Annotated in this window: 114 protein-coding genes and 2 tRNA genes (1 of these 116 running past the window's edge); 38 read left to right on the forward strand and 78 right to left on the reverse strand. The window is 68.0% G+C overall.

Annotation, left to right across the window (positions count from 1 at the left end):
- Both dnaG and JJL56_RS15225 read right to left on the reverse strand, forming a co-directional pair.
- Positions 1–987, reverse strand: partial view of a DNA primase gene (gene dnaG, locus JJL56_RS15220; RefSeq protein WP_145626425.1) — the 5' portion only. The gene continues 945 nt to the left of window position 1, outside the view; the window shows 987 of its 1,932 coding nt (coding positions 1–987); it begins with the start codon at positions 985–987; its stop codon lies off the left edge, out of view.
- 38 nt (positions 988–1,025) lie between these two features.
- On the reverse strand, positions 1,026–1,487 hold the full coding sequence (locus JJL56_RS15225; protein WP_145626424.1) for a GatB/YqeY domain-containing protein: 462 nt from the start codon (positions 1,485–1,487) through the stop codon (positions 1,026–1,028).
- A gap of 441 nt (positions 1,488–1,928) precedes the next feature.
- Here JJL56_RS15225 and carA point away from each other — a divergent pair, with 441 nt between their 5' ends.
- The 3 genes from carA to JJL56_RS15240 all read left to right on the forward strand — a co-directional run bounded on the left by carA (position 1,929) and on the right by JJL56_RS15240 (position 6,768).
- A complete protein-coding gene (carA, locus tag JJL56_RS15230; RefSeq protein ID WP_200485551.1) occupies positions 1,929–3,104 on the forward strand; it encodes a glutamine-hydrolyzing carbamoyl-phosphate synthase small subunit in 1,176 nt (391 codons plus the stop codon).
- A gap of 243 nt (positions 3,105–3,347) precedes the next feature.
- Positions 3,348–6,422, forward strand: a complete 3,075-nt coding sequence (locus JJL56_RS15235; RefSeq protein WP_200485552.1) for a response regulator — start codon at positions 3,348–3,350, stop codon at positions 6,420–6,422.
- A gap of 25 nt (positions 6,423–6,447) precedes the next feature.
- Complete coding sequence (locus tag JJL56_RS15240) at positions 6,448–6,768, forward strand: HNH endonuclease (protein WP_247891083.1); 321 nt, start codon at positions 6,448–6,450, stop codon at positions 6,766–6,768.
- A 16-nt stretch (positions 6,769–6,784) separates the two neighbouring features.
- On the opposite strand, the gene JJL56_RS15245 is transcribed toward JJL56_RS15240, so the two are convergent.
- Together JJL56_RS15245 and serA are read right to left on the reverse strand one after the other, a co-directional pair.
- Positions 6,785–7,534 carry a hypothetical protein gene (locus JJL56_RS15245; RefSeq protein ID WP_200485553.1) on the reverse strand — a complete coding sequence of 250 codons (750 nt, stop codon included), beginning with the start codon at positions 7,532–7,534 and terminating at the stop codon, positions 6,785–6,787.
- Between the two features lie 53 nt (positions 7,535–7,587).
- Entirely contained in the window at positions 7,588–8,835 is a 1,248-nt protein-coding gene (serA, locus tag JJL56_RS15250) for a phosphoglycerate dehydrogenase (RefSeq protein WP_145626420.1), read from the reverse strand.
- A 208-nt stretch (positions 8,836–9,043) separates the two neighbouring features.
- Between serA and arsC the strand changes: the two genes are divergently transcribed.
- Both arsC and prmB read left to right on the forward strand, forming a co-directional pair.
- Positions 9,044–9,385 carry an arsenate reductase (glutaredoxin) gene (arsC, locus tag JJL56_RS15255; RefSeq protein WP_145626419.1) on the forward strand — a complete coding sequence of 114 codons (342 nt, stop codon included), beginning with the start codon at positions 9,044–9,046 and terminating at the stop codon, positions 9,383–9,385.
- Positions 9,386–10,327, forward strand: coding sequence for a 50S ribosomal protein L3 N(5)-glutamine methyltransferase (gene prmB / locus JJL56_RS15260; protein ID WP_200485555.1), 942 nt, complete (start codon positions 9,386–9,388; stop codon positions 10,325–10,327).
- Between the two features lie 12 nt (positions 10,328–10,339).
- On the opposite strand, the gene JJL56_RS15265 is transcribed toward prmB, so the two are convergent.
- Positions 10,340–10,930 carry a GNAT family N-acetyltransferase gene (locus tag JJL56_RS15265; protein ID WP_145626417.1) on the reverse strand — a complete coding sequence of 197 codons (591 nt, stop codon included), beginning with the start codon at positions 10,928–10,930 and terminating at the stop codon, positions 10,340–10,342.
- A gap of 357 nt (positions 10,931–11,287) precedes the next feature.
- On the opposite strand from JJL56_RS15265, the gene JJL56_RS15270 reads away from it, so the two are divergent.
- Positions 11,288–11,611 (forward strand): hypothetical protein, encoded by a 324-nt coding sequence (locus JJL56_RS15270; RefSeq protein ID WP_145626416.1) that lies wholly within the window; start codon positions 11,288–11,290, stop codon positions 11,609–11,611.
- Positions 11,612–11,638: 27 nt separating this feature from the next.
- Here JJL56_RS15270 and pssA read toward each other — a convergent pair whose 3' ends face one another.
- Together pssA and JJL56_RS15280 are read right to left on the reverse strand one after the other, a co-directional pair.
- Complete coding sequence (gene pssA, locus JJL56_RS15275) at positions 11,639–12,529, reverse strand: CDP-diacylglycerol--serine O-phosphatidyltransferase (protein ID WP_145626415.1); 891 nt, start codon at positions 12,527–12,529, stop codon at positions 11,639–11,641.
- Positions 12,526–13,224, reverse strand: coding sequence for a phosphatidylserine decarboxylase (locus JJL56_RS15280; protein ID WP_145626414.1), 699 nt, complete (start codon positions 13,222–13,224; stop codon positions 12,526–12,528). The genes pssA and JJL56_RS15280 overlap by 4 nt, the downstream gene beginning before the upstream one ends.
- 127 nt (positions 13,225–13,351) lie before the next feature.
- On the opposite strand from JJL56_RS15280, the gene JJL56_RS15285 reads away from it, so the two are divergent.
- The gene (locus JJL56_RS15285) at positions 13,352–13,816 is read left to right on the forward strand and encodes a hypothetical protein (RefSeq protein WP_145626413.1); all 465 of its coding nucleotides are present in this window, start codon (positions 13,352–13,354) and stop codon (positions 13,814–13,816) included.
- A gap of 18 nt (positions 13,817–13,834) precedes the next feature.
- Here the strand turns inward: JJL56_RS15285 and JJL56_RS15290 are convergent, their stop codons facing one another.
- Both JJL56_RS15290 and JJL56_RS15295 read right to left on the reverse strand, forming a co-directional pair.
- Positions 13,835–14,908 carry a LysM peptidoglycan-binding domain-containing protein gene (locus JJL56_RS15290; RefSeq protein ID WP_200485556.1) on the reverse strand — a complete coding sequence of 358 codons (1,074 nt, stop codon included), beginning with the start codon at positions 14,906–14,908 and terminating at the stop codon, positions 13,835–13,837.
- Positions 14,909–15,076: 168 nt separating this feature from the next.
- Entirely contained in the window at positions 15,077–15,286 is a 210-nt protein-coding gene (locus JJL56_RS15295) for a hypothetical protein (RefSeq protein WP_145626411.1), read from the reverse strand.
- A gap of 142 nt (positions 15,287–15,428) precedes the next feature.
- Between JJL56_RS15295 and JJL56_RS15300 the strand changes: the two genes are divergently transcribed.
- The 4 genes from JJL56_RS15300 (at position 15,429) to JJL56_RS15315 (ending at position 18,711) form a co-directional block, all read left to right on the forward strand.
- Positions 15,429–16,013, forward strand: coding sequence for an LOG family protein (locus JJL56_RS15300; protein WP_200485557.1), 585 nt, complete (start codon positions 15,429–15,431; stop codon positions 16,011–16,013).
- Between the two features lie 240 nt (positions 16,014–16,253).
- Complete coding sequence (locus JJL56_RS15305; RefSeq protein ID WP_145626409.1) at positions 16,254–17,477, forward strand: NADP-dependent isocitrate dehydrogenase; 1,224 nt, start codon at positions 16,254–16,256, stop codon at positions 17,475–17,477.
- Between the two features lie 156 nt (positions 17,478–17,633).
- Positions 17,634–18,014, forward strand: a complete 381-nt coding sequence (locus tag JJL56_RS15310; protein WP_145626408.1) for an oxidoreductase — start codon at positions 17,634–17,636, stop codon at positions 18,012–18,014.
- A gap of 88 nt (positions 18,015–18,102) precedes the next feature.
- A complete protein-coding gene (locus JJL56_RS15315; RefSeq protein WP_200485558.1) occupies positions 18,103–18,711 on the forward strand; it encodes an exopolysaccharide biosynthesis protein in 609 nt (202 codons plus the stop codon).
- A 78-nt stretch (positions 18,712–18,789) separates the two neighbouring features.
- Here the strand turns inward: JJL56_RS15315 and JJL56_RS15320 are convergent, their stop codons facing one another.
- The 4 genes from JJL56_RS15320 to JJL56_RS15335 form a co-directional block, all read right to left on the reverse strand.
- Positions 18,790–19,173: a GcrA family cell cycle regulator gene (locus JJL56_RS15320; RefSeq protein WP_145626406.1), complete on the reverse strand. Its 384-nt coding sequence runs from the start codon at positions 19,171–19,173 to the stop codon at positions 18,790–18,792.
- A 176-nt stretch (positions 19,174–19,349) separates the two neighbouring features.
- Entirely contained in the window at positions 19,350–20,141 is a 792-nt protein-coding gene (locus JJL56_RS15325) for an anti-sigma factor family protein (protein ID WP_200485559.1), read from the reverse strand.
- Positions 20,141–20,707, reverse strand: coding sequence for an RNA polymerase sigma factor (locus JJL56_RS15330; protein ID WP_247891084.1), 567 nt, complete (start codon positions 20,705–20,707; stop codon positions 20,141–20,143). The genes JJL56_RS15325 and JJL56_RS15330 overlap by 1 nt, the downstream gene beginning before the upstream one ends.
- Before the next feature lie 103 nt (positions 20,708–20,810).
- Complete coding sequence (locus tag JJL56_RS15335) at positions 20,811–22,256, reverse strand: NADP-dependent isocitrate dehydrogenase (RefSeq protein WP_200485560.1); 1,446 nt, start codon at positions 22,254–22,256, stop codon at positions 20,811–20,813.
- 250 nt (positions 22,257–22,506) lie between these two features.
- On the opposite strand from JJL56_RS15335, the gene JJL56_RS15340 reads away from it, so the two are divergent.
- Positions 22,507–22,986, forward strand: coding sequence for a phosphate-starvation-inducible PsiE family protein (locus JJL56_RS15340; protein WP_200485561.1), 480 nt, complete (start codon positions 22,507–22,509; stop codon positions 22,984–22,986).
- A gap of 20 nt (positions 22,987–23,006) precedes the next feature.
- On the opposite strand, the gene hmuQ is transcribed toward JJL56_RS15340, so the two are convergent.
- From hmuQ to JJL56_RS15360, 4 genes are all read right to left on the reverse strand, one after another.
- On the reverse strand, positions 23,007–23,327 hold the full coding sequence (gene hmuQ, locus JJL56_RS15345) for a heme-degrading protein HmuQ (RefSeq protein ID WP_200485562.1): 321 nt from the start codon (positions 23,325–23,327) through the stop codon (positions 23,007–23,009).
- Positions 23,328–23,437: 110 nt separating this feature from the next.
- Entirely contained in the window at positions 23,438–24,142 is a 705-nt protein-coding gene (locus JJL56_RS15350; protein ID WP_145626401.1) for a regulator of G-protein signaling domain-containing protein, read from the reverse strand.
- 127 nt (positions 24,143–24,269) lie between these two features.
- Positions 24,270–25,961 carry a methyl-accepting chemotaxis protein gene (locus JJL56_RS15355; RefSeq protein ID WP_200485563.1) on the reverse strand — a complete coding sequence of 564 codons (1,692 nt, stop codon included), beginning with the start codon at positions 25,959–25,961 and terminating at the stop codon, positions 24,270–24,272.
- A gap of 504 nt (positions 25,962–26,465) precedes the next feature.
- Complete coding sequence (locus JJL56_RS15360; protein WP_200485564.1) at positions 26,466–27,659, reverse strand: vWA domain-containing protein; 1,194 nt, start codon at positions 27,657–27,659, stop codon at positions 26,466–26,468.
- Positions 27,660–27,725: 66 nt separating this feature from the next.
- Here JJL56_RS15360 and JJL56_RS15365 point away from each other — a divergent pair, with 66 nt between their 5' ends.
- Both JJL56_RS15365 and ccoG read left to right on the forward strand, forming a co-directional pair.
- The gene (locus tag JJL56_RS15365) at positions 27,726–28,277 is read left to right on the forward strand and encodes an HD domain-containing protein (RefSeq protein WP_145626398.1); all 552 of its coding nucleotides are present in this window, start codon (positions 27,726–27,728) and stop codon (positions 28,275–28,277) included.
- A gap of 105 nt (positions 28,278–28,382) precedes the next feature.
- Positions 28,383–29,849 carry a cytochrome c oxidase accessory protein CcoG gene (ccoG, locus tag JJL56_RS15370; protein ID WP_145626397.1) on the forward strand — a complete coding sequence of 489 codons (1,467 nt, stop codon included), beginning with the start codon at positions 28,383–28,385 and terminating at the stop codon, positions 29,847–29,849.
- Between the two features lie 49 nt (positions 29,850–29,898).
- Here the strand turns inward: ccoG and JJL56_RS15375 are convergent, their stop codons facing one another.
- The 4 genes from JJL56_RS15375 to JJL56_RS15390 form a co-directional block, all read right to left on the reverse strand.
- A complete protein-coding gene (locus JJL56_RS15375; protein WP_200485565.1) occupies positions 29,899–30,396 on the reverse strand; it encodes a DUF6803 family protein in 498 nt (165 codons plus the stop codon).
- A 99-nt stretch (positions 30,397–30,495) separates the two neighbouring features.
- On the reverse strand, positions 30,496–30,777 hold the full coding sequence (locus JJL56_RS15380; protein WP_200485566.1) for a hypothetical protein: 282 nt from the start codon (positions 30,775–30,777) through the stop codon (positions 30,496–30,498).
- 169 nt (positions 30,778–30,946) lie between these two features.
- The gene (locus JJL56_RS15385) at positions 30,947–31,912 is read right to left on the reverse strand and encodes a threonine ammonia-lyase (RefSeq protein ID WP_145626394.1); all 966 of its coding nucleotides are present in this window, start codon (positions 31,910–31,912) and stop codon (positions 30,947–30,949) included.
- A 357-nt stretch (positions 31,913–32,269) separates the two neighbouring features.
- Positions 32,270–33,115: an AAA family ATPase gene (locus JJL56_RS15390; protein ID WP_200485567.1), complete on the reverse strand. Its 846-nt coding sequence runs from the start codon at positions 33,113–33,115 to the stop codon at positions 32,270–32,272.
- A 116-nt stretch (positions 33,116–33,231) separates the two neighbouring features.
- Between JJL56_RS15390 and JJL56_RS15395 the strand changes: the two genes are divergently transcribed.
- Positions 33,232–33,633: an Mpo1-like protein gene (locus JJL56_RS15395; protein WP_200485568.1), complete on the forward strand. Its 402-nt coding sequence runs from the start codon at positions 33,232–33,234 to the stop codon at positions 33,631–33,633.
- Between the two features lie 24 nt (positions 33,634–33,657).
- Here the strand turns inward: JJL56_RS15395 and alaS are convergent, their stop codons facing one another.
- The 3 genes from alaS to recA all read right to left on the reverse strand — a co-directional run bounded on the left by alaS (position 33,658) and on the right by recA (position 39,263).
- The gene (gene alaS, locus JJL56_RS15400; RefSeq protein ID WP_145626392.1) at positions 33,658–36,327 is read right to left on the reverse strand and encodes an alanine--tRNA ligase; all 2,670 of its coding nucleotides are present in this window, start codon (positions 36,325–36,327) and stop codon (positions 33,658–33,660) included.
- 480 nt (positions 36,328–36,807) lie between these two features.
- Positions 36,808–37,758 (reverse strand): hypothetical protein, encoded by a 951-nt coding sequence (locus JJL56_RS15405; RefSeq protein WP_200485569.1) that lies wholly within the window; start codon positions 37,756–37,758, stop codon positions 36,808–36,810.
- A 425-nt stretch (positions 37,759–38,183) separates the two neighbouring features.
- Positions 38,184–39,263 carry a recombinase RecA gene (gene recA / locus JJL56_RS15410; RefSeq protein WP_145626390.1) on the reverse strand — a complete coding sequence of 360 codons (1,080 nt, stop codon included), beginning with the start codon at positions 39,261–39,263 and terminating at the stop codon, positions 38,184–38,186.
- A 236-nt stretch (positions 39,264–39,499) separates the two neighbouring features.
- On the opposite strand from recA, the gene JJL56_RS15415 reads away from it, so the two are divergent.
- A complete protein-coding gene (locus JJL56_RS15415) occupies positions 39,500–40,003 on the forward strand; it encodes a class I SAM-dependent methyltransferase (RefSeq protein WP_145626389.1) in 504 nt (167 codons plus the stop codon).
- 24 nt (positions 40,004–40,027) lie between these two features.
- Here JJL56_RS15415 and JJL56_RS15420 read toward each other — a convergent pair whose 3' ends face one another.
- Genes JJL56_RS15420 through flgB form a run of 7 tightly spaced genes read right to left on the reverse strand, consistent with a single transcriptional unit; the run spans position 40,028 to position 46,016 of the window.
- Positions 40,028–42,553: a hybrid sensor histidine kinase/response regulator gene (locus JJL56_RS15420; protein WP_145626388.1), complete on the reverse strand. Its 2,526-nt coding sequence runs from the start codon at positions 42,551–42,553 to the stop codon at positions 40,028–40,030.
- Between the two features lie 50 nt (positions 42,554–42,603).
- Positions 42,604–43,680: a flagellar biosynthesis protein FlhB gene (flhB, locus tag JJL56_RS15425; protein ID WP_145626387.1), complete on the reverse strand. Its 1,077-nt coding sequence runs from the start codon at positions 43,678–43,680 to the stop codon at positions 42,604–42,606.
- 15 nt (positions 43,681–43,695) lie between these two features.
- Entirely contained in the window at positions 43,696–44,466 is a 771-nt protein-coding gene (gene fliR / locus JJL56_RS15430; RefSeq protein WP_145626386.1) for a flagellar biosynthetic protein FliR, read from the reverse strand.
- The gene (locus JJL56_RS15435; protein ID WP_145626385.1) at positions 44,463–44,783 is read right to left on the reverse strand and encodes a flagellar biosynthetic protein FliQ; all 321 of its coding nucleotides are present in this window, start codon (positions 44,781–44,783) and stop codon (positions 44,463–44,465) included. The genes fliR and JJL56_RS15435 overlap by 4 nt, the downstream gene beginning before the upstream one ends.
- Before the next feature lie 45 nt (positions 44,784–44,828).
- Positions 44,829–45,128 (reverse strand): flagellar hook-basal body complex protein FliE, encoded by a 300-nt coding sequence (gene fliE, locus JJL56_RS15440; protein ID WP_014240969.1) that lies wholly within the window; start codon positions 45,126–45,128, stop codon positions 44,829–44,831.
- Positions 45,129–45,166: 38 nt separating this feature from the next.
- On the reverse strand, positions 45,167–45,577 hold the full coding sequence (gene flgC / locus JJL56_RS15445) for a flagellar basal body rod protein FlgC (RefSeq protein ID WP_035674975.1): 411 nt from the start codon (positions 45,575–45,577) through the stop codon (positions 45,167–45,169).
- 34 nt (positions 45,578–45,611) lie between these two features.
- Positions 45,612–46,016 (reverse strand): flagellar basal body rod protein FlgB, encoded by a 405-nt coding sequence (gene flgB / locus JJL56_RS15450; RefSeq protein ID WP_145626384.1) that lies wholly within the window; start codon positions 46,014–46,016, stop codon positions 45,612–45,614.
- Positions 46,017–46,241: 225 nt separating this feature from the next.
- Between flgB and JJL56_RS15455 the strand changes: the two genes are divergently transcribed.
- The 5 genes from JJL56_RS15455 (at position 46,242) to JJL56_RS15475 (ending at position 50,133) form a co-directional block, all read left to right on the forward strand.
- Positions 46,242–46,568, forward strand: a complete 327-nt coding sequence (locus JJL56_RS15455; protein WP_014240972.1) for an EscU/YscU/HrcU family type III secretion system export apparatus switch protein — start codon at positions 46,242–46,244, stop codon at positions 46,566–46,568.
- Positions 46,565–46,936 (forward strand): hypothetical protein, encoded by a 372-nt coding sequence (locus tag JJL56_RS15460; RefSeq protein WP_200485570.1) that lies wholly within the window; start codon positions 46,565–46,567, stop codon positions 46,934–46,936. Before JJL56_RS15455 ends, JJL56_RS15460 begins: the two co-directional genes overlap by 4 nt.
- Positions 46,937–46,944: 8 nt before the next feature.
- The gene (locus JJL56_RS15465; RefSeq protein ID WP_145626382.1) at positions 46,945–47,265 is read left to right on the forward strand and encodes a FliO/MopB family protein; all 321 of its coding nucleotides are present in this window, start codon (positions 46,945–46,947) and stop codon (positions 47,263–47,265) included.
- Positions 47,262–48,035 (forward strand): flagellar type III secretion system pore protein FliP, encoded by a 774-nt coding sequence (gene fliP / locus JJL56_RS15470; RefSeq protein ID WP_186452959.1) that lies wholly within the window; start codon positions 47,262–47,264, stop codon positions 48,033–48,035. Before JJL56_RS15465 ends, fliP begins: the two co-directional genes overlap by 4 nt.
- A gap of 199 nt (positions 48,036–48,234) precedes the next feature.
- The gene (locus tag JJL56_RS15475; protein WP_109070600.1) at positions 48,235–50,133 is read left to right on the forward strand and encodes a potassium transporter Kup; all 1,899 of its coding nucleotides are present in this window, start codon (positions 48,235–48,237) and stop codon (positions 50,131–50,133) included.
- 85 nt (positions 50,134–50,218) lie between these two features.
- On the opposite strand, the gene JJL56_RS15480 is transcribed toward JJL56_RS15475, so the two are convergent.
- The 9 genes from JJL56_RS15480 to JJL56_RS15520 all read right to left on the reverse strand — a co-directional run bounded on the left by JJL56_RS15480 (position 50,219) and on the right by JJL56_RS15520 (position 60,016).
- Positions 50,219–53,626, reverse strand: a complete 3,408-nt coding sequence (locus JJL56_RS15480; RefSeq protein WP_200485571.1) for a tetratricopeptide repeat protein — start codon at positions 53,624–53,626, stop codon at positions 50,219–50,221.
- A gap of 5 nt (positions 53,627–53,631) precedes the next feature.
- Positions 53,632–54,369, reverse strand: coding sequence for a flagellar motor protein MotB (locus tag JJL56_RS15485; protein WP_145626379.1), 738 nt, complete (start codon positions 54,367–54,369; stop codon positions 53,632–53,634).
- Complete coding sequence (locus tag JJL56_RS15490) at positions 54,366–55,052, reverse strand: hypothetical protein (RefSeq protein WP_247890645.1); 687 nt, start codon at positions 55,050–55,052, stop codon at positions 54,366–54,368. The genes JJL56_RS15485 and JJL56_RS15490 overlap by 4 nt, the downstream gene beginning before the upstream one ends.
- 4 nt (positions 55,053–55,056) lie before the next feature.
- A complete protein-coding gene (locus tag JJL56_RS15495) occupies positions 55,057–55,773 on the reverse strand; it encodes a protein phosphatase CheZ (protein ID WP_200485572.1) in 717 nt (238 codons plus the stop codon).
- 462 nt (positions 55,774–56,235) lie between these two features.
- The gene (locus JJL56_RS33940) at positions 56,236–56,574 is read right to left on the reverse strand and encodes a con-10 family general stress protein (protein ID WP_145626377.1); all 339 of its coding nucleotides are present in this window, start codon (positions 56,572–56,574) and stop codon (positions 56,236–56,238) included.
- Between the two features lie 201 nt (positions 56,575–56,775).
- Positions 56,776–57,720, reverse strand: a complete 945-nt coding sequence (locus JJL56_RS15505; protein WP_200485573.1) for a MotE family protein — start codon at positions 57,718–57,720, stop codon at positions 56,776–56,778.
- Entirely contained in the window at positions 57,717–58,397 is a 681-nt protein-coding gene (locus JJL56_RS15510; RefSeq protein ID WP_145626375.1) for a DUF6468 domain-containing protein, read from the reverse strand. Before JJL56_RS15510 ends, JJL56_RS15505 begins: the two co-directional genes overlap by 4 nt.
- Positions 58,394–59,476, reverse strand: a complete 1,083-nt coding sequence (gene fliM / locus JJL56_RS15515) for a flagellar motor switch protein FliM (protein ID WP_035674995.1) — start codon at positions 59,474–59,476, stop codon at positions 58,394–58,396. Before fliM ends, JJL56_RS15510 begins: the two co-directional genes overlap by 4 nt.
- A gap of 18 nt (positions 59,477–59,494) precedes the next feature.
- The gene (locus JJL56_RS15520; RefSeq protein WP_035674997.1) at positions 59,495–60,016 is read right to left on the reverse strand and encodes a flagellar basal body-associated FliL family protein; all 522 of its coding nucleotides are present in this window, start codon (positions 60,014–60,016) and stop codon (positions 59,495–59,497) included.
- 497 nt (positions 60,017–60,513) lie between these two features.
- Between JJL56_RS15520 and flgF the strand changes: the two genes are divergently transcribed.
- The 4 genes from flgF to flgH are packed head-to-tail and all read left to right on the forward strand — an operon-like array spanning position 60,514 to position 63,653.
- A complete protein-coding gene (gene flgF / locus JJL56_RS15525) occupies positions 60,514–61,236 on the forward strand; it encodes a flagellar basal-body rod protein FlgF (protein WP_200485574.1) in 723 nt (240 codons plus the stop codon).
- Between the two features lie 27 nt (positions 61,237–61,263).
- Positions 61,264–62,049: a flagellar basal-body rod protein FlgG gene (flgG, locus tag JJL56_RS15530; protein ID WP_145626373.1), complete on the forward strand. Its 786-nt coding sequence runs from the start codon at positions 61,264–61,266 to the stop codon at positions 62,047–62,049.
- 44 nt (positions 62,050–62,093) lie between these two features.
- Positions 62,094–62,855 carry a flagellar basal body P-ring formation chaperone FlgA gene (gene flgA, locus JJL56_RS15535; RefSeq protein ID WP_200485575.1) on the forward strand — a complete coding sequence of 254 codons (762 nt, stop codon included), beginning with the start codon at positions 62,094–62,096 and terminating at the stop codon, positions 62,853–62,855.
- Positions 62,856–62,867: 12 nt separating this feature from the next.
- Positions 62,868–63,653 carry a flagellar basal body L-ring protein FlgH gene (gene flgH / locus JJL56_RS15540; RefSeq protein WP_247891085.1) on the forward strand — a complete coding sequence of 262 codons (786 nt, stop codon included), beginning with the start codon at positions 62,868–62,870 and terminating at the stop codon, positions 63,651–63,653.
- Between the two features lie 148 nt (positions 63,654–63,801).
- On the opposite strand, the gene JJL56_RS15545 is transcribed toward flgH, so the two are convergent.
- Both JJL56_RS15545 and JJL56_RS15550 read right to left on the reverse strand, forming a co-directional pair.
- Positions 63,802–64,044, reverse strand: coding sequence for a hypothetical protein (locus tag JJL56_RS15545; protein ID WP_200528734.1), 243 nt, complete (start codon positions 64,042–64,044; stop codon positions 63,802–63,804).
- 212 nt (positions 64,045–64,256) lie between these two features.
- The gene (locus tag JJL56_RS15550) at positions 64,257–64,457 is read right to left on the reverse strand and encodes a hypothetical protein (RefSeq protein ID WP_200485577.1); all 201 of its coding nucleotides are present in this window, start codon (positions 64,455–64,457) and stop codon (positions 64,257–64,259) included.
- A gap of 370 nt (positions 64,458–64,827) precedes the next feature.
- On the opposite strand from JJL56_RS15550, the gene JJL56_RS15555 reads away from it, so the two are divergent.
- Positions 64,828–67,446 carry a tetratricopeptide repeat protein gene (locus JJL56_RS15555; RefSeq protein WP_200485578.1) on the forward strand — a complete coding sequence of 873 codons (2,619 nt, stop codon included), beginning with the start codon at positions 64,828–64,830 and terminating at the stop codon, positions 67,444–67,446.
- Positions 67,447–67,506: 60 nt separating this feature from the next.
- Here JJL56_RS15555 and dksA read toward each other — a convergent pair whose 3' ends face one another.
- Both dksA and JJL56_RS15565 read right to left on the reverse strand, forming a co-directional pair.
- Complete coding sequence (gene dksA, locus JJL56_RS15560; RefSeq protein ID WP_035675009.1) at positions 67,507–67,926, reverse strand: RNA polymerase-binding protein DksA; 420 nt, start codon at positions 67,924–67,926, stop codon at positions 67,507–67,509.
- 210 nt (positions 67,927–68,136) lie between these two features.
- The gene (locus tag JJL56_RS15565; RefSeq protein WP_145626369.1) at positions 68,137–68,553 is read right to left on the reverse strand and encodes a flagellar assembly protein FliX; all 417 of its coding nucleotides are present in this window, start codon (positions 68,551–68,553) and stop codon (positions 68,137–68,139) included.
- A gap of 252 nt (positions 68,554–68,805) precedes the next feature.
- Here JJL56_RS15565 and JJL56_RS15570 point away from each other — a divergent pair, with 252 nt between their 5' ends.
- From JJL56_RS15570 to JJL56_RS15600, 7 genes are all read left to right on the forward strand, one after another.
- On the forward strand, positions 68,806–69,984 hold the full coding sequence (locus tag JJL56_RS15570) for a flagellar basal body P-ring protein FlgI (RefSeq protein WP_200485579.1): 1,179 nt from the start codon (positions 68,806–68,808) through the stop codon (positions 69,982–69,984).
- Entirely contained in the window at positions 69,984–70,391 is a 408-nt protein-coding gene (locus JJL56_RS15575) for a rod-binding protein (protein WP_145626368.1), read from the forward strand. Before JJL56_RS15570 ends, JJL56_RS15575 begins: the two co-directional genes overlap by 1 nt.
- Positions 70,384–70,899, forward strand: a complete 516-nt coding sequence (locus JJL56_RS15580; RefSeq protein WP_145626367.1) for a flagellar basal-body protein — start codon at positions 70,384–70,386, stop codon at positions 70,897–70,899. The genes JJL56_RS15575 and JJL56_RS15580 overlap by 8 nt, the downstream gene beginning before the upstream one ends.
- A gap of 224 nt (positions 70,900–71,123) precedes the next feature.
- Complete coding sequence (locus tag JJL56_RS15585; RefSeq protein ID WP_200485580.1) at positions 71,124–73,178, forward strand: flagellar hook-length control protein FliK; 2,055 nt, start codon at positions 71,124–71,126, stop codon at positions 73,176–73,178.
- Between the two features lie 40 nt (positions 73,179–73,218).
- Entirely contained in the window at positions 73,219–73,947 is a 729-nt protein-coding gene (locus tag JJL56_RS15590) for a flagellar hook assembly protein FlgD (RefSeq protein ID WP_145626365.1), read from the forward strand.
- Positions 73,948–74,161: 214 nt separating this feature from the next.
- Positions 74,162–74,485 (forward strand): CtrA inhibitor SciP, encoded by a 324-nt coding sequence (sciP, locus tag JJL56_RS15595; protein WP_051657784.1) that lies wholly within the window; start codon positions 74,162–74,164, stop codon positions 74,483–74,485.
- A gap of 180 nt (positions 74,486–74,665) precedes the next feature.
- Positions 74,666–75,121, forward strand: coding sequence for a MaoC family dehydratase (locus tag JJL56_RS15600; protein ID WP_200485581.1), 456 nt, complete (start codon positions 74,666–74,668; stop codon positions 75,119–75,121).
- 90 nt (positions 75,122–75,211) lie between these two features.
- Here JJL56_RS15600 and JJL56_RS15605 read toward each other — a convergent pair.
- Together JJL56_RS15605 and JJL56_RS15610 are read right to left on the reverse strand one after the other, a co-directional pair.
- Positions 75,212–75,287 (reverse strand) — tRNA-Lys (locus tag JJL56_RS15605).
- 76 nt (positions 75,288–75,363) lie between these two features.
- Positions 75,364–75,439: transfer RNA gene (locus tag JJL56_RS15610), tRNA-Lys, on the reverse strand.
- Between the two features lie 283 nt (positions 75,440–75,722).
- On the opposite strand from JJL56_RS15610, the gene JJL56_RS15615 reads away from it, so the two are divergent.
- The gene (locus JJL56_RS15615; RefSeq protein WP_200485582.1) at positions 75,723–77,249 is read left to right on the forward strand and encodes a class I SAM-dependent methyltransferase; all 1,527 of its coding nucleotides are present in this window, start codon (positions 75,723–75,725) and stop codon (positions 77,247–77,249) included.
- 15 nt (positions 77,250–77,264) lie between these two features.
- On the opposite strand, the gene JJL56_RS15620 is transcribed toward JJL56_RS15615, so the two are convergent.
- The gene (locus tag JJL56_RS15620; RefSeq protein ID WP_200485583.1) at positions 77,265–78,059 is read right to left on the reverse strand and encodes a DUF2243 domain-containing protein; all 795 of its coding nucleotides are present in this window, start codon (positions 78,057–78,059) and stop codon (positions 77,265–77,267) included.
- Between the two features lie 64 nt (positions 78,060–78,123).
- On the reverse strand, positions 78,124–79,956 hold the full coding sequence (locus JJL56_RS15625) for an ABC transporter transmembrane domain-containing protein (protein WP_345772584.1): 1,833 nt from the start codon (positions 79,954–79,956) through the stop codon (positions 78,124–78,126).
- A gap of 335 nt (positions 79,957–80,291) precedes the next feature.
- On the opposite strand from JJL56_RS15625, the gene rpmE reads away from it, so the two are divergent.
- Positions 80,292–80,516: a 50S ribosomal protein L31 gene (rpmE, locus tag JJL56_RS15630; protein WP_145626362.1), complete on the forward strand. Its 225-nt coding sequence runs from the start codon at positions 80,292–80,294 to the stop codon at positions 80,514–80,516.
- An 83-nt stretch (positions 80,517–80,599) separates the two neighbouring features.
- Here the strand turns inward: rpmE and JJL56_RS15635 are convergent, their stop codons facing one another.
- Complete coding sequence (locus JJL56_RS15635) at positions 80,600–81,007, reverse strand: DUF1465 family protein (RefSeq protein WP_145626361.1); 408 nt, start codon at positions 81,005–81,007, stop codon at positions 80,600–80,602.
- A 279-nt stretch (positions 81,008–81,286) separates the two neighbouring features.
- Between JJL56_RS15635 and JJL56_RS15640 the strand changes: the two genes are divergently transcribed.
- A complete protein-coding gene (locus JJL56_RS15640; RefSeq protein WP_145626360.1) occupies positions 81,287–81,748 on the forward strand; it encodes an Hsp20 family protein in 462 nt (153 codons plus the stop codon).
- A gap of 106 nt (positions 81,749–81,854) precedes the next feature.
- On the opposite strand, the gene JJL56_RS15645 is transcribed toward JJL56_RS15640, so the two are convergent.
- The 5 genes from JJL56_RS15645 to JJL56_RS15665 all read right to left on the reverse strand — a co-directional run bounded on the left by JJL56_RS15645 (position 81,855) and on the right by JJL56_RS15665 (position 88,148).
- Entirely contained in the window at positions 81,855–83,762 is a 1,908-nt protein-coding gene (locus JJL56_RS15645) for a sensor histidine kinase (RefSeq protein ID WP_345772585.1), read from the reverse strand.
- 83 nt (positions 83,763–83,845) lie between these two features.
- Positions 83,846–84,643 (reverse strand): alpha/beta fold hydrolase, encoded by a 798-nt coding sequence (locus JJL56_RS15650; RefSeq protein ID WP_145626358.1) that lies wholly within the window; start codon positions 84,641–84,643, stop codon positions 83,846–83,848.
- 10 nt (positions 84,644–84,653) lie between these two features.
- Complete coding sequence (locus JJL56_RS15655) at positions 84,654–85,964, reverse strand: O-acetylhomoserine aminocarboxypropyltransferase (protein ID WP_200485585.1); 1,311 nt, start codon at positions 85,962–85,964, stop codon at positions 84,654–84,656.
- Positions 85,965–86,138: 174 nt separating this feature from the next.
- On the reverse strand, positions 86,139–87,269 hold the full coding sequence (locus tag JJL56_RS15660) for a carboxylate-amine ligase (protein ID WP_145626356.1): 1,131 nt from the start codon (positions 87,267–87,269) through the stop codon (positions 86,139–86,141).
- Positions 87,270–87,275: 6 nt separating this feature from the next.
- Positions 87,276–88,148: an N-formylglutamate amidohydrolase gene (locus JJL56_RS15665; protein WP_145626355.1), complete on the reverse strand. Its 873-nt coding sequence runs from the start codon at positions 88,146–88,148 to the stop codon at positions 87,276–87,278.
- Between the two features lie 186 nt (positions 88,149–88,334).
- Here JJL56_RS15665 and JJL56_RS15670 point away from each other — a divergent pair, with 186 nt between their 5' ends.
- Positions 88,335–89,249: a DMT family transporter gene (locus tag JJL56_RS15670; RefSeq protein WP_145626354.1), complete on the forward strand. Its 915-nt coding sequence runs from the start codon at positions 88,335–88,337 to the stop codon at positions 89,247–89,249.
- Positions 89,250–89,358: 109 nt separating this feature from the next.
- A complete protein-coding gene (locus tag JJL56_RS15675) occupies positions 89,359–90,117 on the forward strand; it encodes a FadR/GntR family transcriptional regulator (protein WP_103041394.1) in 759 nt (252 codons plus the stop codon).
- 133 nt (positions 90,118–90,250) lie between these two features.
- On the opposite strand, the gene JJL56_RS15680 is transcribed toward JJL56_RS15675, so the two are convergent.
- The 24 genes from JJL56_RS15680 to JJL56_RS15795 all read right to left on the reverse strand — a co-directional run.
- Complete coding sequence (locus JJL56_RS15680; RefSeq protein ID WP_200485586.1) at positions 90,251–90,898, reverse strand: adenylate kinase; 648 nt, start codon at positions 90,896–90,898, stop codon at positions 90,251–90,253.
- Positions 90,898–92,238, reverse strand: coding sequence for a preprotein translocase subunit SecY (gene secY, locus JJL56_RS15685; RefSeq protein WP_145626352.1), 1,341 nt, complete (start codon positions 92,236–92,238; stop codon positions 90,898–90,900). Before secY ends, JJL56_RS15680 begins: the two co-directional genes overlap by 1 nt.
- Before the next feature lie 118 nt (positions 92,239–92,356).
- Positions 92,357–92,842 carry a 50S ribosomal protein L15 gene (rplO, locus tag JJL56_RS15690; RefSeq protein ID WP_014241021.1) on the reverse strand — a complete coding sequence of 162 codons (486 nt, stop codon included), beginning with the start codon at positions 92,840–92,842 and terminating at the stop codon, positions 92,357–92,359.
- Positions 92,843–92,846: 4 nt separating this feature from the next.
- Positions 92,847–93,038 (reverse strand): 50S ribosomal protein L30, encoded by a 192-nt coding sequence (rpmD, locus tag JJL56_RS15695; protein WP_014241022.1) that lies wholly within the window; start codon positions 93,036–93,038, stop codon positions 92,847–92,849.
- 2 nt (positions 93,039–93,040) lie between these two features.
- Complete coding sequence (gene rpsE, locus JJL56_RS15700) at positions 93,041–93,622, reverse strand: 30S ribosomal protein S5 (RefSeq protein ID WP_035675037.1); 582 nt, start codon at positions 93,620–93,622, stop codon at positions 93,041–93,043.
- Between the two features lie 12 nt (positions 93,623–93,634).
- A complete protein-coding gene (gene rplR, locus JJL56_RS15705; RefSeq protein ID WP_014241024.1) occupies positions 93,635–93,997 on the reverse strand; it encodes a 50S ribosomal protein L18 in 363 nt (120 codons plus the stop codon).
- An 8-nt stretch (positions 93,998–94,005) separates the two neighbouring features.
- On the reverse strand, positions 94,006–94,539 hold the full coding sequence (rplF, locus tag JJL56_RS15710) for a 50S ribosomal protein L6 (RefSeq protein WP_014241025.1): 534 nt from the start codon (positions 94,537–94,539) through the stop codon (positions 94,006–94,008).
- Between the two features lie 13 nt (positions 94,540–94,552).
- Entirely contained in the window at positions 94,553–94,951 is a 399-nt protein-coding gene (gene rpsH / locus JJL56_RS15715; protein ID WP_035675041.1) for a 30S ribosomal protein S8, read from the reverse strand.
- A 13-nt stretch (positions 94,952–94,964) separates the two neighbouring features.
- A complete protein-coding gene (rpsN, locus tag JJL56_RS15720) occupies positions 94,965–95,270 on the reverse strand; it encodes a 30S ribosomal protein S14 (protein ID WP_145626351.1) in 306 nt (101 codons plus the stop codon).
- Positions 95,271–95,289: 19 nt separating this feature from the next.
- A complete protein-coding gene (gene rplE, locus JJL56_RS15725; protein ID WP_094303024.1) occupies positions 95,290–95,832 on the reverse strand; it encodes a 50S ribosomal protein L5 in 543 nt (180 codons plus the stop codon).
- Between the two features lie 11 nt (positions 95,833–95,843).
- A complete protein-coding gene (gene rplX / locus JJL56_RS15730) occupies positions 95,844–96,164 on the reverse strand; it encodes a 50S ribosomal protein L24 (RefSeq protein ID WP_109070628.1) in 321 nt (106 codons plus the stop codon).
- Complete coding sequence (gene rplN / locus JJL56_RS15735) at positions 96,161–96,529, reverse strand: 50S ribosomal protein L14 (RefSeq protein WP_012973215.1); 369 nt, start codon at positions 96,527–96,529, stop codon at positions 96,161–96,163. The genes rplX and rplN overlap by 4 nt, the downstream gene beginning before the upstream one ends.
- A gap of 17 nt (positions 96,530–96,546) precedes the next feature.
- Positions 96,547–96,801, reverse strand: coding sequence for a 30S ribosomal protein S17 (gene rpsQ / locus JJL56_RS15740; protein ID WP_014241029.1), 255 nt, complete (start codon positions 96,799–96,801; stop codon positions 96,547–96,549).
- 12 nt (positions 96,802–96,813) lie between these two features.
- The gene (gene rpmC / locus JJL56_RS15745; protein ID WP_145626350.1) at positions 96,814–97,020 is read right to left on the reverse strand and encodes a 50S ribosomal protein L29; all 207 of its coding nucleotides are present in this window, start codon (positions 97,018–97,020) and stop codon (positions 96,814–96,816) included.
- Positions 97,017–97,448 (reverse strand): 50S ribosomal protein L16, encoded by a 432-nt coding sequence (gene rplP / locus JJL56_RS15750; protein ID WP_014241031.1) that lies wholly within the window; start codon positions 97,446–97,448, stop codon positions 97,017–97,019. Before rplP ends, rpmC begins: the two co-directional genes overlap by 4 nt.
- A 15-nt stretch (positions 97,449–97,463) precedes the next feature.
- On the reverse strand, positions 97,464–98,240 hold the full coding sequence (gene rpsC / locus JJL56_RS15755) for a 30S ribosomal protein S3 (protein ID WP_014241032.1): 777 nt from the start codon (positions 98,238–98,240) through the stop codon (positions 97,464–97,466).
- A 1-nt stretch (position 98,241) separates the two neighbouring features.
- The gene (gene rplV, locus JJL56_RS15760) at positions 98,242–98,637 is read right to left on the reverse strand and encodes a 50S ribosomal protein L22 (RefSeq protein ID WP_014241033.1); all 396 of its coding nucleotides are present in this window, start codon (positions 98,635–98,637) and stop codon (positions 98,242–98,244) included.
- A 3-nt stretch (positions 98,638–98,640) separates the two neighbouring features.
- The gene (gene rpsS, locus JJL56_RS15765) at positions 98,641–98,919 is read right to left on the reverse strand and encodes a 30S ribosomal protein S19 (RefSeq protein ID WP_014241034.1); all 279 of its coding nucleotides are present in this window, start codon (positions 98,917–98,919) and stop codon (positions 98,641–98,643) included.
- Between the two features lie 12 nt (positions 98,920–98,931).
- Positions 98,932–99,759, reverse strand: a complete 828-nt coding sequence (gene rplB, locus JJL56_RS15770) for a 50S ribosomal protein L2 (RefSeq protein WP_145626349.1) — start codon at positions 99,757–99,759, stop codon at positions 98,932–98,934.
- 16 nt (positions 99,760–99,775) lie between these two features.
- A complete protein-coding gene (locus JJL56_RS15775; protein ID WP_145626348.1) occupies positions 99,776–100,093 on the reverse strand; it encodes a 50S ribosomal protein L23 in 318 nt (105 codons plus the stop codon).
- Positions 100,090–100,710, reverse strand: a complete 621-nt coding sequence (rplD, locus tag JJL56_RS15780; protein ID WP_035675055.1) for a 50S ribosomal protein L4 — start codon at positions 100,708–100,710, stop codon at positions 100,090–100,092. The genes JJL56_RS15775 and rplD overlap by 4 nt, the downstream gene beginning before the upstream one ends.
- Before the next feature lie 5 nt (positions 100,711–100,715).
- Positions 100,716–101,426, reverse strand: coding sequence for a 50S ribosomal protein L3 (gene rplC, locus JJL56_RS15785; protein WP_145626347.1), 711 nt, complete (start codon positions 101,424–101,426; stop codon positions 100,716–100,718).
- Between the two features lie 60 nt (positions 101,427–101,486).
- Complete coding sequence (rpsJ, locus tag JJL56_RS15790) at positions 101,487–101,795, reverse strand: 30S ribosomal protein S10 (RefSeq protein ID WP_014241039.1); 309 nt, start codon at positions 101,793–101,795, stop codon at positions 101,487–101,489.
- Between the two features lie 456 nt (positions 101,796–102,251).
- On the reverse strand, positions 102,252–102,505 hold a 254-nt coding region (locus JJL56_RS15795), incomplete at its 5' end, for an EF-Tu C-terminal domain-related protein (RefSeq protein WP_486598831.1).

A 102,505-nucleotide genomic window follows, 5' to 3' on the forward strand; every position in this document is an offset into this window, starting at 1 on the left:
GTGCGGCAGGATGCGTTCCACCGCCCGCCACGCCGCCCGCCGCCCGGCGTTGTCGCCGTCGAAGCAGAGGAACGGCACCTTCTCCGCGTCGGGAATCAGCTTCCACAGTTCCTGGATCTGCGTCTCGGTCAGGGCGGTGCCGAGCGGCGCCACGGCACCCTCGAACCCGGCGCGGACCAGTGCGATGACGTCCATGTAGCCTTCGGCGACGATCACCGGCTTGCCGTCCGCCGCCGCCTGCCGCGCCCGCGACAGGCCGTACAACAGCGTGCCCTTGTGGAACAGCGGCGTATCGGCGGTGTTGACGTATTTCGGGCCGTCGCCCTCCAGGATGCGCCCGCCGAAGGCGACCACCCGGCCGCGCCGGTCGGTCACCGGGAAGATCACCCGGTTGCGGAAGAAGCTGTAGGGCGTGCGCCCGTCCTCCGGCCGCTTCAGCAGTCCAGCGGTCACCATGTCCTCTTCGGAGAAGCCCTGCTTCAGCAGCTGGCCGCGCAGCGCGCCGGAGTCACCGGGGGCGAAGCCCAGGCGGAAGCGCGCCATGCCGTCGGTGTCCAGCCCGCGGCGCTGGAAATACTCCAGCCCGGCGCGGCCCGCGGGAGCGTAGAGCTGCTGCTCGAACCAGCGGGCGGCCTGCTCGACCAGATCGTGCAGCGTCTTGCGCCGCTCGTAGCGCTGCTTGTCCTCCTCGGTGGCGCGAGGGACGGGCATTCCCGCCTCGCCGGCCAGCGCTTCCACCGCCTCCGGGAAGGCGAGGTTGTCGTGGCGCATCACGAAACCGATGATGTCGCCGTGCGCCCCGCAACCGAAGCAATGGAAAAAGCCCTTCTGGTCGTTGACGTAAAAGGAAGGCGACTTCTCGTTGTGGAAGGGGCACGGCGCCTTGTACTCGCGGCCGGCGCGGATCAGGCGCAGGCGCTTGCCCACCACGTCCGACAGGGCGAGACGGGTGCGGAGCTCTTCCAGGAATTGGGGCGGGAAGGCCATGGGCGGGCGGCACCCGTGCTAGATCGGCAACCGCACGCTCAGCAGGCCGACAGTTGCTGCTTCACGGTGCCGCTGACCTTGGAGAAGTCCATCTGGCCGGCGTAGCGGGTCTTCAGCTCCGCCATCACCTTGCCCATGTCCTTGATGCAGGTGGCGCCGATCTCGTCCACCACCGTCTTGACGGCGGCGGCCACCTCCTCCTCCGACATCTGCTTGGGCAGGAAGCCCTCGATGATGGTGATCTCCTCGCGCTCCTGCTCGGCCAGCTCCAGGCGGCCGCCCTGCTCGTACAGCTTGATCGACTCGCCGCGCTGCTTGATCATCGTCTGCAGCATGGAGAGGATCTCGGCCTCGTCGATGCCGTCGGTGACGCCGCGCGAGCGCGCCGCGATGTCCCGGTCCTTCAGCGCGGCCAGGATCAGGCGCACGGTCGAGACGGCGCGCTGGTTCTTGGCGAGCATCGCCTGCTTCAAAGCCTCGTTCAGGCGCGTGCGCAGCATTGCGTGTGTCCTTGTATCGTCAGGGTGTCGTCAGGTCGAAACGATCAACGGCGGATCGGAAGCACCCGTGCCGCCGCCCGGCCGTCCGTGGGAATGCGCGGGAGATGCGGCGCGAACCGGTAATATTCCTAAATTTGCGCCGGATTGCCACGTCAATTCCGAAGAGGCGGCTCCCCCCCCTTCAACAGCCGAGCCCCACCGGTGAAGCACGGCGAATATGCAAACGCGCCGCTGGAAATCGGGGTACCAATCGTCATATACGGTTGACCGGCTCACCCGTCCCGACTAATCGATCCAGGCTCAGACACCCGGCCGCAAGGAACCGGGATGGCGGGGCACGGACCGACGACGACGCGTGCGCCCAGCGGGGCGGGACGCGGCGCCGACGTTCCGCGAAGCAGGAATATGTGGCCCGCGGCGGCTCTTGATAAGGTCTGAAGGATGGCTCAATCGACTCTCCCGGCGGGCGATGCCGGCGCTTACACCGGTGTCCTGGTTCTGGCCGACGGCACCGTCTTCAAGGGCCGAGGCATCGGTGCGGTGGGGGATTCGGTGGGCGAGGTGTGCTTCAACACCTCGATGACCGGCTATCAGGAAATCCTGACCGACCCCAGCTACGCCGGGCAGATCATCACCTTCACCTTCCCCCACATCGGCAACACCGGCGCCAACCCGGAGGACATCGAGACGGTGACCCCCGCCGCGCGCGGCCTGATCCTGCGCGCCGACATCACCGACCCGTCGAACTGGCGCGCCACCCGCCATCTCGACGACTGGCTGAAGAGCTACGGTCTGGTCGGTCTGGCCGGGGTGGACACCCGCCGCCTGACCCGCCGCATCCGCGACCTGGGCGCGCCGAACGGCGTCGTCGCCCACGCGCCGGACGGCCGATTCGACCTCGACGCGCTGGTCGCCAAGGCCAAGGGCTGGCCGGGGCTGGAGGGCATGGACCTCGCCAAGGACGTCTCCTGCCGCCAGACCTACGGCTGGGATGAGGGCGCCTGGACGCTCGGCGCCGGCTACGCCACACAGGAGAGCCCGCGCTTCCACGTCGTGGCGATCGATTTCGGCGCCAAGCGCAACATCCTGCGCTGCCTCGCGGCGGCCGGCTGCAAGGTGACCGTGGTTCCGGGCACCGCCACCGTCGAGGAGGTGATGCGCCACAAGCCGGACGGCGTCTTCCTGTCCAATGGCCCCGGCGACCCCGCGGCCACCGGCGAGTACGCCGTGCCGACGATCAAGGGCCTGCTGGACACCGGCCTGCCGATGTTCGGCATCTGCCTGGGCCACCAGATGCTCTCGCTGGCGCTCGGCGCCAAGACGAAGAAGATGTCGCTGGGCCATCGCGGCGCCAACCATCCGGTGAAGGACCTGGCCTCCGGCCGGGTCGAGATCACCAGCCAGAACCACGGCTTCGTGGTGATGGAGGAGACCCTGCCCGCCGACGCCGAGGTGACCCATGTCAGCCTGTTCGACGGCTCCAACGAGGGCATCCGGCTGAAGAACAAGCCGGTCTTCTCGGTGCAGTACCACCCGGAAGCCTCGCCCGGCCCGCAGGACAGCCACTATCTGTTCGACCGCTTCGTGGCGCTGATGGACGGCAAGCCGTCGGCCTGACCCCCGGCCAACACCCCGGCCGATGACGGGAAAGGAGCCGCTTGCGGCTCCTTTTTCTTTTCACGCACGCCGTGTCTTCGCGCTCTTCGCCTTCTCCGCCGGCTCCATTCGATCGAATGAGTTAGCGGTATTCCCACCCCTTTCGATAAAAACCCTGCCCCGTCAAAGGTGTGTCCTTTGCTGCCGGACTCTGCGATGGTTACGGACACCACCCTTGCCATGCATACCGGAGCATGACATCTCGTGCCTGTGCACGCTCAGGATGACGATACCCCTGCCGCCAACGAAGGCGTGGCGGGCGACGATCAGTCCCGGACCGGCGGGCTGTCGCTCCGCACCGGGCTGGTGCTGCTGGTCATGGCGGCGCTGTTGCCGATGCTGGGATTCGCCGGCTGGACGGTCTTCCGCATGGCCGAGACGCAGAGCGCCGCGATCGAGCGATCCGGCCAGGATCTGGCCCGGACGCTGGCCGTCGCCATCGACCGCGAACTCATGGCGATGGAGACGACGCTCCAGGTTCTGACGACCTCTCCCCACTTGGCGAAGGGCGATCTCGCCGCCTTCCACCGGCAGGCGACCGAGGTGCTTCGGCACAAGGGCTCCCGGCGCGAGGGCGTCCACATCGTGCTGAGCAACGCCCAAGGCCAGCAGCTGATCAACACGCGCCGGCCGTTCGGGGAGCCGCTCCCCCGCACCGCGGTGACGGGCCTCGTCCGGAGGACGGCGGACAGCGGTCAGACCCAGATCTCCGAGATCTTCACGGGCGTCGTCGCCCAACGTCCCCTGGTCGCCGTCGCCTTGCCGATCACGCGGAATGGACCCTCGGAGCATGTGCTTGCCATGAGCATCCCGACCGAGATGTTCATCGAGGTGCTGCGCCAGCAGAGCCTTCCTGAGGGATGGATCGCCGCCCTATGGGACCGGCAAGGGGTCGTCATCACCCGGACCGCGGCCTCCGACACCTTCACCGGCACGCCGATTTCAGCGGAGGTGTTCCGCCGGACCGCCTCGGCGAGTTCGGGGACCTTCACCGCCATGGCGCGGGACGGCACGCCGCTGTTCAACGCCTTCGCCCGGTCGGAGCTGTCGGGCTGGACCGTCGCCGTCGGCGTCCCGCAGACGCTGATCGCCGAGCCCATGCGCCGCTCGGTCACGCTGGTGTTGTGCGGCGGCGGCATCCTGCTGCTGATCAGTCTGGCGATGGCGCTGGCGGTCGGGCGGCGCATCGCCGATCCGGTCGCGGCGCTGGCCGGCTCCGCCCTGGCGCTGGGACGCGACGGCCCGCACGCCTCGCTGGTGATGACCGCCCCCGCACCGATCCGCGAGGTCAACGCGGTGGCCGGAGCGTTGAACCGGGCGGCCCGCCGCCTGCGCGACAGCGAGGCGCAGCAGCGGCTGGTCATGGAGGTCGTCGGGCTGGGCGTCTGGCGCTTCGACATGCGCAGCCGCCGCTTCTACGGGTCGGACCGCACCGCCGCGCTCCTGGGCGTCCCGGTGCTCGACGGCGCCTCGGTCGAGTCCTGGATTCGCAACGTCGCGGCGGACCACCGCAACGCCATCCGCGCCGCCCTCTTCCGCGACGATCCGCCGAAGGGCGAACTGGAGGCGGAGTTCCCCGTGGGCTCGCCCGACGGGCAGGTGCGCTGGCTGGCCATGCGCGGCTCCTGCCTGACCGACCCGGACGGCACCACCCGCGCCGTCGGCATCCTGGAGGATGTGACGGAGCGGCGGCGCGCCCACGAGATGCAGCTGGGCGAACTGGTGGACCGCCACGCCTCCGACCGCCGGCTGTTCGCCGCGATCATCGAAAGCTCCACCGACCTGATCGTCGCGGTGGACCAGGAATGTCGTTACATTCTCTTCAACGGCGCCTACCAGCGGGAGGTCGAGGCGCTGTACGGCCATCGCCCGGCCATCGGCCAGCGCCTGCTGGAGATGATGGAGCATCTGCCCACCGCGCAGGTCACTGCGGAATCCCTGTGGAGCCGCGCGCTCGGCGGGGAACGCTTCACCATCGTGGAGGAGCTGGGCGACCCCACCCTGCAGCGCAAGCGCTACGAGCTGGCCTTCGGCACCATCCTGGATTCCAGCGGGCGGCGCATCGGCGCCTATCACGTCGCCCGCGACGTCGAGGAACGGGAGCGCACGGGCCAGGCCCTGCGCGAGATCGAGGAGACGCTGCACCAGGCCCGCAAGATGGAGGCCATCGGTCAGCTCACCGGCGGCATCGCCCACGACTTCAACAACCTGCTGCAGGCCATCGGCACCTCGCTCTACCTGCTGCGCGCCGCCGGCGAAGGGGGTGGGGCCGCCCACCCCCAGGCTCTCGACATGGCGGAAAAGGCGGTGGAGCGCGGCGCCACCCTGACCCAGCATCTCCTGGCCTTCTCCCGCCGGCAGCGCCTGGAGCCGAAGACGGTCGACGTCGGCGCCCTGGTCACGGGCATGGGCGGGCTGCTGGAACGCACGCTGGGCGGCACCACCCGCATCGTGACCGAGACGGCCCCCAGCCTGTGGCCGGCGCGGGTCGACCCGAACCAGCTCGAAATGGCCATTCTCAACCTCGCCATCAACGCGCGGGACGCGATGGCGGCGGGCGGCACCCTGACCATCCGCACCGGCAATTGCCCGGACGACGCGGAAGGTCGTCCGCTCGACCTCGCCGCCGGGGACTGCGTGTCCATCGCCGTCGCCGACACCGGCAGCGGGATGAGCGAGGAGACGGCGGCCCGCGCCTTCGAGCCCTTCTTCACGACGAAGGGCGTCGGGCACGGCACCGGCCTGGGTCTGTCGATGGTGCACGGGCTGGCCGCGCAGTCCGGCGGAACGGTGGTGCTCACGACCCGGCTGGGCACCGGCACGACGGTGACGCTCTATCTGCCGCGGGCCGACGCCGAGGAGGATGCGGGCCAGGACGCCGAACCGCCCGCCGCCGTGCCATCCCCGCCCCGCCCCGCCACCATCCTGCTGGTGGAGGACGAGGCGCTGGTCCGCATGGCAACCGCAACGGTTCTGGAGCATGCCGGTTTCCGCATCATGGAGGCGTCCAGCGGCCCCGATGCGCTGGACGTCTTCGCCCGCGAACCGGAGGTGGACCTCGTGCTGACCGATTACGCGATGCCCGGCATGACGGGGTTGGAGTTGGTGCAGGAGTTGCGCGCCCGCCGCCCCGGCCTGCCGGTCCTGATGGTCACCGGCTATGCGGAGATCCAGCGCGCCTCGGCGCTGGACGGGCTGCCCATCCTCCAGAAGCCCTATCAGGCCGACGAGTTGGTCGCCCGCATCCGCGCCGCCCTGCCCGCGGCTCCGCCCGGCTGACGGCCGCCGCCCGCCCGGAGGCTTCATGCCGCCGCCCGCCCCGTTCCATCCGCCCTCGTTCCATCCGCCTTGCCCGCTCTGCGGTCGCCCGATGGTGCCCGGCCCCAGCCTGAACGAGCACCACCTGATTCCGCGCACCTACGGCGGACAGGACACGGTGACCATGCACCGCGTCTGCCACGCCAAGATCCACGCGGTGCTGAGCGAGGCGGACCTGCGCGACCACTACCACACCATCGGCAGCCTGCGCGCCCACCCGGACATCGCCGCCTTCCTGCGCTGGGTGTCCCGCAAGCCGCCGGAGTTCATCGACCGCCACGCCTCCGGACGCGGGCGCCGGCGGTGACGCGCCGCTCGATGGGTCAGACGCGCCCGAGGTAGCGGTTGATCTCGCCGTTGCAGGAGCGGCTGATGCGCTCGTATTCGGCGGGGGTGTCGATGCGGGCCTGACGCGCGTTGCGTTCGCGTCCGAACTCCTCCATCAGCTGGCGCATCGCCGCCTTGATCGGCTGCTCGATCGCCGCCATGACCTGCCGCTCGGAGCGCCCCTGGGCCGGGCGGGCGCGGCCGACCACATCCTCCAGCCGGCGCTTCAGAACCGGCACATACTCGCGCAGAAGCTGCTCATCCACCGTGACGTGGCTCATCTCGTGGGCCAGGACCTCGCCATGGATGCAACTGCCCTGCGGCAGCTCACGGGCGACATAGACGGTGCGCTCGTCGTAGCCGAAGGTGACGGTCAGGGTCTGCGCCGCGCCACAGTAGCGGCCCTGCCCCAGCGACGCCGTCATGACGCCGGCCTGCCATTGCTGATTGTATTGGATGGCCGCCAGTCCCAGCGTGTGGGAATTGGCGGTCCGCCCCGCGATGGGCCGCCGCCCCGGCTTCTGGGCCAGTTGCCGGATGGACTGGCTGTAATCGGTGCGCAGCGGGGCGATTTGCAGATCGAGGACCACGCGGGCCGGCGCGAAGTTTGGACAGGCGGCGACTCCGCCCTGGGCCGTCGCGGTTTGCGCGGCCGCGGGCGCTGAAAAGCCAAGCCCTCCCCCACCCAGGCACAGGAGCGTCAGAAGGCCGGCGCGCAGGCGCGGTCGGAACGGGCGGAGGATCATTCCGCCTATGTCGGTGCGGCCCCCGCCGACGGCAAGGGCCGCAACGCCGGACCTCAGCGCTTGCCCGGATAGAGGAAGCGGGCCTTCAGCGTGCCCTCGATGGCGCGCAGGTCGCTCGCCACCTCGTTCTCCTCCACGTCGCCGTCGACATCCACCACGACGTAGCCCAGCTCCGGATCGGTCTGGAGATACTGCGCGGCGATGTTGAGGTTGCGGCCCGAGAAGACCTCGTTGATCTTGCGCAGCACGCCCGGACGGTTCTCGTGGACGTGCAGGAAGCGGGTGCAGCCGGCGTGGACGACCGGCAGGCCGACCTGCGGGAAGTTCACCGCCCCCATGGTCGAGCCGTTGTCCGAATACTCGATCAGCTTCTGCGACACCTCGGTGCCGATGTTGGCCTGCGCCTCCATCGTCGAACCGCCGATGTGCGGGGTCAGGATCACGTTGTCGAGCCCGCGCAGCGCGCTCTCGAACACCTCCTTGTCGCCGCCCGGTTCCTTCGGGAACACGTCGATGGCGGCACCCAGCACGTGCTTGTCCTTCAGTGCGGCGGCCAGCGCCTCGATCACCACGACCTTGCCGCGGGCGGCGTTGATCAGGTGGGCGCCCTTCTTCATGGCGCGGATCTGCGCCTCGCCGATCATGTCGCGGGTCTGCGGCGTGTCGGGGACGTGCAGCGTCACCACGTCGGACACCGCCAGCAGCTCCTCCAGCGAGTGGCAGGGCTGCGCGTTGCCGAGCGCCAGCTTGTTCACGACGTCGTAGTAGCGGACCTTCATGCCCATCGATTCGGCCATGATCGACACCTGCGTGCCGATGTGGCCGTAGCCGACGATGCCCAGCGTCTTGCCGCGGATCTCGTACGAGTCCTTGGCCGACTTCATCCAGCCGCCGCCATGCACGAGGTTCGACTTCGAGAAGATGCCGCGCATCAGCATGATGACCTCGCCGATCACCAGCTCCGCCACCGACCGGGTGTTCGAATAGGGCGCGTTGAAGACCGGGATGCCGAGTCGGCGGGCGGCCTTCAGATCGACCTGATTCGTGCCGATGCAGAAGCAGCCGACGCTGAACAGCCGCTGCGCCGCCTCCAGCACCCTGGCGGTCAGTTGGGTGCGCGAGCGGATGCCCAGCATGTGGACGGACCCGATGCGCTCCAGCAGTTCCGCCTCGTCCAGCGCGTGCGGCAGACGCTCCACGGTGGCGTAGCCGCCATGCGCCAGCTCGTTGATGGCGTTGTCGTGAACGCCTTCGAGCAGCAGGATGTTGATCTTGTCCTTGGAGAGCGAGAGCTTCGTCACGGCCGGCATCCGTCGAAATGAATGGCCCCGCACGCGGCGGGCCGCCAATAATGCGAGCGCGCAAGGTAATGCCAAGCGCCGGCCTTGTCACGCGAGGGATGTTGCGCTGCCGCCGCCATTCCGCATGGCGGGTTGGCGCGGCGCGCGGGGCGGGTGTATTCCTGCCACCGACAAAGCCATGGCTGGGAAGAGCGAGGGAAACACCGGGATGAGCGACGTCACCATCTACCACAACCCGCGCTGCACCAAGTCGCGCCAGACGCTGGAGCTTCTGAGGTCCAGGGGCATCGAGCCCACCGTCGTGGAGTATCTGAAGGCTCCGCCCGGCCCGGCGGAGCTGAAGGCCATCCTGGGCAAGCTGGGCAAGGGTCCGCGCGACATCCTGCGCGCCAAGGAGGCGGCGGAGGCCGGGATCGCCAAGGATCTCGACGGCGACGCCCTGATCGACGCATTGTCCGCCAACCCCGCCGCCATCGAGCGGCCCATCGTCGTCTCGGGCGACAAGGCCCGCGTGGGCCGTCCGCCGGAAAGCGTTCTGGAGATCCTGTAAGTGACCACCCCCTCCCTGGACCTCACCCCCGCCGACGCGGCGATCGAGCTGCGCACCGTCCGCGACCTGATCCGCTACGGCGTCAGCCGCTTTAACGAGGCCGATCTGGACTACGGCCACGGCACCACCAACGCCCATGACGAGGCGGTGTTCATGGTGCTGGAAGGGCTGAGCCTGCCCATCGACCAGCTCGATCCCTATGTGGACGCCCGGCTGACCCTGGCGGAGCGCCGCAAGGTCGCCGACCTGCTGCACGCCCGCGTGGAGACGCGCAAGCCGGCTTCCTACCTGCTGAACAAGGCCTACATCCAGGGCATTCCCTTCTATGTGGACGAGCGGGTGATCGTCCCGCGCTCCTACATCGGGGAGATCCTGTTCTCCGACCTGATCGGCGGCGACGACTTCACGCTGGTGGAGGACCCGACGGAGGTTGAGCGGGTTCTCGACCTCTGCACCGGCTCCGGCTGCCTCGCCATCCTGGCCGCGCAGATCTTCCCGGAGGCCCAGGTGGACGCGGTGGACCTGTCCGCCGACGCGCTGGAGGTGGCCAAGCGCAACGTCGCCGACAGCGGGTTCGGGGACCGCATCGCGCTGCACCACGGCGACCTGTTCGCGCCGCTGAAGAACCGCAAGTACGACGTCATCATCACCAACCCGCCCTATGTGGACGCCGAGGCGATGGCCGCCCTGCCGCCGGAATTCCGCCACGAGCCGGAAATGGCCCTGGCGTCGGGCGAGGACGGGCTGGACATCGTGCGCCGCATCCTGAAGGAGGCGCCCAAGCACCTGACGCCGGAAGGCGGCCTGCTCTGCGAGTTCGGCACCGGCCGCGAGATCCTGGAGGCCGAGTATCCGGACCTGGACTTCTTCTGGGTGGAGACCGCCAACAGCTTCGGCGAGGTCTTCTGGCTGACCCGCGACCAGCTGAAGGCGGCGAAGTAACTGGACCGCTGACTAGACCGGGCGCCGGAGCAGCACGCTTCCCCCCTGGTGCGGCAGCCGCTCGTGCCAGGGGATGTCGGCGCGCCCGATCTCGGCAAAGCCCTCCCGGGCGTAGAGGCGGCGCGCGTCGGCGTTGTCGGCCCAGACATGCAGCGTCACCCGGTCGAAGCGGCCGCTGCGCGCCCGTTCGTAGACCCAGGCGAGAAGCTGGGCGGCGATGCCGCGGCGGCGCCACGCCGGATCAACGGCCAGCGCCGACAGGAAGTAGCTGCCCCAGTCGTGCACCCGGCTGAAATCCTCCATATGGGCCAGCCGGTCAAGGGGCAGTCCGGTGTAGTCCTGGGTCTTGATCCAGTCCACGGGATAGGCGTGGGCAACCCCGACGATCCGCCCCGCCACCTCCGCCACGCCCGAGTGGCGGTGGGAGAAGGACCCCGAGGAGCCCGCCAGCCCCGGCACCAGCATCTCCGCCGCCGTCTGGCCGGGCACCAGCCCGTCGAGCAGGAATTCGTAGACGCCGCCCCCGGCCATGTCGATCAGCCGCGCCAGCTCCGGCGCGTCGTCCGGCTCGGCTGGGCGGATGTGGATGCCGTTGTCGTTCATGACCCGCGTTTCCTGTCGGATGGAATATAATGGTTGCCGCCGCCTATATCCCCTCTCCCCTCTGGGGAGAGGGCTAGGGTGAGGGGGTTGCGCGTGTCGTTACGTTCGGCCCAAGCACATCCCCCTCACCGGCCCTTCGGGCCACCCTCTCCCCAGAGGGGAGAGGGTTAATAAGCTTCACTCCCCGACTCCATTGACCGTGGCCGCCCATCGCCCTATCCTGGCTGCCATGTTGGACCGTTACCTTACCCTGGGTCTGCGAATTAGCAGCCCGGTTCTCGCGTGAGAGCCGGGGTTTTCGCACGTCTGCAGGTCTGACCTGCACTCATCGACTCAAGACCAAGGTAAGAGCGATCCATGTCCACCGTTACGCTGGCGGCGCCCGCCGCCGAATCCCGTCCGACCGATCCGAACCGTCTCGTCCGCTTCGCCGTGCAGGCCGACGCCGATCCCGGCACCCTGCCCCGCGTGCTGGAGCTGTTCGCCAAGCGCGGTCTCGTCCCCCTGTCGCTGAACAGCCGCCTGCTGGGCGAGACGCTGACCGTGGAGGTCGAAATGACCGGCATGGTGGCTGCGGAATCGAGCCATGTCGGCAATTGCCTGCGCCAGATCCCGATGGTGCTCACGGTCGCCGTGACCGAACGGACCGTGCCGCTGGACCTGCCCGCCGCCGCCGAGTGACGGTGACGGCGACGGCGGGCACGCCGTTCAGTCGTTGGCCGTCTTCGTGGTTTCCTGCGAAGACGGCGTTTCCAGCGCGGAAGCCACAGCCTCCTCCGTCGGCGTCTCCACCGTTTCCTGCATCAGTTGGGCGGCCTGCTGCAGCTTGCGGAACTGCGCCACCGAGAAGGGCAGGCTCGCCAGATAGGCCAGCCCGAGGAAGGCCAGCGTCCACCAGGGCTGGCTGACCAGCGAGGCGGCGAGCAGGCCGACCCCGACCAGACCCGGCACCACATACTGGGTCGGCACCCGCATGCCCTTGAAGGAGAAGGTCGGCAGCGTGCTGACCATCAACCCGCCCATCGCCAGCGTCCAGGGCACCACGACGGCCGGATGGCCGGCGATGTCCGGCCCGGCCTCGAAGCCGATGACCATGGGAAGGACGGCCAGACCGGCGCCCGCCGGGGCGGGAACCCCGGTGAAGTAGTTGAAGGCCCAGGGCGGCAGGTCGACGTCCAGGCGGGAGTTGAAACGGGCCAGCCGCAGCGCCGCGCAGACCGCGTAGGCCATGGCGGCGATCCAGCCCAGGCTGCCGGCGCCGTTCAGCGCCCACAGATACATCAGGAAGGCGGGGGCCACGCCGAAGCTGATGACGTCGGACAGGCTGTCCAGCTCCGCGCCGAACTTGCTCTGCCCGTTCAGCAGGCGGGCGATCCGCCCGTCCAGCGCGTCGAGGATCGCCGCGATGACGATGCAGACGACCGCCTGCTCCCACCGCTCGTGCATGGCGAAGCGGATGGCCGTCAGGCCGGAGCACAGCGCCAGCACCGTCAGCACGTTGGGCAGAAGATGGTTGATCGACAACCCCTTCAGCCGCGGATGCGGACGGCGCGCCCGGCGCTTGCGGAACACTGCCGGCTTGAAGACCGGTCGCTTCATCGGCGGACATCCCCCTGCCGTTGCGGTTCGGTGGCGTTCAGGTCGGCCAGCACGGTTTCGCCGCCGATCGCCGTCTGCCCGACGCAGACCAGCGGGGCCACGCCGTCCGGCAGATAGACGTCGGTGCGGCTGCCGAATCGGATCAGGCCGAACCGCTCGCCCGCCTTGACCTCCTGGCCGGCCTTCACCCAGTAGAGGATGCGGCGGGCGACGAGGCCGGCGATCTGCACATAGGCAATCTCACGCCCGTCGGGAAGACGGTGGCGGAAGGCGGCGCGCTCGTTCTCCTCGCTGGCCTTGTCCAGCGCGGCGTTCACGAAGGTGCCCTTGTGATACTCCGCCGCCACCACCGTGCCGTCCGCCGGCACGCGGTTGACGTGCACGTTGAAGACGTTGAGGAAGATGCTGACGCGGGTCAGCGGCTTGTCGCCCATGCCCAGCTCCGGCGGCGGAACCGCGGGAACGATCATGGTCACGCGCCCGTCGGCGGGGCTGACCAGCAGGCCGGGGCGCGTCGGCGTCACGCGATCGGGATCGCGGAAGAAATACACGCACCACAGGGTGAGCACGAGACCCAGCCAGCCCAGCGGCTTCGCCACGGCAAGCCCGAGAATCAGGGAGACCACGGCGAAGGCGGCGATGAAGGGCCAGCCGGCGCGGTGGATCGGAACGACTACGGTATTGAGGGCGGACATCGCCGGTTACTTCAGCCTCGGATCGTTGGAGCGGCGCATTCTAGACAGCATCCCCCGCCCTTTACAGAATTTTAGCAGGGAAGGTGGAGAGTGACGCCACCGACACCACAGGAATGAGCGAGCCACCGTGTCAGTTCCCGCCGCCCGCCTTCAGGCCATGCCGTCGCTCGCGCAGGTCTCGCAGACCGCCCTGCCCTTCAGCCCCGACACCTTCGTGATGACCCCCGAAGGCGTCCTGGGCATCGCCCAGCCGCCGCGCCCGGCGCGGCTGCACTTCATGGCCGACGGGCTCCCCTTCAGCATCGCCGTCGGCTTCGACGGGGAGAAATCGCGCTCCCAGGTGTGGGCGGAGATCGGCCACATCCCCTACACCGCCCAGTCACCGGAGCGGCGGCGGCAGCTTCTGGCGATCCTGCGCGGCATCCAGGACCGGCGGGGAACGCGCTTCCTCGTCCAGGAAGCCCAGAAGATCCTGCTGTTTTCCGAAGCGGAGTTCGAGGGACAGGCGACTCCGGAGGATCTGATCCACCAGACCGTGGTCGCGCTCCAGCAGGCGCGTCCCTTCCTGCGCCTGCTCGCCCCCTATCTGTAAGCTCAGTTCGAAAAAACTTCAGTTCGAGACCGGCAGCGCGAAGATCTGGCCGGGATAGATCAGGTCCGGGTCGCGGATCTGCCCGCGGTTGGCCTCGTAGATCAGCGTGTACTGCACGCCGTGCCCGTAGGTGGAGCGGGCGATCCGCCACAGGCTGTTGCCGGGCTGGACGACCATCGATCGACCATCCGGCAGGTTGGCCGGAACCTCCGACACCTGAACCGGCAGTTCGACGCGGGCGGTGACCTTTCCCGAGTCGGTCACCTGATCGGCGCGCAGCGTGTAGACGCCCGGCGGCACGGCGCGCTCCGGACGCAGCCGCCACTGGCCGTTCGGGTCGGTGTGGGCGCTCCCGACCAGCAGATTGTCGAGATAGAGCTGCACGGCGCTTCCCGGCTGCGCCCGGCCGCCCATGGCAACCTGCCCAGAAGCGTCGTAGTCCATGCTTTCCAGAGACACGCCACCCGGCGGCGGCGGGGCCGCTACGCCGCGGGTCGCGGGGGCGGCGGGACCCTTCGGCGCCTGCAGGACCGTGCTGCCGCCCTGCCCGTCTCCCAGCCCGCCGCGCGGCATGGCGACGGCCAGCGGACCTGTGGGCGCTTCCGACGAGGCACCGCCGGTGGCGGGCGGCGGGTCGGGCACCACGACCACCACGACGCGCTCCGACGGCGTCGGCTCGGCGGCGGGAGTCGCCTTCTCCGACAGGCTCAGCTCACGGGCGCCGGGGGCCAGCGGCTGATCGGGAAGGAGGACCCACTCGCCGCGCGCGTCGGCGTTGACGGAGCCGAGCGAGCGCTCCCCGTCGTGGACGGTCACCGACGAGCCCGGCGTGGCCCGGCCCGCCATCACGGTGGCGCCATCCGGGGCGACGCGCACGATGTCGAAACGCGGCCCGGCAGGGTCTTCCGCGGCCTTTGCCGGGGCGGGCGCGGGCGGCTTGGCCGGGGACACGCTGCCCAGCGCAACGGTTGTTCCGGAACCGGCCGTTCCGGTGCGGGAGCCCGGCGCGGACGCCGGATCGAAGGCCAGATACGCGACAACGGCGGCAGCGGCGACTGTCGCCGCACCGCCGAACAGGAGAGCTTGCTTCACCGGAGCACCGCCGCATCATTGCCGGCGGACACGCCGGCTTGCGGCAGGATAGCAGATTGCGGCGGTGGAACTGAACACCGCCGATGGAGCAGACGCATAGCCGCATCGGGACCGGCACACCGCCTTCGCGCCGCCGGGCGGCAGGTTTCCACGCTCACGTCTCCAGGCTCACTTCTCCAACTTGGCGACCGTCTCGGAATGGCGGCTGGAGGACAGGTCGGCCGAGGAAAGGCTGGTTTCCGACGCCTGAATCGTCGTGGCGCCGCCCGCGTTCGCCTTGCCCCCTACGGTCAGAAAGCCGATCCCGCCGCCGAAGCCGAGAAACAGGAACGTGGCCACCGAGATGGCGGCCAGGGCGTTGACGACGCGCGGGTCCATAATGATTCCTCCCGATGGGCTGAAGTCCGATGTCCGGGTAGACGCCGCCCCGGCTTTGCTATTCCCTTGCTTTAGGTGACCCCGCCGGGCGCACCGGAACAGTCACCGGAACGTGTACCCATTCGACGAGAAAGGGTGAGCGATGAAAGCCCCGAATTCCGTCTGCGTCTATTGCGGCTCATCCAGCCGCGTCGCCGCTGTCCACAAGGAGGCCGCCCATATGTTGGGCGACGGGCTGGCGCGGCGGGGCATCCAGCTGATCTACGGCGGCGGGCGCGTCGGGCTGATGGGCATCGCCGCCGACGCGGCACTCGCCGCCGGGGGCCAGGTCGTCGGCATCATCCCGGAGCACATCCAGTCCGCCGAGATCGAGCACACCGGCCTGACCGAGCTGCTCGTCGTCGACAGCATGCACACCCGCAAACGCATGATGGTGGACCGGGCCGACGCCTTCATAGTGCTGCCGGGCGGTCTCGGCACGCTGGACGAGGCGTTCGAGATCCTGACCTGGAAGCAGCTGGGCCTGCACGACAAGCCGATGGTGATCGTGGACGTGGACGGCTATTGGCGTCCGCTGTTCGGCCTGATCGACCATACGGTGGCGCAGGGTTTCACCCAGCCGGCGCACCGCGCGCTGTTCACCATTGTCGATGACGTGGACGACGTGTTCGCCGCACTGGCCCATGAACCGGAGCCCGCGTTGAAGATTCCCACACAAAAGCTCTAAAAAATCCAAGTGGTAGGACCAGATCGCGTAAATCGCGCCGTTTTCAGCGCGATATCGTCTGTTTTGATGCCCCGCGGTCCTTTCTTTCGGCGGTGCCCCGGTGCTATATAACCGCCATCCGTTTCCGTCCGGGGAACCGGGGCCCGTCTTCGGATGGACGTCCCGGCCCGTGCCCTCGCACAGCGCGCCCGGCGTCCAAGCATAAGACAACCCCTACCCGTTCGGGGAGAACTCGCACCCATGACGAAGATCAAGGTAGCCAATCCGGTCGTCGAACTCGACGGCGACGAGATGACGCGCATCATCTGGCAGTTCATCAAGGACAAGTTGATCCTGCCGTACCTCGACATCGACCTGAAATACTACGATCTCGGCATCGAGAACCGCGACAAGACCGACGACCGGGTGACGGTCGAGTCGGCCAACGCGATCAAGCAGTACGGCGTCGGCGTCAAGTGCGCGACCATCACCCCGGACGAAGCGCGGGTGACGGAGTTCAGCCTCAAGAAGATGTGGAAGTCGCCGAACGGCACGATCCGCAACATCCTGGGCGGCACCGTCTTCCGCGAGCCGATCGTCTGCTCCAACGTTCCGCGCTACGTTCCGGGCTGGACCAAGCCGATCATCATTGGCCGCCACGCCTTCGGCGATCAGTACAAGGCCACCGACTTCGTCGTCCCCGGCAAGGGCAAGCTGACGATCAAGTGGGTGCCGGAAGGCGGCGGCGAGCCGATCGAGCACGAGGTGTATGATTTCCCCGCCTCCGGCGTCGCCATGGGCATGTACAACCTGGACGAGTCGATCGAGGGCTTCGCCCACTCCAGCTTCATGTATGGCCTGGAGCGCGGCTATCCGGTCTATCTGTCCACCAAGAACACGATCCTCAAGGCCTATGACGGGCGCTTCAAGGACATCTTCCAGAAGGTGTTCGACGAGCATTACGCCGCCCAGTTCAAGGCCAAGGGCCTCGTCTACGAGCACCGCCTGATCGACGACATGGTGGCGTCGGCCCTGAAGTGGGAAGGCGGCTTCGTGTGGGCCTGCAAGAACTACGACGGCGACGTGCAGTCGGACATCGTGGCGCAGGGCTTCGGCTCGCTGGGCCTGATGACCTCGGTGCTGATCACGCCGGACGGCAAGACCGTCGAGGCGGAGGCCGCTCACGGCACGGTGACCCGCCATTACCGCGAGCACCAGAAGGGCAAGGAAACCTCCACCAACCCGATCGCCTCGATCTATGCCTGGACGCAGGGCCTGGCCTACCGCGGCAAGTTCGACAACACGCCGGACGTCGTGAAGTTCGCCGAGACGCTGGAGCGCGTCTGCGTCGAGACCGTCGAGTCGGGCTTCATGACCAAGGATCTGGCGATCCTCATCGGTCCGGATCAGCCCTGGCTGACCACCAAGCAGTTCCTCGACAAGCTGGACGAGAACCTGCAGAAGAAGATGGCTGCCTGGGCGTAACGCGCATTCCGCGTCAGGTGCGACGACGCGTCCCGGTCAAACGGGACGCCCGGTCGATGTAAGGTTGCGGCGGGGAGTTTCGACTCCCCGCTTTTTTCTTGCCCGCGCGGCGTGACGCCGGCGCGGAGCTGACAAACCGGAATTCGAGACTTTCCCATGGCCAAGGACATCTTCCGCATCGCCGTGATCGGCGCCGGCGAAACCGGAACGCCCCTGCTGACGCAGCTTCTGGACGCTTCCTTCGTCGAGATTCTCGGCGTCGCCGACCTGGACGCCGAGGCGCCCGGCATGCGGCTCGCCCGCGAGCGGGGCGTTGCCACCACGACCGACTTCATGGACCTCGCCCGCCTCGGCGAGGCGGTGGACGTGCTGATCGACGTGACCGGCGTGCCGAAGGTGCGCGAGGCGCTGCGCCAGCACATGCAGGACAGCGGCAACACCCACACGCTGATCGTCCACGAGATGGTGGTGCAGCTGATGCTCTCGCTGTTGAGCGGCCGTCTGGTGCAGTTGAAGCACGAGGTCGAGGAGTACTGATCCCCGCCTTGCCCCGCCCCCCTTTCCTGCGAGCGCACGCGCCACCACATCCACGCGACGATGATGGAACAGGGGGTTGGAACAGGTCATGGACACGAAGGACCCGGCTCGGGCGTCCGCGCTGCTCAAACGGCTGCACGGACGCATGACCGGCGACAAGCCGTCGCTGGGGGAGGTCCTGGGCCATCTCGGCGACCGCGCGCCGGGCTTCCTGCTGCTGGCGCTGGCGATCCCCGCCGTGGTTCCGACGCCGGGGCTGCCGGCGGGAATGATCTTCGGCACGGTGCTGGCGCTGGTGGCGATTCAGATGATCGTGGGCCGCGACCGGCTGGAGGTGCCGGGCTGGATCGGGCGCCGCCGCGTGGCGCGCACCACGCTTGAAAAGATCGTGGAGAAGGGAACGCCACTGGTCGAGCGGCTGGAGGCCCGGCTGCGCACGCGCTGGCCGTCGCTGACCCATCAAGGGGTGATGCGGCCGCTGGGCATCTTCGTGCTGGCGATGGGTGTTCTGATCGCCCTGCCCATCCCGTTCGGCAACACCCTGCCCGGTCTGGCGGTGCTGATGATCGCGCTGGGGTTGATCGTGAAGGACGGTCTTGCGGTCGCCGCCGGTCTGGGTCTGGGCGTGGCGGCGGCGGGTGTCTCGGCGATGCTGGTCGCCGGAAGCTGGTGGGCGATCACCTCGGCACCCATTTGATCGGCGCCGATGGAGAGGTGGTCGCGTCGGGCGGGCGCCCGCCCGAAGAGCGCCCGAAATCCGGAAATCCGGCGGATTTTATGCGGCGCCGACGTTGCGCGCGCCGGTGTTGCGCTCCTCGTCGCGCTTCTTGCCGGAGGAGGCCGGCTGGTAGGCCACCGCCGCGTGCTCGGCGCAGTAAGGCAGGCCGGGCAGCGAGGGCTTGCCGCAGAAATGGAAGTCCTGGTGCTTCGGATCGCCGACCGGCCACTTGCACATGCGCTCGGTCAAAGCCAGGATCGTCGCGCCGCGGGTCGGCTTCTTCTTGATCGGCGACGGCCGTCCCGACAAGCCGAGCCGGTGCGCCTTCCCGATCACCGCGTTGCGGGTGATGTCGCCCAGGATGTCCGCGATTTCACTCGCGCTCAGCCCCTGGGCCCAGAGGTCCTTAAGCTGCTGAACCCGTTCGTCCGTCCAACTCATCCCCTGTCTCCCGTGGTCCGGTAACCGGTGACTTGGTTAACCAAATATACCTTCCGACCAGACGGCCGTTTTCCATAAGGCGCAATATTTTGTGCCCAACGCCGGCCAACCTACCAGATGGCCGGATAGAGGGATAGGGGGCTTGCGCAACATTCCTGTGCATAAGTCTGTGGGTGTTATGAGTTCAACGCGCCGTACACCTCCTCGGCTATGGCCGAAAGGGTCACTCGATCGAGGTCACCCGTTACCGCCCACGCCAAACCGTTGTCCCGCCAGTAGAAAGCCTGGACGTTGCCGTCCTGGGCAAACCGGAAGGACGTGTCCGGCGCGTCGGAGGCCGGGCGGATGTAGAGGGTGATGCGGCGACCGGCCGCATCCTGGTACATGAGCTGGGCCGCCGGTCCCCGCGCGTCGGACAGCAGCCGGCCACCCACCAGATCATAGCCCTTGCCGGCCAGCCGCGGCGCCTGCAGGGGCTTGCCCAGGCGCTTGGACAGCCAGCCCACCAGATGCGCCTCCTGGTCAGCGCCGACCTCCACGGGATGGCGGACCTCCACCGCGAAGACGCGGTGCGCGGCCACCGCGTCGGCGACGAAGGCCGCGCCGCCGCCGGCCGCGCCGCCGGTCCAGCCGCGCAGCCACCAGCCGCCCGCCCCACCGGCGACGAACACCAGCAGAACCGCCGCGGCGGCCATCGCCCGGAACGACCGGCGCGGACGAACCGCCGGCCGCCTCGGCGCACGGCCGTAGGGCGGCACCAGGGCGGCCGGCAACGGGCGGTCGATCAGCGGGCCGAAGGTCCCCTGGAGCGTTGCCCGCTGGGCGCGGTAGCGTTCGAAACGGCGGGCCAGATCGGGGTTGCCCGCCAGATGGCGCTCGACCTCGCCGCGCCGGCCCTCCGGCAATTCGCCGTCCATCCAGGCGTGCAGGTCGGCTTCGGTCACCGGAGCGTCCGGTTCGGTGTCCATCACTTGATCCTCCTCACCGCCTGTTCCGCCCCGCCGTCCAGCAGGACGCGCAGTCGTTCCCGCGCGCGGGCCAGCCGCGACATGACGGTTCCCATCGGCACCCCCAGCACCTCCGCCGCCTCGCGGTAGGACAGCCCCTCCAGCCCGGTCAGCAGCAGCACGGCCCGATGCTCCTCCGACAGCTGGTTGAAGGCGCGCACGAAATCCCGCACCTCCGCCCGGTCGGCGGGGGCGGCGCTGAGCGCCAGATCGTTGGCCAGATCCTCCACCGGCACCTCCGGCCCGCGGCGGCGGCGCCAGCGCAGACCCGAGACGTGCAGGTTGTGCAGGATCGACAGCAGCCAGCCGCCGAGCCGGGTGACGTCCCGCAGCGTGTGCCGGTTGGCCAGCGCCTTCTCGATGCAGTCCTGCACGAGGTCGTCGGCGTCGGACAGGTTGCCGGCCAGCGCGGCGGCGTAACGGCGCAGCCGCGGCACCTGCGCGGCGATGGCCCGCTCGTCCACCGGCCCATTGGCTGGGGGGCCGTTCCCTGAAGAAAGGTCGGGGGGCGGCTTTGGTGGAGGCATGCGGCGGCGCTCCCCTTGGAAGGATATCCTGCCCGTCTGGACGCCCGGCGGAGGCGGATTATTCCACCGCGTCGCGGCCCCGTCTCGTCCACCGCTTCGCGGTTCAGGTGGCCGAGAAGCCGGACTTGCCGTCGAAGTTGCACAGGTTCTCGGTCTGGGTGAAGTCCAGCCCGGCGCGGGCGAGCCCCGACAGAAGCTCGACGATGTCGGGGTGGCCGACCGCCACGCCCTCCGGCGCCAGGAAGCGGCAGCGCCAATGGTCGGTGCAGAAGACGCCGATGTTGCCCTCCGGCCAGACCTTCTGCGAACGGTTGGAGATGCTGGACAGCCGCAGCGTCGGCGTGCCCACCGGCAGGACCAGCCCGGCCAGTTCGTCCGGGTTGCCGCCCGGCCAGTGCAGGAACACGTCCACCCCCACCAGCTCCTTCACCGCCTTGCGGCGGGGCGACAGCCGCACCCCGGATTCATAGGCGGGCCGCGCGGTGACGGCGTAGCCGACGGTCGGCAGAGTCACCGGCATCTGGCCCAGCCGCTCCACCACCGCGTCGGCGAAGGCGTGGGTGCCGACGCGCTGGCGGCTGACTCCGCGGTTGAAGATGTCCACGGTGTGGACGCCGTCCTCGATGGTCTTGAGCCAGGCGTTGTGGATGCGCGCCGCCACGTCGCCCTGCCCGATGTGGACCAGCATCATCACCGCGGCCATCAGCAGGCCCGACGGGTTGGCGATCCCCTGCCCCGCGATCATGGGCGCCGAGCCGTGGATCGCTTCGAACATGGCGCAGGCATCGCCGATGTTGGCGGAGCCGGCCAGCCCGACCGAGCCGGTGATCTGGGCGGCGATGTCCGACACGATGTCGCCGTAGAGGTTCAGCGTCACGATCACGTCGAAGCGTTCCGGCTGGTCGGCCAGACGGGCGGCGCCGATGTCGACGATCAGGTGATCGGCCTTGATCTCCGGAAATTCGGCGGCGATCTCGTTGAAGATTTTCAGGAACAGCCCGTCCGTCATCTTCATGACGTTGTCCTTGACGAAGGCCGTCACCTTGCGCCGGTGATTGGCGCGGGCGTAGTCGAAGGCGTAGCGCACGATGCGCTCCGACCCCGGCCGGGAGATCAGCTTGACCGACTGGATCACCTCGTCGGTCTGGCGGTGCTCGATCCCGGCGTAGAGGTCCTCCTCGTTCTCGCGGATGATGACCACATCCATGCGCGGGTGCCGCGTGCGGACATAGGGATGGTGCGACACGCAGGGCCGCACGTTGGCGAACAGCCCGAGCGTGGTGCGCGCGGTGACGTTCAGCGACTTGTTGCCGTAGCCCTGGGGCGTGGTGATCGGCCCCTTCAAGAAGACGCGGGTGCGGCGGATCGACCCCCAGCCGGCGGCGTCCAGCCCGCCCAGATGGCCGCGGCGGTAGACCTGCTCGCCCGCCGGCACCTCCTCCACCTTCAGGCGGGCGCCGGCGGCCTCCATCACGTGAAGCACCGCGTCGGTGATTTCCGGACCGATGCCGTCGCCGCGGGCGACCGTGATGGGGGTGGTTTCGCGCATCCATTCACTCCTGGGGAAACCCTCGAAGGAACGAAGCCGGAGGGACCGCGGCGACCCTAGACGAAATCAGGGCCGGAGTTCAATGGCCGGTGCCTTTTTCCACCTGCAAAGCCGGGACCATTGATGCGGCGACTTGACGCTGATCTGCAATGCTTGCGTTTTCCCCATGGCGGCAATGGCAAAACGGCGGGGGCGTCCGGTGGGTTGGGCTTCTATCTTCCCGCACCCCTCGACCTTGCGACCCGCCCCGATGCTGCAATCGCTCCCCCGCGCCCCGTCCAATTCCCTTCTCGAACAGGGACTGATCCGCGCCCTGAAGTCCTTCAACGGGCTGCTGCACGTCGTCCTGGCCATCGCCCTGGTCGCGGCGAGCGCCATGGTGGTCTGGGAATTCTTCGTGGAAGCCTGGGCGGCCTTTCAGCGGGACCAGCTGGCGCACGGCTTCCTGCACGCGCTCGGCGTGCTGTTCATCGTCTGGACCCTGTCCGCCCTGATCTCCGCGGAGGTCGATTACGTGCGGACCAACCGCTTCCACCTGCGGGTCTTCCTGGAGGTGGCGATGATCACGCTGCTGCGGCAGCTGATCGTGCGGCCGGTCCAGGCGGTGGCGGGCGACGTGCAGACGGGCGACTGGTCCAGCCTGTGGCAGTACGGCCTTCTGCTCGCCGGCCTGATCACCGTCGCCATCGCCCATCGGCTGATCGGCGACGAGGACGCGCTGAAAGGCTGACCGGGCGCAGCGTCGCCGCTTCAGCCCTCGCGCCCCACGGTCTGGATCACCTCGAAGCCCTCGAACTGGGGCGGGCCGAGGTAAAGCGGCTTGCGGTCGCCCGCCCCGCGATGGGCGGCGCGGAACGCCTCCGAACGGGTCCAGTCCTGGAAATGCGCTTCCGACTCCCAGATGGTGTGGGAGGAATAGAGACGATGGTCCTCGTAACGCGGGCCGCGCAGCATGTGGAACTTCACGAAGCCGGGGACCGTGTTCAGATGGACCTCGCGGTTCAGCCAGACCTCCTCGAAGTCCCGTTCCGAGTCCGGACGCACGCGGAAGCGGTTCATGGCGATGTACATGGCGGAGCCTCCCGAGACCATTTTTGAAGGGCCGCCCCTGAAGGGCTGATCCTCAAGGTGACGGCGGAGGCCCGCCCCGTCAACCGGCCCTATCCATTACGCCTGGGCGATCACGCCTCGCCGGTGGCGATGGCCTCCTGCAGACGCACGACGGTGTCGCACAGGTTTTCGGCCAGGTCGAACGCCACGTCATCCCAGGGCATCGCCTTCCATTTGCCCTGATCGGCGATCTGCTTGCACGACTTGCGGGTCGCCGACTTGATGTTCACTTCCTTGGGCGACTTCAGCTCGACATAATCCTTGTACGCCTTCTCGGACGCATCCTCCTTTGAAAGCTTACGCTTCAGAATCATGTCGTACAGCTCGATGTTCTCCAGCGAATATTCCTTCTTGGCCTGCTTCTGCAGGAGCTTGAACCAGTAGGGCGACTTGAAGAAGCCGTCCAGATCCTTCGGCAGGTCGTCGAACCGCTCCAGATCCATCGTGACGTTGCCGGCGATCTTGTTCAGCGACGCCACCATGTCGGCGCAGGCCTCGGCGTAGACCGCATCACCGTCCTGCTTGGCGGCCTTGCCTGCCGTGTCAAGCGTGGGGATGTAGCTGCTTGCCGCGGTCTTGAAGGCGCGAGCGTGCTTCTGCGCGTCCTTCACCGTCTTGGCAGCGTCGTAGCTCTTCAGAGCGCTTTCCAAGCCGGTCGAGCTTATCTTGCTGAACAGCTTGCCGAAGCGGCTCTTGGGATCGGGCTTCTTCTTGCCCGTCGCCTTCTCGAAGCGGTCCTTCGCCTTCTTCCAAGATTCCAGATAGGATTTCGCCACGGCCCTCTCCCTTCGAACGCTGGTTGGCCGTGACGATAAAAACAGGATCTTGGTCCGGCAAACGCCGTTCGGTCCGTTCAGGAGGTAATGGGCGGGGGCGTGCACCGTCGCACAACCCCCAGACTTTTTACGCGGCGCGGATGCCCGCCAGGAAGCGCTCCACCTCCGTGCGCAGACTCTCCGACTGGCGCGACAGTTCGCCGGCGGCGTCCTGAACCTGGGTGGCGGCGGAGCCGGTCTGTGTGGCGCCGTTGCTGACCTCCGTGATGTTGGTGGTCACCAGATGAGTGCCCTGCGCGGCCTGCTGCACGTTGCGGGCGATCTCGCCGGTGGCCGATCCCTGCTCTTCGACGGCCGAGGCGATGATCGTGGCGATCTCGCTGATGGTGCCGATGGTGTCGCCGATCCCGTTGATGGCCGCCGCCGCCCCGCCGGTGGCCGCCTGCATGGAGGCGATCTGGGCGGCGATCTCCTCGGTCGCCTTGGCGGTCTGGTTGGCGAGGTTCTTCACCTCGGACGCCACCACGGCGAAGCCCTTGCCGGCCTCCCCGGCGCGGGCCGCCTCGATCGTGGCGTTCAGCGCCAACAGGTTGGTCTGGCTGGCGATGTCGGTGATCAGCTTCACCACGTCGCCGATCCGCTGCGCCTGCGCGACGAGGCCCTGGACGCGCTCGTTGGTCTGCTGCGCCTCGCCCACCGCGTGGCTGGCGATGCTGGTGGAGCGCGTCACCTGACCGCTGATCTCGTTGATCGACGCGCTCAGCTCGTTGGTCGCCGCGGCGACGGTCTGCACGTTGACCGACGCCTGCTCGGCCGCGGCGGCCGTGCTGGCCGCCTGCCCCTTGGTCTGCTCGGCGGTCGTCTGCATGCTCTGCGCCGTGGCCTCCAGCTCGGTGGCGGCGGACGCGACGGTGCGCAGGATGCCGGAGACGTTCCGGTCGAAGGACCGCACCAGATCCTCGACGGCATGGGTGCGCCGCTCCTTGGCTTGGCGCTCCGCCTCTTCGGCGACTCTCATGCGCTCGCGGTCCACGGCGTTGTCCTTGAAGACCGCCACGGCCTTGGCCATGCCGCCGATCTCGTCGCCACGGCCGAGGCCCGGAACCGTCACCGAGGTGTCGCCGGTCGCCAGACGGGCCATGACGTCGGTGATCCCGGCAATCGGGCGGGAGATGCCGATGCGCGCGACCAGGACGCTCAACGCCAGCGCGCCGAGGCCGCCACCGATGCCGACGGCCAGCATCAGCGTCGTCATCAGGCTGTTCAGAGCGCTCAACTCTTCGTTGGCTTTGTCGATGCCCTGCATGTTGCGTTCGGAGGCCTTCTCCATGAACTGGCCCAGCTTGCTGCGGATTGCGCGACCCTCGGTGGTATCGCCGTGTTCGCGCGCCTTATCCGGACTGGCCTCCATCCCAAGGCGGGCAACCTCGTTGCGGTGCAGGACGAACGCGCGCGCCATCTGCTGCGCCTCACCGAACGCAGCCTTGCTTTGCGGCGGCAGCAGAGCCTCCAGGTTCCCCATGAGCTTTTCCAGCTCGCTGGTGGCGCCGAGGATGTTCTTGGCGTAGGGCGTGGCGTCGGCCGTTCCGTCCGCGGCGTAGATGCCGCGGCTGTCCATGACGACCTTGTAAATCAGACCGTTGATCTGCTCGTTGATCAGCGCCCGCCGGGACCAGTTCTGAATCTGGTCGAATTTATCGTCGTAGGCCTGCATTCCAATGGAGCCAACGCCACCGATGATTGCGGCAACAACCCCCAGAATCGCGACAACGCTGTAGATTTTGCCGCTGATGCTGATGCGCGCAAGAACACCCTCCATTTCCCCTCACCCTCATCGACTGCATGCTGTGAACAAGAGCCCGCATGCTCCGTAATACACTCGCATGCGTTCAAGGAAGAACGATTCTCAGTAAATGTTTGACGCTCAATGTTGCAGCGAAGCCGCAAAAATGACGATCAATGTTTAAAACAAACGAAAACCTATCCGGAGTTTCATCGCATAGAGATACAGCGGCGAGGATTGTTCAGATACTTAACTTTGAGAATCGTGCGTTTTTCTTTTGAGAATGGCCCGAAATTCGTTCAAATACTGGGACAGCGCGACGCGAGGACGCGCATTTCCCAGTATTTTCTCAGCCAAAAATTGAGAACCAACCACGGGCGGTCCGCTGCCACGCCACTCGGCGTTCTGCTCGACGCGGCCATTAGTTCTGCTCGACGCGGCCATTACAGGTGTGCCCCATCGCGCCGGTTGACGCCACGCCGCGCCATCCGTTTTCACACGAACCAATTGACCGTCGAGGGCTGTGGCCGGACGGCGCCGTTACCGCACCAGCTCGCGCATTGCGGCGTCCAGTCCCTGCAAGGTCAGAGGGTACATGCGCCCGCCCAAAAGCCGTTGCAGCATGCGGGTGCTCTCGGTGTAGCCCCAGCGCGATTCCGGCGTGGGGTTGAGCCAGACGGCGCGGCTGTAGACGGACAGCATGCGCTGCAGCCAGACCTGCCCCGGCTCCTCGTTCCAATGCTCGACGCTGCCGCCGGCATAGACGATCTCGTAGGGGCTCATCGCCGCGTCGCCGACGAAGACCAGCTTGTAGTCGGCGGGATAGGTGTGCAGCACGTCCCAGGTCGGGGTGCGCTCGTCGTGGCGGCGCTTGTTGTCGCGCCACACACTCTCATAGACGCAGTTGTGGAAGTAGAAGTGCTCCAGATGCTTGAACTCGCCCCGCGCGGCGGAGAACAGCTCCTCGACCAGCCGGATGTGGTCGTCCATCGAGCCGCCGATGTCGAGGAACAGCAGCACCTTCACCGTGTTGTGCCGCTCCGGCACCATCTTCAGGTCCAGCCAGCCGGCGTTGCTGGCGGTGGCGCGGATGGTGCCGGGCAGGTCCAGCTCGCTGGCCGCCCCGGTGCGGGCGAACTTGCGCAGGCGGCGCAGCGCCACCTTGATGTTGCGGGTGCCGATCTCGACCTGATCGTCCAGATTCCGGAACTCCCGCTTGTCCCACACCTTCACGGCGCGGCGGTGCCGGGATTCCTGCTGGCCGATGCGCACGCCCTCCGGGTTGTAGCCGTAGGCGCCGAAGGGCGAGGTTCCGGCGGTGCCGATCCATTTGGAGCCGCCCTGGTGCCGCCCCTTCTGTTCGGCCAGCCGCTCCGCCAGCGTCTCCATGAGTTTCTGCCAGCCGCCCAGCGCATGGATCTGCGCCTTCTCCTCCTCGGTCAGGAAGCGTTCGGCCAGTTTGCGCAGCCACTCCTCCGGCAGGTCGACCATGGGGATCTCGTCGCCCTCGGCGCCCTCCGCCCCTTCCAGCCCCTTGAAGACCTGCCCGAACACGCGGTCGAAGCGGTCGAGATTGCGCTCGTCCTTCACCAGACAGGCCCGGCTGAGGTAATAGAAGTCTTCGACGCGGAAGGCGGCGACGCCGCGCTTCATGGCCTCCATGAGCGTCAGGTACTCGTTCAGCGAGACCGGCACGCCCGCCTTGCGCAGTTCGAAGAAGAAACCCGTGAACATGCCGCTCCCCCCGTGGGGTTCCGTCCCCATCCGCCCTCATCGTAGCGCCGACCCGCCAGGAACGCCATGACAGCCCTTCTCGACTTCGCCCGCGCGCTGGAGTTCGCCGCGCACAAGCACATCGACCAGCGCCGCAAGGGCGTGCGCGCCGAGCCCTACCTCAACCACCTGTCGGAGGTGGCGTTCCTGTGCGCCGAGGCGACGGCGGGCAATGACCCGGTCGTGGTCATCGCCGCATTGCTGCACGACACGCTGGAGGACACCGACGCCTCATACGAGGAGATCGAGCAGCATTTCGGGGCGGAGGTCGCCGGCGTCGTTGCCGAGACCACCGACGACAAGCGGCTTCGCAAGGCGGAGCGCAAGCAGCGCCAGATCGACGCCGCCCCCACCGCCTCCTCCCGCGCCAAGCTGGTGAAGCTGGCCGACAAGGTGTCCAACCTGCGCTCGATGGCGCACAGCCCGCCCGCCGACTGGCCGCTGGAACGGAAGATCGAGTATTTCGAATGGGCGCACGCGGTCGTCGCCGGCCTGCGCGGCACCGACACACGGCTGGAATCGCTGTTCGACCGCGCCTATGAGGACGGGCTTGCCGAACTGCGCGGCGACACGGTCTGAGCCTTATCCGCCCGGCTGGTTGATCTGCCGCAGTGTGACTACATCACGGAAGCCTTATAAAAGAGGGACTAGGTTGACCGCCGCGTCAAAGCAAGGTCGCACACCATGTCCCTCCACTCTCATGCCCCCACCGCCCATGACGCCGACCAGCCGCGCGAGCGCTGGTTCGTGCATCGCCCCAAGGTCTACGCCGCCGATGTCCACGGCCGCTTCCGCCGCCTGAAATGGCTGGCGCTGGCGGTCCTGCTCGGCGTCTATTACGTCACGCCCTGGCTGCGCTGGGAGCGCGGGCCGGGCATTCCCGATCAGGCGGTCCTGGTCGATATGGTGGGCCGGCGCGCCTACTTCTTCTGGATCGAGATCTGGCCGCAGGAGGTCTATTACCTGACCGGCCTTCTCATCATCGGCGCCTTCGGCATCTTCTTCGCCACCACCCTGCTCGGCCGCATCTGGTGCGGCTACGCCTGTCCGCAGACGGTCTGGACCGACCTGTTCATGTGGGTGGAGCGCAAGCTGGAAGGCCCGCGCACCGAGCGCATCCGGCTGGACAAGGCGCCGCTGTCGGCGCGCAAGCTGGGGCTGAAGGCGTCGAAGCACGCCATCTGGCTGGCGATCTCCCTGGTCACCGGCGGCGCCTGGATCTTCTACTTCAACGACGCCCCGACCCTGCTGCGCGAGATCGTAACCGGCGAGGTGTCGTGGAAGGTGCTGGCCTTCGCCGGGCTGTTCGCCGGCACCACCTATTTCTTCGCCGGCTGGGCGCGTGAGCAGATCTGCATCTACGTCTGCCCGTGGCGCAGCTTCCAGGCGGCGATGGTGGACGAGGACACCTACGTCGTCACCTACCAGGACTGGCGCGGCGAAGGGCGCGCGCCGCTGCGCAAGTCGCAGAGCTGGGACGAGCGGACGGCGGAGGGGCTGGGCGACTGCATCGATTGCAAGCTGTGCATCCATGTCTGCCCGACCGGCACCGACATCCGCAAGGGACAGCAGATCTCCTGCATCGGCTGTGGCCTGTGCGTGGACGCCTGCAACGAGGTGATGGCCCAGGTCGGGCGCCCCGGCGATCTGATCCTGTTCGACAACCGCTCCAACCAGGTCGCCAAGGCCGACGGTCAGGCCGCCCCGGTGCGGCTGCTGCGCCCGCGCACGGTGATCTACGCCCTCATCATCCTGGTGGTGGCCGGCGCCATGGCGATCTCCCTGGCGATGCGCCCGACACTGGACGTCAGCGTGCTGCGCGACCGCGCCCCGCTCTATGTGCAGCAGTCGAACGGCGACGTGCAGAACGCCTACACCATCAAGATCCTCAACAAGACCCACGAGGCGCGGACCTACCGCCTGTCGGTGGAGGGTTTGGCGAATGCCGACCTGTCGGTGGCCAGCGTGGACGCCCAGTCGGGGAGGTCGCTGACCTTGACCGCGGAGGCGGATTCGGTGGCGACCTACCGCATCTTCGTGCGCGTGCCGCAGGACGCCGCGAAGCCGGGGTCCACCGACGTGACGGTGCTGGCGCGCGACCTGACCAGCGGCGAGATTGGTCAGCACCGCAGCGTGTTCATGGCGCCCTGACAGAAAATGCCCCTCGCCCGCCTGGAGACGGGCGAGGGGATGCATCCGCTCAGTGCATGCCGTGACCGCCGGCCGCCGTCGCGCCCGTGAGGAGCGTCGGGTCCAGCATCCCGAAGATCATGGCGATGTGCGCGACGATCAGGAACAGGCCGACCAAAGCCGCGTGGATCGCCATGCGGCCATGCTCGCCGCGTCCCCGGCCGATCAGCCCGAGGTCCAGGAGCGCGATGCTGCCGAGCGGGACGATGCCGGCAAGGTAGAAGCCCACCGCCAGCACGTCCGCCGGCCCGCGCCAGCCGCCGGACGCGGTCAGCGGAACGACCGCGTTCTGCATCAGATACACGAAGACGCCCGTGAAATAGACGCCGACGGTGATGCCGGCCCAGCGGTTCAGCCGCCGCACCGGGCCGTCATAGTCGCGGGTGTAGAGCAGGTACAGTTCGCTGATCGCCACCGTCTCGGCCAGGATGACGGGAACCGCCATGAAGATCAGCAGGTTCCAGGGCCGGTTGACGGCCAGAAGTTCCATATAGTGGGTCATGTTCATGGGATGACTCGCGCGTGTTCGGCGGGCGCGCCGGTGCCGCGATAGTCGTAAGACCGGACACGTCCGCAGGTCGGGAAAAAGGCGACGGAACGGCGGGAGTCAGGCGCGCGGCGGCGGCAGAGGCGGCGCGTGGGCGGTGGCGGCGGGCTCGGTGTCCACGCCGGGAAGCAGGGTCGCGAGGCGATGACCAAAAGGCACGCCGACCCGAGCCGGCAGGCCGGTCAGATCGCAGGCCCCACTCAAGCAGAGGCACCCGGCGGTGCCGTGCGCGTGGATCTTTCCCGAAACCGGGCTGTCCGTCGGATGGTGGATGTCGCAATCCGCAGCATCCGGCACCGCGGCGGACTCGCAGTGCGGTGCCGAGAGGTCCGGTATGCGCATGGGTGCGGCACCGCCGAGAAGCCCGACGGCCAAAACCACAAGCGCGAGGAGGGACACCAGACGAGTCACGGGGGACAACCGGCCTTTGCCTGCGGGCCCACCGTCTTCCGGACGGTGGGCCCGCAGGCTGATCCTGGCCCCGTCCCGACCCTGCGGTCGTTGATGTCGATCAAGCGGCGGCGAGCGTCCGCACCAGCGTGTCGGAATCCACGTTGCGGCCGGACAGCACGGCGACGGTCCGACCCTCCGCCGGCACCTTCCCAGCCAGCAGGGCCGCCACTGCGGCCGCCCCGGCGCCTTCCGCCACCATGCCGAAGGAGCCGTGCAGGGTCCGCATCGCCGCCGCGACCTCGCCCTCCTCCACCTCGACCAGAGCGTCCACGAAGCCGGCCAGCAGCGCTTGCGGAAGCTTGCCCAGCGCGTCCACCGCGATCCCATCCGCGAGAGTCGGCCCCCGCCGCCGCGCCAGCCGCACCCCGACCACGGTGACGGAGGGCTTGCGCGCCTTCACCGCCGCCGCCATGCCGGCCAGCAAGCCGCCGCCGCCCACCGGCACCACCAGCGTGTCGAGGTCCGGACGGTCGGCCAGCACCTCCAGCCCCACCGTGCCCTGCCCGGCGATCACGTCCGGGTCGTCGTAGGGATGCACGAAAGTCAGGCGCCGCTCCGCCGCCAGTTGCAGCGCGCGGGCCTTCGCCTCCCCCACATTGGACCCGGACAGCACGACCTCGGCGCCCAGCGCCTCCGTCCGCTCCACCTTGCAGCGCGGCGCGGTGACCGGCATGACGATGGTCGCCGCCACCCCCAGACGCTGGGCGTGCAGCGCCAGACCGGCGGCATGGTTGCCCGCCGACATGGCGACGACACCCGCCGCGCGCTCCAGCGCCGTCAGGCGCAGCAGGCGGTTCAGCGCGCCGCGCTCCTTGAAGGCGCCGGTTGCCTGGAAGGTCTCCGCCTTCAGCCAGACGTCACGCCCCAGCGTCGGAGCGTGCAGCAGCGGCGTGCGGACGATCCGCCCGTTCAAACGCTCGGCGGCGTCCTCGATGGCGGAGAGGGGGAGCCAGGACGGCAGACGGTCTTCGGTGTCGCGGCGAAAGGAAACGGAAGGCAGACGGGTGGCGTGCGCGGACGGCATCGCGGAAGTCCTCGGGCGGAGGGAACGAACGGGGGGGCGGAGAAGGAAGGCACGAAACCCGGCCCGCGTCAGCGGACCGGGACGATAATTCGCGTAGAGCCCCGCATTCGCTCCGCCGGAAGGCGCAACGGACGCACGAAGGAACAGGTCAGGGGATCGTGATGAGCCGGATTGCGGGTTCCGGAAGACCCAGGGCGCACGGACACGCCACACTCCACACCAGATTGCGAAAACGAACGCTCGCGGTCCGGCGCTCTCTGTCAGAGCGCCGGGGCGGTAATTCGCATTCGGTTCAGGTGCGGGGTCGCTTGCATGGGTTCAGGCTGCCCCAGAAGGACGGCCGCGGTCAAGCGCTTCCTAGCGCCCTTCCCGCTTGGCGAGAAAAGCCAGCCGTTCCAGCAGATGCACGTCCTGCTCGTTCTTCAGGAGCGCGCCACACAGCGGCGGGATCAGGCTGCGGGCGTCCTTGGCGCGCAGGGTCTCAGGCTCCACGTCCTCGACCATCAGCAGCTTGATCCAATCGAGAAGCTCCGAGGTGGAGGGCTTCTTCTTCAGGCCCGGCACCTCGCGCAGGCTGTAGAACAGCGTCATCGCCTCGCGCAGCAGGTCCTGCTTCAGGCCCGGATAATGGACGTCCACGATCCGCTCCATGGTGTCGCGGTCGGGGAAGCGGATGTAGTGGAAGAAGCAGCGGCGCAGGAAGGCGTCCGGCAGTTCCTTCTCGTTGTTGGAGGTGATGATGACGAGGGGGCGCCGCGCCGCCTTGACCGTCTGCCGCGTCTCGTAGACGTGGAACTCCATGCGGTCGAGTTCGAGCAGCAGGTCGTTGGGGAACTCGATGTCGGCCTTGTCGATCTCGTCGATCAGCAGCACGGGAGGCTCCGGCGCTTCGAACGCCTCCCACAGCTTGCCGCGCACGATGTAGTTGCCGATGTCGTGCACCCGCTCCTCGCCGAGCTGGCTGTCGCGCAGGCGGCTGACCGCGTCGTACTCGTAGAGGCCCTGCTGCGCCTTGGTGGTGGACTTGATGTGCCAGGCGAGCAGCGGCTTGTTCAGGGCGCGGGCGACCTCCTGGGCCAGCACGGTCTTGCCGGTGCCCGGCTCCCCCTTCACCAGCAGCGGGCGCTCAAGCGTGATGGCCGCGTTGACGGCCACCATCAGGTCGTCGGTGGCGACGTAGGAATCGGTGCCGGTGAAGCGCATGCCAGTCGGTTCCGCAATATCGTTCGTTGACCCGCGCATCCTTCCAGCACGGCGGGCGTCATGCAAGACGGAACCGCCGCGGGCTGCCCGGCGTTCCCCCACGGAAGGAGTCCGCCATGGCGACCGATCCGAATTTCTGGCCCGAATATCTGGAACAGCACCGCGACCCGACGAACCGGGCGCTGCACGTCGCCGGCACACTGTCGGCGGCGGCCCTGCTTGGGGTGGGACTGGCCCGCCGCGACTGGCGGGCGCTCGTGGCGGCGCCGCTGGTCGGCTACGGCGCGGCGTGGCTGGGTCATTTCCTGGTGGAGCGCAACCGGCCCAAGACGCTGGACGCGCCGCTGGCCTCGCTGGCCGCGGACGTCCGCATGGCCGGGCTGGCGTTGACCGGCCAGCTGGCGCGGGAATACCGACGTTACGGCATCCCCGACCGCCCCGGCATGGTGATCCGCCGGCACCCGCCGGACGCGCCCGCGTTGGAGCGAGCAGCGCCGAACGGAACGCGCGGCAGTTAGGAGGCGGCTTTCGCCGGTGGTTGGTTAGGAGGCGGCTTTCGCCGCCACCGCCTTCTCGATGGCCTCGACGGCGGCGGGCGCCAGCGCGGCGTCCGGACCGCCGGCCTGGGCCATGTCCGGACGGCCGCCGCCGCCCTTCCCGCCCAGAGCCTCCGCACCGACGCGCACCAGATCGACGGCGCTGATCTTGGCCGTCAGGTCGTCGGTGACGCCGACGACGATGGACGCCTTGCCCTCGTTCGAGGCGATCAGAACGACGACGCCGGAACCGACCTGCTTCTTCAGCTCATCGGCCATCGGCTTCAGGTCCTTGGCCGGCAGGCCCTCGACCACGCGGGCGGCGAACTTCACACCCGCGATGTCCTTGGCCTCGTTTCCGCCGTCCGCCTTCGCACCACCCCCCATCGCCACCTGACGGCGAAGTTCGGCCAGTTCGCGCTCCATCTTCCTGCGCTCGTCGACCAGCGCGGCGAGACGCGACGGGACGTCCTCCGGACGGACCTTCAGGACGGACGCGGCCTCGGTCAGCAGATGATCGCGCTCCGACAGCCATGCCTTGGCGCCAGTGCCGGTCAGCGCCTCGATGCGGCGCACGCCGGCGGCGACGGCGCCCTCGGCGACGATCGTGAACAGGCCGATGTCGCCGGTGCGTCGGACATGGGTGCCGCCGCACAGCTCGATCGAGTAGTCGCGGTCCAGCTCGCCGTGCGGGCCGCCCATGGAGACGACGCGCACCTCGTCACCGTACTTCTCGCCGAACAGGGCCATGGCGCCGGAGGCGCGGGCCTCGTCCGGGGACATCAGACGGGTGACGACCTCGCTGTTGCCGAGAATGCGGCGGTTCACCTCGTCCTCGACCGCGGCGATGTCCGCCGGGGTCAGGCCGGTCGGCTGGCTGATGTCGAAGCGCAGACGCTCCTGGGCGACCAGCGAGCCCTTCTGGGTGACATGCTCGCCCAGGCGGCGGCGCAGCGCCTCGTGCAGCAGATGGGTGGCCGAGTGGTTGGCGCGGATGGCCGAGCGGCGCTCCGTGTCCACCCGCAGTTCCACCACATCGCCGACCTTCAGCGTGCCCTTGGTGACCGTACCGACATGGGCCCAGACGGCGCCCAGCTTCTTATGGGTGTCGGAGACGGCGACCTCGGTGCCCTCGGCGGAGAAGATCACGCCGGCGTCGCCGACCTGACCGCCCGACTCGCCGTAGAAGGGCGTCTGGTTCACGATCACCAGAACCTCGTCCCCGGCGGCAGCCTGCTCGACGCGGGCGTCGCCCTTGACGATGGCGGTCACCTTGCCCTCGGCGACCTCGGTGTCGTAGCCGAAGAACTCCGTGGCGCCCAGCTCGTCCTTCAGCTCGTACCACAGCTTCTCGGTCGTCGCCTCGCCCGAGCCGGCCCAGGATTCGCGGGCCTTGCGGCGCTGCTCGTCCATGGCGGCCTTGAAGCCGCTCTCGTCCACCGGGCGGCCCTGGGTGCGCAGCACGTCCTGGGTCAGGTCCAGCGGGAAGCCGTAGGTGTCGTACAGCTTGAAGGCGACGTCGCCGGGAAGCGGCTGCCCCTCGCCCAGGCGGCCGACCTCGTCCTCCAGCAGGCGCAGGCCGCGCTCCAGAGTCTGCTTGAAGCGGGTCTCCTCCAGCTTCAGCGTCTCGACGATCAGGGCGCGGGCGCGGTTCAGCTCCGGATAGGCGTCGCCCATCTGCTGGATCAGCGCCGGGACGAGACGGTGCATCAGCGGCTCACGCGCGCCGATCATGTGGGCGTGGCGCATGGCGCGGCGCATGATGCGGCGCAGCACATAGCCGCGCCCCTCGTTCGACGGCAGCACGCCGTCGGCGATCAGAAAGCAACAGGAGCGCAGATGGTCGGCGATGACGCGGTGCGAAACGGCGTGCGCGCCGTCCGGCGCGGTCTTCGTCGCCTCGGCGGAGGCCACGATCAGCGCCCGCATCAGGTCGATGTCGTAGTTGTCGTGCTTGCCCTGGAGCACGGCCGCCAGACGCTCCAGCCCCATGCCGGTGTCGATGGACGGCTTCGGCAGGGCGACCAGATCGTCGGGACCGCGCTGCTCATACTGCATGAACACGAGGTTCCAGATCTCGATGAAGCGGTCGCCGTCCTGGTCGGGCGAGCCCGGAGGACCGCCGGCGATGTGCGGGCCGTGGTCGAAGAAGATCTCCGAGCAGGGACCGCAGGGGCCGGTGTCGCCCATCCGCCAGAAATTGTCGTCGGTCGGGATGCGGATGATGCGGTCGTCCGACAGGCCGGCGACCTTGCGCCAGATGCCCGCCGCGTCCTCGTCGGAGCTGTGGACGGTAACCAGCAGCTTGTCCGCCGGCAGCCCGAACTCCTTCGTCACGAGGTTCCAGGCGAAGGCGATCGCGTCGTCCTTGAAGTAGTCGCCGAACGAGAAGTTGCCCAGCATCTCGAAGAAGGTGTGGTGCCGCGCCGTGTAGCCGACGTTGTCGAGGTCGTTGTGCTTGCCGCCCGCGCGCACGCATTTCTGCGAGGTGGTCGCGCGTGAATAGGGCCGCTGCTCCGCCCCGGTGAAGACGTTCTTGAACTGCACCATGCCGGCGTTCGTGAACATCAGAGTCGGGTCGTTGCGCGGAACCAGCGGCGACGACTCCACGATCTGGTGGCCGTTCTTCGCGAAAAAGTCCAGGAACGTGCGGCGGATGTCGTTGGCGGTCTTCATAAGCTGTCCAGGCTCCGGCTACGGTCGGCTACAGTCGGCGGCGCGGCCTTGTCGCGGCCGAACCGTGCTTTTAACGTGAGTTGGTGTGGCTGTCCACAGAGTGCCCACGCCAACCGCCGAAACGGCGGCAAACCACGTCGGCCCCAGGCATCGGTCATATGCAAGCGGGTGAATGGCGCCATGCGACCGGTCACAAACAGAATAGCACGAAGACGACCTGCAGTCCTCGGACTTCGGAACCGCCCGCATCGGATCACCGTGCTCTTACCGGAACATGTGGGCCGCTGCGGGAAGACGTCCCGACGAAGCGGCTTCATGGGAACTTGGCGTCATGCCGGCAGCGCTTGGAGGTGCCGCCGGCATGCCCCTCGCGCTTCATGGCAAATCATCGATCCGCCGGGCTTCACAGTCGGAGCATGATAAACGTGTTCATCATGCTCCGACCTCATCACTCCGTCTGGAAGAGATCACGACGGGAATCTAAAAGCGCGGCAGAGGCCAGCTTGCCTGGAAAGCGCTCGCGCCGATCGGCTTGCCGTTCTTGACCGAGGAAACGACATCCACGGCATCCAGGTGGGCCGGCATGTCCCGGTTCAGATGATGCCATGCGCCCGGAACCTCACGATGGCGCACCGAAAGCGAAGAGTTGAGCTTGCCGAAGCTGTCGATCGCGCCGATGACCTGGGTGACTTTCTTGAATTTGTTCGGCAAGTCCACGACCGCCCCCAACGTGACCACATTCAGCCGGTCATAGAGCGGGTCGGGTTGGTCGGCCCGCTCGCGTGCGTAACGCTCCAGCACGAAGTCGATCAGGAGACAGCCCTTGCTGTGCCCGACGAGCCAGTTCAGGTTGGGTAGCCCCGCCTCCAACAGATCGAGAAGAGCCGTCGTGTCCGATTGCAGCGGGAGCCCGTCGAGCTTGGCGTTGCTCCACTTCATCGTTTCGCCTGTTGAATCGGCGGCGGCAGCGGACCCTCCACGCGACAGCGCCGCCATCAGGGATTCGGCCTTGTATTTGTTGCGGTCGATGGCGCCGAAGAAGAACCAGCCACCGAGAGCCTCGGCCATCAGATCGCTCACGCCGTAACCGGAGACGATCCCCGCAACCGGAGCGTCGATGGCGTCGGCAACGTTCCTGGCCAGCGCCGCCGTACCGAGAACCGAACTGCCCACACCGGCGACGGCAACACCCTCAACTTCATTTCGCTTGTGCAAATAGAGTTGCAAGGCGTTGCGGAAATGATCGAATTTTTTTCGCGCTTTCGTGGGATAGACAAGAAGAACGGTGCCTTCACGATCGGTCAAAGGCGAGAGCTCCGCTTGCTCATCCACGTTCAAACCGGAAACATCGTAGAAAACCCGATCCAAAAGGTTGTTTCTTCCCTTTACGGGCAGAGATCCAAAGTGGAATAAGCTCTCAGAGGCGGTCATATTACCTCCTTATCTTAACCGTTCCCGTTTCGAAAGGATGATCACTAAAATACATCCTAACGCAATGACCAAATACATTCCAACCATCAACAACAGCACTCGAAGATATCAATTATGCTGAATCATTCCACCGCTTCCCTTCCCAAAGGAATCAGATGGACATCCTTTCTTGCGCATTGGCCTGGGCTCGACGTCCGCTCGGCAAACATCATGCAAAAGAACCCTTCCGATTACTGATACAGCTGAGAGAATGATCACTTCATCATCTTCCAGCCGTGAATCGCGGCAGATCAATGGATTAGCATTGATCGAGAGAGTCATGCCGGCTGACTGGCAGCGCCACACGCCCCGATGGAACGAAAAGCCCCTCTCCGGCGAACCGGAGAGGGGCTTTCGCACATCGAAACCCATTTACCCGCCCGGGATCACTCCGGGGTCGCAGCCTCGCCGTCGGCCTCCGGGGTGCCCATCATCGCGTCGGCGACGAGGCCGGCGTTGCCGCGGATCTTCGCCTCGATGGAGTCGGCCGCCGCCGGATTGTTGCGCAGGTAGTTCTTGGCGTTCTCGCGGCCCTGGCCGATGCGGGTGCCGTCGTAGCTGAACCACGCGCCCGACTTCTCCACCACGCCGGCCTGGATGCCGAGGTCGAGAAGTTCGCCCACCTTCGACACGCCCTCGCCGTACATGATGTCGAACTCGACCACGCGGAACGGCGGGGCCATCTTGTTCTTCACCACCTTCACGCGGGTCTGGTTGCCCACCACCGTCTCGCGGTCCTTGATCGCGCCGATGCGGCGGATGTCCAGGCGGACGGAGGCGTAGAACTTCAGCGCGTTGCCGCCGGTGGTCGTCTCCGGGTTGCCGAACATCACGCCGATCTTCAGGCGGATCTGGTTGATGAAGATCACCAGGCAGTTCGACTTGGAGATGGAGCCGGTCAGCTTGCGCAGCGCCTGGCTCATCAGGCGGGCGTGCAGGCCGACGTGGCTGTCGCCCATCTCGCCTTCCAACTCGGCGCGCGGCACCAGGGCGGCGACGGAGTCGACCACCAGCACGTCGACGGCGCCGGAACGCACCAGCGTGTCGGCGATCTCCAGCGCCTGCTCGCCGGCGTCGGGCTGGGAGATCAGCAACTCGTCCACATTCACGCCCAGCTTGCGGGCATAGGCCGGGTCCAGGGCGTGCTCCGCGTCCACGAAGGCGCAGGTGCCGCCGTTCTTCTGGGCCTGGGCGATGGCGTGCAGCGCCAGCGTCGTCTTGCCCGAGCTTTCCGGCCCGTAAATCTCGACGATGCGGCCGCGCGGCAGGCCGCCGATGCCCAGCGCGATGTCGAGGCCGAGAGAGCCGGTGGAGACGACCTCCGTCTCGACCGTGTTCTCGCGGGCGCCGAGCTTCATGATCGAGCCCTTGCCAAAGGCGCGCTCGATCTGCGCCAGAGCGGCATCCAGGGCCTTCTGCTTATCCATGGAATCCTTCTCGACCAAACGAAGCTGTGCGGACGACATGCCCGTCTCCCCTTGTTAGATCACATCCGCGGCCCCAGGGCCAACGATCTCACCAACGGTCATTCGGTGAGAGGGAATGTACCAGCTTTGTTCCTCTGCGCAAAGCCCTAAGTTCCGCGAATGTTCTCATCGATGCACAGGTCGGAATTTAGGAACGATCCGGCGCCGCGCAACGGAAGTCCAACGGCGGCGTTCAAGAGGAGATGCCCCACCGACAACGCCCCGAAAGGCCTGACATGACGATCGCCCATTCCACGCTCGACCGTATGATCGACCGCCTCACGACCCAGCGTGTGGCGCTCGGCTGGGCCGCCGGCTGCGTCGCGGGGACCCCCGGTCCGGTGATGGAGATCGGTCTGGGGAAGGGCCGCACCTACGACCATCTGCGCACCCTGTTTCCACCGCGCGACATCCTGGTGTTCGACATGTGGGCGCGCGTTCCCGCTTCCCTGCGTCCGGACGAGGACCGGCTGTTCCTGGGGGATTTCCGGGACACGCTGCCCGCCGCCGCGGAACGGTTCGGCGGTGCGGTGCGGCTGGCCCATGCCGACATCGGCAGCGCACGGGAGGACGACGAGGAGGGCATCCGCCACTGGATCGGCGGGCTGATCGAACCCTTCCTGGCGCCGGGCGCGCTCGTCCTCTCGGACCGCCCGATCGGCGCCGGGCGTCGCGGGTGGGAGGCTGTCGATGTGCCGGGGACGGAACGCTGGGCCTATCACGGCTGGCGCGTCGGATAGGCGCCGCAGCGGTGTTCCGATCGGCTATTTGCCGTCCCGGATGACCTCCTTCACCTTGGAAGCCAGCTGCTTCAGGGAGAAGGGCTTGGGCAGGAAATGGGCGACCTCCACCCCGTCGATCTCGCCCAGCCGGTCCTCGGCATAGCCGGAGATGAAGATCACCCGCATGTCGGGCCTCATCCGCCGGACATGGCGGGCCAGGGTCGGGCCGTCCATCTGCGGCATCACCACGTCGGTGATCAGCAGGTCGATGCGGTTGCCGTCCGTGCCGATCTGCTGCAGCGCCGCCTCGCCGTTCTTGGCCTCCAGCACCTGATAGCCCTTGTTGCGGAGCGCGCGGGCGGAGAAGACGCGCACGGCGTCCTCGTCCTCCACCAGCATGATGGTGCCGGAGCCGGTCAGGTCGCTGCCGCGCCGCTCGCGCGGCTCGCCCTGGTCGGGACGGGCCTCGCCCTTGTGGCGGGGCAGCAGGATGGTGAAGGTCGTCCCCTCCCCCTTCTCCGACTCGACCAGCACGAAGCCGCCGGTCTGGCGGACGATGCCGTATACGGTGGACAGCCCCAGCCCGGTGCCCGACCCCACGCCCTTGGTCGTGAAGAAGGGCTCGAAGATGCGCTGGAGATTTTCCTTGGGGATGCCGCAGCCGGTGTCGATCACCTCGATGGACACATAGTCGCCGGGGGGAATGGTCTCGTGCTCGCGGCGCTGCGCCTGCTCGACCACATGGTTGGAGGTGACGATGGTCAGACGCCCGCCCCCGGCCATCGCGTCGCGCGCGTTGACCACGAGGTTGATGATGACCTGTTCCAGCTGGTTCTGGTCCACCTTCACATAGCCGATGTCCCGGCCATGCAGCATCTTCAGCTCGATGTTCTCGCCGATCAGCCGGCGCATCAGGTTGCCAAGCTCGGCCAGGACGTCGGTCACGCTCAGGATGCGCGGCTGAAGCGTCTGCTGGCGCGAGAAAGCCAGAAGCTGCCGCACGAGGTTGGCCGCGCGGTTGGCGTTCTGCTTGATCTGCATGATGTCGCTGAAGGACTGGTCGCCCGGCTTGTGGCGCAGCAGCAGCAGATCGCAGAAGCCGATCATCGCGGTCAGCAGGTTGTTGAAGTCGTGGGCGACGCCGCCGGCCAGCTGGCCGACCGCCTGCATCTTCTGCGACTGGGCGAACTGGGCCTCCAGCCCCTTGCGCTCGGTCATGTCGATGAAATGCAGGATCAGCCCCGCCGCCCCTTCCGGCCCCACCCCGCCCAGCCGCCGCGCGTAGAGCTGGGCCACCAGCTCGCGCCCGCCGGTCAACCGCACCTCCAGCGGGGCGGCGGGGTCGGCGCCGCCCTGCACGGCGGTCAGCCGCTCGGTCACCATGGCGCGTTCCGCCGGGACGATCAGGTCGGCCATCGTCCGCCCGAGGACGTTGCCGGCCTCGCTGCCGATCAGCGCCAGGAAGGCCTGATTGCATTCGGCCAGCCGTCCGCCCTCGTCCACCAGCGCGATGCCGATGGGCGCGTCCTCGAAAAAGCGCTGGAAGCGCTGCTCGGACAGGCGCAGGGCCTCCTGCCACTCGCGTTCCGGCGTCAGGTCGCGCACGACGGAGCGCGTGTGCGAGACCCGCCCGTCCTCGCCCCTCACCACGCTCTGCGCGACATAGGCCTGGAAACGGCGGCCCTGGAGGCCGTGCATGGCGATCTCGCCGCGCTGCTCCATCCCCCCGCCATCCAGAAGGTCGTAGGGAGCGGAGCCGGTGGGCGGATGGGCCACAACGTCGTGAAGGCGGCGCCCGCCCTCGACCAGATCCTCCGGCGCGCCGCCCAGCCATTTCGCCAGGGTCGCGTTCACGAACTGGAAATGCCCGTCCTGGTCCACCGAGAAGAAGCCGACCGGTGCGTGGTCCATGAAATCCACGAGCTGGGTCTGCTCGCGCCGGGTCACCTGCTCCAGCTCGCGCCGCGCGGTGATGTCCTCGACGCGCCACATCACCGCCCCGGCGTGCCCGTCGATGGGCTGGCCCTGGATGCGGCGCCACTCGGCGGCGCGCCCCTGCTGGCGGACCGCCAACTCGATGGAGCCGGAATAACCGCCCTTCACCCGCTCGCACAGGCGGCGGAAGGCGTCGGCGCTGTCCGGATCGTCGGCGAACTGGCGTTCGAGTGCGCTCAGCGGCGGCTCCCCCTCGCTCCACCCGGTCAGCGTGCGGAAGGTGCTGTTGACGAAGACCACATGCCCGGCCCCGTCGCAGACCAGCTGACCGGACGGCAGCCCCTCCAGCGCGCTGCCCAGCAGGGAGCCGACGCGGGCCACCCGCCGCCGCGCGCGGACCATGCGGATCGCCAGGGCCAGGGCTCCTGCGCCCGCGGCGGTCAGCCCGGCCCAGGCCAGCGGGTCGCGGTCCAGAACCACCCCCGCCCCCGCCGCAACCAGCCCAGCCAGAAGAAGGACCGTCAGAACCCCGGTGGCGAATGTGCCGCCGGGCCGGTCTCCCACCCCCAGGACACCATTGGTGCGGCGGCCGGCGGGAGCGCTGTCGGCAAAGGAAGAGGTCGTGTCGTCCACCGGAACTCCAGGTCAGCCGTTCGCCGCAAGGAAAGGTCCGGGAACGGTCCTCAGTTCCGCACCATGCGTCCTTTCAGCTTGAAGACATAGGTAATGACTTCCGCCACGGCACGATAGTGCTCGGACGGAACCTCCTCGTCGATATCGCATGCGGCATAGAGCGCTCGGGCGAGGGGCGGATTCTCCATCACCGGCACGCCGTTCTCCTCGGCGATCTCGCGGATCTTGAAGGCGACGGCGTCGGCGCCCTTCGCCACCACCATCGGGGCACCCATTGTGGTGGAGTCGTATTTCAGCGCGACGGCGAAGTGGGTCGGGTTGGTCACCACCACGTCGGCGCCGGGCACCGCCGCCATCATGCGCTTGCGCGCCCGCTCGAACCGCAACTGACGGATGCGGCCCTTCACATGCGGGTCGCCTTCGGCCTGCTTGTGCTCGTCCTTCACCTCCTGCTTGGTCATGCGCATCTTCTTGTCGAAGCTGTGGCGCTGCCAGAACAGGTCGGCCCCGGCGATCAGAGTCAGGATGGCCAGAACGCCGGCGAGCAACCGGAAGGTCAGGCCGTCCATCTCGCGGAGCAGCAGCATCATGTCGATGCCGATGAAATGCCCGATGGTGAGCATCATCGGCTGGAGCGCGATGTAGGCGACGACGCCGACCACCGCGACCTTCGCCAGGCTCTTCAGAAGATCGACGCCCTTCTGGGCGCTGAACAGGTTGGCGATGCCGGAAATCGGGTTCAGCTTGTTGAATTTCGGCGCGATCAGCTCCCAGGAGACGTTGAAGCCCTTCTGCCCGATGGTGCCGATCACCCCGGCGAACAGCAGGAACAGGATGGGCAGCCACAGCGCCCACAGGATGTCCTTCATCACCTGCATCAGCACCGTGCCGACCCCGCCCTGGTCCATGGGGATCTGGTCCAGGTTCTCGAAGAAGAAGTTCAGGCGGGGCACCATGCCCTTCAGCGTTCCGGGCAGGATCGTGACCAGGATCACCAGCGCCGCGGCGATCATCAGCCAGTTGCCGATTTCCTGCGTCATCGCGTACTGGCCCTGCTTGTGGGCCTCGTCGAGCTTCTTTTGCGTAGGGTCTTCTGTTTTGGATGATTCATCCGCGTCTTCGGACACCGGATCTCTCCCCGCTCAGCCCGGTCTCAGGAAATCGACGAAGGCGGCCTCGAAATGGGTCAGCCAGAACATCATCATCGCGGCCAGCGTCAGGGCGAACATGAACAGCCCCAGCGCGACCTGAAGCGAGGTGAACAGGAAGAACACCTGGATCTGCGGCGCCAACTTGTTCAGCAAACCCAGCGCCAGCGCGAACAGCATGCCGGAGATCAGGAACGGCGCCGCCATCTGCACGCCCAGCATGAAGGACTTGCCGACCAACTGCCCGACCACGTTCGCCATGTCGTCGATGGGGATCGCCGCCCCCGGCACGAAGGTGGAGTAGCTGTCCACCACCGCCATGATCAGCAGATGGTGCAGGTTCGTGATGAAGATCAGCAACAGCCCCAGCCACCCCATCAGGGCGCCGGGCAATGATCCCTGGGACGCCATGGCCGGGTTGAACATCTGGGCGTTCGACAGGCCGGACTGAAGCGCGATGATCGTCCCGGCCACCTCCAGCGCGCCCATCAGCAGGCGGGCGACGGTGCCCATGAAGATGCCGATGGTCACCTCCCCGGCGATCAGGACGAACAGACGGAAGATGTTGTCGGGGATCGGCGGCATGCGGTCGCCCAGGACCGGCGCCACCAGAACGCTGACCGCGACGGAAAAGAGAAGGCGCGTGCGGGTGGAGACGAAGGCGTCGCCGATGGTCGGCATGATGCTGAAGGCCGTCCCGACGCGCGCGAAGACCAGCAACCAGACGAAGATCTGGTCGCCCAGAAACTGCTGGAGCAGGTTCATCCGCCGCCGCCGGGCAGGTTTCCGGCGTTGGGGACGCTGTTGACGCCGGTGCCGATGGCGACGATGCGGTCGGCGACCTCATGCTCGAAGAAGGAGCGCAACTCGCCCAGCATGAATGGCATCAGCAGGATCGACAGGCCGAAGACCAGCAGGACCTTCGGCACCATGGCCAGTGTCTGCTCGCTGATCTGGGTGACCGCCTGGAACACCGAGATGATCGTGCCGACCACCATCATGGCGACCAGCACCGGTGCCACCACGAGCACCAGCGTGACGATGGAGGTGCGGCAGATCTCGATGACGTCGGTTTCGCTCATGATGCTTCGCTCAGGACGCTTTTGCTCAGGGTCCGCAAGCCGCCGTCAGATCGGCATGCGCAGGATTTCCTGATAGGCCGACAGCACCTTGTCGCGCACGGCGGTGACGGTCTGCAGCGTCACCTCGGCGTTGGTGACGGCCTGGACCACGTCGGTCAGGTCGGCCTGCCCGACGGCGGCCTTGGCGGTCATCGTCTCGCCCTGCTTCAGGTCGCCGATGACCTCCTTGGCGGTCTGCTCCAGAACGTCGCCGAAGCTGACGCCGTTGCGCGGGGCCATGCCCGGCCCGGTCGTGGAGGCGGCCGTGTTCGCGTAGGCCGCGGCGGCGTTGATCGGATTGACCATGGGACGTGCGTCCTTCCTTTAGAAAAATCGTCGCGGCATCAGGTGCGGAGGATATCGATGGTGCGCATCAGCATCTGGCGGGCGCTGTCGACCGCCGACAGGTTGGCCTCGTAGGAGCGCTGCGCCTCGCGCATGTCCATCGCCTCGACCACCGAATTGACGTTGGGCAGCAGCACGTAGCCGTCGGCGTCCGCGGAGGGGTGCGAGGGGTCGTAGCGCCGCTCGAAATCCTTCTTGTCCACGTCGATCTTGGCGACGCGGACGAGATCGACCCCCATCTGGCGGTCCAGAGCGTTCTGGAACATCACGACCTTGCGCCGGTATGGCAGATCGCCCGGCGTTTCCGCCGTGGTGTTGGCGTTGGCCAGGTTTTCCGCGATGGTCTTCAGGCGTGTGCCCTGCGCCTTCATGCCGGACGCGGACACCGCCATCGACGTGTAGAGATCCATGTTCCGCCTCCTTAGCCCTGAACCCCGCCGCCCCTTAGCCGCCGCTGCGGATGGAAGACCGGATCAGGTTGACCTGCTTCTTGTAGAGGTTCGTGATCGTCTGGTAGTCCATGCCGGTCTGGCCCTGCTTCAGCATCTGCTCTTCCAGGACCACGTTGTTGCCGTCCGGCGCCGTCTCGTAGGGATTGCGCTGGCGCTGCTCCTGGTTCAGCCCGCCCGTGCCCCGCGTCCCCTGGAGGTGCGAGGCGTTGGTCGCGGAGGGCTGAAGGCGCCGGCTGTCGGACAGGGCGTCGCGGAAGGTGAAGGGCTTCAGGTCCCGGCCCTTGTAATCCGGCGTGTCGGCGTTCGCGATGTTCGCCGCGATCACGTTCTGGCGTTCGGTCAGCCAGCCCATCTTGCGCGACATCAGCTTGAAAAGGCCGAGATTTTCGAGATTCATCGCCGGGTTCCGGTCTGAGGGCCTGCCGCCCGGACGCGCGAAGGCGCGCAGCAAGGCGGGCGGGATGCATCACAGCATTCCGATCTTCCGCCGTTTCAGTTAATCAAAGATGAATCCCACCCACGGCATCGCTCTGCCCCTTCCTGTCACGCTTGAGCTTCATGCTTCGTTAAGCATGTTCCGCCAGGATACGCCGATCGACACAGGCCATCCGGCAGGAGCCCCTTGTCCGAGCCGACTCCCAACCACCGCCCTCTTCCCAACCGCCCCGTCGCGGTCGCGCTGAAGTATGAGCTGGGCGACCAGTCCCTGCCCCGCGTGGTCGCCACCGGCAAGGGCCATGTGGCCGAACAGATCCTGGAGCTGGCCTTCGCCAACGGCGTGAAGGTGCGCGAGGATGCCGACCTCGTGCAAATCCTGTCGGCGGTGGACATCGACTCGGAAATCCCCATCGAGGCCATCGCCGCCGTGGCCGAGATCCTCGCCTACGTCTACCGCGCCAACGGCACGCTGCCGCCTTCTGCGGAGCCGGCCACCGGAGAGGCTCCGTGACAGACGCCGCGACGCTCCGCCGCGACATCCAGGCTCTGGCCGCCGCGCTGGAGGAGACCCACGCCCAGATGGAGGCCGGACTGGCAGCGGACCTCACCGGGCTCGACACCCGTATCGCCGCGCTGTGCGCCGAGGCGCGGTCCGCCGGCGGCGACGCCGACGAGCTGGCCGCCGCCCTGGAACGCCTGCTCCCGGCGCTCGACACCGTCGCCGCGGCGCTGACCCGCCAGAGGGAAACGCTGGCCGCCGCCGCCGAAGGACGCCACGACCCCCATTCGGCGCGCCAGCGCGCCAGCGCCGCTTACGGCCGCGGCGCCCCCGCCGACCTCCCGTCCGACCCGCCGGCCACGCCGTCCCGACAGAGCTGACCTGATCCATGGGCCTCGACCAGTACATCCAATTCGTTCTCGCCCTCGCCTTCGTCATCGCGCTGATCGTGCTGGTGGCCTGGGTGATGCGCCGCATCGGTTTCGGCGGCATGACCGCCACGTCGGGGCGCCAGCGCCGGTTGGGCGTTGTTGAGGTGCTGCCGCTCGACGGCAAGCGCCGGCTGGTGCTGGTCCGCCGCGACGACCGCGAGCACCTGCTGCTGCTGAGCGCCTTCGGCGACCAAGTGGTCGACCAGACGCCGCGCGGCGGCTTCCAGGGCGCGATGGCCGAGGTTTCCGCCCCGCCGCCCGCGGGGGAACGGTCATGAAGGTCGGCACCGGCGGGACGGGACGGCTGGCGTTCGCCGGCCTGCTGGCCTTGGCGATCGGAGTCGCCGGGGCGCTGGCCACCGGGCCGGCGCTCGCCCAGAGCATGACCTTCGACCTGGGCGACGCCGGGGGATCGACCACCGGACGCATCGTCCAGATGGTCGCGCTCATCACGGTGCTGTCGCTGGCGCCGTCCATCCTCATCATGATGACGGCCTTCACCCGCATCGTCATCGTGTTGTCCTTCCTGCGCTCGGCGCTCGGCATCCAGCAGGTGCCGCCGAACACGGTGCTGATGTCGCTGGCGGTCTTCCTGACCTTCTTCGTCATGGCCCCGGTGTTCGAGCGGTCCTACAACCAGGGCATCCAGCCGCTGATCAACCAGGACATCGACGAGACGGAGGCGTTCCGCCGCACGGTCGCCCCCCTGCGCGAGTTCATGCTGAAGCACACCAGCGAGAAGGACCTGCGCCTGTTCATGGACATGGCGCGCATCGAGAACGTGACGGACGCCGAGCAGACCCCGCTGCACGTGCTGGTTCCCGCCTTCATGATCTCGGAGATCAAGCGGGCCTTCGAGATCGGCTTCCTGCTGTTCCTGCCCTTCCTGATCATCGACATGGTGGTGTCGTCGATCCTGATGTCGATGGGCATGATGATGCTGCCGCCGACCATGGTGGCGATTCCGTTCAAGATCATCTTCTTCGTGCTGGTGGACGGCTGGTACCTGATCGCCGGGTCGCTGGCCCGCAGCTTCGGCACGCTCTGAACAGGGCGGCCACGGCGTCCGGCACAGATCGTCGCAGGTGAAACGGCCTGCGGACGGGCGTACCGGCTTGCGCTAGTATCGGATCAGGAAAGAGCGTAAGAGGATCGGCCCGCGCGAGCGCACCGACCGCCGCCATACCCGCAGCTTGTGGCTTCTTCGTCCCCGCTCGCACTCCCAACGGACCTCCTCCACGTCCCACATGTCAGACACGACCCTGAAAGCCGCGGCACCCGACAAGGGCAGGCTGGCCGCGCTCACCCTCGGTGCGCTTGGCGTCGTTTACGGCGACATCGGCACCAGCCCGCTCTACACGCTGCGCGAATGCTTCTCGCCGGAGCATGGGCTCGCCCTGACCCCGGAGAACATCCTCGGCATCATGTCCATGGTCTTCTGGGCCCTGGTGCTCGTGGTCACGGTGAAGTACGTGCTGTTCGTCATGCGGGCCGACAACAAGGGCGAAGGCGGCATCCTGGCCCTGCTGGCGCTGGCGACCAACAGCCGGCCCGACTCCACCGGGCGGCTGTCCGGCCTGATGGCGATGGGCCTGTTCGGCGCAGCCCTGTTCTACGGCGACGGCATGATCACCCCGGCCATCTCAGTCCTCTCCGCGGTGGAGGGGCTGGAGGTGGCGCAGCCGGCGCTGGAGCGGGTCGTCGTGCCGGTGACCGTGGGCATCCTGATCGCCCTTTTCGCGATCCAGAGCCGCGGCACCGAGAAGGTCGGGCGGCTGTTCGGCCCGATCATGGTCGCGTGGTTCGCCACGCTGGGCCTGCTCGGCCTGATCGAGCTGGTCAAGGAGCCGCAGGTCCTGGCCGCGCTCGACCCGCGCCACGCCGTGCATTTCTTCGCCTCGAACGGCTGGATCGGCTTCCTGGTGCTGGGCGCCGTCGTGCTGGCCGTCACCGGGGGCGAGGCGCTCTACGCCGACATGGGCCATTTCGGCCGCCGCCCGATCAAGGTGGCGTGGCTGGCCGTGGTGCTGCCCGCGCTGCTGCTGAACTATCTCGGCCAATGCGCCCTGCTGCTGAGCGATCCCACGGCGGTGCGCAGCCCCTTCTATCTGCTGGTGCCGGAGTGGGGCCTCTATCCGATGGTCCTGCTGTCGACCTGCGCGGCGGTGATCGCCAGCCAGGCGGTGATCTCCGGCGTCTTCTCGCTGACCCGGCAGGCGGTGCAACTCGGCCTGTGCCCGCGGCTGGACATCCGCCACACCTCGCAGGAGGAAGGCGGGCAAATCTACATCCCGCGCGCCAACTGGGGCCTGCTGTTCGCGGTCATCGGGCTGGTTCTGTGGTTCGAGTCCTCCAGCCGGCTGGCGACCGCCTACGGCATCGCGGTGACCGGCGACATGGTCATCACCACCATCCTGGCGCTGGTCGTGGCGCACCGCCGCTGGAACTGGAGCCTGCCCGCCTGTCTGGCGCTGGGCGCCCTGTTCCTGAGCGTCGATCTGGCGCTGTTCCTCGCCAACGCGGTGAAGATTCCGCACGGCGGCTGGGTCCCGCTGGTCATCGCCGCGGTGACTCTCGGGCTGATGTCGACGTGGCGCCGCGGCCGCGCCGTCCTGAACCGCCGTCTGGCCGAGGATTCCCTGCCGCTGGACAGCTTCATCAAGCGGCACGCCAAGTCCTCCGACATTCAGCGGGTGAAGGGCACGGCGATCTTCCTGACCTCCAGCGCCGACACAGTGCCCATCGCCCTGCTGCACAACCTGAAGCACAATCAGGTGATGCACGAGCGCATCGTCTTCCTGACCGTGATGGTCGAGGACGTGCCCCGCGTTCCGGCCAAGGAGCGCGTCGTCCTGGAAGGGCTGGCCGACGGCTTCTACCGCCTGACGGTGCGCTACGGCTTCTCGCAGGAGCCGAACATCCCCAAGGCGCTGCGGCTGTGCAAGGCGTTCGGGCTGGAGTTCGACGTGATGACGACCTCCTTCTTCCTCGGCCGCGAGACGCTGATTCCCCGCATCAACCCGCAGATGGCCCAGTGGCGGGAGAAGCTGTTCGTCGTGATGTCCCGCACCGCCGTCAGCGCCACCGACTTCTTCAAGATCCCGCCGAACCGCGTGGTCGAGCTGGGCACCCAGGTTCAGCTCTGACGGTCCGCCGCCACGCCAACGAAAAAGCCCCTGTCCATCGGAGAGGGGCTTTTTCGTTGAGAGGAAGCGTGTCCGAAGACGGGGTTCAGTTGATCGCCGCGCTCTGCTTGCCGCGGTAGTTCTTGAGGAACTTCTGGAACACGTCCACCTCGGCGACGCGGGAGCGGACGGTGTTGACGTCGATCAGGCCCAGCGCCTGCTCCGGCCGGGTCAGCACGCGGAAGGCGTCGGCGTCGGGACCGTTGGTCATCGCCGAGCCGAACTCCTTGCGCAGCAGGTTCAGGTTCGTGCCGTCCCCAGCCAACGCCAGCGCCACCGCGCGGTTCAGGACGAGCTGCGAGGTCGCCGGGTTGATCGGCTGGGTCGGTGGCGGTGGCGGACCGATCAGCTTGTTCAGGGCGAAGGCCGCAGCCTCCCACTTCTGGGCGCGCCACGCGATGTCCACCCGCAGCGAGTTGGCGGGCTTGCTGTCGTCCTCGGAGAGCAGCAGCAGCGCCTCGTCGCCGCGGCCCAGTTCGGCCAGCGCCTTGGCCTGCATCAGGCGGCGCTCGCCGACAAGATCCGCCGGCAGGTTCGGCACGTTGGACAGTTCCAGCGCGCGCAGGGCATCCTCGGGCTTGTTGTCGAGCAGGCGGACGGAAGCGAGCCGGGTGCCGACGCTCGCCTTGTCCTCGCCGGACAGGCGGTATTCCACCTGATGCTGCAGCAGGTCGGCGGCGCGGTTCAGCAGGTCCACCGAGATCAGCCGCTCGGCGAGCTGCCGGATCACCTCGTCGCCCGCCTCCCCCACCGGGGTCAGTTCACGGAACTGGTCGTAGAGCTGGAGCGCCTCGATGGTCGGCAGTTTCTGCGCCCCGTCCTTGTAGAGGTCGGCGAAGATGCGCGACATCTCACGGGTGATTTCCTCCGCCCGCGGCGTGTCGGGGACCAGGGCGGCGGTTTCCTTCATGGCGTTGAAGCCGTCGGCGTACTGGCCGGCGGCGATCAGCACCTCGCCCATGCGCTGGCGGATCTGCATCTCCAGCTCGTCGCCGCGCCAAGTGAAGGTCAGCCCGGCCAGCCGCTCCGCGGCGGCGGGGGGCGACATGCGGCCTTCCGCCAGTTGCAGATTCACCAGCGCCAGCCCGGCCTTGGCCCGGTAATAGCGGTCGAGGCTGTTGTAGGAGGCCGTCAACTGCTCCAGCGCCCGCTCCGGCTCGTTGGTCTGGGCGAAATAGAGGCCGCGGAGATACTGGACGTCGGGCCGTTCCTCGGCGTCCGTGCCGCCGCGTTCGACGATGCGGTCGAGCAGCCGCTTGGCGAAGGGCGCGTCGCCGGTCTTCAGCGCGGCCTCGGCGGCGCGGGTCGCCAGCTTGGTCAGGATCGGGTCGGGGTAGGAGTTCAGGATCGGCGCCGCCGCCTTGAAGCCGGCCTGGGCCGCCGGCCAGTCGTTGCGGTCCGCCGCGATGGCGGCGCGCCACAGCGCGGCCTCGCCGTTGTTGGCGAGGTTCGGATGAGCGAAATCCTCCGCCGCGGCGTCGGTGTTTCCCGCCAGGAAACGCGCGGCCCCGCGCAGGGCGCGGAATTCCGGCCAGCCTTCCAGATCGGGCTGCGCCTCCTGCAGCACATCCATCATGCCGATGGCCTCCTGCCCGAAGCCGTTCGCCAGATAGAAACGGGCGAGGTCGAGCTGGGCGCGCGGCCGTTCGGAGTCGGGCGCGTTGACGATGTTGAGCTGCAGGTTCTGCCGCGCCTCGGTGTAATGGTCGAGGTCGCCCTTCTTCCAGGCCGGCAGGTCGAACAGGCGGCGCCCGGAGGGCACCGGCTTCGGATCGGTGGGCGGAGTCAGCGTGTTGGAGGCGCCGCCGGGGGACGGCTTCGGCGGAAGCGACGCCGTCTGCGCCGCGGCCGGGCGGCTTCCGGCATCGGCCATGGGCGACAAATGCAGGCCCCCGGCCGCGGTCACCTCCACCCCCTCCTTGACCGGACGCACGGTGATGGCGTCGGCGATCGGCCGAACGACGACGCCCTGGTAGCTGGGCAGCAGCTCCAGGTCGGCGTAGCGGTGGGATTCGGGGATGGCGTTGCCGGGAACCGGCAGCGGCACGACCTGGAGCCGGTCGCCGACGTCGGGATCGGACAGCGTCACCACGGTCGCCGCATCCGCGGCGCGCACCAGCAGACGGGCGCCCAGCAGGAAATCCGGCTCCGGGTCGATCTTCAGCTCGAAGGGCGGCGTGCCGGTCAGGCGGCTGGTCGGCGTGATCTTCCAGCTCGTCCCCTGCCGTTCGATCTTCGGCCAAACCAGCGGCCCGATCCTGGTGCGGAAGGCGCTGCCTCCGGTGGCCGGCACCGGCTCGATGGCGCCGACCGTCCCGGACGCAGGGCCGATGGCCTTGCCGGCGCCGATGGGCAGGGGCTTGTCGAACACGATGTAGAGATGGCCGGCGCGCGGGTAGACGGCGATGGACGCCGGACCGCCCGCGTCGAAGACCAGGGTCGGCCCCTGCGGCTCGGCTTTCGCCGGATCGGGTTTGGCGGCTTCGGGTTTGGCGGCTTCGGGTTTGGCGGGCGCGGGAGCCGCCGCCACCTCCTTCGCCGGTGGGGGCGACGCAACCGGCTTGGCGGCGGCCGGGGGAAGCGTCGCGGGCGGTGGCGCTGCGGCGTCAGCGGCGGGTGGACGCACCGTGGTCGTGGTCGCGGTTGCGCCGCGCGGCGGCACCGCGTTCGCGGCATCGCTCGTCGGCAGACCGGCGCGCGTTCCCGGATTCTGCACGTCGATCACCACGGAACGGCCGGACTTGCTGTCCTTGACCTCGGCGTCCTGCGGAACGGCGAAGGTGACGGCCAGCGCGCCGTTGGCCTGCCGGAACTGCTCCACATTCTGGATGTTGCGCAGCGTCGCCTTGGCCACCGGCGCGAGATCGGCGGTGCCGTTGCGGTCGAACAGCAGCGTGGCCGACGCACCGTCGCGGCGCAGCGTGTAGTTGGCGCCTTCCGGCCAGGTGAAGGACAGGCGGCTCTGCTCCGGCGTGTCGGCCGCGCTGACCGTCACCCGCCCCGCGGAGCGCGCCGGGGCTTGCGTCGGCGTCTGGCTCTGGGCCTGGGCCTGGGCCGGCGCCTCGGCGGCGGGGGTAAGGTCCAACGCCACGGCGTTGCCGTTGCGGAAGCTCTTCAGCGTCACCGGGCGCTTCAGGTCGAAGGTCACCGTCTTGCCGTCGCCGCTGATCTTCACTCCGGACAGATAGCCGGGCAAGGCCGACACCGTCCGGTCCAAGGCAGCGTTGATCGGCTCGTCGAAGCGGACGACCAGCGTGCTGCCGTCCACCGACGCGCTGTAGCCGGTCTGGCGCGGCCAGTCGAAGACCATGCGCCCGAAGGTCTTGTGGGTGGCGGCGCGCACCGGGACGTCGACCGCCCAGGCAACCGGCATGACGGCGACCTGGGCGGCAAGCAGAGCCGTGGCGGCCACGAAGCCGCTCAGCCAGCGCCGGTATGCCCCGCCCCGCCCCATCCGACTCACTCCTCCGGCTCCGCATCGGTGGCCGCTCCGGACACCGGCGGGCCCACCGTCTCCTCACGCACCACCACATCCACCCGCGCCCCGCCCGGCACCGGGTCGATGCCGGCGGGCTCGCTCATCAGGCTGCGCGCCACAAGGTCGCGCTTGTAGCCCGTTTCGCGCAGCAGCGCCGCGACGGCGACGGCGCGCGTCAGGGCGCGTTCCCAGGCCAGCCCCGCGGACTGGTCCTCCCGCTCGGCATGGCCGACGACCTCGATCCGGTTGCCGATCCGGCCCACCGCGGCGCCCAGCAGATACAGCACCCGCCGCCCCTGGTCGGTGAAGCTGCCGCCGGTCGGGTCGAACATCACATGAGCCGGCAGCCCGATCACCACGCGGTCGTCCTCCCGCCGCACCTCCACCGCCGCCAGATCCTCGTTGGCCGCGGTCTGGGTACGAAGCAGGGCGCTGAGATAATCCAGGTTGATCGCCGAATACGACTCCACCGTGGCGGCGTTGAAGGCGGCCTTCGGCTCGGGCGGCGTCGCGGAGGGGGTGACCGCGGTGGAGCGGGCCGACGACAGCGACTTGACCAGCCCGGTCCAGCGCTGGGCCTCCGGCTCGCTCATCGAATACATCAGCACGAAGAAGGCGAGCAGAAGCGACATCAGGTCGGTGAAGCTGATCAGCCAGATCGTCCGGTTGTGGCCGCCGCTCTTGTCCTCGGCCTTGGGGAGTTTGGGGAGGCGGATCATCGGCGCCCTCCCCCCGGCAGGTCGTCCGTGGCGCGCAGGCTGAACAGCAGGCGGACGGCACCCGGCGCGCCGCGCTCGATGCCCACCGTCACGGCGTCCGGGGGCGTCCCGTCGGCGATCAGCAGCCGGGCCAGCGCCCCGGCCCGCACCACCGGGCCGGGCGCCTGACTGGGGCCGCCCGCCGGGCCGATGGACAAAAGCGCGTCCAGTTCGATCCGCTCGCCGGGGCGGTTCTGCAGGAGCGCGTCGGCCACCCGGTCGATCAGGCCGATGCGGTCCGGGCGCAGGTCCGCCGTACCGGGCAGGAACAGCTCGTCGGCGGGGAGGCGCACTTCCAGCAGGCGGCCCGGCGTGACGCTGTCCACCTTCGCCACGGCGATGGCGGTGGCGAACAGGTTGCCCAGGCCGTCCAGCCGCTGCACGGCGAAGACGGTGCCGGCGCGCGAGGCCAGCGGGTCGGCCGGCTCGCGCAGGCGGGGGTCGATGTAGAAGGCGGGGAAGCTGCGCTCCAGCGACACCAGGACCGTACGCACCCGCTGGGCGGTCTGCACGGACTGGGCGTTCAGAACGATGAAGAAGACGAGCAGCAGCAGGAACAGCGACAGCAGAAGCACGATGCTTCCGTTGTTCGGGTTCGGCCGGCTGCCCGACAGGTCCGGCTTCCTGTGGCCGGGCGCAGCCATGGGATTAGTCGAAGCTCGCCAGCAGACGGTCGATCTCGTCCTGGTCCATGGCGGCGCTGGTCATCTGCGGCCCGTGCAGCAGCCCGGCCTCCGGATCGTCCGCCGGACGGTCGGTGGCGAAGTTCGGCGACGAGTCGGTGTGGACCTCGGCCGCGGCGACCGCGGCGGCGGGGCGGGTGTGGTTCTGCCGCACCTCGTCGCCGAAGGCCGCGACGATCATGTCCACCTTCGATTCGATGTGCTTCAGCGTGCGCACGACCTTGGAAATGCGCTGGCCGGTGATGTCCTGGAAGTTGCAGGCCTCGAAGATCTTGGTCACCTGCTCGGTCAGCTTCGCGGAATTCTCCGGATCGATCTGACCGGAAATGCCGGTGATGACGTCGCAGGCGTCGAAGATGGCGAAGGTGGCCTGTTCCGTGGCGCCCACGACGGCGTCCAGTTCATCCGTGGCGTTGGGGATGTGCTGGTCGCGGATTTCCGCGGGCTGGAGCGCCGCCAGCTCGTGCTTGGCGCTCTCGATGAAGCGGGCGAGGTCCACCACCTCCTTGTAGAGGCGAAGGTCGGTGGCGGAGATGTCGCCGTCCATGCTGCCGAGGATGGAGCGGACGATGTCCGTCACCTCCTCGCGGCTCAGCGGCTGGGCCGCCTCGGCGTGGGCGGCGTCGAGCTGCTGGCGCAGGAGTTTCTGGTCGGCGAGCGAGGAGGAAACGGGCGGGGCCATGTGCGTTCCGATGTGAGCGTTCCGTGGTCTTGTCCGGCCTGCGTGCGATCGGGTGCGTCGGCCTGCCCGGACGCAGACGCCGGAAGCGGGTTCGACCCAACCTCGCGTCCTTGCACGGCCGCCGCCGACTCGGAGCCTCGTCAGCCTTTCCAACCCTAATTTCGCTCGGTTAACACGCCGTTAAGCGCCTGAAACGTCGCAACGCAAAGATGGGACGGAATCGCCCAGCCGGAAGGAAAGCGGAAGCGTTGTTCTGCGCCCGCGCGCCTTCGCACAGGGCTCGCCATTGTCGAACTTTAAAGAGGGATGCGGCAATTTGTTTCAATTGGAGGCCGCAAACGGACAAAGGGCCGCCTGGAGGGCGGCCCTTCTTCACCGTTGCACGGAGCGACTGTTCGGTCAGGCTAGTGCGCCGGCGAAACAGTCCTGGGTGAAGCCGTTACGGTGAAACCGTCCCGGCGGTCAGCTCCCGCTGCTCCGCCCGCCACCATGGCTGTGTTCGCCGCCCTTGCGGCCCGCTTCCGATGCACGCTCCGGATCGTTCTTGAAGTTGCCGCCGGACGCCTGCCCGCCTTTGTGGCCGGCTTCCGACGCACGCTCCGGGTCGTTCTTGAAGTTGCCGCCGGACGCCTGGCCACCCTTGTGACCGGCTTCGGAGGCGCGCTCCGGGTCGTTCTTGAAGTTGCCGCCGGAAACCTGACCGCCCTTGTGGCCGGCATCCGCCGCACGTTCCGGATTGTTCTTGAAGTTGCCGCCGGAATGCTGACCGCCCGAGCTACGGCCCTGGTTCTGGTCGTTCATCTTGTCTCCTTCCTCTTGCTGTTGGGCAAACTTACGTTGCCCGAACACGCCGGAGCCAACATGAACCGAAGCCGACCGTTGCGGGCCTTCTACCATCCTGACAGTACGTGTACGTATATTCAGTAGGTGCGCCGCTGGTTTCGGGTATGACCAAACGCTCGGTCATACCCGATCGCCCATCATCGCAATCAAAGGACGTATTCAGTTCTTCGGTGCGGCGGGCAGTCCGCGCCGTTCGATGAGGGCGGATGTCAGCTCCTTGGCCTTCAGCGGGTCCATCGCGGCCAGGATCGGCGCCGTCTTGGTTTCCTTCATCTTTTCCACCACCCCCAGCAGAACGGGCATGTCCAGCTCCTCGAAGATGCGGGCGGCTTCCTTGGGCTTCATCGTCTCGTAGATCTTCACGAGGCTTTCGAGCTGTGCGGTCTGCTTCTCGTCGCCCTGGCGCATCAGCTTCTGGATGTCGGTGCGGACCTTGTCCATCTCCTGCACCTTCTGGTCGATGCGCTTCTCGGCGGCGGTCAGAAGGGCCTCGCGCTGCTCCAGCTCCTTGGTGCGGCGCTCGATCTCGGCGCGGCGCTCGGCGAAGTGCTGGAGCAGTTCCTCGTTCTTCACCGGTCCGAGGGCGGCGTTGTCCGGCGGCGTCGGGTTGGGCGGCGCGCCGTTGCTGGCCCCGCCCTGGGCCGGAGCCGGTTCGGGCGAGGGTTTGGCGCCGTTGGCGGCAAGCTGCATCGGCGGTGCCGGAAGGGCGCTTTGTCCCTGCGCCAGGGTCGCCGGAAATTCCGGCAGGCGGGCGTCGCGCGTGGTGATCCGCCACAGGTCGCCGACACGCACCCCCAGCATGAGAACGGCGACGAAGATGGTCAGCGGCAGGATGCGGAACCGCCACGCCTTCATCTTCTCGCGCATCCGCTCCGACAGCGGGCGGCGCGGCACGGCGGGCTTGCGCTTGGCTTTTGCCTTCAGCTTGGCCTTCGGCTTCGCTTTGGCGGCAGCTTGAACGGGCGCTTGCGCCGGTGGCTGACCGGCCACGCTCGGGCTGATGCGGACCCCGGTCGGGGTGGCCCCGGCCGGCCGGATCACGACCTTTGGCTCCCCGCCGCCGACGGCGGCGGACGCGCCCTTTGTGGTGGTGGCGTCGCTCATCCGACCCCCTTGCCGGCGTTCTCGATGGCTTGCAGAAGTTCACGTTCGGCGCGGGACAGGCTTTCGCCCTCGCGCAGGATGGGATCGGACGCCGGCGCCGGGCGGCGCGCCAAGGGATCGGCGCGCAGCGGCTCGTTCCGGAAGGCGGCGGAGCGCAGCGGCGGCAGATCGTCGTGATCGTCGTGGTCGATGTGACCATCGTCGTGAAGATCGTGGTCGTCGTGATCGTGGTCGTCGTGACCGTGATCGTCCTCGACGATCGGGCGCGGCGCGGCGATCGGGCGCGAGGCGACGGGGGGACGGGCGGACAGGCCGGGGCGTGCCGCCGGGCGGGCGGCGGAAGCCGGCTTCGGGCGCTCCCCGCCGACGTTGCCCAGCCGGTTGGCCATGGCGTCGGCGGCCTCGATCATGAATTCCAGCTCGTCGCGCAGGGTCTGCGCCTTGGCGACCGTGCGCTGAAGGTCTTCGCCGGTCTCGTGGGCCGTCTTCTTCAGACCGCGCACGCCGGTTTCGGCGCGCGACATGGCCTCGTTCAGGCCGCGCACCAGTTCGGCCATCTCGCCGCGGCTCTCGCGCAGCTTGATGATCTGCCGATTGAGGATGATCGCGTAGGCGATGGTCGCGGCCAGCAGCCCCACCATCACCAGATCGAGGACGAGCGTGAGGGTCGGGCTCATAGCCGCATGACCTCCTGCTTGGGCAGCTCCCGCTCGATCCGCACGGCGATGTGCCCGCCCTTGCGGCCCATGCGGCCTTGGAACATGGAAACGTCGCCGCAGCGCAGCTCGATGGTGCCGTCCGGCGTGGCGTTCAGAAGAATTCGCGTGCCGACGCGCCAGTTCAGCACGTCGTGCAGGGTCATCGTCACCTCGTCCAGCACCGCGGAGATGTCCACGTCGGTGACCAGCAGTTCCGAGGCGAGGTGGGTTTCCCAGATCGAGTCGCGGCCGAACTTCTCACCCATGAACATCTGGAGCAGAAGCTCGCGCACCGGCTCCAGGGTCGCGTAGGGGATCATCAGTTCCAGGCGGCCGCCGCGATCCTCCATGTCGATGCGCAGCTTGACCAGCACCGCCGCGTTGGCCGGGCGCGCGATGGTGGCGAAGCGCGGGTTGGTCTCCAGCCGGTCGAAGCGGAAGGTGACGGGCGACAGCGGGTCGAAGGCGGCGGACAGGTCGGACAGCACCACATGGACCATGCGCTCCACGAGGTTGCGCTCGATGGTCGTGTAGGGGCGGCCTTCGATGCGCATCGCCGCCGTGCCGCGCCGCCCGCCCAGCAACACGTCCACGATGGAGTAGATCAGCGCCGAGTCCACGACCATCAGGCCGTAGTTGTCCCACTCCTCCGCCTTGAAGACGGACAGCATCGCCGGCAGCGGGATGGAGTTCAGATAGTCGCCGAAGCGCACCGAGGAGATCTGGTCGAGGCTGACCTCGACGTTGTCGGACGTGAAGTTGCGCAAGGACGTGGACATCATGCGGACGAGGCGGTCGAAGACCACCTCCAGCATGGGCAGGCGTTCGTAGTTGACCAGCGCCGAGTTGACCAGCGCCATGATGCCGGAGTTGTCGCCGTCCCCGGCGCCGCCCTGGTCGAAGCCGAGCAGGCTGTCGATCTCGTCCTGGTTGAGGACGCGGGTCGAGCCGCCGCCGCCCATGTCCGCCATATCGCCCATGTCGCCGCCGTCTTCGGCGAGGGCGGCCCATTCGGCGGCAAGGCGTTCTTCTTCGCTCAGTTCCTCGGTGTTGCTCATGGCCCGTTTCCGCCGTCCCTACTGGACCAGCATTTCCTTGAACAGCACGTCCTTGACCTTCACCGGGTGGGCGGACGCGGTGATCCGCATCAGCAGCTCCTGGCGCAGGCGGTACATGCCCGCCGACCCCTTCAGATCCTCCAGCCGCAGTTCGCGCAGATAGACCTGGAAATTGTCGATGATGCGCGGCAGCACATGCTCGATCGCCGGTATGTCCTCGCCCTTCGCAAGCTGGATCGAAATCTTGATCTTCAGGAAGGCCGGACGCTTGCCGCTGCTGTTCAGGTTCACCAGCATGTCCGGCAGGTCGTAGAAGACCGGTGCGGCGTGCGGATCGGGCTGCGCCGGTTCCGCCGGCACCTCCGCATGCTCCTCCTTCTTGCCGAGCAGCGAATCGAGCAGGCCGCTGAAGTACACGCCCGCACCGGCGCCGATCAGCAGCACCAGCGGCAGGATGACGAACAGGACCAGCTTCTTGCCGCTGAATTTCTTGCGCGGCAGGCCATCGGTCGGAACGTCGTCTTCAGCGTGCGCGGTCATGGAATCCTAAGCGCGAGCGGTGGCGGAGCGTGGCCTTACCAGCGCAGCAACCCTATCTTTCGGATAGTTAACAAAGCCTTTCAGGCACGGTCCGCGGCTGTGACAGAAGCGCAACCACAGACGGCGGCACGGTTCTTGATTGGGACATCGCCGGAGATCCCCGTCAACCGAGGAGCGAACGCCCGAGCCACGCCCGCCATCCCCTTCCCCACCATCCTGCCCCGCCCCGCCCACCACCCGTCCGCCCGCGTCCGGCGGATGGAGCCGCCTTGTGATCCGCGCGCCGCCCGCGCCGCGGCAACCGGACGCTTTTGCCCGGCGGCGGGCGGCAGCCCTTGCCATCCCACCGGCATTTCTTGCCCGGCAGGCGCTTCCCCGGCGGCGGCGTCCGCCGCCATGCTTGTCTTTCCGGTCGTTTTCAGCTCTGGCACGCACCGTGCATTGCCTTTTGCGCCGGTCGGAACGCTCCCCCGGCCCGAATGGAAAAGAGGCCGCCGATGGAAAACCCGATCTACGTGTCCCTGTCGCGCCAGCTCACCCTGCGCCGCCAGCTGGACGTGATTTCGAACAACATCGCGAACATGAACACCACGGGCTTCAAGCAGCAGCGCATGCTGTTCACGGAGTTCCTGGAGCGTCCGGGCATGCACGAGCAGGTCAGCTTCGTGCAGGACCGCGCCGTGGTGCGCGACCTCTCGGCCGGCGGGATGATGCAGACGGGCAATTCGCTGGACCTGGCGCTGACCGGCCATGGCTACTTCACCGTCGATACGGCGAACGGCCCCCGCTACACCCGCGCCGGCAACTTCCGCCTGAACGACCAGCGCCAGATCGTGGACGGCGGCGGCCTGCCGGTCATGGGCGACAACGGCCAGCCCCTCGCGATCCCGAACGGCACCAGGGACATCATGGTGTCCGGCGACGGCACCGTCTCCACCGAGCTGGGTCCGGTGGGCCGGCTGAACATCGTCACCTTCCGCAACGAGCAGCTGATGACCGAGGTCGGCGCCGGCCTGTACGTCAGCGACGAGGAGCCTCAGGCGGCCCCCGCCGACACGAAGGTGGCACAGGGAATGCTTGAGAATTCCAACGTGAAACCGGTGGTGGAGATGACGGCGCTGATCGAGATCCAGCGCCAATACCAGTCCAACCAGAAGCTGATCGAGAGCGAGCACGAGCGCATCCGCAGCGCCGTCCAGAAGCTGGGCCGCACGGCCTGATCGACCGCGTACAAGGAGTAAGGAACCATGCGCAGCCTCGCCATCGGCGCCACCGGCATGATCGCCCAGCAGTTGAACGTCGAGACCATCTCGAACAACATCGCCAACGCGACGACGACCGGCTTCAAGAAGCAGCGGGCCGAGTTCCAGGACCTGCTGTATCAGAACTTCCGCCGCATCGGTTCCACCTCGTCGGACGCCGGCACCATCGTGCCGACCGGCGTGCAGGTGGGTGCCGGCGTGCGCGTCGCCGCGGTGGCCCGCGTGCTGGAGCAGGGCAACCTGACCGTCACCGACAACAAGCTGGACGTCGCCATCAACGGCTCCGGCTATTTCCAGGTGCAACTCCCCAGCGGCGACACGGCCTACACCCGCGCCGGCAATTTCAAGCTGTCGCCGGAGGGCATCATCGTCACCGCCGACGGCTATCCGGTGCAGCCGGCGATCACCATCCCGGCGGAAGCCGTCGACGTCGCCATCAACGCCTCGGGCGAGGTGATGGTGAAGCTGGACGGCCAGGTCGCCCAGCAGAATGTCGGGCAGATTCAGCTGGCCACCTTCGCCAACGCGGCGGGCCTGGAAGCCGTCGGCGACAACCTGTTCCTGCAGACCGGCGCGTCCGGCGAGGCGGTCGGCGGCAACCCCGGCGCTCCCGGCTTCGGCCGCGTGGTGCAGGGCGCGCTGGAAACCTCCAACGTCAACATCGTGCAGGAGATCACCACCCTGATCTCCGCCCAGCGCGCCTACGAGATGAACTCCAAGGTCATCAAGACCACCGACGAGATGATGCAGCAGGCCTCACAGCTCCGCTGATCCCGGCACCGCCTTAAGGCCCGTTCCAGCAAGGACATTCCGCCATGCTCCGCCCAGCCCTCCACATCCTCGGCGCCGCCCTTCTCGCCACCGCGATTGTCAGCGGCCCGGCGGCCCTCGCCCAGACGATGGACGGCGCCGCTTCCGCGGCGGCGGCGGTGGTCTACAGCCCGGCCCATGTCGAAGCGGTGCTGTCCGACGCGCTGTCCCGCCAGATCACCACGGGCCGGCTGCAGATGGAGCTGGACAGCCGGGCGGTGGAGCTGCGCGCCCCGGCGGGCGCCGGCAGCCTGACGGTGGAGAACCTCTACTACAACCCGGTGCAGGGCCGCTTCGCCGCGGAGATGATCGTGGCCGACACCCGTCCGGTCGTGCGCCTTCCGGTGTCGGGCCGCGCCTATGGCGTGGTGCAGGTGCCGGTGCTGTCGCGGCGCATCGCGCCCGGCGACGTGATCGGGCCCGGCGACGTGGATTGGCAGGACGTGCGCGCCGACCTCGCCGGCAGCGACATCGCCGCCACCGACGCCCAGCTCATCGGCCTGACGCCGCGGCGCGGGGTCCCCGTGAACCAGCCGGTGCGGCTGCGCGACCTCCAGTCGCCGCGGGTCGTGGACAAGGGCTCGCTGGTCACCATCACGCTGGCCACCGAGAACCTGACCCTGTCGGTCCAGGGCAAGGCCCTGCAGGACGGCGGCCGGGGCGATGTGATCCGCGTCGTCAACACCCAGTCGAACCGCATTCTCGAAGCGACCGTCGCCGGCCCCAGCATCGTCGCCGTGGCAAAGCCCGGCCTCACCGCGAAGTAAGGAGAAAGCTCCATGTCCGCCCTCAGGATGCCCGCCGCCACGAACACCGCTCGCACGGCGTTCCGCTTCGCTCTGCTCGTCGCCGTCGCCGCCGGCCTTCCCGCCTGCAACGCCATGTCGCGCGTGGCGGACATCGGCTCCGCTCCGGAACTCACCAAGATCAAGGACCCGCAGGCCCAGCCCGGCTACCAGCCGGTCAGCCTGCCGATGCCCACCCCCCTGCCGACGGAGCGCAACCCGAACTCCCTGTGGCGGACCGGCGCCAAGGCCTTCTTCAAGGACCAGCGCGCGGCCAAGGTCGGCGACCTGCTGACCGTCGACATCCAGATCAACGATCAGGCCCAGCTCAACAACCAGACCACCCGCACCCGCGGCAACTCCGAGAAGGCCGGCATGCCGAGCTTCTTCGGCTTCGAGGGCAAGGCCCTGCAACGCGCGCTGCCCGACGGGGTGAGCGCCGACAGCCTGCTGGACCTTTCCAGCTCGACCTCCAACGACGGCAAGGGCGCCATCAACCGCAAGGAGCAGATCACCCTGAAGGTGGCCGCGCTGGTCACGCAGTCCCTGCCCAACGGCAACATGGTGATCCAGGGCCGGCAGGAGGTCCGGGTGAACTACGAGGTGCGCGACCTGATCATCACCGGCGTGATCCGGCCCGAGGACATCACGGCGCAGAACACCATCAGCTACGAAAAGGTGGCCGAGGCCCGCATCTCCTATGGCGGACGCGGCCAGATCACCGACGTGCAGCAGCCCCGCTACGGCCAGCAGCTGTTCGACATCATCATGCCCTTCTGAGGACGTTCCGGGAACGCAAGGCGGAAATGCACCAGCAACCAAGACAGAAGGGGGCACCGGCCCCCTTCGGGCCGGCCGCGGTTGGACGGGAAGTTTCTGCCGCCCGGCTGGATCTGCCGTGCCCTTCCTGCCGTCCCTCGGCGCCCCGTCACCCGATCCGAGCCAGAAGCGCCTCGTAACGCCGGAGGGTGTCCCGCATCTCCTCCAGGATCTGGCGCTGCTCCTCGTTCGCCGCCCGCGCGCTCTCCGCATCGGCACGCGCATGCTCGGCATGAAGCCGGGCCTTCTCGGCGAAACGCCGGGTGGCCTCATGGAGCAGCCGCGCCTGTTCCTCGCCGCGCCTCGTCCGCCGCAAGTCCGGCCGTCTCGGCGGACCGGCGATGCTCTTCATCCGGAATGCGCGTTTCCTCGGCGTCCCGCCGCTGCGCCTCGCCGGTGATCCGCCCTTCTTCCGCTACGAGTCGTGCGCCTTCCGCCTCGACATGGTGCTGGAAGTTTGAGGATCGTTCCTCTTCGGCCTCCTCGCGCATCCGTTCCGCTCCGGCACGGGCGTCTTCGGCCCTGCTGCGCCGCGCCTCGTTGCGCCGCCGCCAATCCTCCGCATCAGCGTCCTGCGCCCCAGCGCGGTTCAGCGGGTGATGTGCCTGCGTCATCGGGCCTCCCTTTCAGCAGGCGGTGTGACCCTTCCAACGCCTTCTCGGCAGAGCGCAGACGTTCGTTGGACCGGTCCAGCAGACGCTTCCTTCGTGTCTGCGTCTCACGGACCAGGGCCTGCAATGTCTCGATCCGCTTCAGGAGTTCCATCTCACCCTCAACAGGCCGACCTGGCAACCCGCACCAACGGGGCGAGCGGGCGGCCGATACGGCTGCGCGGCGAATCGCGCGAAAGCGCCACGCCGAAGGGCGAGGCGGCCATCGGAAGACGTCCTTCATTCGATAGGGAGAGCGACAGGGAGTGGCAGCCCGATTTCCCGGCTGGCCGGAACCGGCCGGGGCCGGTAGGTTGACGGCTCCTTGCAGCGGGCTCGCGGCCGGCCCGAGCGAACCAAGCTCCGACAGAGGGGCGGGCCGCCCCTTTCTCTTCCCACGGCCAGGATCGTGCCGACTCCGGGTCCCCCTCCGTCCCCGGCACTCTCCTGTTGACATGGCCATCCGGTTGAAGACCACTGGCGCCATGGCAACCATTCAAGAAGCGCTGACCATCGCGCTCGACCACCACCAAGCCGGACGCCCGGCGGAGGCGGAGATTCTGTGCCGGCGCATCCTCGACGCCGACCCGGATCAAGCCGCCGCTTGGCACTTGCTGGGCATCATTCACGCGCAAGCCGGACTCTTCGGGGAAGCCGCGGCGCTGCTCGGCGAGGCGCTGGCCCGCGCGCCGGGACCCGACCTGCACCGGCACCGCGCCATGGCCCGGCAGGAGACCGGCGACCTGGAGGGCGCGGTCGCCGATTACCGGGAAGCGGCGCGGCTGAACCCCGCGCTGACCGACGCCGCGCTCAACGCCGGAATTCTGCTGGAGCGGCTCGGACGGAGCGGTGACGCGCTGGAGGCCTACCGAACCGCGTTGATGCCAGATGGCACATCCGACGGTGGCGACGTCCGCGCCGCCACCCATCTCGGCCGGTTGCTGCTGGCCGGCGGCGACGCGGCGGAAGCGGCGGCCATCCTGGAAGGCGCGGTCCGGACCGACGGCACCGCGCTGGAATCCTGGTACCATCTGGCGGATGCCCGTGCACGGTCCGGAAACGTCCGCGGGGCCGAAGCGGCGCGGCGCCGCGCCCTGGCGCTGGCGCCGGCCTTCTTCGGCATCCTGGCCCGCGCGCCGGACAGCGGGGACGAATCCGACGAGGCGGCCCGGCGGCTCGGCTGGGCGCGGGCGCTCGAACCGCAGCGGCCCGAGCCGCTGTGCAACCTCGCCGCCACCCGCCTGCGCCAAGGGCGCCTTGCGGAGGCCGACGCGCTCTACACCGCCCATCTGGAGCGCGCTCCCACCGACTCCGCGGGCTGGAGCGCGCGGGCGGTCTGCCGGATGGACGCCGGTGGCACGGAGTCGGCCGAAGCCGACGGACGGCGCGCTCTCGCGCTCGACCCCGCGGCCGAGGGGGCGCTGGCCACCCTGTCGGTCCTCAGGAGCCGGCGGGGCGACCCGTTCGCCGCCGGCCTTCTGCACCGCCGGATGCGCCGCTTGGCGAACGGCTCCGCGCCGGCCGGCGACGATGACCTCGACTCGCTGATCCGGGCGACCGCCGAGGCCATGCCCTTCCTGGCCGAAGCCTCCCATCCCGAGCGCCGGAACGCGGCGGCGCGGGGCTTCAACCCGCATCTGCGCGTCCGCCACCACGACACCGAGACCCGCGACCGCATCACCACCTTCTGGTCGGGAGCGCCGCTGAACGCCGGGGCGCGGTTGGCGCTGCGCTCCATGGTGGCGCAGGGGCACCCGGTGCATCTCTACAGCTATGGCGATCCCGCGCTGCTGGGCCGGGTGGCGGACGGCGTGCGGGTGGAGGACGCCGGAACGGTGGTGCCGCACCATGTCTACGACCTGTGCGTCCGCAGCGCCGAGATCCGCTACTTCAGCGACATCTTCCGCTACGCCGCCCTGCACGCCTTCGGCGGCTGGTGGCTGGACACCGACGTCGTCCTGCTGAAGCCGCTGAGCTTCGGCCCCGGCCACCTGTTCTGCTCGCAATGGCACGGCCTGGACGCCGGCCACGCGCTCGTCGGCGACGCCATCCGCGCGCCGCGGGGCTCGGTCCACATGCGCCGGCTGTTCGAGGAGTCGATGCGCATCCTGACGAGCGGCAGCGACCGCCGCTTCGGCGCGGTCGGCCCGCTGCTGCTCAGCCGCTACGTGCTGACCGGGCCGGGCCGGGATCTGCTGGACCGCGTGCTGCCGCCGACGGTCTTCAACGCCGTCGACTGGACGGAGCATTCCTGGCTGGCCGAGAGCGATGGGCCGGCGCTGTCCCTGCTGGCGGACGAGCGGGTCGCCGGCGTGCATTTGTGGAACGGCATGTGGGGTCCCGCCGGCCCGCCGGTGGAGGACGCCGACGCGGAGTCGGTGTTGGGCCGGCTGGCCGCTCTGCACGATCCGAACGGCACCCTGTCGGCCCTCGCCATGCGCTTTCATTCCGACAAGGGGCCCCGCCTGGGCACCGAGCGTCTGGGACATCATTACACACGGGTCTACGACGCGCTGTTTGCAACGCGGCGGTTCGAGGCCTTGCGCATCCTGGAGATCGGCCTGTGCCGCGGCCGGGTCGAGGGCTGGAAGCAGGACGACGTGCCGAGCCTGCGCATGTGGGAGCGCTATTTCCCGAACGCCGTCGTCGTCGGCGCGGACATCGAGGATTTCTCGGCCTTCGACGGCGGGCGGGTGACGACCCGGCGCGTCGACCAGGGCGACCCCGACGGGCTGCGGCGTCTGGCCGAGGAGGACGGTCCCTTCGACATCATCATCGACGACGGCTCCCACGCCTCGCGCCATCAGCAGATGACCCTGGCCGCCCTGTTCGGACGGCTGCGACCCGGCGGGGTCTACGTCATCGAGGATCTGAACTGGCAGCCCCCGGACGTCGAGCGCCCGGAGGACCGGCTCACGCTCGATGTCCTGCGCGGGTTCATGGAGAACAGTCGGATCGACAGCCCGCACATCGCTGCGGGGGATCGACGCGCCCTCGAATCGGCGATGGCCCGCGTGGAGCTGTACGACAGCCTCAGCGAATTGGTCGGGGCGGAGCGCATGGCCGGTCTGGCGGTGATCCACCGCCGCGACGGCAGCTCCTGACGGACAAGCCCCCGCCGGGATCGGTGGGGCTTGTCCGAGACAGCGACGATATCCGCCGCGTCAGTCGTCGCGCTGGGTGCGCTCCATGCGCTCGTGCCGCTCCTGGGCTTCCAGGCTCAGCGTCGCGATGGGGCGGGCGTCGAGGCGGCGGACGGAGATGGGCTCCCCCGTTTCCTCGCAGTAGCCGTAGGACCCGTCCTGCAACCGCTCCAGCGCCGCATCGATCTTGGAGATCAGCTTGCGCTCGCGGTCGCGGGTGCGGAGTTCCAGCGCCCGGTCGGTCTCGGCCGACGCGCGGTCGGCGATGTCCGGTTCCTGGATGCCGCCTTCTTGAAGGCTGCTCAGGGTCTCGCTGGATTCAGCCAGCAGCTCCGCGCGCCAGCGCAGCAGCTTCTGGCGGAAATATTCCCGCATCACGGGATTCATGAACTCCTCGTCTTCCGACGGGGTGTAGTTCTTAGGCAGAAGCGGAGACGACATCCGAGAGCATCCAACGCAAAAGGGTGATCCGGGCGGCGCGGAGTATAGGTAGGCGCACCGGCAACCGCAACCCCGCGCTTCGCCTATCGAAGCGCGAACAAGCCCTTGGAGAAGCAAAGTTTTGTGAAACGTTCGGGGATGGCCGTACGGCCGATGCCGAAAAGCCGGTCCTACGGCCGGGGCCGCGGGCGGCGGAGCCGGAAAAGGCGCTCAGGGGGTGAGCTTCGCCAGCTCGACCTGGGCGCGCAGGTCGATCTGGTCAAGAATTTCGGCCAGCCGCGGGTCGTCCACATGGACGCGGCGCGACTGCACCACCTTCACGAGGTCCATCAGCTTCTGCGCCGGAAGCGTGCCAGCGAGAAGCCCGTGCTGGATCTCCTCCAGCTTGTCGAGCATCTCCTCGGCGCGCATCTTGCCGCGCGACGCGCGGGCCGTGGCGTCGTCCACCTCCTGCAACGCCAGCACGCTGGCGATGCCGGCCAGCGGTGCCGCGGCATGGACGCCCTGCGCGGTGTTGGTCTCGCCGACGAGCTGCTTGGAAAAGGACGCACCGGACGAGCCTTCGGCCTTCCCTGTGCGCCGGACCGAGCTGCTGCCGCGAAGTTTTCCGGGGCCTTCGACTTTCATGTTCCGTGCAACCGGTTTCGGAAAAGCGCGATACTCTAGATGGAAGCACCTTAACATCCGGTCAAGGTTTGCCGCAATCGGGCAAAAATTGCCCTGCTTCCGTGACATAAAGCGGTTGGAGGCGGTGCCAATTTCCGGCCTTTTCATCCGCCGCCGCCGCTTCCCCTTGCCGATCCCGCCCTTTGCCTGCCGTTCGCGGCTCTGGCACGCTGTTTGTATAGGAAGGGACAGCCGTTGAGGAGTGTCCCCGCCATGACCGCCACCGCACTGACCCGTGCCGCACTGTGCCGCACCGCACTGCCCCGCACTGCCGTCCTGCTGCGCGCGGCCGCGATGCTGGCCGCCCTGGCCGCGGCGTTGCTCGCGCTGTCGGCGCCGGCCTCGGCCTCGTCGGCACGGATCAAGGACGTGGTGGATGTCGAGGGCGTGCGCGACAACATGCTGATCGGCTATGGGCTGGTGGTCGGCCTGAACGGCACGGGCGACAGCCTCAACAACTCGCCCTTCACCGAGCAGAGCCTAGTCGGCATGCTGGAGCGGATGGGCGTCAACACCCGCGGCACCAACCTGCGCACCAAGAACGTGGCGGCGGTGATGGTGACGGCGACCCTGCCGCCCTACTCCGCCCAGGGCACGCGCATCGACGCCACCGTGTCGGCGATGGGCGATTCGAAGAGCCTGCTCGGCGGCACGCTGCTGGTCACCCCGCTGCTGGGCGCCGACGGCGAGGTCTATGCCGTGGCCCAGGGGCCGATCGCGGTGTCCGGCTTCTCCGCCCAGGGCCAGGGGGCCAGCGTGACGCGCGGCGTCCCCACCTCGGGCCGCATCTCCTCGGGTGCCATCGTCGAGCGCGAAATCCAGTTCTCGCTGGCCGAACTGCCGGTGCTGCGCCTGTCGCTGCGCAACCCGGACTTCACCACCGCCCAGCGCGTGGCCACCGCCATCAACATCCAGCTTCGCGGCAATCGGGCGCAGGCCACCGACCCCTCCTCGGTCCTGCTGAGCGTGCCGGAGGCCCGGCGCGGCGACATCGTCGGCCTGATCACCGAGATCGAGCAGCTCCGCGTCACCCCCGATCAGGTCGCCCGCGTGGTGGTGGACGAGAAGTCCGGCGTGATCGTGATGGGCGAGAACGTCCGCATCTCCACCGTCGCCATCGCCCAGGGCAACCTGACGATCCGCGTCACCGAGACGCCGCAGGTCAGCCAGCCCGGCCCCTTCAGCCAGGGCGAGACCGCCGTGGTGCCGCGCACCGACATCCAGGTGGACGACCAGTCCAACAACCGCCTCGCCGTGATGAATTCCGGGGTGACGCTCCAGGAGTTGGTACAATCCTTGAATGCGCTTGGCGTGGGTCCCCGGGACATGATCGCCATCCTTCAGTCGATCAAGGCCGCCGGAGCCCTGCAGGCGGAGATCGAGGTGATCTGATGGATACGACGCTTTCCCTTCCCGGCCTTCCGCCCCCGCGCCTGCCCGCGGCCGCCGAGCGCGCCCAGAACGGTGCGCAGTTCGGCGCCCAGGCGGGCGTCCGGACGGCGGTGCGGACCGATCTGGTCGATCCCAAAAGCGCGGAAAGCAAGGTGGACCCGGCGATCCGCGCCAAGCTCCGCCAGTCCGCAAACGAGTTCGAGAGCGTCTTCGTCTCCCAGATGCTGGGCCACATGCTCGACGGGATCGAAGTGGACCAGACCTTCGGCGGCGGCCATGCCGAGGAGATGTTCCGCTCCATGCTGACCAACGAATACGGCAAGCAAGTGTCCCGCAGCGGCGGGTTCGGCATCGCCGATCAGGTTTACCGCGAGCTTCTGCGCGCACAGGAGGGCAACCATGGATAAGGTCGACGTCCGTTTCCCGCAGCCGTCCAAGGCTCCCGCCGCCAATCTGCCCAAGAACGCGGAGGAGCGCGCCGCCGCCCTGGTCGAGCTGATGAACCGGCTGAGCGCCCATCTGGCGCGCGAGACCGAGGCCGTGAGGCGCCACTGCACCAGCGCCGAGCTGGCCCGGCTGGGGCGCGAGAAGCAGCCGATGATGCTGGTCTACGAGGAGGTGTCGCGCCTGCTGCGCGTGGACCGCGATGGCATGGCCGCCCTGCCCGACGAGGCCAAGGCCGCGCTGCGCGAGGCCACGCGCGGCCTGTACGAGGCGTCCGCCGCCAACGCCGACGCGCTCCGCCGCAACGGCGCGGCGCAGAAGATCCTGGTGGACACGGTGGTCGGCGCGATCAACCGTGCCCGGCAGACCACCACCCCCGCCTACGGCACCGCCCCGATTCCGCCCCGCGCGACCTACGTCACGCCGAGCCACGGGCCGTCCACCTCCGCCACCCTGAACACCCGCCTCTGACGACTCCGCCGGAGCCGCCATCCGCAGCAAGGGCCGTCCGACCGGGCGGCCCTTCGGCGTTGCCGGGTCCGGCAAGAAGCGCCGGTCACCCGGCGGAAATTGCCGCCCGGCGGACGGAACTGCCGGGCGCGGGATCGCGGGCGGACGCGCCGGCACCGGCCTGAAACTGGCCCGTTAGTTGCTTTCGGACGGGGTGCACCTGTCCGCTTCGGGGAATCCGTTCCATGGCCATCCTAACGAACACCGCGCCCTCCGCGTTCGAAAGCCTGGTCAGGGGCCAGACCTCCTCCAGCCAGAACACGGCCCCGCGAAGCGACAAGTTCGCCTCCATGATGGACCGGCTGATCAGCGAGGCCTCCACCCGCAAGCGCGATCAGGCCCAGGCGGAAACCGCGGCCCAGGACCGGCGCAACGCCGCGGCGGGTGCCGCCGATCAGGCCGCCGCCAACCGGGCCGCCGCCAACCGGGCCGCCGATCGCAAGGCCGCGGAGCGCGGCCCGCCGTCGCGCCCCGAACCGATCCGCGCGGAACCCGCCAAGCCGCGCCAAGCCTCCGATACCGCCACCCAGGCCGAAGCCCGCGCCGCCCGCAAGGACGAGGGCCAGCGCACCGCCGAGCGGAAGGACGCCCGCGCGTCCGACGCGGCCAGGGCCGGCGACGACGCGCACGCGGTGCGCACCGAACGGCGGGAAGCCGCCACCATGAACCATGCCGCGGCAAAGGACGCGAAGGCCGCCAGCGCCAAAGCGGTGCAGGACGATGCCGCCGCCAAGCCGGCGCCCACCGATGCCGCCGCCCTGACCGACACGACGGAGGAGCTTCCGCCGGACCGGACCGATGGCGCGACGGGCGATGGCGCCGCGCAGGACAGTGCCGGCGATCAGGCCGCGCAGGACGGGACCGGCGAGGCGGTGATCCTCGACCTGGCCGTCACCGTGACCGAGACCACCGTGGCGTTGGTCACCGCCGATCGATCCGCCACCCTGACCGACCTGGAGGCCGCCCTGTCGCTGGCCGTCGCCCCGGTGGCCATCGGCACGCCGGATGACGGAGAGGCCGACAAGACGACGGAAGACGGGGCGGTCGAGGCGGCGGCCCCGGTCGAAACCACGCCGCCCGGCGCTCCGACTCCGGACGGCGCGGAGGCTCCTTCGGCCGGTGACCCCGCCGCCGAAGCGGCTTTGGCCGCCGCCCTGGCAACCACCACCACCCCTCATCCGGATGGCAAGGCCAAGCCCGCCTCCGACGAGTCCGTGCAGGCCGCAGCCGCGACCAAGCCCGTCGCGGAGGCGCTTCCGACGATGGCGGACGCCGTGCCGGCGCCGGTCGTCCCGGCGGGCGGTCCGCAGACCGAGTTGGCCGCGCCCCACGCCGAAGCCGGGGACGCTGCGGCCAAGGACAAGCCGGCGACGGCCGCCGACGCCTTGTCCTCCGGCACCCTTCCCCTCGCCGACCTGCCGAACGACGACAGCGCGCCGCTGCCGCAATCCCTGACCGATCTCGCCGCGGCCAAGGCCAAGGGCGCGACCCGGACCGGAGCGGACGGCGATGCCGGAGCCAACGCCGGCAACCGCGGCAACCAGGACCCGAGCGGCAACGCCGCCCTGACGCAGCCGCCGGCGCCCCAGGCACCGGTTGCCGACCCGGCAAAGCCTGCCGGGCAAAGCGCGTTCCTGACCGCCGCCGCCGTTGCGGCCGCCGCCACGGACGCCGCCCCGCCGACCGATGGCGCGCCCCACCCCACCACACCCACGCATCCGGTCTTCGCCGGGATCGAGGGCGTTCACACGGCGAGCGGCGTGGAGGCGGGGCTGACCACCGCCCAGCTTCGCCCGTCCCGCGGGTCCGCCGGCCTGCCGATGGGCGTCCAGGACCAAGTGGCCGTCCACATCAGCAAGAACGTGTCGGACGGCAACGACCAGTTCACCATCAACCTGCGCCCCGCCGAGTTGGGCCGCATCGACATCAAGCTGGAGATCGGCCAGGACGGGCGGGTCACCGCGTCGGTCGCCGTGGAGAAGGCGCAGACCCTCGAACTGCTGCAGCGCGACAGCCGCAATCTGGAACGCGCCTTGCAAGACGCTGGACTGAAGGCGGACAGCAACAGCCTCAACTTCAGCCTGCGCGGCGAGGGCGGCCAGTCGTTCCAGGACTCGGGACGGCAGGGCGGTTCGGGCCGGCGGGGCCGCGGCCTCGGCGGCGGCGCCGGCGAAGTGGAGGATGCCCAGGCCGCCTACACCCTGACGCTGGCCCCGGGCCGCGTCGACATCCAAGCCTGATTCAGACCAGCTGCAGCCATTCCAGCGAAGGACGACCACCATGGCCACCACCAACACCGACTACGGCAGCAGCTGGAACACGAACCAGACCAAGACGAAGACCGATACTTCCACCAAGACCACCAAGACTGCGGACGAGCAGAAGCTCGACACCGCGGTGAAGGGGCTGGGTGACAATTTCGAGCATTTCCTGAAGCTGCTGACCACGCAGATGCAGAACCAGGACCCGCTGAAGCCCATGGACACGAACGACATGACCAAGCAGCTGGTCGATTTCGCGAACGTGGAGCAGAACATCGGGACCAACAGCCGCCTGGACAAGCTGCTGAAGCTGCAGAACGCCTCGACCAACTCGACCAACCTCGCCTATCTGGGCCGCACGGTCACCTTCGAGGGCGACGGCTTCGATTACACCCAGGGCATGACGGCGGCCCCGCTGGCCTACGAGTTGGAAAAGTCCGCCAAGTCGGTGCGCGTGGACATCCTGGACAGCAAGAACCGCGTCGTCCGGTCGATGACCGGCGAAACCACCGCCGGCACCAAGCATGTCGTGAACTGGGACTTCAAGGACGACGGCGGCAACGCCGTCCAGCCGGGCCAGTACCGCCTGAACATCGCCCCGGTGTCCGAGAAGAAGGACGACATCATCAAGGCAACCCCCTTCACCTTCGGCACGGTCAACGGCATCGGCTCCAACAAGGACGGTGAAACGGTGGTCTCCGTGGGCAGCACCGAGGTCCCGCTGTCGAAACTCACCAAGGTTTATTGAGGGCGGCCTCCCCACCCGCACAGGCGTCCTTCGAAGGCTTGGTCAAAGGCATGGGCATGGGTCCGGATGGGCCTGTGCGCCATGCCTTTTATGCTTAAAACATTAACCCTATCGTTTAGGCTTTTGTTAAGCGGAGAAGGGGTAGGTTACCACCAAATCGTGGAATACACTGCTGATGGTGGAGCGTCCGCGCATGTCATCTCGCGAGCTTGAAATGAGCGACGATGGCTCCAGTGGAGCGTCGGTCATCGGTCCAGCAGGACGGCCGATGACAGAAAATGATCTTCCCCCTCCGGACACCAAGCGCTGGGTCATGCGGCGCAAGGCGGAGGTCGTGGCCGGCGTGCGCTCGGGGCTGATCAGCCTCGAGGAGGCGTGCCGCCGCTACACCCTGTCCGTGGAAGAGTTCCTGTCCTGGCAGCGGCTGATCGACAGCCACGGCATGCGGGGCCTGCGCGCCACGCGGCTGCAGGACTATCGCGGCAACCAGCCACCCCCGTCCGTGCGCAGCCGGATGGCCAGCACCGCCGCCGAATAAGCGACTCTCGCTCGCTGTCCGACCAGACCAGACCAGACCGCCGCAGGCCCGCCCTGCGGCGTCGTTGTTTTGTGTCCCGGCGGCCTTGCAATTTTTACGTGGCAGGTATCGCTTTTGTTCCGGACCTGCAAAGGTTAACGCAAGGCGACGAGATCACCAGTCGCGGGAGCCCACCGACCGATGCGCTATCTCGACGATCTGACCCCTGGCGACCGCTTCACCGGTGGGCCGGTGACCGTGACGGCGGAGGACATCGTCGCCTTCGCGCGGCAGTTCGACCCGCAGCCTTTCCATCTCGACCCCGAGGCGGCGCAGGACAGCGTCTTCGGAGGGTTGGCGGCCAGCGGCTGGCACACCGCCGGGCTGACCATGCGGATGATCGTCACGGGGGACGGCGCGCTGGCCGGCGGCTTCGTCGGGATGGGGGTGGAGGACATCCGATGGCCCAAGCCCACCCGCCCCGGCGACGTGCTGCGCATCGAGAGCGAGATCCTGGAGGTCCGCGCGTCGGCCAAGCGCCCCGACCGCGGCATCGCCCGCGTGCGCACCACCACCCTCAACCAGGACGGCGCGATCGTGCAGCAAATGACCGCGAACCTGCTCGTCCTCCGCCGCCCCGGCGCCGTATCGGAGTGACGACGCACGCGGAGCCCAAAACGCACAAAAGGCCGCCCGAGGGCAGCCCTTTTGTGTGCATCGCTGTCTTGCCGTCTTTCTTTAAGGGAATGGTGGGCGCACAAGGACTCGAACCTTGGACCCGCTGATTAAGAGTCAGCTGCTCTACCAACTGAGCTATGCGCCCATTCCCATCCGGGCATCGGAACGCCCGGCGGCATGAAAGGGTTCCTGGGAACGCCCCCTTTCGGTTCGGCAAGTGATGGTGGGCGCACAAGGACTCGAACCTTGGACCCGCTGATTAAGAGTCAGCTGCTCTACCAACTGAGCTATGCGCCCATCACTTCCCGGTCACACCGGCACTGGCGCCTTCGTCTTTACGTCAGGGGATGCCTGACCGCATCGACTAGGGTTCCTGTCCGGCCAAGCCGTCGTCCCGGCCGGTGTGGCGCGGTTTATAGCGAAGGGTCCGGGGCTTGTCGATACCAAAATGGATAGGGTCGCATTTTTTTGCGGGGCTCGTTCCGGCTCCGCATACACCCTTCTTGGCCGCCCTCTTTGACAGTCGGCCAAGGCCGGCGCTATCACCCTTTCCCAGCGGAAGACGAAGGGATAGGGGATCATGCAGGGCTGGACCGAGGGCTATGTGGGCGGGATCGGCTACATCCACGCCTTCTATCGGGAACTGTCGCCGGCGCTGCTGTCCTTCGCGCTGACCCTGCGCGGCTGGCGGCCCCCGATGGACCTCTCCGGGCCCTTCGCCTGCGCGGAGATCGGCTGCGGCCACGGGGTGAGCAGCGCCGTCCTGGCCGGTTGCCATCCCGACGCCCGGTTCGAGGCGGTGGACTTCAACCCCGGCCACATCGCCGGCGCCCAGCGCCTCGCCGCCGAGGCCGGGCTGGGCAACGCCGCCTTCCTGGAGGAGAGCTTCGCCAATTACGCTCAAGGCGGGGCCAAGGACCTGGACATCGTGACGCTGCACGGCGTCTGGTCCTGGGTCAGCGCGGAGAACCGGGCGATCCTGGTGGATCTGCTGAAGCGGCGGCTGAAGCCCGGCGGGCTGGTCTTCGTCAGCTACAACGCCCTGCCCGGCACGCTCGCCTACATGCCGCTGCGCCGCGTCCTGGTCGAGCACTGCGCCGACCGCACCGGCCCGCTGCCGGAGCGGATCGAGGAGGCCGTGGCCTTCGCCAGCCGCCTGACCGCCCTCAACGCCGGCTGGTTCGCCCAGGCCGACGCGCTGCCGGCGCGGCTGGACTCGCTGAAGCGCAAGTCGCCCAACTACATCGCCCACGAATATCTGAACCGCGACTGGACGGCCTTCTATCACGCCGACGTGGCGCGGGAGCTGGCCGCGGCCAAGCTGGACTTCGCTGGTCCTGCCGTCCCGATGGAGCAGATGGACGAGCTGTCCCTGCCGCCGGACGCCCTGCCCCTGCTGGCCGAGGCGCGCGACCCGGCCTACCGCGAGACACTGCGCGACCTCCTGACCAACCGCGCCTTCCGCCGCGACCTGTTCGTCAAGGGGGCGGAGCGGCTGACCGCGGCGGAGCGGCGGGACCGGCTGCGCGCCACCCGCTTCGCCCTTCTGGTGTCGCCCGACGATCTGCCGGAGGTCGTGCTGGCCCCGGTCGGGCGCGTCCCCCTGCCGCAGGACCTGCACGGCCCGCTGGCCGAGGCGCTGGCCGCCGGCACGCCCACGCTGGCCGAACTGGCCGCCCTCCCCGCCCTGGCGCGCCATGGCGAGGAAGCGGTGCTGCGCGCGCTGATGATCCTGACCAGCCTGGCGCTGGTGGCGCCCGCCTTGCCCGAGGCCGGTCAGGCGGCGCGCGCGCTCCAGGCCGACCGCTTCAATGCCGCGATTCTGGAGCGAAACCGCCGCGACGACACGCTGGACACGCTGGCGTCGCCCGTCCTCGGCTCCGGCGTCGCCTTGTCGCGGCTGGAGGCGCTGTTCCTGCTGGCCCGACGCAACGGCGCCGACCCCACCGCGACCGCCTGGGAGACGCTGTCGGCGGACGGGCTCACCCTGTCACGCGACGGCGCGCGGCTCGACGGGGAGGAAGCGAATGTGGCGGAGTTGCGCGCCCGGTTCGACCGCTTCACCCGGTTGAGGCTGCCCACCCTGCGCCGCCTCGGCGTGGCGTGACGGACAAGCGGCGCGTCAGGTCCGGAACCAGTCGAGGCAGCCGGTCGGCAGCAGCGTGTTGCTGACCAGCAGGGCGCCGTGCCGGTACAGCGCCGTTGGACTGCCCCTCTCGCCCAGGTCGATGGCCCAAAGCTGGCCGGAGGGGTCTTGCCAGACCGTCCGCCCGTCCACCGCCGCCACGGCGGCGAAGACGTCCGGCGCCGTCGTGCCGGGCTTGAACAACACCATCACCGTGGTCACGCCCGGCGGCGGCAGGGCGGCGATCGGCCCGGCGATCAACACCGCCAGCGTCAGGGCGACCGGCGCGGCGCGGCCGCCGCCCGTTCCCCCACCGCTCCGCAGCCGCCAGCCCGCCGCGACGACGGCGACGCCGAAGACGACGAACCACAGCAGGTCCCAGAGCAACGGGTTCGCCGAGTCCATGCGGATGCGGTGGATGCCGAGAATCCAGTGGGACAGGATGCCGTCGAGAAGGTGCCAGACGCCGAAGCCGATCAGCGCGTTGGCGAACATCAGGCGGTCCGCGCCCGGTTCGGCGAAACGGCGCCGGCTCCGCCAGAGCAGCCACAGGCCGCACGCCGCGACGACGTACATCGCCGCGTGGAACAGGCCGTCCGCCAGAATCTGGACGCGGATGTCCCGAACGGCGGAGGACTCGACCGCCGACAGCAGATGGTGCCATTGCAGCACCTGATGCAGCAGGATTCCGTCGAAGAAGCCGCCCAGCGCGAAACCCAGCAGGTATCCCGCCCAGGGAAGCCCCGCTGCCGCCCGTGCCGGTGAGTGAGAATGCGCCGCGTCGGTGGACATGGCCCGACAACCGCCGCACGCGCGGGCGGGTTCCCGATTCGGCGTCCGAACGGCGGAGGGCTCCTCAGCCGCCGACCAGCCCGGCCTCGTCCGCCGCGCGGTCGAACTGGAGCGCCGCGAGGCGGGCGTAGAGGCCGCCCTCGCGGACCAGCTCGGCGTGACGCCCGGTGGCGACGACGCGCCCCTGCTCCATCACCACGATCCGGTCGGCGTTCAGGACGGTCGCCAGCCGGTGGGCGATGATGATCGTGGTGCGCCGGGTCATCAGCTTGTCCAGGGCATCCTGCACCATGCGCTCGCTCTCCGCGTCGAGAGCGCTGGTCGCCTCGTCGAGCAGCAGCACCGGCGGGTCGCGCAGGATGGCCCGCGCGATGGACAGGCGCTGGCGCTGACCGCCGGACAGCCGCACGCCCTTCTCGCCCAGGAAGGTGTCCAGCCCCTCGGGCAGCGCCTGCAGGAACTCCAGCGCGTGGGCGGCCTCGGCGGCGGCGAGCACCTCGTCGTCGCTGGCGTCCGGGCGCCCGTAGCGGATGTTCTCCCAGGCGTTGGCGGAGAAGACCACCGGGTCCTGCGCCACGAGGCCGAGCCGCCGCCGCACCTCCACCGGGTCGGCGTCGCGGACGTCCACCCCGTCCAGGGTGACCGCCCCGGCCTGCGGGTCGTAGAAGCGCAGCAGAAGCTGGAACACCGTCGATTTGCCGGAGCCCGACGGGCCGACCAGGGCCACCGTCTCCCCCGGCTCGATCTCCAGCGAGAAATCCTTGAGCGCCGCCCAGTCCGGGCGGGACGGGTAGTGGAAGCGCACGTCGCGGAAGGACAGCGCCCCCTGCGCCGGTTCCGGCAGGGCGCGCGGGTTGGCCGGGGCGCGGATTTCCGGTTCGGTGTCCAGCAGGTCGAACAGCCGCTCCGTGGCGCCGGCGGCGCGCTGGAGGTCGCCGGCCACCTCGCTGATCGCCCCGACCGAGCCGGCGACGACCACTGAATAGATGACGAAGGCCGAGAGCTGGCCCACCGTCAGCCGGCCGGCCAGCACGTCGTGCCCGCCGATCCACAGGATCAGGCCGACCGAGCCGAACACCAGCACGATGACGATCATCGTCATGATGGCCCGCACCGTCACCCGCCGCCGGGCGGTGGCGAAGGCGTCCTCCACCCGCGCCCCGAACAGGCTGCGGTCGATGGTCTCGTGCGTGTAGGCCTGCATCGTGCGGATGGCGCCCAACGTCTCCTCGACGAAGGAGCCGAGGTTGGCGATCTTGTCCTGGCTGGCCCGCGACAGGGTGCGCACCCGTCGCCCCAGGATGATGATCGGCAGGATGACCACCGGCACGCCCAGGAACACCAGCCCGGCCAGCTTCGGCGAGGTCACCAGCAGCATCGCCGTGCCGCCCACGAACATCAGCGTGTTGCGCAGCGCGATCGAGACGGAGGAGCCGACCACGACCTGAAGCACCTCGGTGTCGGTGGTCAGGCGCGTCAGGATCTCGCCGGTCTTGGTGGTCTCGAAGAAGCCGGGGGAGAGTTTCACAACGTGGTTGTAGACGGCGCGGCGGATGTCGGCCACCACCCGCTCGCCGATCCAGCTCACCAGATAGAAGCGCCCGAAGGTCGAGGCGGCCATCAGCACGATGACCAGCAGCAGAACCAGGAGCGCCCGGTCGAGCAGCGCCGAATCGCCCGCGACGAAACCCTGGTCCACCAGGACCCGCATCCCCTGCCCCAGCCCCAGAACGGTCCCGGCGGCCACGGTCAGGGCCAGGACGGCGCCCATGACTTGCAGCCGGTACGGCCACAGGAAGGGAAACAGCCGGCGCAGCGGCGACAGGTTGCGGCGGCGCGGCGCGGCGGAAGGCGTCCCTTCGGACACCGGATCGGACTTCAAGGAATGACGGGACACCGGGGCTCCCCAGCGGTCAGGACGGGCGGCGGGACGATGTGCGGATGGTGCACGGGGGCAAACCCGGCATATAGCAAGGGGGGGGCCTATGAACAAGGTATGGTGTGACCGCCGGATTGAACCGCAGAGGCATGGAGACACGGAGATCCGGCAGGCGGCGCCCCGTTCCAAAACCGCTCCAATCCTCTGTCCCTTTGTGTCTCCATGGTGGATAATGCGGCGGCACACCGAAGCGGCGGGGGTTCGGAACCACCCGCTTTTCGGGCGCAGGAACGCGGTTGCATCATGCCGCATGCTTTGCTATAGACCGCGCTCGCTTTGCAGGAACCCCGGCCATGAAGACTGATATCCATCCCGACTACCACGAGATCAACGTGGTGATGACCGACGGCAGCACGTTCAAGACCCGCTCCACGATGGGCAAGCCGGGCGATACGCTGCGCCTCGACATCGACCCGAAGTCGCACCCGGCTTGGACCGGCGTGCAGAAGCTGCTGGACACGGGCGGCCAGATCGCCAAGTTCAACAAGCGCTTCGCGAACTTCGGCCTGAAGAAGTAATCTTCTTCGTCCGCAAAACGAAAAGGGGCGTCCGGTTCGCCGGGCGCCCTTTTCGCGTTTGCGGCTTTTGATGAGGCCGGTCGTCAGCCGGCCATCGCCACCGCGTCGCGGGCGCGCTCGTCCAGCCGGGCGACGCGCATGTAGAGCCGGTGGCTGCGCTCCAGAAGGCTGCGCAGACCGTCCGGAAGCTGCTCGTTGTCGGGGCCGGAGGGATCGGTGCAGATGTCTCCGCCCGACAGGGCGAAATCGTCGCTCGCCGCCTGCTCGCGGGTCATTTCCCCGGCATGGACGGCTTTCTGCGCCAGCAACCAGGCCATGACCTGGGTCAGGCGGCTGGTCACCCGCATCGATTCGTACGAGATCTGAAGCCGGACATGGGGCGGCAGCGCCCGATGGCTGGCGGCGTCATGATAGGCGATGTAGTTGCGCGCCTCGATCAGCAGCGCCATCGTCTCATCATAAGTCCCGTTGAAGAAGGTCGGTGTTTCCATCACGGCCGTACCCCTCCCGCGGCCGGATGGCCCGATTCCGAGCCTCGGCGCAACTGATTAACAATCGATGAGTGGTTATGGACCCCCGTCGTCCGCCCTATGGACGGTGGCGGCGCGGCCCGGCGATTTTCGAAAAGCGCCCTCTTGAACGCTGAGGGCACTCGCTTATCTGTCGCGGTGTCGGCGGACGCCCAGTTGGGGTTCGCCGGAACCGCAAGCCGGGGGACCGACGATGATCGTGGTCTCCGATCGCTGTATCGCTCATTTGGAGGATATGTCATGCGCTCCTACGACCTTTCGCCCCTGTTCCGTTCGACCGTCGGGTTCGACCGCCTCTCGCGTCTCCTGGAGAACGCGATGACCGGCGACGAGGCCGCCGCGTCCTACCCGCCCTACAACATCGAGAAGACGGGCGACGACGCTTACCGGATCACCATGGCCGTCGCCGGCTTTGGCCCGGAGGACCTGGAGATCACCGCTCAGCAGAACTCTTTGGTGGTCACAGGGAAAGCTAAGAAGGAACAGGAGACCGGCCAATTCCTCTACCGGGGTATTGCCGGCCGCGCTTTCGAGCGCCGCTTTCAGCTTGCCGACTTCATCAAGGTGGGCAACGCCAACCTGCTGAACGGGCTGCTCCACATCGATCTGGTGCGCGAGGTGCCGGAAACGATGAAGCCGCGGACCATTCAGATCGGCTCCAACGGCACGGCGAAGCCCGCGCTGACCCAGCAGGCCGCGTAACCGCAAGGCACGGCGCGTCATGCGTCCACGGGGCGCCCCGGGAAACCGGGGCGCCGTTTTTGCGTTCGTAGCGAATCCTTGCCGCCCCTGTCATGGGCCGCTCCTGTCACGCGCCTCCCATGACCCGGCCCGGCGGCAAGGCCACGGTCACCGTGGTTCCCTGCCCCGGCGCGCTGTCGATGCGCAGCGTGCCGCCATGCGCCTCGACCAGCCGTTTGGAAATGGACAAGCCGAGCCCCATTCCCTCGTAGCGCCGCGTCATCGACTGATCGACCTGCACGAAGGGGGTCATCGCCTTCGGCAGATCCTCCGCCGCGATGCCGATGCCGGTGTCCGTCACCGACAGTTCCAGCCCACCGTCGCCGCCGCGGTGCGCGCGGACAAGGGCGGCTTCGCCGGGATTGGAGAATTTCACGGCGTTCGACAGCAGGTTCACCAGCACCTGCCGCAGGCGCAGCGCATCGCCGAACAGCACCGGCAGACCATCCTCCAGCTCGATGCGGATCGGCACGCCGCGCTTGCCCGCCTGGATGGCGACGAGGTTCAGCGCCTCCCCCACCAAGTCGGACGGGGCGACGGGAGTTTCGTTCAGCCGCAGCCCACCGGCCTCGATGGTCGTGATGTCCAGGATGTCGTCGATGATCGCCAGAAGATGCTCGCCCGACTGGCGGATCGAGCCGGCGTAGTCGATGTAGCGGTCCACCTCTCCGGCGCCGAGCAGCCGCATCTCGATCACCTGGGCGAAACCGATGACCGCGTTCAGCGGGGTCCGCAGCTCATGGCTCATGATCTGGAGGAAGGTCGACTTGGCGCGATCCGCCGATTCGGCGGCTTCCTTCGCGGCGATCAGGTCGCCTTCGGTCCGCTTGCGCGCGGTGATGTCGCGGATGATGCCGGTGAAGACGCGGCGCCCACCCGTTTCGACCGCGCTGACCGACAACTCGATGGGGAAGCGGCCGCCGTCACCGCACCGCACCGCCACGGCCTCCCGCACGGCCCCGGCCCCGTGGGCCTCGCGGCCCGGCTGGTAAACGGCCAGCCCACCATCCTGAAGCAGCCCGACGATGTCCGGGATCAGCCGGTCGATCCGGCTCCACAGCATGTCCGCCGCCGGAATGCCGAACATCACCTCCGCCGCCGGGTTGAAGCTGTGGACGATGCCCTCCCCGTCCATGGTGACGATGGCGTCGGCGGCGGCGTCGACGATGGCGTTGGTCCGGGCCTCCGCCATCAGCAGGGCGTCGGCGGTCCGCACATATTCGGTCATGTCGGTCAGCGTGCCGACGCAGCCCTGCACCCGCCCGTCCGCGCCGGTCAGCGGCGACCCCTGGCACAGGGCGAAGGTGACCGCGCCATCGGCCCCGCAGAACCGGAGATTCAGCAGAACCGGCAGGCCCGACGTCATGGCCTGCGCCCACTCCGCCTCCAGCCGGGATCGGTCGTCCGGATGCAGAGACGCGCGCCAGGAATGGCCGGACAAGGCATCGGGAGACAGGCCGGCGATGGCGGCAAAGCGCGGGTTGGCAGAGACGATGCCACCGTCCCGATCCGTCTGGAAAATGCCGACCGGGGCGGAGCGGGCCAGCGTCTGGTAGAGCGTTTCGCTCGCCCGCAGCCGCTGTTCGGCCTCCACCCGGTCGGTCACGTCACGGGCGTTGACGATGATCCCCCGGACGTCGGGGTCGTCCAGCCGGCTTTGCGCCGTCGTCTCCACCTGGCGCCACCCGCCCGCCGCGTGGCGCACCCGGCAGAGGAACGGGCCGTCGGCCTCGGTGCTCATCCCGCGGCCGCAGCGGGCGAGACGCCGGGCGGCCTCCTCCCGGTCGTCCGGATGCACGCAATCCAGGGCGGGCGTCCCCATCAGCGCCTCCGGCGGGGTGCCCAGCACCCGAAGGCACGCGCTTCCCACATCGATGAACCGACCCTCCGGCGACAACACGGCGACGATGTCGCTGGCGTTGGCCATCAGGGCATGAACATACCGCTCAAGACTCCGCACAGAACACCATTCCACATTGCCGCTCCAATGCAGAACAGTAAGACGCCAATCCGTTAACGATTCATGACGCCATTGTAGTCAACGAAGGAACAACAGGCTTAGCGCGCAGAGAATCGAGCCGCAAAGGCATCTGTGGTTGCGTCTGGAGCTTCTGTCATAACCATATGGCCTATGCCGGACAGCTGGATGACTTCAGAACCACCGACTTTGGCGGCAAGCGCCTTACCGGATTTCGCCGGGGTCATACGATCGACTCCGCCCAGCAGGAACAGCGCCGGGCAGGACACCGCCGCCGCCGCCTCGCCGCCGCGGACATAGGCGTTGCAGGCGCCCAGATCGACGCCAAGCACGCCGGGGCGGGCCCGCTGCATCAGTCGCCGCCCGCCGGGCACCAGCGACAGGCCCGGAGCCGACGCGCCGCCGACATGCCCGCGCGGTCCATGCCCCCAGCCGACGACCAGCTCGATCGCGGACGGATCGTTCAGCGCCGCCGCGGCCAGCAGATCCGGATGCACCGGCATCGTCTCCGCCACGCCCAGCAGGGCCAGCGACTCAACACGGTCGCCATGCCGCGCCGCGGTTTCCAAAGCCACCAGGGCGCCCATCGAATGGCCGGCGAGCGCCGCCTTGGCCAAACCCGCCGCGTCCAGAAGCGCCGCGATCCAGTCCGCCAGTTTCTCGATGGAGGGGAGCGGCGCCCCGCCGGACCGGCCATGGCCCGGCAGGTCCACCGCCAGGACCGACCGCCCGTGATGGGCGAGGTAGCGGCTTTGCAGGCTCCACACCGTGTGGTCCATACCGGCGCCGTGGATCAGCACCAGCGCCGGCCGGGCCGGGTCGAAAGGCCGCCCGCCGGTGTGGGCGTAGACGGCTTGGCCGTTGACGGTCAGGTCCATGGCAGCCTCCTCACGCTTTCGTCGCGGCGCGCAGCGCCTGGCGCAGATCGTCGATCAGGTCGTCGCAATCCTCCAGCCCGATGGACAGGCGGATCATGTCCTCCCCCACCCCGGCGGCGGCGAGCGCCTCGGCGTCGAGCTGGGCGTGGGTGGTGCTGGCCGGATGGATGACCAGCGACTTGGCGTCGCCGACGTTGGCGAGGTGGGAGAACAGCGCCAGCTTCTCGATGAAGCGCCGCCCAGCCTCCCGCCCGCCCTTGATCCCGAAGGAGACGATGGAGCCGGCGCCGTGCGGCAGCAGCTGGGCGCGCAGCCGATGGTCTGGATGGTCGGGCAGTTCCGGATGGGTGACCCAGGCGACGCTGCCATTCTCCGCATAAGCCTCCGATTCGAGGAAGCCCAGAACCTTGCGGGTGTTATGGATGTGGCCCTTCATGCGCAGCGGCAGGGTTTCCACCCCCTGGAGGATCTGGAAGGCGTTCATCGGACTCATGCAGGCGCCGAAGTCGCGCAGGCCCTCCGCGCGGGCGCGCATGACAAAGGCCGCCGGCCCGTACTCCTCGGCGAAGTCGATGCCGTGATAGCCGGCGTAGGGCTCGGTCAGGGTCGGGAACTTGCCGGACGCTTCCCAGTCGAAGGTGCCGCCGTCGATCACCACCCCGCCGATGGCGACGCCGTGCCCGGCCAGCCATTTGGTGCAGGAATGCATGACCAGATCGGCGCCGAAATTCAGCGGCTTGCACAGATAGGGCGTGACGAAGGTCGCATCGACCATCAGCGGCAGCCCGGCCTCATGCGCGACGGCGGACAGGCTGGGGATGTCGAGCACCTCCAGCCCCGGATTGCCCAGCACCTCGCCGAACAGCAGCCGCGTCTCCGGCCGGATGGCCGCGCGGAAGCCGTCGAGGTCGCGCGGATTCACGAAGGTCGTGGTGATGCCGAATCGCGGCAGCGTGTAGGCCAGCAGGTTGCGGCTGCCGCCGTAGATCGAGGAGGAGGCGACGATGTGCCCGCCCGCGTCCATCAGCGTCATGATGGCGAGCGTCAGCGCCGCCTGGCCGCTGGCCGTGCAGACCGCGCCGACACCGCCATCCAGAGCCGCCAGCCGCTCCTCCAGCACCGCCACCGTGGGGTTGGAGATGCGGGAATAGATGTGGCCCGGCCGTTCCAGGTTGAACAGAGAGGCGGCGTGGTCGGTGTCGTCGAAGACGTAGGACGTGGATTGATAGATCGGCACCGCCCGCGCCCCGGTGGCCGGGTCGGGCCGCTGGCCGGCGTGCAGGCTCAGCGTGTCGAACTTGAGGAACTTGGCGTCGGCCATTCCCTTTCCCCCTGAAAAGGTAAGGGCCGCCCGTGGTGCGAGCGGCCCTCTGCTGCTTCGTTTTTATTGCCTGCCCTGCTCAACTCGGTGAGCTGATTTGCGGCGAGGGTATGGCTGGATGACGCAAAGGTCAAGTAGTGGCTTTCCGAAAGTTGCCTCGGATTTTGAAGCAATTTACTCCACCCCGACCATCGTCTCCTCGGCCAGCCAGTCCACCACCTGGGCCAGGGCTTCCCAGCCGGTGGCGCCCTGCTCCAGCGCCTCGCGGTAGATGGCCACCTGACGGTGGGCGCTGGTGCCGCGGCGGATGATGTCGCGGGCGTTGGCGACCTCTGCCACGCAGTCGAAGCGCTCCGCGTCCTCGCGGGTCAGCTCGATCAGCTCCTCCATCAGGTCGGCGTAGGGAACGATGGTGCCGCGCCCGAAATCGACCAGCCCCTCGTCGAGGCCGTAGCGCTGGGCGCGCCAGCGGTTCTCGCCGATCAGCAGATTCTTGTAGGGCCGCCACGTCACGTTCGTCAGCCGCAGCCGCCACAGCATCCGCAGCAGGCAGCGGAACAGCGCCGCCACCGTCACCGCGTCGTCCAGCCGGGTGCAGACGTCGGTGATCCGCATCTCCAGCGTCGGGAAGCGCTGGGACGGCCGGATGTCCCACCACAGCTTGCTCGCGTCCTCGATGATGCCGGCGTTGACCAGGACGTTCACCTGCTGCTGGTACTCGCCGAAGCTCTGGAAGCTGTCGGGCATGCCGGTGCGCGGCAGCTCGTTCCACACCGCCAGCCGGTAGGATTTCCGCTGCATGTCCTGCCCCCGCCAGAAGGGCGAGGAGGTGGACAGCGCCAGCAGATGCGGCAGGAAATAGCGGACCTGATTCATCAGGTCGATGCGCAGGTCGTCGTCCTCGATCCCGACATGGACGTGCATGCCGCAGATCATCAGACGCCGCGCCGGCGCGCCCAGGTCGCGGGCCAGCATGTTGTAGCGGTCGCGGTTGGTGTGCTTCTGCGGCTCCCACGCGGCGAAGGGATGGGTGGAGGCCGCGATGGGCGCCAGATTGTGGGCGCGGGCCACCCCGGCCACTGTCGCGCGCAGCCGCGCCAGTTCGGCCCGCGCCTCCGTCAGGGTGGTACAGACCGGCGTGCCGACCTCGATCTGGCAGCGCAGGAATTCCGGATGGATCTGGCCCGGCGCCTGCTCCTGGCAGGCCTCCAGCATTTCGTCCGGTGGGTTGCGCGCGATGTCCCGCGAGCTGCGGTCCACCAGCAGATACTCTTCCTCAAGCCCCAGCGTGAAGGCCGGCTCCATGAACGCTCACTCCCGCGGGAACAGTTTGATCTGGTAGAGGCCGGGGTCGGCCAGGATGGGCTCCAGCGCATCGCCCAGCACCGTCGCCCACAGCTCCGCCCCCTCCGCCGTGGCGATCAGGTCCTGGCGCACCTCGACCAGGACGTTGGGCAGCCCGGCGGGAGTCGCATGGGCCTCCACCGTGCCGCCCAGGGTGGTCCGGCCCGAATAGGGCTCGTTGTCGCCGACGCACCAGCGCCCGTCGGCGCGCAGCCGCGCGATCATCGGAATCGGGATGCGCGGGTCGTGGTCCCACAGGATGCCGACGTGCCAGGGCCGGGCGACGCCGCGCATCGCGGGCGTGAAGCTGTGGATCGACAGCAGCACCGGCACCTGCCCGCGCTCCCGCCGCCGGGCGACCTCGGCGGCGACCGCCGCGTGATAGGGCCGGAAGATGGCGTCGACCCGGCGCTCCTCCTCCGCCCGGTCCAAGGCCCGATTGCCGGGGATCACCACATCGTCGCTGACCACCGGGATCGCCGTGGGATCGTCCAGCGCACGGTTCGGGTCGATCACCAGCCGCGAATAGCCGGACAGCACCGCCGCCGCGCCGAACCGCTCCGACAGCCGCCGCGTCACCTCCGCCGCGCCGATGTCGTAGGCGATGTGCCGGCACAGGTTCGCCTCGTCCAGCCCCAGCGTCCCCAAAGCCTTCGGAATGGCGCGCGCGGCGTGGTCGCACAGCAGCAGGACCGGGCTGTCCGACTCCGGGCGCAACACGGCGACCGGCGGCGGATCGTCGGGACCCAGCAACGGCGCGGCGGGCGCCGCGCGCGGCGGCGAGGGCATCGTCACCGGGCGGGGGTGTTCGGCGGGCTTGCAGGGGGATCGCTGCGTCATGATGGCACAGTATTGCAGGGTCTCGGTCGCAGCGGAAGTTCCCGCCGGCTGGTCCCCAAGGCAACGGTCCGGCGGCGCGGATGATCCCGGCGGAGCGGCGTTGTCTCACAATACGGGCCTTCCGCAGGTGAGCCATGCGGCCGGCGGCCGTGGCGCGTGCAGGTTGCGTCCGTTATAACGGACGCCATGCCGGACGCCAGCACACTCGCCCCCGCCGCGCGCGCCGACTCGGCGCAGCGGATCGCGCTGATCGCCCTTCTGACCGGTGCGCTGGGAATCGCCTTCGCTCCGATCTTCGTGCGCCTGTCCGAACTGGGGCCGAGCGCCACCGCCTTCTGGCGGCTCGCCTTCGCGATCCCGGCCCTGTGGGTCTGGATGGCGGTGGAGCCGAAGGGGGGCGCGCGGTCGCGCAAGCCTTCCTCACTGGCCGACTACGCCCGGCTGACCGCGGCGGGCCTGTTCTTCGCCGGCGACCTCGCCATCTGGCACTGGTCGATCCGCTACACCTCTGTCGCAAACTCCACGCTGCTCGCGAACTTCGCGCCGATCTTCGTGACGTTGGTGTCCTGGCTGGTGTTCAAGGAGCGGTTCAGCCGGACCTTCCTGATGGGGCTCGCGCTGGCGCTGTGCGGGGCCGTCGTGCTGATGGGGCAGAGCCTGAAGCTGAGCCCGGACCATTTGTTTGGCGATGCCCTCGGCCTGCTGACCGCGGTCTTCTACGGCGGCTATATCCTCGCGGTGGGCCGGCTGCGGGCGGAGTTCTCCACCGCCACCATCATGACCTGGAGCGGAGTCGTCACCGGCCTCGCCCTGCTGCCCATCGCCCTGCTGTCGGGGGAAAGCCTGATCGCCGGATCGCTCGGTGGCTGGGCCGTGCTGCTAGGGCTCGCCCTGGTCAGCCATGCCGGCGGCCAGAGCCTGATCACCTACGCGCTGGCCCATCTGCCCGCCGCCTTCTCCTCCGTCAGCCTGCTGCTCCAGCCGGCGGCGGCGGCGGTGCTGGCCTGGGCGCTGCTGGCCGAGCCGCTCGGCGCGTTCCAGGCGATCGGGGGCGCTGTGGTCCTGGCCGGCATCCTGATGGCCCGCCGCGGGAGCCGATGAGGCGCCTCCGACGATGCGGGCCATACGCCGCCGTCCGGATGCGAGTTGACGTGATTTGCCCGACTCGGGTACGACCTATCACCGATTGCTGATGAAAGGGCATGCCACCGTGTCCGACACCGAAGAACCCCACCACGTACCGGCCTCCTCCCAGCGCATTTCCGAATGGGTGGCGGAGCGGATTCTCGAACGGATCGCCCGCGGCGAACTCGTTCCGGGAGAGCGCCTGCCCGGCGAGCGCCAGCTTGCGGAGCAGCTCCACGTCAGCCGGGTCTCGGTGCGCGCGGCCCTGCAAAAGCTGAAGACGCAGGGCTTCCTGACCGCCGTCCAGGGCGGCGGCACGCGCGTGGTGTCCTCCGCGGGCGCCATGGACGGTGCACTGACCGAGATGGTCCGCGTGAAGCACGCCAATCTCTGCGACCTCGTGGAGATCCGGCAGGCCCTGGAAAGCTGGGCGGCCCGGCGCGCCACCGAACGCGCGACCCAGGAGCAGATCGACCACATCGGGCGGGTCCTCGCCGCGATGGGCGAGACCGGCCGCGACGGCAAGCAGGCCGCCGACGACATGGACTTCCATCTCGCTGTCGCCCAGGCGGCGGGAAGCCCGGTCTACCTGCACCTGCTGGCGACCATCCGCGACATCCTCGGCCAGATGATGGAGTACCATCACACCGAGCCCTTCGCGTTGGGCCGCGAGGCGCTGATGATCGACCATCACCGTGCCATCTACGACGCCATCAGGCGCCGCGATGCCGATGCCGCCGCCGTTGCGGCCACCGATCACCTCGGCTGGGTGCTAGACCGCTACAACGACTTGAGCCGGAAGGCGGAAGACCTCTCACGCCCGGACACCGACGCCGCTCCGTAACACCGGGCGGCGCCACCGGAGAGGACCGCCCTCCCCGCTCCGCCATCAGGGCATGGAAAAAGCCGCGGGGTCCGAAGACACCCGCGGCTTTTCCTTTTCCGCCGATCGCGGCAATCCCGGTCATGCGGCCCGGTCAGGCCGCCAGGATGCCTTCGATCTGCTTGGTCACGTCGTCGATCTCGGCCATGCCGTCCACCGTCTTCAGAACGCCGCGGCTCTGATAGTAGGGAAGGATCGGCGCGGTCTGCTCGTGATACTGGGCGAGGCGGGTCTTCACCGTGTCCGCGTTGTCGTCGGCCCGGCGCTTGAACTCCGTGCTGCCGCAGACATCGCAGACGCCATCGACCTTCGGCTTCTCGAAGACGTCGTGGTAGCCCTTGCCGCACTTGGCGCAGGTGTAACGACCGGTGATGCGCTCCACCAGGATGTCGTCCACAACCTTCATCTCGATCACGTGATCGAGCTTCAGCCCCTTGTCCGACAGCATGGTGTCCAGCGACTCGGCCTGGGCGACCGTGCGCGGGAAACCATCGAGGATGAAGCCGTTGGCGACATCCGGCTTGGAAATGCGCTCAGCGATGATTTTGACCATCAGCTCGTCCGGCATCAATTTGCCGGCGGACATGATGTCCTTCGCCTGCTGCCCAAGCGGACCACCCTCGGCGACCATCGCGCGAAGCATGTCGCCCGTGGAAAGCTGGACGAGTCCGCGCGTGTCTTCGAGCCGCCGCGCCTGGGTCCCCTTCCCGGCGCCCGGCGGTCCGAGCAGAATGAGATTCATTACTTTCTCCCCCGAAGCTTCGCTTTTTTAATCAGCCCCTCATACTGGTGGGCCAGCAGATGGGAATGAATCTGCGCGACCGTGTCCATCGTCACCGTGACCACGATCAGCAGGCTGGTGCCGCCAAAATAGAACGGAACCGAATGCTGGGAAATCAGGATTTCGGGGAGGAGACAAACCGCCACAAGGTAGGCCGAACCGATCACCGTCAACCGGGTCAGCACGTAGTCGATGTAGTCCGCGGTGTTCTTGCCCGGACGGATGCCGGGAATGAAACCGCCATACTTACGCAGGTTCTCGGCCGTGTCCGCGGGGTTGAAGACGATGGCCGTGTAGAAGAAGCAGAAGAAGATGATCAGCGCCGAATACAGGATCATGTAGAGCGGCGTACCGTGCGCCAAATAGCGCGAGACGGCCTGCAGCCACTCCGGACCCTCGCCGCCCGCGAAGCCGACCGCGGTCAGCGGCAGCAGCAGCAGCGACGACGCGAAGATCGGCGGGATGACGCCCGAGGTGTTCAGTTTCAGCGGCAGGTGCGACGCTTCGCCGCCGAACACGCGGTTGCCCATCTGCCGCTTCGGATACTGGATCAGCAGCCGGCGCTGCGCGCGCTCCATGAACACGATGAAGAACACGACGCCCACCGCCATCAGCAGCAGGAAGACGATGAACAGCGTGGACAGAGCGCCGGTGCGGCCCAGCTCCAACGTGCTGACGAGAGCGCGCGGCAGCTCGGCGACAATGCCGGCGAAGATGATGAGGGAGATGCCGTTGCCGATGCCGCGGGCGGTGATCTGCTCGCCCAGCCACATCAGGAACATCGTGCCGCCGACCAGCGTGATGACCGTCGCGATCTTGAAGAACAGCCCCGGCTCGGGAACCGCGGCGCCGGATGCGCCGGTCATCGCCTCAAGCCCCACCGCCAAGCCCCAGGCCTGCACGGTCGCCAGCAGCACCGTGCCGTAGCGGGTGTACTGGTTCAGCTTCTTGCGACCCGACTCGCCCTCCTTCTTCAGCGCTTCCATCTGCGGCGACACCGCGGTCAGAAGCTGCACGATGATGGAGGCCGAAATGTACGGCATGATGTTGAGCGCGAAGATCGTCATGCGGTGCAGCGCGCCGCCGGCCAGCATATCGAACATGCCGAGGATGCCCCCGCCCTGCTGCCGGAAAATATCGGCCAGGATCTGCGGGTTGACGCCCGGAATCGGGATGTAGGTGCCCAGGCGGTAGATGATCAAGGCACCAAGGGTGAACCAGATCCGCTTCTTCAGCTCGGTCGCCTTGGAGAAGGCCCCGAAATTAATGTTCGCGGCAAGCTGCTCGGCCGCTGATGCCATGGGTCGTATCCCTGTCCCTAATGCACGAACGGGGCGGTCCTGCAGGATGCAGGCCGCCCCTCGCAACTTCGCTTCATTTAGTGCCGGAAGATGCCCGCGCGCAAGCGCGGGCTTCCGATCACTCGGCGGCTTCGGCGGCGGACGCGGTCAGCGTGACGCTGCCACCCGCCTTCTCGACCGCTTCCACAGCCGACTTGGAGGCGCCGGCCACGGTGAAGCTGGCCTTCGTCGTCAGGGCGCCCTTGCCCAGCAGACGGATGCCATCCTTCTTCACCTTGCCGGTGACGCCCGCCGCTTCCAGGGCCACCGCGTCGATGGTCTGGCTGGCGTCGAGCTTGCCGGCGTCGATGAACTTCTGGACCAGGCCCAGGTTCACGACCGAGTATTCCTTCGCGAAGATGTTGCGGAAACCGCGCTTCGGAAGGCGGCGGTGAAGGGGCATCTGGCCGCCTTCAAAGCCGTTGATGGCCACGCCGGTGCGCGAGGTCTGACCCTTGACGCCACGGCCGCCGGTCTTGCCCTTGCCCGAACCGATACCGCGGCCGACGCGCATGCGCTCCTTACGGGCACCGGGGTTGTCCCGGAGATCGTTCAGCTTCGTCATGGGTTCAGCCCTCGTTCTCGACGCGGACCAGGTGCGCGACCTTGGCGATCATGCCCCGCACGGCCGGAGTGTCCTCCAGCTCGCGGGTCCGGTGCAGCTTGTTGAGACCCAGACCGACCAGCGTCTCGCGCTGGTCGTGCTTACGACCGATCGGGCTGCCGGTCTGGGTGACGATGACGGTCTTCTTCTCGGCCATGATCAAGCCTCCTGCGCACCGGCGGCGCCGGTTTCACGCTTGCCGAGGATGTCGCTCACACGACGGCCGCGGCGGGCGGCGACGCTGCGCGGGCTGGAAACCTGCGACAGCGCGTCGAAGGTCGCCTTGATCATGTTGTGCGGGTTGGAGGTGCCGATGGACTTCGTCACCACATCCTGCACACCCAGGGCCTCGAAGATCGCGCGCATCGGACCGCCGGCGATGATGCCGGTACCGGCCGGAGCGGTGCGCAGCACGACCTTGCCGGCACCGAAGTGACCGTTGGAGTCGTGGTGCAGCGTGCGGCCTTCGCGGAGCGGAACGCGGATCATGCCGCGCTTCGCCTGGTCGGTCGCCTTGCGGATCGCCTCCGGCACCTCACGGGCCTTGCCCGATCCGACGCCGACGCGGCCCTTGCCGTCACCGACCACCACCAGGGCGGCGAAGCCGAAGCGACGGCCGCCCTTCACAACCTTGGCGACGCGGTTGATGCCGACGAGCTTTTCGATCAGCTCGCTCTCTTCCCGGTCGCGATCGCGCGGCTGCCGATCACGGTCGCTCCGCTCGCCTCTTTCACGTGCCATTTCGGAGCCTCCTTAGAACGACAGCCCGCCCTCGCGGGCGGCGTCAGCCAGGGCCTTGACCCGGCCGTGGTAAATGTAGCCACCACGGTCGAACACGACCTCGGTGACGCCAGCCGCCTTGGCGCGCTCAGCGATGAGCGCACCGATCTTCTGGGCGGCTTCGACGTTCCCACCGTGCTTGAGCTGCTCGCGCAGCTCTTTTTCCACGGACGAGGCCGAGGCGACCGTGCGGCCGTTCTCGTCGTCGATGATCTGGGCGTAGATGTGCAGATTGGACCGGAAAACCGAGAGGCGAGCCCGCCCGCCGGCCTTCTTGGCAATCTGCGCGCGCACGCGCTGCTTGCGGCGCTCGTGGAGTTGCTTTGGCTTGAGCATGGCGGACCTTACTTCTTCTTGCCTTCCTTGCGGATGAGCGTCTCGGTCTCGTACTTGATGCCCTTGCCCTTGTAGGGCTCCGGCTTCTTCCAACCGCGGATCTCCGCGGCGACTTGACCGACCTTTTGCTTGTCGAAGCCCGACACCGAGATCGCGGTGGGCTTATCACACTTGATGGTGATGCCCTCCGGAATCGGGTACTTGACGTCGTGCGAGTAGCCGAGCTGCATGACCAGCTCCTTGCCCTGCACGGCGGCACGGTAACCGACGCCGTTGATCTCGAGGTTGATGGTGAAGCCCTGGTTGACGCCCGTGACCATGTTGTTGATCAGGGTGCGCGAGGTTGCCCACATGACGCGGGCGCGCTTGCTGTCGTTCGCCGGGGCCACCACGACCTTGCCGTCTTCCAGCTTGGCCGTGATGTCGTCGATGAGGGTCAGGCTGAGCGAACCCAGCTTGCCCTTGGCCGACACCTGCTGGCCGTTGACGGAGACGTCAACACCAGCCGGAACCGGCACGGGATGCTTTCCAATGCGCGACATCGAAGGGTCCCCCTTAGAACACGCGGCAGAGGACTTCACCGCCGACGTTGGCGGCGCGGGCCTCATTGTCCGACATCACGCCGCGCGGCGTGGAGAGGATCGCGATGCCGAGGCCGTTGAAGACGCGGGGCAGATCGGTGATCTTCGAATAGACGCGGCGGCCGGGCTTCGACACACGGGCGATCTGCTTAATCACAGGCTCGCCTTCGTGATACTTCAGCTCGATCTTCAGGTTCTTGATGCCGGGGCGCAGTTCCTCCTCGGAGTAACCGCGGATGTAACCCTCGCGCTTGAGAACCTCAAGCACGTTGCTGCGCAGCTTCGACGCCGGGCTCTGCACAACAGACATACGGGCGTGCTGACCGTTGCGAATACGGGTCAGCATATCGCCGAGCGGATCGCTCAAAGACATTCTCCGACCCTCCTTACCAGCTCGACTTCGTCATGCCCGGAATCTGACCAGTCGAGGCCAGATCGCGGAGCGCGACGCGCGACAGCTTGAACTTGCGATAGAACGCCCGCGGACGGCCGGTCATTTCGCAGCGGTTGCGGATGCGCACCTTCGACGAGTTGCGCGGCAGCTCAGCCAGCTTGAGGCGGGCGGCGAACTGCTCTTCCGGCGGGAGGGAGCGATCGGAGGCGATGGCCTTCAGGCGGGCACGCTTGTTGGCGAATTGCTTCACCAGCTTGGTGCGACGCTTGTTCTTCTCGATGGCACTGGTCTTAGCCATGGGGTCGTGCTCCAGCCAATCAGGCCACAAACGGCATGTCGAAGGCCTTCAGGAGAGCCTTGGCCTCCTTGTCGGTCTTCGCCGAGGTGACGAAAATGATGTCCATGCCGCGGATCTGATCGATCTTGTCGTAGTCGATCTCCGGGAAAATGATCTGCTCCTTCACGCCCATGGCATAGTTGCCACGGCCGTCGAAGCTGTTGCCGGGGATGCCGCGGAAGTCGCGGACACGCGGCAACGCGATCGTGACCAGGCGATCCAGGAACTCGTACATGCGGTCACGGCGGAGCGTGACCTTGCACCCGATCGCCATGCCCTCACGCAGCTTGAACTGCGCGATCGACTTGCGGGACTTCGTGACGATCGGCTTCTGGCCGCTGATCGCCGTCAGTTCGCTCACCGCATTCTGGATCTTCTTGGAGTCGCCGACAGCCTCGCCGACACCCATGTTGATGACGATCTTCTCGATCCGCGGAACTTCCATGTCGTTCGCATAGCCGAACTCAGCCTTGAGCGCGGCGCGGATCTTGGAGTCGTACACTTCCTTCAAACGTGCAGCCATTGGTCCGGTCCTCACACGTCGATGACTTCGCCGGACCGCTTGGCGACACGCACCTTGCGGCCATCCTCAAGGATCTTGAAACCGACGCGGGTCGGCTTGCCGTCCTTGGGGTCGACATGAGCAACGTTCGAGACGTTGATGGGCGCCTCGAACTCAACGATACCGCCCTGCGACGTGGCGCTCGGACGCTGGTGCTTCTTCACCACGTTCACGCCCTGCACGACGACACGGTTTTCCGCCGGGATGACCTTGAGGACCTCGCCGGTCTTGCCCTTGTCCTTGCCGGCAAGGATGACGACCTTGTCCTTGGTCTTGATCTTCGCGGCCATCACAGCACCTCCGGCGCCAGCGAGATGATCTTCATGAACTTCTTGCCGCGAAGCTCACGAGTGACCGGCCCGAAGATACGCGTGCCGATCGGCTCGCCCTGCTTGTTGATCAGCACGGCGGCATTGCGGTCGAAACGGATCGCGGACCCGTCCTCCCGGCGCAGTTCCTTCGCGGTGCGGACGATGACGGCGCGATGCACGTCGCCCTTCTTGACGCGGCCCTTCGGAATGGCCTCCTTGACCGAGACGACGATGACGTCGCCGACGGTGGCCACCTTCCGCTTGGACCCGCCAAGCACCTTGATGCACTGCACCCGGCGCGCCCCGCTATTGTCGGCGACTTCCAGGTTGGTTTGCATCTGGATCATGGTTTGTACCCTTCCGTTTACGCGGCGCCGCTAACGGCGGCGGACTCAAGCACGACCGTCCAGCGCTTGCGCTTGGAGATCGGGCGGCATTCGATGATCGAAACGGTATCGCCGACCTTGAACTGGTTGCCCTCGTCGTGGGCGGCGTACTTCTTCGACTGACGAATGAACTTCTTGTACACGGGGTGCATGACGCGGCGCTCGACCAGGACGATAACCGTCTTGTCGCCCTTGTCGCTGACCACCGTGCCCTGCAGAACGCGGCGAGGCATAGGTAGCCCTCCTTACTTGCCGGCTTCGGCTGAGCGCGAACGCTCGCCGAGGATCGTCTTGATGCGCGCGATGTCGCGACGCACCACCTGCACCCGCGCGGTGTTCTCCAGCTGGCCGGAGGCCCGCTGGAAGCGCAGGTTGAACTGTTCCTTCTTGAGCTGGAGGAGCTGATCGTTCAGCTCCTCGTTGCTCTTCGCACGAACGTCGACGGGCTTCATGCCGCCACCTCCTCACCGCCGCCGAGGCGGGTCACCAGCTTTGTCTTGATCGGCAGCTTGGCGGCCGCCAGGGCGAACGCTTGCTTTGCCACATCCGCGGGCACGCCGTCCAGCTCAAACAGGATACGGCCGGGATGAACGCGGGCCGCCCAGTACTCGGGCGTGCCCTTACCGGAACCCATGCGGACTTCGGCAGGCTTGGTGGAGACCGGCAGGTCCGGGAACACGCGGATCCACACGCGGCCCTGACGCTTCATGGCGCGGGTGATCGCGCGGCGGGCCGCCTCGATCTGACGGGCCGTGATGCGCTCCGGCTCCAGGGCCTTGAGGCCGAAGGAGCCGAAGTTCAGCTGGGTGCCGCCCTTCGCGTTGCCGTGGATGCGGCCCTTGTGGGCCTTGCGGTACTTGGTACGCTTCGGAGAAAGCATCGCTCGTGCCCCTTACTAGCGGTCAGCCCGCTCGGAGCGGTCACGGTCGCCGCGACCGCGGCCCCCACGCTCCTCACGGTCACCACGCTCGCGACGCTCGCGACGCGGCTCGCCATCGGTCGACACCGGCTCGGTGCCCATGCGCTTGTCCTGGGCCATCGGGTCGTGCGCCATGATCTCGCCCTTGAAGACCCACACCTTGACACCGCAGGTGCCGTAGGTGGTCTTCGCGGTCGCGGTGCCATAGTCGATGTCCGCACGCAGGGTGTGCAGCGGAACGCGACCCTCGCGGTACCACTCCAGGCGGGCGATCTCGGCACCGCCGAGACGACCGGAGCAGTTGATCCGGATGCCCTGGGCGCCCAGACGCATGGCCGACTGCACGGCGCGCTTCATGGCGCGACGGAAGGCCACGCGGCGCTCGAGCTGGTTGGAGATGTTCTCGGCGATGAGCTTGGCATCGATCTCCGGCTTGCGGATCTCGATGATGTTCAGGCTCACCTCGCCGCCGGCCATCTTCGACAGCTCGGTGCGCAGCTTCTCGATGTCCGCGCCCTTCTTGCCGATCACCACGCCCGGACGGGCCGAGTGGATGGTGACGCGGGCCTTCTTGGCCGGACGCTCGATGATGACGCGCGAACAGCCGGCCTGCTGCAGGCGGCCCTGCAGATAGCCACGCAGCTTCAGATCCTGGTGCAGCAGGTTGGCGTAGTCGCGCTTGGCGAACCAACGGCTGTCCCAGGTCCGGTTGATGCCGAGGCGCAGCCCGATCGGATTGACTTTCTGACCCATCTTACTCGGCCCCTTCGGCAGCGGCGGCGTCGCGCTCACGCACGATGATCGTCAGGTTGGAGAACAGCTTCTCGACCCGCGCGCCGCGCCCACGGGCACGGGCGTGGAAGCGCTTCATCACCAGGGCGCGGCCGACCGTCGCCGAGGAGACGTACAGGCGGTCCACATCGAGCTGATGGTTGTTCTCGGCGTTGGCGATCGCGGCCTGGAGGACCTTCTTCACCTCGCCGGCGATGCGGCGCTTGGAGAAGGTCAGCTCGGCCACGGCGCTGCTGGCATCCTTGTTCCGGATGAGCTGGGCGACGAGGTTCAGCTTGCGCGGGCTGGTGCGGATCATCGGATTGGAGGCGATCGCCTCGTTCTCCGCGATACGGCTGGGGTTGGAGGGCTTGCCCATGGCTTACTTCCTCTTCGCCTTCTTGTCCGCCGCGTGCCCGTAGAAGGTGCGCGTCGGAGCGAACTCACCGAACTTGTGGCCGATCATGTTCTCGGTCACCAGAACCGGCAGGAACTTGTGGCCATTGTACACGCCGAACGTGAGACCCACGAACTGCGGCAGGATCGTCGAGCGACGCGACCAGATCTTGATGATCTCGTTGCGGCCCGAAGCCCGCGACTTGTCCGCCTTCTTGAGCAGGTAGCCGTCGACGAACGGGCCCTTCCAAACGGAGCGTGCCATCGTCCGCCCTCCTTACTTCGAATGACGGCGGCGCAGGATCAGGCCATCCGTCTTCTTGTTGTGACGAGTCTTCTTGCCCTTGGTCGGCTTGCCCCACGGCGTGACCGGATGACGGCCACCCGAGGTGCGGCCTTCACCACCACCGTGCGGGTGGTCGATCGGGTTCATGGCGACACCACGGACGGACGGACGGATGCCCAGCCAACGGCTGCGACCGGCCTTGCCCTTGTTGGTGTTCATGTTGTCCGGGTTCGACACGGCACCCAGGGTGGCCATGCAGTCGCCGCGGACCACGCGAAGCTCGCCCGAGGGCAGCTTCAGCTGGGCGTAGCCACCGTCGCGGCCGACCAGCTGCAGGTAGGTGCCGGCCGAACGGGCCAGCTGACCACCCTTGCCGGGCTTCAGCTCGACGTTGTGCAGCACCGAACCGACCGGGATGTTCTTCAGCGGCATGGCGTTGCCGGGCTTCACATCCACCTTCTCGCCGGCCACCACCGTGTCACCCACCTTCAGGCGCTGCGGCGCCAGAATGTAGGAGAGGGTGCCGTCCTCATACTTGATGAGGGCGATGAAGGCCGTACGGTTCGGATCGTACTCCAGGCGCTCGACGACCGCCGGGACGTTGAACTTGCGGCGCTTGAAGTCCACCAGACGGTAGACGCGCTTGTGACCGCCACCCATCCGGCGCGCGGTGATGCGGCCGGTGTTGTTGCGGCCGCCGGACTTGGTCAGGCCCTCGGTGAGGGTCTTGACCGGCTTGCCCTTCCACAGCTCCGAGCGGTCGACGATGACCAGCTGGCGGAGCGACGGCGTAATTGGGCGATATTGCTTCAGAGCCATCGGATCACACTCCCGCTCAGATGCCCGTGGTCACGTCGATCTTGTTCCCCTCGGCGAGGGTCACGACGGCCTTCTTGAAGTCCGAGCGACGGCCGATGGTGCCGCGGAAGCGCTTGGTCTTGCCCTTGGAAACCAGGGTGTTGACCGCCGTCACCTTCACGTTGAACAGCCCCTCGACCGCCGACTTGATCTCCGGCTTGGTCGCCGACAGCGGCACGCGGAACGTCACCTGATTGTGCTCCGACGCCATCGTCGACTTCTCGGTGATCACCGGAGCCAGGATGAGGTCGTACATCCGCTCCTGGCTCACCGCAGGTTTCGACTGCTTGCTCATTTCAGGCGAGCCTCCAGCTGCTCGACCGCGTTGCGGGTCAGGACCAGCGTATCGCGGCGAAGAATGTCGTAGACGTTGGCGCCCTGCTCCGGCAGCACGTCGATCAGCGGGATGTTGCGCGAGGCCCGAGCGAAGTTCTCGTTCAGGTTGGCGCCATCGATGATCAGAGCCGAGGTCAGGCCGAGCGAAGCGAGACGGACAGCCAGTTCCTTGGTCTTGTGGCTCTCGGCCGAAGCGGCGTCGAGGACCAGGAGCTTGCCTTCCGCGGCCTTGGTGGACAGCGCGGTCTTCAAGGCCAGCTTGCGGACCTTCTTGGTCAGGTCGTGCTCGTGCGAGCGGACGACCGGGCCGAAGATGGTCGCACCGCCACGGAACTGGGCGGAGCGCATGGAGCCCTGACGGGCGCGGCCGGTGCCCTTCTGGCGGTACGGCTTCTTGCCGGTGCCGGAAATCTCGCTGACCGTCTTGGTCTTGTGGTTACCGGCGCGGCGCTTGGCCAGCTGCCAGTTGACCATGCGGGCCAGGATGTCCGTGCGGGACGGAAGGCCGAAGATCTCGTCGGCCAGCTCGATCTCGCCGACGGTCTCGTTGTTGAGGTTCTTAATGGTCGCCTTCATGGCCATCACTCCTGCGGCTCGGCGGCGGCTTCGGCGGCCGGCGCAGCCTTGATCCCGGCGGGGAACGGCAGACCTTCCGGAGCCTTCTTCTTCACCGCGTCGCGGATGCGGAGCCAAGCCCCCTCGGCGCCCGGAACGGCACCCTTGAGGAAGATCAGACCGCGGTCCTCATCGACCGACACGACCTTCAGGTTCAGAACCGTGACCTTCTCGTCGCCGAGATGACCGGCCATCTTCTTGTTCTTGAAGACCTTGCCGGGGTCCTGGCGGTTACCCGTCGAACCGTGCGAGCGGTGCGACACCGACACGCCGTGCGTCGCGCGCAGACCACCGAAGTTCCAGCGCTTCATCGCACCGGCGAAGCCCTTGCCGATGGAAGTGCCGGTGACGTCGACGAACTGGCCCGGGAGGAAATGCGCAGCCGAGAGCTCGGCGCCGACCTCGATCAGCGCGTCGGCATCGACGCGGAACTCGACCAGCTTACGCTTGGGCTCGACGCGCGCTTTGGCGAAATGCCCGCGCTGCGGCTTCGTGACGTTCTTCACCTTGATGGCGCCTGCGCCGAGCTGGACGGCGGTGTAGCCATCCTTGTCCTCGGTGCGGACGGCGACGACCTGGCAGCTGTCGACTTTCAGCACAGTCACCGGCACGTGCTGCCCGTCGTCCGTGAAGACGCGGGTCATGCCGACTTTCTGCGCGATCAAACCGGATCGCATTGTTCTTTATCTCCTGACCAGGGACATCCTCAGAGGGAGAGGTCCCTCAACAGCAACGAATTAGAGCTTGATCTCGACGTCCACACCGGCAGCGAGGTCGAGCTTCATCAGCGCGTCCACCGTCTGCGGCGTCGGATCGACGATGTCGAGCAGACGCTTGTGGGTGCGGATTTCGAACTGCTCGCGCGACTTCTTGTCGACGTGCGGCGAGCGGTTCACCGTAAACTTCTCGATCTGCGTCGGCAGCGGGATCGGGCCCCGCACCCGAGCACCGGTCCGCTTGGCGGTGTTGACGATCTCGCTGGTCGACTGGTCGAGCACGCGATGATCGAACGCCTTCAAGCGGATGCGGATGTTCTGGCTGTCCATGTCCAAACGTCCCTTGCACCTCGTTTCGGTGGCGCGACTGCGCCACCGGCACCCAAAAACTGTCCCCCGGGGACCCGCGGCGGCAGGCGAACCTGCGCCGGCTCACCGAAGCGGTGGGCGGCGGTTCGTCTGTCCGATCTGACGGCCGATACGAAAAAGAACATCCCCCGCATCGCAATGCGGATGGATGTTCCTGGCAGCAACCGGTGCAAGTGGAGCTTGCGGTGCCGTTCGTGATCGGGCTGCGTCTAGGCCGGACGTGCCTACTACCAACCCAAATTCCAGAGGGCGTAACGTGTATGCCCTAGGCGCCCCGGTGTCAACCCACATTTTCCCCCCTTGTGACAGGAGGGTGACGGGATCGGTCCGGTTCGGCGCGTCACGCCGCATTATCGCGGATCGGCCATGCAAAAAGGGGCCGGCCCGCGGGCCGGCCCCCTTTCACAGAACGGAACCTTACTTGATGATCGAGGCGACGACGCCGGCGCCGACCGTACGACCACCCTCACGGATGGCGAAGCGCAGGCCCTCGTCCATGGCGATCGGAGCGATCAGCTCGACTTCCATGGAGATGTTGTCGCCCGGCATCACCATCTCGGTGCCTTCCGGCAGCTTCACCATGCCCGTCACGTCGGTCGTGCGGAAGTAGAACTGCGGACGGTAGTTGGTGAAGAACGGCGTGTGACGGCCACCCTCTTCCTTCGTCAGGA

Origin of the sequence: Azospirillum aestuarii (assembly GCF_016632405.1) — a bacterium.
In the GTDB taxonomy this organism is placed as follows: Bacteria; Pseudomonadota; Alphaproteobacteria; order Azospirillales; family Azospirillaceae; genus Azospirillum; species Azospirillum aestuarii.

Bases quoted from the DNA above. Each gene is read 5' to 3' on its own strand.
- JJL56_RS15660 (WP_145626356.1), bottom strand. From the start codon at position 87,269: ATGGAGCCGGCCTTCACGCTGGGGCTTGAGGAAGAGTATCTGCTGGTG.
- JJL56_RS15590 (WP_145626365.1), top strand. From the start codon at position 73,219: ATGGCCACCACCAACACCGACTACGGCAGCAGCTGGAACACGAACCAG.
- JJL56_RS15240 (WP_247891083.1), top strand. From the start codon at position 6,448: ATGCCGCCGCCCGCCCCGTTCCATCCGCCCTCGTTCCATCCGCCTTGC.
- rplN (WP_012973215.1), bottom strand. From the start codon at position 96,529: ATGATCCAGATGCAAACCAACCTGGAAGTCGCCGACAATAGCGGGGCG.
- JJL56_RS15615 (WP_200485582.1), top strand. From the start codon at position 75,723: ATGCAGGGCTGGACCGAGGGCTATGTGGGCGGGATCGGCTACATCCAC.
- rpmE (WP_145626362.1), top strand. From the start codon at position 80,292: ATGAAGACTGATATCCATCCCGACTACCACGAGATCAACGTGGTGATG.
- JJL56_RS15245 (WP_200485553.1), bottom strand. From the start codon at position 7,534: ATGATCCTCCGCCCGTTCCGACCGCGCCTGCGCGCCGGCCTTCTGACG.
- JJL56_RS15335 (WP_200485560.1), bottom strand. From the start codon at position 22,256: ATGCGCGAAACCACCCCCATCACGGTCGCCCGCGGCGACGGCATCGGT.
- JJL56_RS15550 (WP_200485577.1), bottom strand. From the start codon at position 64,457: ATGGAACTCCTGAAGCGGATCGAGACATTGCAGGCCCTGGTCCGTGAG.
- JJL56_RS15635 (WP_145626361.1), bottom strand. From the start codon at position 81,007: ATGGAAACACCGACCTTCTTCAACGGGACTTATGATGAGACGATGGCG.
- JJL56_RS15380 (WP_200485566.1), bottom strand. From the start codon at position 30,777: ATGCGCATACCGGACCTCTCGGCACCGCACTGCGAGTCCGCCGCGGTG.
- JJL56_RS15295 (WP_145626411.1), bottom strand. From the start codon at position 15,286: ATGGACCCGCGCGTCGTCAACGCCCTGGCCGCCATCTCGGTGGCCACG.
- dksA (WP_035675009.1), bottom strand. From the start codon at position 67,926: ATGTCGTCTCCGCTTCTGCCTAAGAACTACACCCCGTCGGAAGACGAG.
- JJL56_RS15305 (WP_145626409.1), top strand. From the start codon at position 16,254: ATGACGAAGATCAAGGTAGCCAATCCGGTCGTCGAACTCGACGGCGAC.
- JJL56_RS15775 (WP_145626348.1), bottom strand. From the start codon at position 100,093: ATGAGCAAGCAGTCGAAACCTGCGGTGAGCCAGGAGCGGATGTACGAC.
- JJL56_RS15355 (WP_200485563.1), bottom strand. From the start codon at position 25,961: ATGGAGGGTGTTCTTGCGCGCATCAGCATCAGCGGCAAAATCTACAGC.
- fliR (WP_145626386.1), bottom strand. From the start codon at position 44,466: ATGAACCTGCTCCAGCAGTTTCTGGGCGACCAGATCTTCGTCTGGTTG.
- flgA (WP_200485575.1), top strand. From the start codon at position 62,094: ATGCTCCGCCCAGCCCTCCACATCCTCGGCGCCGCCCTTCTCGCCACC.
- secY (WP_145626352.1), bottom strand. From the start codon at position 92,238: ATGGCATCAGCGGCCGAGCAGCTTGCCGCGAACATTAATTTCGGGGCC.
- JJL56_RS15650 (WP_145626358.1), bottom strand. From the start codon at position 84,643: ATGGACCTGACCGTCAACGGCCAAGCCGTCTACGCCCACACCGGCGGG.
- JJL56_RS15415 (WP_145626389.1), top strand. From the start codon at position 39,500: ATGACGATCGCCCATTCCACGCTCGACCGTATGATCGACCGCCTCACG.
- JJL56_RS15330 (WP_247891084.1), bottom strand. From the start codon at position 20,707: ATGCCTCCACCAAAGCCGCCCCCCGACCTTTCTTCAGGGAACGGCCCC.
- rpsC (WP_014241032.1), bottom strand. From the start codon at position 98,240: ATGGGTCAGAAAGTCAATCCGATCGGGCTGCGCCTCGGCATCAACCGG.
- JJL56_RS15315 (WP_200485558.1), top strand. From the start codon at position 18,103: ATGGACACGAAGGACCCGGCTCGGGCGTCCGCGCTGCTCAAACGGCTG.
- JJL56_RS15600 (WP_200485581.1), top strand. From the start codon at position 74,666: ATGCGCTATCTCGACGATCTGACCCCTGGCGACCGCTTCACCGGTGGG.
- rplE (WP_094303024.1), bottom strand. From the start codon at position 95,832: ATGGCTGCACGTTTGAAGGAAGTGTACGACTCCAAGATCCGCGCCGCG.
- JJL56_RS15385 (WP_145626394.1), bottom strand. From the start codon at position 31,912: ATGCCGTCCGCGCACGCCACCCGTCTGCCTTCCGTTTCCTTTCGCCGC.
- JJL56_RS15620 (WP_200485583.1), bottom strand. From the start codon at position 78,059: ATGTCCACCGACGCGGCGCATTCTCACTCACCGGCACGGGCGGCAGCG.
- rpmC (WP_145626350.1), bottom strand. From the start codon at position 97,020: ATGAAGCCCGTCGACGTTCGTGCGAAGAGCAACGAGGAGCTGAACGAT.
- rpsH (WP_035675041.1), bottom strand. From the start codon at position 94,951: ATGTCTTTGAGCGATCCGCTCGGCGATATGCTGACCCGTATTCGCAAC.
- JJL56_RS15360 (WP_200485564.1), bottom strand. From the start codon at position 27,659: ATGTTCACGGGTTTCTTCTTCGAACTGCGCAAGGCGGGCGTGCCGGTC.
- JJL56_RS15520 (WP_035674997.1), bottom strand. From the start codon at position 60,016: ATGACCGCGCACGCTGAAGACGACGTTCCGACCGATGGCCTGCCGCGC.
- rplR (WP_014241024.1), bottom strand. From the start codon at position 93,997: ATGCTCAAGCCAAAGCAACTCCACGAGCGCCGCAAGCAGCGCGTGCGC.
- JJL56_RS15325 (WP_200485559.1), bottom strand. From the start codon at position 20,141: ATGGACACCGAACCGGACGCTCCGGTGACCGAAGCCGACCTGCACGCC.
- JJL56_RS15300 (WP_200485557.1), top strand. From the start codon at position 15,429: ATGAAAGCCCCGAATTCCGTCTGCGTCTATTGCGGCTCATCCAGCCGC.
- JJL56_RS15475 (WP_109070600.1), top strand. From the start codon at position 48,235: ATGTCAGACACGACCCTGAAAGCCGCGGCACCCGACAAGGGCAGGCTG.
- JJL56_RS15585 (WP_200485580.1), top strand. From the start codon at position 71,124: ATGGCCATCCTAACGAACACCGCGCCCTCCGCGTTCGAAAGCCTGGTC.
- flgB (WP_145626384.1), bottom strand. From the start codon at position 46,016: ATGAATCTCGAAAATCTCGGCCTTTTCAAGCTGATGTCGCGCAAGATG.
- JJL56_RS15580 (WP_145626367.1), top strand. From the start codon at position 70,384: ATGGATAAGGTCGACGTCCGTTTCCCGCAGCCGTCCAAGGCTCCCGCC.
- JJL56_RS15375 (WP_200485565.1), bottom strand. From the start codon at position 30,396: ATGAACATGACCCACTATATGGAACTTCTGGCCGTCAACCGGCCCTGG.
- JJL56_RS15340 (WP_200485561.1), top strand. From the start codon at position 22,507: ATGCTGCAATCGCTCCCCCGCGCCCCGTCCAATTCCCTTCTCGAACAG.
- JJL56_RS15465 (WP_145626382.1), top strand. From the start codon at position 46,945: ATGGGCCTCGACCAGTACATCCAATTCGTTCTCGCCCTCGCCTTCGTC.
- flgG (WP_145626373.1), top strand. From the start codon at position 61,264: ATGCGCAGCCTCGCCATCGGCGCCACCGGCATGATCGCCCAGCAGTTG.
- JJL56_RS33940 (WP_145626377.1), bottom strand. From the start codon at position 56,574: ATGAACGACCAGAACCAGGGCCGTAGCTCGGGCGGTCAGCATTCCGGC.
- JJL56_RS15495 (WP_200485572.1), bottom strand. From the start codon at position 55,773: ATGGCCCCGCCCGTTTCCTCCTCGCTCGCCGACCAGAAACTCCTGCGC.
- JJL56_RS15680 (WP_200485586.1), bottom strand. From the start codon at position 90,898: ATGAATCTCATTCTGCTCGGACCGCCGGGCGCCGGGAAGGGGACCCAG.
- JJL56_RS15265 (WP_145626417.1), bottom strand. From the start codon at position 10,930: ATGAACGACAACGGCATCCACATCCGCCCAGCCGAGCCGGACGACGCG.
- rplD (WP_035675055.1), bottom strand. From the start codon at position 100,710: ATGAAGGCGACCATTAAGAACCTCAACAACGAGACCGTCGGCGAGATC.
- flgF (WP_200485574.1), top strand. From the start codon at position 60,514: ATGGAAAACCCGATCTACGTGTCCCTGTCGCGCCAGCTCACCCTGCGC.
- JJL56_RS15280 (WP_145626414.1), bottom strand. From the start codon at position 13,224: ATGTCCGCCCTCAATACCGTAGTCGTTCCGATCCACCGCGCCGGCTGG.
- rplV (WP_014241033.1), bottom strand. From the start codon at position 98,637: ATGGGCAAGCCCTCCAACCCCAGCCGTATCGCGGAGAACGAGGCGATC.
- rplB (WP_145626349.1), bottom strand. From the start codon at position 99,759: ATGGCTCTGAAGCAATATCGCCCAATTACGCCGTCGCTCCGCCAGCTG.
- JJL56_RS15565 (WP_145626369.1), bottom strand. From the start codon at position 68,553: ATGAAAGTCGAAGGCCCCGGAAAACTTCGCGGCAGCAGCTCGGTCCGG.
- rplP (WP_014241031.1), bottom strand. From the start codon at position 97,448: ATGCTTTCTCCGAAGCGTACCAAGTACCGCAAGGCCCACAAGGGCCGC.
- JJL56_RS15555 (WP_200485578.1), top strand. From the start codon at position 64,828: ATGGCAACCATTCAAGAAGCGCTGACCATCGCGCTCGACCACCACCAA.
- rpmD (WP_014241022.1), bottom strand. From the start codon at position 93,038: ATGGCCGAGAAGAAGACCGTCATCGTCACCCAGACCGGCAGCCCGATC.
- JJL56_RS15570 (WP_200485579.1), top strand. From the start codon at position 68,806: ATGACCGCCACCGCACTGACCCGTGCCGCACTGTGCCGCACCGCACTG.
- pssA (WP_145626415.1), bottom strand. From the start codon at position 12,529: ATGAAGCGACCGGTCTTCAAGCCGGCAGTGTTCCGCAAGCGCCGGGCG.
- rpsS (WP_014241034.1), bottom strand. From the start codon at position 98,919: ATGGCACGCTCCGTTTGGAAGGGCCCGTTCGTCGACGGCTACCTGCTC.
- ccoG (WP_145626397.1), top strand. From the start codon at position 28,383: ATGTCCCTCCACTCTCATGCCCCCACCGCCCATGACGCCGACCAGCCG.
- JJL56_RS15670 (WP_145626354.1), top strand. From the start codon at position 88,335: ATGCCGGACGCCAGCACACTCGCCCCCGCCGCGCGCGCCGACTCGGCG.
- rpsN (WP_145626351.1), bottom strand. From the start codon at position 95,270: ATGGCTAAGACCAGTGCCATCGAGAAGAACAAGCGTCGCACCAAGCTG.
- JJL56_RS15310 (WP_145626408.1), top strand. From the start codon at position 17,634: ATGGCCAAGGACATCTTCCGCATCGCCGTGATCGGCGCCGGCGAAACC.
- JJL56_RS15505 (WP_200485573.1), bottom strand. From the start codon at position 57,720: ATGAGCGACGCCACCACCACAAAGGGCGCGTCCGCCGCCGTCGGCGGC.
- JJL56_RS15435 (WP_145626385.1), bottom strand. From the start codon at position 44,783: ATGAGCGAAACCGACGTCATCGAGATCTGCCGCACCTCCATCGTCACG.
- flgC (WP_035674975.1), bottom strand. From the start codon at position 45,577: ATGGATCTCTACACGTCGATGGCGGTGTCCGCGTCCGGCATGAAGGCG.
- JJL56_RS15665 (WP_145626355.1), bottom strand. From the start codon at position 88,148: ATGACGCAGCGATCCCCCTGCAAGCCCGCCGAACACCCCCGCCCGGTG.
- JJL56_RS15655 (WP_200485585.1), bottom strand. From the start codon at position 85,964: ATGGCCGACGCCAAGTTCCTCAAGTTCGACACGCTGAGCCTGCACGCC.
- JJL56_RS15320 (WP_145626406.1), bottom strand. From the start codon at position 19,173: ATGAGTTGGACGGACGAACGGGTTCAGCAGCTTAAGGACCTCTGGGCC.
- rpsQ (WP_014241029.1), bottom strand. From the start codon at position 96,801: ATGCCTCGCCGCGTTCTGCAGGGCACGGTGGTCAGCGACAAGGGCGAC.
- JJL56_RS15490 (WP_247890645.1), bottom strand. From the start codon at position 55,052: ATGGCTGCGCCCGGCCACAGGAAGCCGGACCTGTCGGGCAGCCGGCCG.
- alaS (WP_145626392.1), bottom strand. From the start codon at position 36,327: ATGAAGACCGCCAACGACATCCGCCGCACGTTCCTGGACTTTTTCGCG.
- JJL56_RS15395 (WP_200485568.1), top strand. From the start codon at position 33,232: ATGGCGACCGATCCGAATTTCTGGCCCGAATATCTGGAACAGCACCGC.
- flgH (WP_247891085.1), top strand. From the start codon at position 62,868: ATGTCCGCCCTCAGGATGCCCGCCGCCACGAACACCGCTCGCACGGCG.
- JJL56_RS15390 (WP_200485567.1), bottom strand. From the start codon at position 33,115: ATGCGCTTCACCGGCACCGATTCCTACGTCGCCACCGACGACCTGATG.
- JJL56_RS15405 (WP_200485569.1), bottom strand. From the start codon at position 37,758: ATGACCGCCTCTGAGAGCTTATTCCACTTTGGATCTCTGCCCGTAAAG.
- JJL56_RS15640 (WP_145626360.1), top strand. From the start codon at position 81,287: ATGCGCTCCTACGACCTTTCGCCCCTGTTCCGTTCGACCGTCGGGTTC.
- recA (WP_145626390.1), bottom strand. From the start codon at position 39,263: ATGTCGTCCGCACAGCTTCGTTTGGTCGAGAAGGATTCCATGGATAAG.
- JJL56_RS15545 (WP_200528734.1), bottom strand. From the start codon at position 64,044: ATGAAGAGCATCGCCGGTCCGCCGAGACGGCCGGACTTGCGGCGGACG.
- fliP (WP_186452959.1), top strand. From the start codon at position 47,262: ATGAAGGTCGGCACCGGCGGGACGGGACGGCTGGCGTTCGCCGGCCTG.
- JJL56_RS15365 (WP_145626398.1), top strand. From the start codon at position 27,726: ATGACAGCCCTTCTCGACTTCGCCCGCGCGCTGGAGTTCGCCGCGCAC.
- rpsJ (WP_014241039.1), bottom strand. From the start codon at position 101,795: ATGGACAGCCAGAACATCCGCATCCGCTTGAAGGCGTTCGATCATCGC.
- JJL56_RS15480 (WP_200485571.1), bottom strand. From the start codon at position 53,626: ATGGGGCGGGGCGGGGCATACCGGCGCTGGCTGAGCGGCTTCGTGGCC.
- fliE (WP_014240969.1), bottom strand. From the start codon at position 45,128: ATGGTCAATCCGATCAACGCCGCCGCGGCCTACGCGAACACGGCCGCC.
- JJL56_RS15225 (WP_145626424.1), bottom strand. From the start codon at position 1,487: ATGCTGCGCACGCGCCTGAACGAGGCTTTGAAGCAGGCGATGCTCGCC.
- JJL56_RS15485 (WP_145626379.1), bottom strand. From the start codon at position 54,369: ATGATCCGCCTCCCCAAACTCCCCAAGGCCGAGGACAAGAGCGGCGGC.
- rplC (WP_145626347.1), bottom strand. From the start codon at position 101,426: ATGCGATCCGGTTTGATCGCGCAGAAAGTCGGCATGACCCGCGTCTTC.
- arsC (WP_145626419.1), top strand. From the start codon at position 9,044: ATGAGCGACGTCACCATCTACCACAACCCGCGCTGCACCAAGTCGCGC.
- rplF (WP_014241025.1), bottom strand. From the start codon at position 94,539: ATGTCGCGCATTGGAAAGCATCCCGTGCCGGTTCCGGCTGGTGTTGAC.
- sciP (WP_051657784.1), top strand. From the start codon at position 74,162: ATGAGCGACGATGGCTCCAGTGGAGCGTCGGTCATCGGTCCAGCAGGA.
- fliM (WP_035674995.1), bottom strand. From the start codon at position 59,476: ATGAGCAACACCGAGGAACTGAGCGAAGAAGAACGCCTTGCCGCCGAA.
- carA (WP_200485551.1), top strand. From the start codon at position 1,929: ATGGCTCAATCGACTCTCCCGGCGGGCGATGCCGGCGCTTACACCGGT.
- JJL56_RS15575 (WP_145626368.1), top strand. From the start codon at position 69,984: ATGGATACGACGCTTTCCCTTCCCGGCCTTCCGCCCCCGCGCCTGCCC.
- JJL56_RS15270 (WP_145626416.1), top strand. From the start codon at position 11,288: ATGTCCACCGTTACGCTGGCGGCGCCCGCCGCCGAATCCCGTCCGACC.
- rplO (WP_014241021.1), bottom strand. From the start codon at position 92,842: ATGACGAAGCTGAACGATCTCCGGGACAACCCCGGTGCCCGTAAGGAG.
- rpsE (WP_035675037.1), bottom strand. From the start codon at position 93,622: ATGGCACGTGAAAGAGGCGAGCGGAGCGACCGTGATCGGCAGCCGCGC.
- hmuQ (WP_200485562.1), bottom strand. From the start codon at position 23,327: ATGTACATCGCCATGAACCGCTTCCGCGTGCGTCCGGACTCGGAACGG.
- JJL56_RS15510 (WP_145626375.1), bottom strand. From the start codon at position 58,397: ATGAGCCCGACCCTCACGCTCGTCCTCGATCTGGTGATGGTGGGGCTG.